The organism is Psychrobacter pocilloporae (genome assembly GCF_029872915.1).
Classification (GTDB): domain Bacteria; phylum Pseudomonadota; class Gammaproteobacteria; order Pseudomonadales; family Moraxellaceae; genus Psychrobacter; species Psychrobacter pacificensis.
Map to the genome: position 1 here is coordinate 2,306,857 of NZ_PGFT01000001.1, position 115,343 is coordinate 2,422,199.

The window sequence follows — 115,343 nt, forward strand, 5'->3', positions numbered from 1 at the left end:
GTATGCTTCCAAAGGGCCCTCTTGGCTATGCGATGATCAAGAAGCTGAAACTATATGCGGGTACTGAACATCCACATACTGCACAGCAACCTAAAGAACTAGACATCTAAGGATATACTTATGGAACGCAATTACGGAACTGGTCGCCGCAAGACGTCTACTGCTCGTGTCTTTTTATCAAAAGGTACTGGTAGTATTGTTGTTAACGGTAAGCCACTAGACGAATACTTCAGCCGTGAAACTTCACGCATGGTTGTTCGTCAGCCATTAGAACTACTAGACTCTGCTAACCAGTATGACTTATATGTCACTGTTGCAGGTGGTGGTATCAGTGGTCAAGCGGGCGCAATCCGCCACGGCATCACACGTGCATTGATCGAAGCTGACGAAACTTTGAAGCCTGCCCTAAAAGCAGCTGGTTTTGTTACTCGTGATTCACGTCAAGTTGAACGTAAGAAACTGGGTCTACGTAAAGCACGTAAACGTCCACAGTTCTCAAAACGTTAATCAAAGCACTTTCTTATCTTTTTGCTGCTGTTGTCTTTTTCTCGGAGCGATGGTAGCAAACTCAAATAAGAGAAGCGTTTTGCAAAGCCTTATAAGCTGGTCACAGCTTATAAGGCTTTTTTATGCCTGCTGATTGGCCTATAGGTAGTGTGGCTATAGTAGGACCTCAATAACATTGATACAGCATAGGAAACGCGCTCGATTAAACGATACTTTTCTTGCTTGCTGTGACTGCGTCTCCAGAGGCTGCGAAAAATAGCGTTTAATCTTGCTATACCATTTTTATAATGGTTTCACTATATCTCTCATTGCAATAGCTATCGATATACGTACTTTATATTAGCACTGCAAATTAAGAACCTTATAAACATTCTCACTTGCAAAGCATTTGAGCCTACCCCATCATATCAATAACTTTTCATCATTAGCTGCAATGTGATACACGGTGCGGCAGAAGGATATTATGAAAGCGCCAGAACAATACGATCCTAGTAAACCCTCCAACACTAACGGCATACCATCATCCAGTAGGCAGCAATCCAATAAGTCGCCTGCTATACCTGCTGGCACCCCAACGATTACGCAAAATCAAAAGCGTACCGCGCAAGCAGAAAACAAGCCCTTTCAATGGCAGTTTTTATTGCCAAAGTATTGGGGTATTTGGTTGTTGTTTTTGGTGATGTTACCCATGATATATTTGCCACTGCGTTGGCAGTTTTGGCTAGGTCGTAAGCTCGGCATATTGATTTATAACGCTGCAGGCTCCCGTAGGCGTGACACTCTGATTAATCTAAAGCTGGCGTTTCCAGAAAAGCCAGAAGCTGAGCGTGAATTGATGGCAAAGCAAGTCTTTGTCAATCAAGGTATTGGGGTGTTTGAAACCCTATGTGCTTGGTTCCGTCCAAATATATTTACTAGAACGGTATCTATTTCGGGATTACAGCATCTTGTTAATGCGCAAAACGAGCAGCGTCCGGTTATTCTATTGGGTGCGCATTATACGATGCTGGATTTGGGCGGCTTACTGTGTTCTCAATTCTTCCCTGTCGATTGTATGTACCGTACGCAAAACAACCCTTTACTGGACTGGTTTATCTATAATGGTCGTACCAATATATTCGGTAAGCAAATCTCCAGCCGTGACATGCGAAGCCTAGTCACCTCTATCAAAGCAGGTCATGTGATTTGGTATTCCCCCGATCAGGACTATGGTCTAAAACAAGGGGTTATGGCGCCATTCTTTGGCGTGCCAGCAGCGACCATCACCGCATCACGCCGTATGGCAAAATTAGGCAGCAAAACGCATCCACCCGCCGTGATGGCGCTACACACCTATCGGCAGACACCAGATAATCTACCACGTGGTAAGCGACCTCATTATCACTTGACCATCACCCCAGAGCTTGAGAACTACCCAAGTCAAGATGAGGTTGCGGATGCTACTCGGGTTAATGAAGTTTTAGAGGGACTCATACGTATTGATCCGACTCAGTGGATGTGGTTTCATCGGCGCTTTAAACATGGGCCAAATGGTCGTACGGATATCTATAAGTAGGCCTTTATTTTCAAAAGGGCTGATAAAATTTGCTATACTTTACAACTGCTATTTTGCACTTTTAGTCACGCATTATAATAATTTGACAAACAAAACAACGGATTTTTCATGAGCGACAATCACAGTTCTGGACAAGCAGCCCCACATAAACGCATTTTGACAGGGATCAAACCCACAGGTATTCCGCATCTTGGTAACTATGTTGGCGCGATTCGTCCGGCCATCCAGTCTATTCAAAACAGCGATAGCGACGCTTTTTTCTTTTTAGCGGATTATCACAGTATTATTGGTTGCCATGATCCTGCGATCATTCACGAGTCAACCAAAGCCATTGCCGCGACATGGCTCGCCTGTGGTCTCGATCCTGAGCGCGTGACTTTTTATCGTCAGTCAGATGTGCCTGAGATTTTGGAGTTGTCATGGATTTTGAGCTCCTCATGTGCCAAAGGCCTCATGAACCGCGCTCATGCCTACAAAGCAGCGGTCGATGCTAATATGGAAAAAGAAGACGTTGATCCTGACCAAGGGATTAACATGGGGTTGTTTGGCTACCCTGTGTTAATGGCTGCTGATATTTTGATGTTTAATGCCACGCATGTACCTGTTGGCCGTGACCAAATTCAGCACATTGAAATGGCGCGTGATATAGCAGGTACATTTAATCATCGTTACAAGCCATTGTTCACTGAGCCTGAAGCCCTGGTCGACGACAACACGCCGCTACTCACAGGTCTCGATGGTCGCAAAATGAGCAAAAGCTATAACAACGTGATTCCGTTGTTTGGCGAGTTTAATAGCCAAGCCGATCCTGAAAAAATGATGCGTAAGGCCATCATGCGTATTGTGACCAACTCACAATTGCCAGAAGAGCCAAAAGATCCTGACGCGTCAGCAATTTTTGAGATTTATAAAGCGTTTGCTACGCCTGAAGAAATTGCTAATTTGCGTGCGCAGTATGAATCAGGTATTGGTTGGGGAGACGCCAAAGAGCAGTTGTTCCAACAAATCAATAACGAGATTGCCCCTTTCCGCGCGCGCTATCAAGAATTGATGGCAAATCCAAAAGAGCTGGAAGAAATCTTGCAAATGGGCGCAGATAAAGCCCGTCGTCATAGCCGTAAGCAGCTGGATAAAGCCCGCCGTGCCATTGGTATTCGCCCACTAGCGAAGCTTAAATAAATGACTTCTGATCGTTTATAATGCCGACATTTAATCCAAGCCATTTTTTATCTTACTGTCAGTCTTTATACGAGGCTGACAGTACGTATGACTCTGAACAATCCAATCGGCTGGCTCGTCATCGCCATGTCGAACCAGATGCGGCGCAGTTTTTGGCCAATATTGCCACGATCAGACAGCCCAAAAAGGTACTAGAGGTTGGTACCTCGACGGGCTTTTCGACATTGTGGCTGGCGTATGGTCTGCGGCATCAGGCTGAATGTGACTTTACATCGCTAGACATCGACAAAAACCGCAGTGAAGCTGCTCGCCAGCATCTGCAAAATACGCGGCTGTCTGACTCTGTTCGACTCATCGTACAAGACGCCTTTATTTTTTTCAATAGCAATGAAGACGTCTTTGACTTGGTATTTTTGGATGCAGAGCGGCAATTCTATATCGATTATATCCGAGGTCTGCATAACGCATTGGACGTCGGTAGTGTACTTATTGTCGATAATGTCATCTCTCATCGTGATGAGGTGAGCGAGTTCTTGGCAGAATTCACCAACGACTCTCGTTATCTTTGTCACACGTTAGATGTTGGTGCTGGACTATTTATGGCAGTGCGCCAGGAACATTAAGTATTATGGATACATCCAACACGACTGCGCTGCGCATCTATCAGACGCCAGTACAGCATCTACCAGACGATCTTTATGTTCCGCCACAAGCGTTTGCGATTTGGCTAGAGCAGTTTGCTGGGCCACTAGATTTTTTATTATATTTGGTCAAAAAGAACAACGTTGATTTGACCCAAATGCCGATTCTACCCATCACTGAGCAGTATCTTGCCTATATCAGTGAGTTAGATACTGAGCATTTTGAATTGGCAGGTGATTATCTGCTGATGGCGTCGACGCTGATTGCTATTAAAACCGAATTACTATTGCCTACCCCTGACACGCCTACCGATGAGCGCGATCCAAAAGCCGAGCTGATTGAACGCCTAGAAGAGTACGCACAAATCAAAGCCGCCAGTCAGCGCTTAGACAATCTGATACGTTTAGAGCGTGATGTGTTCTTAGCCATGGTAAGTATGCCCAGTCAAGACGTTATGAATGCTGAGCTGCCCAACTACTCGCCTACTCTGCTGATCGATAGCTTGTTTAAAATGCAGCTACAGCCAGACTATCAAATGCATACCATCAAAACTGATATCGTGCCGCTTTCTGATCGTATCGCTAGCATTAGTCGGCAACTGAGTACTGATGGTGCCCGCTCCTTTTATGAGCTACTAGACAAAGCACAGGGGAAAATAGGCGTGGTCGTGAGCTTTGTCGCCGTACTTGAACTGATTAAGCGGCAATTAGTTGGTGTGGTCTATACAGAACCCAATAATGATGCAAGCACGTTAATGAAATATGATACCGATCCATCCGATATAGACAATCAATCCCAAGAACTAACACTACAGTGGTTGGCCTAACCAGCATCAGGTTAGCCGCCAAACCTGCTATTGATCCCATGATATTAAAACAAGAGCACATTTTAGATGGTAGATATTGACGACTCAAAGCAGCCTAGTAAAGCCGAAACTACAGGCACCGCTACAGCTTCCTCTATTGGGGCAAATCAGGCGTCTCTTGAAGATGTGAGCAAGCACATCGAGGTGCTGCTGCATGCATCAGAGGCGCCGCTGACAGCTCACGCGTTAAGAAAACATTTATCATTATCTACTAAGGAATTAAAGCAAGCCTTAGAGGTGCTAGAGCGACGGTTAGAGACCGGTGTGCTGAACCTACATGAGACAGCTAGCGGCTATCGATTGCAAATTTCCGATGCCTATAGCGGCTTGATTCAGCAGACTTTCCCGCAGCGTCAAGAGCGTTTGAGCCAAGCGTTACTTGAGACGTTAAGCGTTATTGCGTATAAGCAACCTGTGACACGGAGTGACATCGAGCAAGTGCGCGGTGTGACGTTATCAAGCAATATACTACGCCAGCTATTTGATAAGGGGTGGATCATTGAAAAAGGCTTTAAGGAGACCTTAGGCCGCCCAGCGCTCCTTCACACCACCGCACAATTTTTGGATGCATTTGGGCTGAGTCATTTAGACGAGCTACCACCAATGCCAGATATGGACTCCATACGAGCTATGTCTTAATTTTTCTGCTGACCAAACTATCATTACGCTCATAAAAAAGGACAGATCATATAGGATCTGTCCTTTTTATTTGGCTATTACTCTTAGGGGTTGTCACTCTTAGAGGCTTTCAACCTTAGATAAATAGCAAAGCATCATAATCTGCTTCATCAATTAGCTCGTCCTTATTGATTGATAACATCAACACCTTTTGGTGGAGTGAACTTAAACTGACTGCTACCGATGCTTGGATTCATTTTGATACTACTAAACTTAATAGATGTCGTTTGACCTAGCGTATCGTTTAGTACCATCATCACAGGTTTACCGCCGCTAAAGCTCATGGATAGGCTCTTAAAGCTGGCATTATCAGATTTTGGGTACAACACATAGTAGTTCTTATTGCTATATGGCTGAGTGATTTTAAAGTTTTGATCAATCTTACTTGGATCACCTGATAATAACAGTGCTGGCGTATTGCCTACTTGGCTATCCACATTTTGTTTAGTCGCTTGCTCTAGATCTTTGTCATAGATCCACATAGAGTTGCCATTGGCAACGATCAATTGCTCTGAGGGCGATTTGGTTTCCCAGCGGAAGTTATTGGGACGTTGGACACTCATAGAGCCTTTAAACGTACCACTGCTCGCGCCTTTGGTTGTCTGGCTAAAGTTGGCAGTCATACTCTTGGTATTGGTCAGCAATTTGTTCAAACGTTTAGCAGCTGTTAGGTTATCAGCAGGAGCTGCTGTGGCTGTTTGAGTCAATGCTATCATTGGCGCTGCGATACCTAACGATGTCATTAATACACCTGCTAAAGCACCACTCATCATCTTCTGTTTGGTTGATTTTTTCGTAGATAAGTTCATCATAAATCCTCTCTAAAAAAGCATAATCGCTTTAAAAATAGTCGCTTAAAAATAGAATAGCTTATTAAAATTTTTTCTGTTGATACCAATCTCAACACTGCAAAACAGGTATCGATCAGCAATGGCAACAGTGTGCCAGTTTTTTTATTACGCGCCTAGTCATGATTTGCAATCATTACTACGGCTGCCATACACGCTTGTAACCAATGCAGTTACACGGTAAAAGTTTGCATTTATCATGATAAATTATTAACACTGTGCTCATAAAGAGCCAGTGAGCTAAGTGTGACGAGTATTTATGCTATATAAAATTGCTGACCAAACTGCTAACAAAAACCAATCTCTAACAAAAGCCAATATTAATTGATAAGGTCTTATAAACGTAAAAAGCCCCTACTACCATAAGGCAGTAAGGGCTTTTTTAATTATCCAATCGTTTTATTCAAAGAATAAAATGACCTAAATAGATAATTATGCGTTTTCAACCGTTACATAACGACGGTTAAATTTACCTTTAGTCTCAAACTTTACAACACCATCATTTAGTGCAAATAAAGTATGGTCACGACCCATGCCAACGCCTTCGCCTGCGTGGAATTCTGTACCACGTTGACGAACGATGATGTTACCAGCTGTGATAGCTTGGCCACCAAAGATCTTTACGCCTAGCATTTTTGGGTTTGAATCACGACCGTTACGGCTCGAACCGGCAGCTTTTTTATGTGCCATGAGAAAATCTCCTTGTTAATGTGACTTATCGCTTATGCGACAACTCTTAAGCATTTAGTGCGCTATTTAGCAAACGTTGCTAAACGGATAATTAGGCATTAATGGCTTTGATTTTTAACAAGGTGTACCATTGGCGGTGACCTTGCTCTTTGTGATAATGCTTACGACGGTTGTGCTTGATAATACGGATTTTTTCGCCGCGACCATGCTCAACAACTTCAACTTCTACGCTAGCGCCATCAACAACAGGCTGACCGATTTTGACGTCATCGCCGTCAACAACCATCAACACGTCTTCAAATTTGATTGTTTCGCCTTTTTCTGCTTTTAGCAATTCAACTTTAAGCAATTCATCGACGACTACACGGTGCTGCTTACCACCAGTTTTAATTACTGCGTACATTGTATGACTCCGTTTAACCCGTGTGCCGTGGTAGATATTATACCTACGCTTCAATAACGAACACGACAGGGAAAAATTAAAGGCAAGATTTTACGGCTTTTTGCTTATAAAAGCAAGCCGCGCGTCTTGTTTTTATAAGGTGGTTACACGAAATCACCATCATCTGCATTGTTATATACGTTACAGATTATTAGACCGTCGTAGACGACGATACTGATAAAAGCAGCATAACAATGGTTATAAATGATGGTTTGAGCCTAACGGGGGCTATTATAACTTATACAATCAGTTACTTACAGCCTTTTATCTATCATTTATGTGACGACAAAACCTCGTGATAAGTTAACATTCTTACCATCAAATTATTGAACGCTTTCATCAGTTTGCCCTGCCTTCTATGCATGATAATAGGCGCACAAGCGACCTCTGAGCTACCCTTATAGTGTACTTTAACCAACAATTTTCAAAGGCAGCTATGTTATGATAAGCGAAACCATACCTTACCTATAGATAGATAAAGTCAAGGTTATACCAACTCTCTTTATTCTTATTAATATGACTATTTATTATGACTAGTACCTCTTTAAATAATACCGTGCCTGCCTCTCAATCGACGCCTAGCTATGCAGATATTCAAAGTATTGTAGCCAATGATTTTGATATTATGGACAAGCAAGTATTTGGTAGTCTCAACTCAAAAGTACAGCTCGTCATGAGCGTCTCTCAGCATGTAATCAATGCCGGTGGTAAGCGTATGCGCCCGCTGATTACGCTATTGTGTGCCCGTATGTTTGACGACAATCCATCAGAAAAAGCGATGCACCTAGCCGCCATTACGGAGATGCTGCATACTGCCACCTTAGTGCATGACGATGTGATCGATGAATCAGGACAGCGCCGCGGTAAACCGACGGCAAACGCCACATGGGACAATGCCACTGCCGTATTGGTCGGTGACTATCTCATAGCCCGTGCTTTTAATCTTTTGGTTGGTTTTCAGAGCTTGCCATTGTTGCAAGTATTCTCAGACGGGACTTGTGATATTGCTGAAGGCGAAGTATTGCAGCTACAACATCAGCATAACCCTGCCGCAACAGAAGACGACTACTTGCGCATCATCGATGGCAAAACCTCTCGCCTGTTTATGATGGCAACTCAAGGCGCGGCTATTTTGCAAGGACAAGAGCAGCATCTACAAGCCCTAGCTGATTTTGGTCAGCATTTTGGTAATGCCTTCCAGATTATCGATGATGTGCTTGATTACAGTGGCGATAGCGACGTAATGGGCAAAAACCTAGGCGACGATCTTGCAGAAGGTAAACCTACCCTGCCAACTATCAAAGCACTCGAACTACTCAAAGATAGTGACAACGAAGGTTATGAGCAGCTGCGTATCGCCGTACAAACGGGAAAAACACCGAATGCTGAGCAGCTTATCGAGCTCGTCCGCAGCTCCGGCGCATTAGATTACTGTAAACAGCGTGCACTAGAAGAGACCAGATTGGCCCAGCAAGCACTAGGCACACTGCCTGACAACCGTTATCGTCAAGGTCTGTACCAGCTGACTGAGCTCGCTAGCGCACGATTGGTATAATGACATATGAATCGTCTGTGTTATTAGCTAATTGAGACGGCTCATTTTTTAGCAGTGTTTTTGAGCAACCGAGCCATAAATATTCATTGATCAAAAGCAACAGTCTCTAAAAAGACACCCTCTTAAAACGGGTGTGTCAGCAAATAGTTACCTTTCTTTAAGTTTCATAAATCCTGACGGCACTATAATTGTGTCAGGATTTTTTAATGGTTAAATACTGATTGACCACGCTCATTAGAGGCTACTGACTGGTTTAAGTCGCTATACTTTAAAGGTCATAATTAGGGGTTGATAAATTAGTCAATTTGTTGACAAAGCAGATTTTTGGCGGTTTTAAAACCTCAATAACACTATGGCTTTACAATTATAACAAAAAATTACAATAAATTTGCATAGCGGGTTGTATGTTTTCTTATTAGCTGCTGGTTGGTGTAGCGGTTACTATGGCGGGATTTTATTTACTCAGCGAGCACAGTGCGGTCAGTTTTTGTCAGCTTTCCTATCGTGAATCACTTGACTGCGGGGTAAACCCTATAGTTTATAATAACGCCTTAAATTTACTTGACGTCCTATAATTAGCTAGCGGTACTGCCCTATTTATCAATTTTATCAATAGCTTCTTATTTTTTGGCTATAAACTTCTATAAAGTTTATTATTGCTCTTCGAAAAATAAGCTATTTTTTGATTATGATACGCTCTACCTCTATACCATTTATTCTATATTTTACTACTCTACCGAGGACCTTGATGAAGCATTCTTATCTTGCGCTTGTAATAGCATCTGTACTATCGGCTACAGTACTGGTCGGCTGTGACAATAAAGAAGACGCCGCTGCGGGTGAAAACGCTCAGCAGCAGATGCCGCCCGCTGTCGTCAACGTCCAAACTGTCAGCTTCGATACTGTGCCTCAAGTTCAGACTTTCTCTGGTCGTACTGCCGCTTATCAGACGGCTGATGTACGCCCTCAAGTCAGCGGCGTAATTGACGAAGTACTGTTCCGTGAAGGCAGTAACGTCAAAAAAGGCCAGCCGCTTTATCGTATCAATACTGACAACTACACGACCTCGGTCGCTAGTGGTCAAGCGGCGGTCGCGCAAGCACAGGCTAATCGCCAAACCGCTATCGCCAATAATGCCAATGCTAAAGCAGAGCTAGCCAGTCGCCAAGCCTCATTAGCACAAGCGATAAATGACTTTCAGCGTCTAAAAGGCTTGGTTGAGATTGACGCTATCTCCAAGCAGCAATATGACCAAGCGCAAACTCAAGTGCGTACAGCGCAAGCGGCTCTAGAGAGTGCTCGCGCTGCAGTCGGACAAACTGAAGCGAGCATTAGAAGCGCTGAGGCTGGGATTAAAACCGCGCAATCAAACTTAGATGCTAGCGCTTTGGATCTCAATCGTACTATCGTCCGTGCACCGTTGACTGGTCGTAGTGACCGCTCAAGCGTTACTGCAGGAACCTTAGTTAACGCTAGTCAATCTGAGCCTTTAGTGACGATTTCGCGCTTAGATCCTATCTATGTCGATATCAGTCAGTCATCATCCGAGCTATTGCAGCTTCGTCAGCAGATAGCTGAAGGTAAAGCGCAGGCGGGTATGAATTCTGTCGAGCTGGTCCTAGAAGATGGCTCAGTGTATCCAGTGCGTGGCAAGCTTGCGCTGTCTGAAGCTAAAGTCGATCAATCTACTGGCGCGGTGACTCTACGAGCTATTTTCCCAAATCCTAATAACGTGCTACTGCCAGGTATGTATGTCTCAGCGCGTCTGACTCAAAGCGTCATTCCTAATGCAGCCTTAGTGCCGCAAAGCGCTGTAATGCGTACGCCTAAAGGCGATTCACAAGTCTACATCGTTGATGAAAACAATCAAATCCAAGTCCGTCCCGTTACCATTAATGGTACTTATGATGGTCAATGGGTGGTCACCGATGGCTTAAGTAGTGGCGATAAGCTAGTGGTTATAGGCGGCTCTAAAGTTAAGCCTGAGCAGGAGGTCGTGGTCAAGCCGTTAGAAAACGCTAATGGTGCATCTGCAACGCCTACCGCCAAAACACCACAGCAAGCTGCGAAAACGGTAGCTGATGACACTTCTGAGCAGGACACTGCTACCACCACTAACTAATTCCATTCAAAGATAGGAAGACCTAGGGATATACTATGTCACGTTTTTTTATTGATCGCCCTATTTTTGCATGGGTGTTGGCCATTTTGGTCATGCTTATCGGGGTAATCTCGGTTGTTAATTTGCCGATTGAGCAGTATCCGCGTATCGCACCGCCCACCGTTTCTGTTAGTGCCACTTATCCTGGTGCAAACGCACAAACGGTCGAAAACTCTGTGGTGCAAATCATTGAACAACGTATGAAAGGGCTAGATGGCTTGATGTACATGTCATCATCGAGTTCTTCAAATGGTGGTGCATCGGTCACGCTAACCTTTGAAAATGGCACAGACCCTGATACCGCTCAGGTACAAGTACAAAACAAACTACAAGCAGCGATGAGCTCGTTGCCTGAGGCTGTTCAGCGTCAAGGTGTCAACGTCAATAAATCGTCTAGCAGCTTTATGATGGTGCAGGCATTTATTTCTGAAGACGGTAGTATGGATCGGGCCGATATTGCCGATTATATCAACTCCAATGTTCTCGATTCGATCAGTCGTGTTGAAGGTGTGGGTGAAGTGCAAGTGTTTGGCTCCTCTTACGCCATGCGTATCTGGCTAGATCCTGCACGCCTACGTAGCTATAACATGGTGCCCTCTGATGTTGTCAATGCCGTACGAGCACAGAACGCTCAGGTATCTGCAGGTCAGCTAGGACAAGCACCTGCTGACACCGATCAACAGGTGATTAACGCCACCGTCACCGTACAGAGCTATCTACAAACTCCTGAAGAGTTTAAAGATATCTTGCTAAAAACAGACACCTCGGGCGCGCAAGTACGCCTCGGCGATGTCGCTGATGTCGAAATCGGTAGTGAAAACTATAGCGAGAGATCCTTGTATAACGGTCAAGAAGCGGCAGGTCTAGGTATCTCATTGGCTGCAGGCGCAAACGCGCTAGAGACCCGTGAGGCGGTCGGCGCACGTATAGCCGAGCTAGAAACCAACTTTCCAGCAGGCCTAAGCTCTGTTGTTCCTTACGATACGACGCCGTTTGTGCGCTTATCTATCGAACAAGTTGTCAAGACTCTACTCGAAGCTATTGCGCTTGTATTCATCGTCATGTTCATTTTCTTACAGAACTGGCGCGCCACCATCATTCCTACTCTTGCCGTTCCTGTGGTCTTGCTAGGTACTTTTGCCGTGCTGTATATCGCAGGCTTTAGTATCAACGTCTTGACGATGTTTGCAATGGTACTCTCCATCGGTCTACTGGTTGATGATGCGATCGTTGTTGTCGAAAACGTCGAGCGAATATTAGAAGAAGACCCTGATATTTCGGTCAAAGATGCCACCATTCAGTCGATGGGCGAGATCAGTAAGGTCGTTATTGGTATTGCGCTGATTTTGTCTGCCGTATTTTTACCGATGGCCTTCTTTGGGGGATCGACAGGTGTTATTTATCGTCAGTTCTCTATCACCTTGATCACGAGCATGGCGCTGTCAGCCATGGTGGCTCTAATCTTCACCCCTGCCCTATGTGTGACCTTGCTAAAACGTGGTAAGAGCCATGAAAAAGGCAGTACTGAACAACAAAAAGGCTTCTTTGGCTGGTTCAACCGCGGCTTCTTTAAGCTAAGCCGCTCATATGAAAACTTTGTCGGTAAGAGCTTTAATTTAAAGTGGCTATATTTAATCGGCTATGCGGCAATTATCGGTATTATGGCAGTGGTGTTCTTACGTATTCCAGGCTCGTTTTTGCCAGAAGAAGACCAAGGTATTATGTTCACCTTAGTCCAGCTTCCTGCAGGCTCTACGCTAGATGAGACGCAGGATGTACTGGATAAAGTCAGAAATTATTACGACACACAAGAGACGGACAATATTGCCTCTGTCTTTACCATTGCTGGTTTTAGTTTTGCAGGTCAAGGCCAAAACATGGGTCTGGCATTCGTTCGACTGTCAGATTGGGAGGAGCGCTCTGGGGAAGAGAATACCGCACAAGCGGTAGCAGATCGCGCCATGGGTTATTTCTTTACCCAGTTAAATGAAGCGCAAGTTTTTGCTATCGTACCGCCTGCGATTACTGAGCTTGGTAATGCCAGTGGTTTTGATTTGATGCTACAAGATGTGGGTAACCTTGGACACGAAGGGTTACTTGAAGCCCGTAATATGCTGCTAGGTATGGCTGCACAAAACGAAAATGTGGCAGGCGTACGTCCTAATGGTCAAGAAGATGCACCGCAGCTCAAAGTCAATATCAATCAAGAACAAGCCGCCGCTTATGGTCTATCTTTAGGCAGTATCAATAGCGTTATCTCGACCGCCTGGGGCTCAAGCTACATCAATGACTTTATCGATCGTGGCCGTATCAAGCGTGTCTATGTTCAAGGTGAAGCCAGTAGCCGTACCAATCCTGATGACATCGGCAAGTGGTATGTGCGCGGCGAAACCGGTAACATGGTCTCTTTCGATGCTTTCTCAAGTAGCGAATGGCAGTCAGGCTCACCGCGTTTGACTCGTTATAACAGCTTACCTTCGATGAATATTCAAGGTAATGCGGCACCTGGTCTTAGTACTGGTGAAGCCATGTCAGCTATGGAGAACATGATCAGTCAGCTCCCTGAAGGTATCGGTTACGAATGGACTGGGTTATCACTTGAAGAACAAAAATCAGGCTCGCAAGCTCCTATGCTTTATGCGCTATCGATTCTAGTTGTCTTCTTATGTCTAGCTGCGCTTTATGAGAGCTGGTCTATCCCCTTCTCTGTCCTATTGGTTATTCCACTTGGGGTATTGGGTGCGGTGATATTTACGTGGTTACGCGGTTTTGCTAACGACATCTACTTGCAAGTGGGTCTACTCACCGTCGTTGGTTTGTCCGCCAAAAACGCCATCTTGATTATTGAATTTGCCAAAGAGCACCAAGAAGAAGGCTATAGTCTCAGAGAGGCCGTCATGACCGCAGCGCGACAACGTCTACGTCCAATTATTATGACCTCGCTTGCCTTTGGTATCGGTGTTGTGCCATTAGCCATAGCTACTGGCGCAGGGTCAGGCAGCCAAACTGCTATTGGTACCAGTGTCGTAGGTGGTGTGGTTAGTGCCACTTTACTAGGTATCTTCTTTATTCCGATGTTCTATATTTGGGTGCGTGGTATGTTCCCTTATAAGGGCAATGAAGCTCACAATGGTAAAGGGGATGATGATGATAACCATCCAAGTGGTAACGGCGGCGGTGATAATCCGGTCCCATCTGCCCCTACAGAAGATAAGCAATCATTAACTCCTCCTGCGAGTTATCAGCCTGTAAGCTTTGGAGATAATACACAATGAGTTCTTTATTCTTAACCTCTAACTCAGCCGTAAGAGCGATAAGCTCTAAAGCTTTACTAGCTACTGGTAAATCATCGCGCCTACTTGGCCTGAGCTTTTTGGCTCTGAGTATGGCCGCTTGTAATACTATCCCTAAAGCAGATACAAGCCCCGTTCTCGCTGAGCCTAACCTTCCGATCGAGCAAGCTTATGGCGCTTTTGGTGATGAGACTGTCAGCACCTCTGAGCAGCCAAGTATCGCAGGACAGCGCTGGCAGGACTTTTATAGCGATGAGCGCCTAAAAGCTCTGATTGCGTTAGGACTGGAAAATAACAAAGACTTTGAGAGTGCCCGTTTGGCTATCGAAAAAGCGCGCGCGCAGTATCGTATTACTGATATTAATGATTTGCCGACTATCAATGGTCAAGCAGAATACTCACGCCAAAGCCAATCCTCTCCGCGCGTTGAGACGCCTTTTGGCAGTACTGGCGGTAGACAGACGACAGATAGCTACAGTGTCAATCTCGGTTTGGCAAGCTATGAGCTGGACTTTTGGGGCCGAATCGATAGCCTAAAAGATCAAGCGTTGCAGAGATTTTTGTCAACGACGGCAGCCAAAGACTCTATTCAAATTAGTCTGATTAGTAATATCGCGCAGAGCTACGCGAATCTTAGCTATAGCTTAGCGCAGCTCAAACTCGCCGAGGCAACTGTTGAGAGCCGTGAGCGCTCGTTGTTTATTGCGCAAGAGCGCTTTAAAGCCGGTATTGATCCTAAGCTGCCTTCCTTGCAATCTGCAGCAGCTTTAGAGAGTGCAAGACTTGCGGTACTACGTGCGCAAAGCAGTATTTTGACCTCCAGAAATGCTCTGCAGTTCTTATTAGGAGCGCCGGTACCTACTGAGCTTATCCCAGCACCCGCTGTCAGCAATATCACCAATCACGAGGTGTTTAGTGCCGGCTTGCCAAGCGAGCTGCTACGCTATCGCCCTGATGTATTACAAGCGGAATACGATCTAAAAGCCGCGGGCGCAAATATCGCTGTCGCCCGTGCCGCTTATTTCCCAACGATAAGCTTAGCCAGTAGCGTTGGTGTCCGTAGCGATGGCTTGAGCGACTTGTTCGATAATGATGCAGTCGGCTGGTCATTTGGCCCTAATATCAGCGTACCCATCTTTGATGCTGGACGTTTGGATGCAAACTACGATGTCGCACAAATCGAGCGCGAACAAACGCTTGCCAGCTATGAGCGCTCAATTCAAACGGCGTTCCGTGAGGTCTCCGATGTGCTCGCTACTCGCGCAACTCTAGGCGAGCAGCTCGCAGCTCAGTACCGCCTGCAAGATAACTTTGATCAGACTTATGAGATTGCTGATGCGCGCTTTAAAGCTGGTATCTCAAACTATCTCGATGTCCTTGATGCTCAGCGCTCATTGTTTGACACTCAACAAGGCATTCTAGACTTAGAGCTACAAAAAATCATCAGTCAAATCGAGCTATATCAAGCGCTTGGCGGCGGTGCCAATCTCGATACACCTGTCGCGATTCCGGTTCCGCAATATACTAACTTGGCCCAAGTTGGTGCTTTATTAACCAAAGATGCCGAGTCGCAAGCGGCCTATGCTATCGACGCTGCTAGCTCAGCGCGAGTAGCTGCAGCACCAGAAGCCGCTGCTATCAAACAAGCACAGACGCCTGTAAAGGTTGACTTTGAGCCGACTGCGATTGTCGATATCGATAATGACAACGACGCTGATGCAGCGGTTGGAGTATTGACTGAAGAGACACCTACTGAGCAAGTACCAGTGCCACAGATTGTCACTCCATAAAGATGGTTATATAACATTTAGTAACTAGCTAGCGTATTATTTTTATAACAATTAGCTCTACCTTGTTGGTGGGGCTTTTTGTTGTTATGTGCTACCTTTAGTAGTTATATATAAATAGTAGCTATATAAAAAGCTAAAAATTTTAGCTGCATCTGATGCTTTACTTATTTAATGATTACCCCCTCAAACTCACTAAACTAATAATAAGGAAAAACAATGTCTTATACGTTTAATCGTCAATTCCCCGAGACTCGCCTGCGCCGCTTGCGCTACAACGATAATATCCGTGCTATGATTCGTGAAGTCGAGCTTCACCCCAAACATTTCATAGCCCCAGTATTTGTATTAGAAGGTAGTAATCAGCGCGAGGCCATCGCCAGTATGCCGGGCGTTGAGCGCTTATCGATAGACCTATTGATTAATTATGCCAAAGAGCTTTTAAGCGAGGGCGTGACGACTATCGATATTTTCCCTGTTATCGACAACTCGCTAAAAACTCCTGATGGCAAAGCGGCCTATGATGAGAATGGACTAAGCGCGCGTGCCGTAGCAGCACTAAAAGACGCAGTGCCTGAGATGGTGGTGATGACCGATGTGGCGCTCGACCCTTATACGTCACACGGTCAAGACGGCTTGCTTGATGACAGTGGTTATGTGGTCAATGATGACACCGTTGAGGTGCTGGTCAAGCAAGCACTCGTCCATGCTAGAGCTGGCGCTGATATCATCTCTCCAAGTGATATGATGGATGGCCGTATCAAAGCCATGCGTGATGCCTTTGAAAGCGAAGGTCTTGTCAATACCGCTATCATGGCTTACTCTGCCAAATACGCTTCTGCTTATTATGGGCCGTTCCGTGATGCAGTCGGTAGCGCCGGCAACCTAAAAGGCGGTCATAAAAAACAATATCAGATGGACTTTGGTAACCGCGCTGAAGCTTTGCACGAAGTGGCGATGGACATCAATGAGGGCGCAGATATGGTGATGATTAAGCCTGGTCAGCCCTATCTCGATCTGATCCGTGAAGTCAAAGACACCTTTGGCGTACCGACTTTTGCCTATCAAGTCTCCGGCGAATACGCGATGCACATGGCAGCTATTCAAAACGGCTGGCTGACTGATGCGGTGATCCTAGAATCGCTTATTGGTTTTCGCCGCGCCGGTGCCGATGGTATCTTGACTTACTTTGCACTTGAGGCAGCTCGGCAGTTAAATAATGGTTAATATCAATTAAAATGCCTTTTACATTGTAAAACACCCCAGCTGCTTCCCAGCTGCTTCATAGTCGCTGGGGTGTTTTTTATTGAAATTCTATTTATGCTTAGCCTTTTTTGTTCACATGTATAAAGCAAACATGTCTATAGCTGATCACGATGATGGGCTGTTGTAAAATCAATAGCAGGGCCAATAGGGATGATACGAGTGGGGTTGATATTGGCGTGGCTGGTGTAATAGTGCTGCTTGATGTGCTCCATATTCACGGTCTCAGCGATACCTGGAACTTGGTATAGATCACGCAGATATCCCCACAGGTTTGGATAGTCGATAATGCGGCGTAGGTTGCATTTAAAATGCCCAACATAGACCGCGTCAAAACGAACTAAGGTGGTAAACAGTCGCCAATCCGCTTCGGTGATAGTGCTCCCTGTGAGGTAACGCTTATCTGCTAGGCGCGCTTCCAGTGTATCTAATGCAGCAAACAGCTCAATCACCGCCTCTTCATAAGCCTCTTGTGTGGTCGAAAATCCAGCCTTGTACACCCCATTATTAATCGTCGTATAGACAAACGCATTGATATCATCGATTTCTGGCAATAACGATGCTGGCGAGAAATCGCCTGCCAGAGCGCCAACGTCGTCAAAAGCTGAATTAAACATACGAATGATCTCTGATGATTCATTACTCACAATCGTATTGGTCTTTTTGTCCCATAAAATCGGAACAGTAACCCGTCCCGTATAATTGGGTTTTGCTTTAATATAAAGCTCATAAGCATAATCTGCATGGATAAGCGGATCAGGGATTACTCCCTCGCCCTCTGCAAACGTCCAACCATTCTCTCCCATGTAAGGGTTGACCACAGAGATCGGAATGATCTGCTCCAAACCTTTGAGCTTACGATAAATTAAAGTACGGTGTGCCCAAGGACAGGCTAGCGACACGTACAGGTGATAGCGATCAGGCTCAGCCTTAAACCCGCCTACGCCCGTAGGACCTGCACTACCATCTGCGGTGATCCAGTTCCTAAACCCGGCATCCTCACGCTCAAATCGCCCGCCGTTTTCTTCCGTGTCGTACCATTTGTCTTGCCACTTACCATCTACCAATAAGCCCATGTCATTCTCCGACTAATTCTAATTTTCGTTGAATACCTAGTTGACACAAATGACTTTACATCATTGCTCTTATGACAACCACATTCGTTAGAGGAATATGATATCAGTTATAAGAGCTTACCCATTAAGTTTTACTCTGTTATTAACAATAAAAACTAAACTGGTTAAAATAAATATTTAGAAAATATACATAAAAAACATACTGTAGTGTTTGATAATAACGCGCGACGTCAAATACTATGATAATAAAATAAGATAATTATAAAAAAGGCTTGCAAAGTCTGAAAAACTTGCTAAAATGCATGGCCTAAATAGGCGTATAGCTCAGTTGGTTAGAGCGCTACCTTGACATGGTAGAGGTCGTTGGTTCGAATCCGATTACGCCTACCAGATTCGAAAAGCCCCAATCTTAAGATTGGGGCTTTTTTTATGCCTGAGATATAAGGGCTGTGGCGGAATAGATAGATTAATATTAATTAGACTTTAGACCTTTCTACATTTAAACAATTAGCACTGAAAAATCTGTGTGCCCAAAATGTGCCCAAGTTGCGCCTTCCCTTAATTTTTCCTATTTATCAATATAGTCTTTTTGACCTCTACTCTAGTTGTTCTAAAACCACCCTAAAACTAATTTACTTTTCTTCATCTAGCGACTCGTTAGGTACATAAGTAAATAAATCACCTACCTCAATATTTAATGCCTCACAAATTTTATCCATAGTCTCGAAATCGATTCTTGATGTTTGCTCATTATAGATCTTGTGCATAGTCGACTTGCTAATTCCTGTCATTCTTATCAAATCTGCCACTTTCATACGCCGTTCAGCTAGTAGTACCGGTAAATTACATAAAATCATCAATAATTCCTCAATAGACTAAAAAAGTACTTGCATCGACTTACGATAGCTAGTAAAGTACTTCTATCGAACAACAAAATACTTTCATAAAATTATTTGTTATCTCGATAAAACAATCTAGTTATTTAATTGGCTTATAAGGAATTTATTATGTCACATACCTACCTAACTACCCAAGAGCTTTCTGAGCTCATTAAGTATAACCCTCGTACGATACGTAATGAGCTCAAAGATACTGTGCTTATCGAAGGTATTCATTACATCCGGCCGTTTGGTGGACGCAAAATTTTATATGTTTGGGAAGAGATCGAAAAAGATATGCGTACTGGTATTACCGGTAGCATCAACGCTATGGCACTACAATAAGGAGAACTATCATGGCTAGTATTAGGACACGTAAGGGTAGCAATATGCTATTTGTCGACTTTCGCTATATGAACAAACGCTGTAGGGAGACGACAAACCTCATTGACACGCCAGCGAATCGTAAAAAGCTTGAAAAAGTGATTGAAAAAATGGAAGCAGAGATTACCTTGGGCATATTTAGTTATGCTAAGTATTTCCCCAAAAGCGATAAATGCGATGAGATGATGGCGTTAAGTGATCGCAAGGACTGTCTTCAAAGTGACGTCCTTTCATTTAAGGAATTTGCGCTGCTATGGTTTTCTGAAAAAGAGATCGAATGGCGTGATACTTACAAACGTAAGATTAAAGAAATTATTGATATGTATTTATTGCCTAAGTTTGGCACTAAGCCTATTCATATCATAAAAAAGACAGATGTATTAGCCTTCCGTTCATCGCTCGCCAAAGTAACGTACGGAAAAGCTAACAAACATCTGTCAGCGGCACGCATCAATTCGATAATGGTACCTTTAGGTATGATACTAAAAGAAGCCTCTAAACGCTACCATTTTGAAAACCCTTACTACGATATTAAATCCCTTAAGGAGCCTAAGACTGATATTCAACCTTTCACGCTTGAGGAGGTTTGGACGTTCATTAACGGCGTTAGGGAAGACTATCGTAACTATTACTTAGTAAGATTCTTTACAGGTATGCGTACGAGTGAGATCGATGGCTTAACTTGGGAAAATATCGACTTTAATCGTCGCGAGATTGTCATTAAGCAAGCTTTGGTCAAAGGTAAGATCGTACCGCCTAAGACGCAGGAGTCTTATAGAGCTATTCAGATGTCTCCTTGGGTATATGAGGCCCTAGTGGAGCAGCAAGACATTACATACAAGCGTTCTGACTATGTGTTCTGCGCGCATACGGGTGAACCACTTGATTACAACAACGTGAATAAGCGTGTTTGGCATCCAACTCTTAAAATTTTAGGTCTGAAAAAGCGCAATGCTTATCAGACTCGTCATACTGCAGCGACGCTATGGTTGGCTGCTGGCGAAAGTCCTGAATGGATTGCCAGTCAAATGGGACACTCTACGACCAAGATGCTATTCAACACGTATAGCCGTTACGTACCGAATATGACTCGGCAGGATGGTAGTGCATTTGAGGCTTTAGTCAATCGTAGTCAATTGGTTCAATCCTCTGCTGACTAGGAGACGTCACAATGAAAATCATTAATTATGAAAAGCTGTTTAGCGAGTTTAAGCCTGATGGTGCTATCAGTGAAGATGCTAATGAGATTGCTAATACGCTCATTCGTGAACTTTTTATTCAATCTGGCACTGGTTTAGTACGCCTCTTAGGAATGAAACCTTGTTTTGATAATCATATGGCGATACGCGTATGGGTACAGAAACGTTTAGATGCTAATAGTGGCTATATAGTTGACGAGATGTTCAGCCAGTTAGAAAGCGAGCTTTATGTCCTTTTACCGCAAACCATCTATGGCTACTAAGGAGAATACTATGAGTATAAGTTTCGTGTTCGACCCAACGCTTAATGAGGCAGTTAAAGACTTTTGCCGTGAGTACTGGTCTTATAATTCGCCCGATAATTATCTCGCTCATGTAGAGATCCTATGTCAGTCTTACGGTATAAGCTACTCTTTACTGTTTAGGACACTCTCGAAGTGTCAGGCATATCTAGACGATGTGCATTGTGAGTACTGCGGTCGTCCATACGAGCTTGATGTACCAGCAGATATACCTTATGCAAGAAGTTTGCGCTCTTGGTTTTGCGAAGGGTGTATTAGCTTCTCAGGGGGACAGATTACTGTAAGTAGATAGACTACTAAGTGTAATTAATTACCAGATAACTTAGGTTATCTGGTTTTTTATTGCCTTTTAAATCTTTAACGACATTTGTTGTCGCGAATGCTTCAATTATATGTTGTTACCCTTACTAAATTAAGATATTGTTATCCTAAATATTTTAAACAACTTATGTTTGGATAATAGCGCACCAATGAAAAATCTAAATATTCAAAATAAGCAAGCAGACTCTCTTGAGCAGAAGTTTATTGCGCATGTACGGCAAAGTGATGGCGCTGAGCAGCTACTCTATGATCATTTAACAGGAACGGCAGAAATAAGTAGGGCGCTAGCCCTGAAAATCGGGCTGCCATTATCAGGTGAATTGATTGGACTGGTACATGACCTTGGCAAATACAGCACGGCGTTTCAAGAATATATAAAAGAGTGTGTCATCCATGATAACTATAAAGAATTGGGTTTAGATGAAGATGAAGAGGCTGAAATATTACGTAGAGGGAAACCAACGAAAGGCTCAGTGGACCACTCTACAGCGGGCGCTATTTATCTTAAAGAGCAGTTTGAAAAATTAGGCTCAAGTTATCTAAAAGCACATACACAACAAAAAATCCGCCGCTATGAGGGGCAACTACTGGCGGATATGATGTTCATTTGCGTGGCATCACATCATAGCGGTCTTGTTAATGTCGTCGGACAAAATGCCCAACCATATTTACTCAACCGCAAAAACAAACCTGAAGAAAAAACCCACTATACCCAAGCCCTAGAGCGTGCCAAGCAAGAGCAGCTGTTTGCGCAATTGGATGACAGCTTTAAAAAAGACACGCTAAAAGAGTTTCAAGGCATTGTCAAAAAAATCATGGTGGATAGTCGCGCTACGGACAAGCAAAAAGACTTTTATTTGGGATTTTTGACCCGCTTACTGTTTAGCTGTCTGATTGATGCTGACCGTAGTAACAGTATCGCCTTCGAACACCCAAATCAAGCCCATTTTTTAGACTATAAGCGACCAGACTGGCAAATCGCGATAGATAAAATCGAAACCCTTTATCAAGGCTTCGCTGATAAAGCAGAGCACAGCCCGCCAAACCCAATCAACGAACAACGTAACCACATCGCCCAAACCTGCCTACACGCGGCGCAGTCTGACCAAGGTATTTTTACTTTGACTGTACCAACAGGTGGCGGCAAAACGCTTGCCAGCCTGCGCTTTGCTGTGCAGCATGCTAAACGCCACAACCTCGACCGCATTATCTATATCATCCCTTTTACCAGCATCATTGAACAAAACGCTGCTGAGGTGCGCAAAATTTTAGAAGAAGAAGGCCCCAACGGTGTCTTTGATGGTCAATGGGTTTTAGAACAACATTCAAACCTAGAGCCTGACGTACAGACGTGGCAGAGCAAACTGATTATGGATAATTGGAACGCTCCCATTGTATTTACCACCATGGTACAGTTTTTAGAAAGCTGCTTTGGCGGCGGCACCAAAGGCGTCAGACGCTTGCATCAGCTAAGCCGTGCGGTGCTCATTTTTGATGAGATACAGACTTTACCAATGAATTGCTACTACCTATTTTGTAGCGCGCTCAATTTTTTAACCACCCATGCCAGCGCTACTGCTGTGCTGTGCACCGCCACCCAGCCCGTACTGGACAATTTACCGATAGCACACAATGGCAGCTTGAACTCTGCTACCGAAATCATTGGCGAGCGCACTCAGCTACATACCCTATTCGATACTTTGCAGCGCGTCGATATTCATGACCATACTAAAAACCCTCAAGATTTAGATGGCTTGACAAATTATGTTAATCATAATTTTGCTCAATTTAGCAGCACCTTGGTCATCGTTAATACTAAGACATGGGCCAGTCAGCTTTATCAGAAACTATCAGACACCGTGTCTGAAAACGAGCTATATCATTTAAGTACGTCCCAATGCGCTCGCCACCGTAAAGACTTATTAGACCAAATTAGAAACCGTTTAAAACAAGGTTTACCGACTTTGGTTATATCAACCCAACTGATTGAAGCTGGCGTGGATGTGTCGTTTCGTTCCATCGTGCGCTTTTTAGTAGGGCTTGATAGTATTGCGCAGGCGGCGGGACGCTGTAACCGTCATGGTGAGATGCGTGACGACCAAGACAAGCCTGTCAAAGGGCAAGTATTTATCGTACGTCCAGAGAGCGAAAACCTAAGTAAACTGCCTACCATCGCTCAAGGCAAGGCCATCATGAGCAATATTCTGTCCCAATGGGCGCATGACGCGTATGGCGATGTACATTTGCTGCACCCCGACATCATGCAGCAGTTTTTCCATCACTACTATCAGACCGAGCACGGTATAAAAGAAATGGCATATCCCATTAAAGACAGTAAAGGTAAATCTGCAGGTACCGAAACCTTATATAACTGGCTGAGCAGTAATAGCACCAATCCATTGACTAATAATAACAATGCGCAGCGGCATCAAGCCGAGCAATTTCCGCAGCTTTGGCAGTCCTTTATGGACGCAGGGCGCACCTTTAAAGCCATCGACGCACCAACCAAAGCCATTATTGTGCCGTACCTTGAGGAAGGACGGCATTTGATTAGCGCGCTTTGCAATACAAGCGTGAGTGACAGCCATTTTTATCAGCTGGTGCGAGACGCGCAACAATACAGTATCAATGTCTTTGCGCATACTTTTGATGCTCTATTTACCGCAGGCGCGTTACATACCGTCAGAGACACAGGTATTTTTATCTTATCTGAGGCCTTTTATGACGCTCAGATGGGACTTAATATTGAAGGAACGAGTGAATTGGATTTATTAGCGTTTTAGGACAGTTATGCAAACGCGCATCGCACTATATCAAAATACAAAATAAAAGGAGAAACTGTGAAAAACCAAATTGAATTTTTACTTAGAGGGCGTCATGCCCTGTTTACCGACCCCATCACTCGTATTGGTGGCGAAAAAACCAGCTATCATTTGCCGACTTATGAGGCTTTAAAAGGGGTTTGTAAATCTATTTACTGGAAACCCTCCATCATCTGGTATATCGACAGAGTGCGCGTCATCAATCCTATCCGCACACAAACCAAAGGTGTCAAGCCGATTAAGTTTAATGAAAGCGGTAACGACTTGGCGTATTACACCTATTTGCATGATGTCGCCTATCAAGTGCAAGCGCACTTTGAATGGAACATGCACCGCCCCGAGTTAGCCGCTGACCGCATTGATGGTAAACATTACAGTATTGCCCAGCGCATGCTGAATAAAGGCGGACGCCAAGACATCTTTTTAGGTACACGCGAGTGCCAAGGCTATGTTGAGCCTTGCGAATTTGGTAGCGGTAAAGGTGCTTATGATGACGTTGATGAACTGGGTTATGGCTTGATGTTTCATAGTTTTGCCTACCCTGACGAGACTGGCTTGGACGCACTGCACAGTCGATTTTGGCAAGCCGTTATGCACTTTGGCGTTATTGATTTTCCAAAGCCTACTGACAACTTAACGCTAGATGCCCAAAACGGGATGCCAAACCGCTTTGTCCGCAATATGAGCGCCAAAGACTTTGCCCTTGATAATAACATGCAGTCAGTAAGTCAGACGGAGGCCTCGTTATGAGCTGGTTACAACGACTTTACCAAACCTATGAAGCCGCCAGTCAAAACGCCGACCTACAAGCGCAAGACCAGAAGCTGATGCCTTATTATCATGTCAATCAAAACGTGCAAATTGTCATCACGATTAATGACAAAGGTGACTTTGTCCGTGCTGAGGTGTGCCGCGATGACAATGGCAAAGTCAAATCAAAATACCTTGCCATTCCTGCGACCAATGACTCTGCCAATCGTACATCAGGCGCAGTAGCACATCCACTATCCGATAAGTTGCAATATGTCGCTAAAGATTTTTTTGATTACAGTCAGAATAAAAAAGATTTGTATCCATTATATGAAGACATATTATCTACATGGTGCAGCTCAGAACATTCACACCCCAAAGCACAGTCCGTCTTAACTTACGTCAAAAAAGGCACGCTGGTCAAAGATTTAATCGACGCTCATGTTTTGATTGTTGACCCTGATAACAAAAGCAAGCTTGCCTACCCTGAACAAGCCAGCGATTATCCCGATAGCATTTTAGCGGCGCTCAATAAAAACAAAGGCGTCTTTGATCAGGGCGCAGCATTTATTGTGTGGAATGTCATTGCCAGTAGCTTAGACACCCCTACTCAGCACGTCACCGAGACATGGCGTGATGACAACTTGTTTGCCGCATGGCAGCAGTTTTACGCCACTTTAGACAGTACCGATGGCTTTTGTTACATCACTGGCAACACCAGTCCACTCGCCAGCAAGCACCCCAACCGCATCTTACGCAGCTCAACCAATGCCAAACTCATCTCTGCTAATGATGCGACAGGCTACACATTTCGTGGTCGCTTTACCGATACAACAGGTATGCAGGCAGCAGGTATTAGCGCCGTGGTCACCGAAAAGGCGCACGCCGCGCTATCATGGCTGCTGTCGCGACAAGGACGTGAAGAAGCGGGACAAGCCATCGTTGCATGGTCAATATCAGGTATCGAAGTGCCGCAACCAACCAGCGTCGCCGCACCGCTGGACGTACTAGACGCATCTAAGACATCTGACAACGACGGTAATGACTTTGAAGAATATGACGATGACGAAGCATCAGACACAGAACCTACGTTTCAGCACCGTAACGACTTGGGTTATCGCTTTGCCACACATTTACGCAATACCTTACAAGGCTACCGCCAACAACTGCCCGAGCATCAGCAAATCTCTATTATTAGCTTAGAGGCCGCCACTCCTGGACGTATGGCGGTGACGTACTACCATGAAAGTATGCCCAGTGAATATATAGACGCCTTACAAGCGTGGTATACGCAGTTTGCGTGGTATCACACTTATAGAGATGATGACAGCAACCAACAACGACTGGGTATTCAATCGCCTACCCCAAAGCAGATTGCACAGGTTGCCTATGGCGCACGCCTGTCCGATGCGTTAAAGAAACAAGTGGTCGCTCAAGTATTGCCCTGTATCGTTGAAGGAGAAGCACGCCGCTTTCCTAGACAGCTGGTCGAGCTGTGCATCAAACGCGCTTGTAACCCACTGGCCCTTGAGCACTGGGAGTGGGAGCAGGCGCTAAGTACAGCGTGCGCCTTATACCGTGGCTATTATTTAAGACAATCAGACGATAAAAAAAGGAGCTATACCGTGGCACTACAACCTGAGCTTACCAGCCGAGACTATCTATACGGACGTTTATTGGCAGTTGCTGAAGACATCGAAAGCCTCGCGCTATATGTCGCTGGAGAAAAGCGCAACACCACCGCCCAGCGCTATATGCAACAGTTCGCCAATCGACCTTTTACCACATGGCGCAACATTGAGCTGGCACTAAAGCCTTATGAAAACCGCCTAAAATCCAATCGTGGCGGCTACTTGGCTAAAAAACAGCAGCTGATTGATGAAATTATGAGTGCATTTACCAGCGACCGTTTTACCGATGATTCAGCATTATCGGGAGAATTTTTATTAGGATATCACAGCCAAAAAATGCAATTTAAATTAGACAAAGAGTACGCGAAAGCCGAAGTAGAAAATGATAGCGATGCTGCATAACCCAATCAGTGTCCAACAACACCCTATTTTTTTAATGACAAATAAGAGGAAACCTCATGAGCGCCAACGAAAATACTTTAAACCATAAAATTGATTTTGCCATCATTATTGAAGTGAATAATGCCAATCCAAACGGCGACCCCCTAAACGGTAACCGTCCTCGTACTGACTTTGCAGGGAATGGCGAGATTACTGATGTGTGTCTAAAACGCAAAATCCGCGATCGACTACAAGAGGCGGGTGAAACTATTTTTGTACAGTCGGATGAGAAAAAAACGGATGGCATGACCAGCTTAAAAAATCGTGCTTATGACGAAGACGTTGGTTTAGGCAAAAACGCCTTTGAAGCCAACAAAAAAGAAAACATTGAAGCCAAACGTGATGAAACAGCGCAAAAAGCTTGTGAAAAATGGTTCGATGTACGTGCCTTTGGTCAAGTGTTTGCCTTTAAAGCAGATGCTAAAAATGCTGATGGTGTCTCTATCCCTATCCGTGGTCCTGTCAGTATTCAATCTGCCTTTAGCTTACAGCCTGTTGATATCACCAGTACCCAAATCACCAAAAGCGTCAGTGGTGAAGGCGATGGTACGAAAAAAGGCAGCGATACGATGGGTATGAAGCACCGCGTGGATAAAGGCATCTATGTGACTTATGGTGCGATTACGCCGCAACTGGCGGAACGTACAGGTTTTAGTGATGCTGATGCCGACAAGATCAAAGAGATACTCCCTAAGCTGTTCGAAGGTGACGCTTCCTCTGCTCGTCCTGAAGGCAGCATGCAGGTCAAAAAGGTCATTTGGTGGGAACATAGCAGCAAATCAGGGCAACACTCATCTGCTAAGGTGCATCGCAGTTTAAAAGAATTGCTTGATAATCACGGCGCATTTGATGAAGACGCGTTAAAGTCAGCTTTAGCAGAATTAGAGCCTAATATTATTGAAGGGTTTTAACCTTTAACTTTTCGTATCGTCATAGATATTGAGCAGGCGTAAACGATAAGCGCTTGCTCACCTTTTTAATTAAAAAGGCGGACACAAATGCAAACCCTCTACCTATCCCGCTTGCAGCATTACTTATTCTGTCCGCGTCAGTTTGCGCTGATTGAGCTTGAGTGCGCGTGGGCGGAGAATGTCTTTACTGCCGAAGGGCAAGTCATGCACGAAAAGGTCAACAGTGGCGGACACGATACGCGTGGCAATATAAAGACCGTGCGCACGCTACCGCTTGGCCATCGCGCACTTGGATTAGAGGGGGTTGCTGATGTGGTCGAATATCACACCGATGATACAGGCGCACAAATTCCGTTTCCTATCGAATACAAACGCGGTAAGCCCAAATCACATCGTGCGGATGAAGTGCAATTGTGCGCGCAAGCACTATGCTTAGAAGATATGCATGATTGCACCGTCAGTGAGGGCGCGCTGTTTTATGGTAAAACCCGTCGCCGTCATACGGTAGGTTTTGATGAGGAGCTGCGGCAAATTACCTTAGATGCGATTAACGAGTGTCGGCATATTATTGAATCTAAGCAGACGCCAAAGCCAAGTTATAGTACCAGTAAATGCCGAAATTGTTCACTCAAAGACATCTGCCATCCTAAGGTTTTTAATAAAAATGCCAAGGCTTGGTTAAACAAAAAAATAGTGACCAGTTTAGAAGAAACGGATCACTAATTTATTAATGTATTTGCATAAAGCAGTGAAGCTATTAATCCTTTTGTTGCGGCTGCGCATCATTCTTCGGCTGTTGTGGATTTAACTGCTTGCCTTTATTACCTTGATTCTGGTCATAGGCTTTGTTAGTACCGTCAGACCCTTTGTTAGGATTTTGCATATCAGCTTCGTTATTGGAGTAACTCATGTTTTATTCCTTGATAATAGTTGAGAAGTAGTCCATTTAACCTAGCACAATAAAGAGCTATATTCAAAAATACACAGCTGAACGCTAGAAAATAATGATTAGGAAACCCTATGCGCTCATTAAAAAATACCTTATTCGTGCAAACCCAAGGCGCATGGCTCAATAAACAGGGCGAAAACGTCGTTATGAATATCGACTATGAGGTCAAAGGTCGCGTCCCTATTCATAAGCTCGATGCGATTGTCTGCTTTGGGCAAGTGTCGATATCACCTGCACTGATGGCGCACTGTACCGAAAACGCCATTACCATCACTCATCTCAATCAATATGGTAAGTTCCAAGCGCGTATCGAAGGTGCGGTCAGTGGCAATGTACTCCTTCGCCGTGAGCAATATCGCATCAGTGACGACCCTAAGCGCGTACAGCCAATCTGTCATAGTATTATCTTAGGTAAAGTCCATAATCAACGCCAAGTCATTCGCCGCTATCTGCGCGATTATAAAAGCCAGCTAGATGAGTCTACAATTAAAAGCTTGGACTCAGCGCAGCAGCGCTTAGAGCGCGGTCTCAATAAAATATTGACTACGCAAAACTTGCCTGACCTGTTAGGTCGTGAGGGTGAGATGGCGAGCGTTTACTTTAGTGTGTTTCCACAATTTATTCGCAACCCTGATTTTAGCTTTGCTAAACGCACTCGCAATCCGCCGACCGACGCCGTCAACGCCCTACTTTCTTTTACTTATACCTTAATGACTCATGACTGCCGTAGTGCACTTGAGACCGTAGGACTTGATCCGTCTTGCGGGGTATTCCATCAACTACGCCCTGGGCGCCCTTCACTTGCATTAGATTTAGTTGAAGAGTTTCGTCCTATCGTCGATCGCTTTGTATTATCACTTATTAATAAAAAGCAGCTGGGTAAATCAGACTTTAAGACTGAAGCGAATGGCGCAGTTTGGCTTAAGGATGAGGCTAGGCAAACCTTTTTTAAGGCATGGCATGACCGTAAGCAGCAAACCATTTATCATGAATGGTTTGAGGAAACCGTACCCTTTGGTTTACTACCGCATTTGCAGGCGACAATTATGGCGCGTCATATTAGGGGCGATATTGATGCTTATATTCCTTTTTTATGGAAATAAATTGCTGCATAAAGAATAAATAAACAAGGAAGGTTATTATGATGGTATTGGTCACTTACGATATCAGCTCAGAGGGTGCATCGAGTGCCAAACGTCTGCGCCACATTGCTAAGCATTGTTTGAACTATGGGCAACGGGTACAATACTCAGTATTTGAAATTGAGGTCAATCCAGCTGAGTGGGCAATGCTTAGAGCCAAGCTTGAAGATATTATCGATCATAGCGTTGATAGTTTGCGCTATTACTATCTTGGTAAAAACTGGCAAAGTAAAGTAGAGCACGTAGGAGCAAAACCTGTGCTAGACTTAAACGATGTATTGCTGTTTTAGCCGCTATCATTATAAATAATCACTTTTAAACCTACTATTTGACTGTCATAAGGTCGATGCGAACCTATAGTGTACATAAAATCTCTAGGAGACTCGCAAAGGGATCGCAATGCTATTTAACAACTTGATTTCACTATCTTTATTTTCTCACATTAAAAACTTGGTAAGCAAGATGTTTGCCAAATTCGCTCATGGTTTAGACGTTCGCATATTCCAAGGTTTTTCCTTAACCTTATTAGCGACTTAAACTAGGGGCTTTCGCACCCATCACGGGTGCGTGGATTGAAACATTGTGATGATGGCGCGACATTTATCTATAACCTTCGCACCCATCACGGGTGCGTGGATTGAAACAGCAAAAGCTTGTGCGGTGGCCAGCTCTTTGTCTTTCGCACCCATCACGGGTGCGTGGATTGAAACCCTTACAACCGTGAAAGCCCTTTACATTGGCTGTTCGCACCCATCACGGGTGCGTGGATTGAAACAATAATCATCAGCTCACGCGCGGCGAACGTATCGTTCGCACCCATCACGGGTGCGTGGATTGAAACGCTGACACTAAAAGCGGATAACGTGTCATCAATATTCGCACCCATCACGGGTGCGTGGATTGAAACATGACGTTATCGTCACTCATTGCGATTTTTGATTCGCACCCATCACGGGTGCGTGGATTGAAACAGAATGGCGACCTTGTGATTGTCGGTGCACGCCTTCGCACCCATCACGGGTGCGTGGATTGAAACCTCACCTGCCAACGCCATGTAAGCAGCCCCATCTTCGCACCCATCACGGGTGCGTGGATTGAAACAAGCTGAATAGGCGAATCATCAGTATGAACCGAGATTCGCACCCATCACGGGTGCGTGGATTGAAACTAGCTCTGCGTCAGCACCACCCGCTGCACCTTCTTCGCACCCATCACGGGTGCGTGGATTGAAACGTTATAAACCCACTCATGTGATTTGTCGTAGTTATTCGCACCCATCACGGGTGCGTGGATTGAAACTCGCTTAGCCATGCAGCGTAGTCCTGCTCGTATGTTCGCACCCATCACGGGTGCGTGGATTGAAACGATGTCTGTCAAGTAGTGCTGGGCAATCTCTTTTTCGCACCCATCACGGGTGCGTGGATTGAAACTAAAGTGGCACACGTTATTTTATTCGCCCGCAAATTCGCACCCATCACGGGTGCGTGGATTGAAACGCCTTTTTCGCCGATGAGCAAACTGAGCCATGCTTCGCACCCATCACGGGTGCGTGGATTGAAACTAACACCCTTGCATCAGGCAGGTAGTAACGTGCTTCGCACCCATCACGGGTGCGTGGATTGAAACTTGGTTGCCAGGGCATCAAAATCGTTACAAGGCTTCGCACCCATCACGGGTGCGTGGATTGAAACAGGAGATCGAAACTATCTGACAATTCAACAATTTCGCACCCATCACGGGTGCGTGGATTGAAACACTATGCAGACGCAATTCATGAGTCGGTCGATTTTCGCACCCATCACGGGTGCGTGGATTGAAACGGATGATGTTTCGTACACACCATATAGTTGCTGTTCGCACCCATCACGGGTGCGTGGATTGAAACGGTTAGCGATGCTCAGTCCGAGGCACTGCCGCTGTTCGCACCCATCACGGGTGCGTGGATTGAAACCTATTAATGGTTTTAGGACGCATCTGCCCCATATTCGCACCCATCACGGGTGCGTGGATTGAAACCACTGAGTAAAGTGACCATAAATTGTATAGCTCTTCGCACCCATCACGGGTGCGTGGATTGAAACAAGCGTCATCTCGCTAAAGTCGTCGCTGATTAATTCGCACCCATCACGGGTGCGTGGATTGAAACGTCGTAGTACGGATCCCCATCAACCCCTCACCCTTCGCACCCATCACGGGTGCGTGGATTGAAACGTTTAGGATTTGGACGGCTTTGGGTTGTATTGCTTCGCACCCATCACGGGTGCGTGGATTGAAACGTCAAACACTGATTTAAAATCATTCGCTATTTTTTCGCACCCATCACGGGTGCGTGGATTGAAACTCGACGCTCATGTTGATACAGTACAAAAGGGTTTTCGCACCCATCACGGGTGCGTGGATTGAAACAAAGTTGCTAGCGATCCAGTTACGTTTAGCGACCTTCGCACCCATCACGGGTGCGTGGATTGAAACGGCATCAAGTGCGACAAAAACTGCGTCAAATATTCGCACCCATCACGGGTGCGTGGATTGAAACACTTTAAACGATAAAACCCCTAGCCGTGTAGCTATTCGCACCCATCACGGGTGCGTGGATTGAAACCTGCTAGGTATTCGTTATTACTATTATCGTCTCTTTCGCACCCATCACGGGTGCGTGGATTGAAACATGGTTTTAATTCCTATTTAGTGTATCATTGAATGTTCGCACCCATCACGGGTGCGTGGATTGAAACCTCTAATGTCCCCCATCTATTGCGACCACCTAAATTCGCACCCATCACGGGTGCGTGGATTGAAACAATATAGTAGAAAAAGATGCTGGCGGTACGCATTTCGCACCCATCACGGGTGCGTGGATTGAAACCACCGATGCAATCAACGGCTCTCAACTTTACTTTCGCACCCATCACGGGTGCGTGGATTGAAACAGCACAGCTGTAGGTTTTGGTAATAATGTGGCTGTTCGCACCCATCACGGGTGCGTGGATTGAAACAAACCCTGCGTGGATAAATTAATCTTTGCTACTTCGCACCCATCACGGGTGCGTGGATTGAAACTATATCAATAGGGCTATTGTTACATTCCACATATTCGCACCCATCACGGGTGCGTGGATTGAAACTACTGGTGATAGCCCTATACCTTTACTAATACATTCGCACCCATCACGGGTGCGTGGATTGAAACTACATAATCGTATACTAACATTGTTATATCCTTTTCGCACCCATCACGGGTGCGTGGATTGAAACATACTCCTTTGTTTTGATTAATAATATTCACGCTTCGCACCCATCACGGGTGCGTGGATTGAAACATGATGTTAGCCTTTTATAGTGTATTGCGTTGTTCGCACCCATCACGGGTGCGTGGATTGAAACATAAAAGATGAGTATGATTGTTTTGATAAAAAAGAGTTCGCACCCATCACGGGTGCGTGGATTGAAACTCTTAATTCTACGTAATCATACACTAACATCTCTTCGCACCCATCACGGGTGCGTGGATTGAAACATTAGCTCCTTATTTTGTATTGGTAGGCGTTACTTCGCACCCATCACGGGTGCGTGGATTGAAACACATTAGAACCTCCCACAGATTATATCCCTATAGTTCGCACCCATCACGGGTGCGTGGATTGAAACTAATGGCTGATAGAACCCAGTTAACATCTCCCTTCGCACCCATCACGGGTGCGTGGATTGAAACTCACCTGCTATGAACCCTTTTTGCTCGCTTTGTCCATTCGCACCCATCACGGGTGCGTGGATTGAAACATAGCCGACATTGAGCAGTCTTTGCTTAGTCAATTCGCACCCATCACGGGTGCGTGGATTGAAACAAGCGTGCGTTTGGCGGTTGGCGTCGCGATAAATTCGCACCCATCACGGGTGCGTGGATTGAAACATCACTTAAGCGGTAAAAACATCTACCGTCGGTTTTCGCACCCATCACGGGTGCGTGGATTGAAACTCACTACTCGCATAAGCACACTAAACGCAGCATTCGCACCCATCACGGGTGCGTGGATTGAAACACGTTTAACGGTTACGCTAATTTAATGAGTTTTGTTCGCACCCATCACGGGTGCGTGGATTGAAACATTCAGCATCAGCCATAGATGCTGAATTATTATTCGCACCCATCACGGATGCGTGGATTGAAACGCCATAGTCAACTTTGCTGTTTTTACTAACCGTTTCGCACCCATCACGGGTGCGTGGATTGAAACGTCATCAATGGTATCAGACTGCGTCTCAATGTTTTCGCACCCATCACGGGTGCGTGGATTGAAACCGCGTCTTGGTGTCCATCATGAGACAGGCATACTTCGCACCCATCACGGGTGCGTGGATTGAAACAGCCATGCTTGCGTTGCTGTTTCATCATATACTTCGCACCCATCACGGGTGCGTGGATTGAAACTATCAGTAAATTATGACGCTAATATTGGCGATATTCGCACCCATCACGGGTGCGTGGATTGAAACGATAATTACTATATCATCATTACTTGCTTGCTTGTTCGCACCCATCACGGGTGCGTGGATTGAAACCCTTGCTTGGTTGCGTGAATTGATGAAACTATTTCGCACCCATCACGGGTGCGTGGATTGAAACATCATACATACTTGATAGTCTTCATTGACTAAATTCGCACCCATCACGGGTGCGTGGATTGAAACTATCCAATCGCTAACACTTATTTTATATTGTCCTTCGCACCCATCACGGGTGCGTGGATTGAAACAATTACTACCCTATCATCAATACTTACTTGCTTTCGCACCCATCACGGGTGCGTGGATTGAAACCAAACTGACCTGATGCTATCTGACCTTGCAGCCTTCGCACCCATCACGGGTGCGTGGATTGAAACTCGCTGGTGGGGTAGTAGTTGATTGTGTGACCTTCGCACCCATCACGGGTGCGTGGATTGAAACTTAACTATCTCGTAGTTAGCAATGGCGGCCTTTTTCGCACCCATCACGGGTGCGTGGATTGAAACATAGACCACAACGTCCATATCAATCGCTTTGCTTCGCACCCATCACGGGTGCGTGGATTGAAACTGCGAACTCAACCACACCGTCCTCAACATCTAATTCGCACCCATCACGGGTGCGTGGATTGAAACTCTTATTCCCTTCTCAATATCAATGGTAAATGGCTTCGCACCCATCACGGGTGCGTGGATTGAAACTATCAACGTCCATTCAGGCCAAGAAGGAGGTGTTTCGCACCCATCACGGGTGCGTGGATTGAAACACAAGCTTGATCAACTCGTCCTTTTGCAAACGTGCTTCGCACCCATCACGGGTGCGTGGATTGAAACCTGATGTTAGCAATGAGACACCCATCAATGTTTTCGCACCCATCACGGGTGCGTGGATTGAAACTGATAACCTCTCTGCAATTGCGTAAATATTTTTTCGCACCCATCACGGGTGCGTGGATTGAAACGAGTGAGGTTTTCAGCCTCTGGGTATTCATGATTCGCACCCATCACGGGTGCGTGGATTGAAACATCCTGCATACCGTCATAGGCATACATATCGAGTTCGCACCCATCACGGGTGCGTGGATTGAAACTCTGGCGAGATAGGTCCTGGCACCGATATTAAATTCGCACCCATCACGGGTGCGTGGATTGAAACAAAATTGACACAGCTTACAAAAAAGGAGGCAATTTCGCACCCATCACGGGTGCGTGGATTGAAACTGGTCGCCATAAGCACTCATAAACACCTGCCTCTTCGCACCCATCACGGGTGCGTGGATTGAAACTTACCGCCTTTTTTAGTCTTACGGTTATTACGTTCGCACCCATCACGGGTGCGTGGATTGAAACCTTACGTGAGAAATCATGAGCTTTGAAAAAGCATTCGCACCCATCACGGGTGCGTGGATTGAAACGAGACAATATCCATTTGCGAGTATCAATCTGCACTTCGCACCCATCACGGGTGCGTGGATTGAAACCGATTAGTGACAAATTATCACGATACATATCACGTTCGCACCCATCACGGGTGCGTGGATTGAAACTACGCGCTCAACCATCGTCACGCCTTCGATAATTCGCACCCATCACGGGTGCGTGGATTGAAACTTTTGCGCCTTTCGTGTATTCGGGGAATTGCGTTCGCACCCATCACGGGTGCGTGGATTGAAACTATTCGAGTTTTGGGTGGGCGTACAACTGGATATTCGCACCCATCACGGGTGCGTGGATTGAAACTTAAAAAACTTATGAGCGCTCTCTGATTTATCTTTCGCACCCATCACGGGTGCGTGGATTGAAACTATGGGTGCGCCTACTTTTGACAAAGTATGGGCGTTCGCACCCATCACGGGTGCGTGGATTGAAACATTTATTATACGTGCCAATGCTGACTTGTTCCCTTCGCACCCATCACGGGTGCGTGGATTGAAACGAGAAAAACGCCAAAGCGTACATGGACAGCTTAATTCGCACCCATCACGGGTGCGTGGATTGAAACGCAACAGCCGGTACAGGGGCAACCAACAGAGCAAGTTCGCACCCATCACGGGTGCGTGGATTGAAACGTTATCGCCAGTTTGTCCGTTGCCTGTGCCTGGGTTCGCACCCATCACGGGTGCGTGGATTGAAACGACAAAGCCCTCTTTTTTAAACCCATCAAGGTATTCGCACCCATCACGGGTGCGTGGATTGAAACAGACGTAATAGCTATGGGGCTGTATGCCTGCCTTCGCACCCATCACGGGTGCGTGGATTGAAACCAAAAGAAATGGACGCTATCAGGGCGAGCCTGATTCGCACCCATCACGGGTGCGTGGATTGAAACAAGCCCGTCATGCGCGATTATTGATGAGTACCATTCGCACCCATCACGGGTGCGTGGATTGAAACTTGATATTTACCGATGCAACCATCGCGGCACTCAATTCGCACCCATCACGGGTGCGTGGATTGAAACGGCTTTTGCTTAGTCTCGGTTTTTTCGTCATGCACGTTCGCACCCATCACGGGTGCGTGGATTGAAACTAGCGTGGTAGCACCACCTTTTGACTCGGGGTAATTCGCACCCATCACGGGTGCGTGGATTGAAACCAGCTAATTTACCTGCTGTTGCAACTACCACTTTCGCACCCATCACGGGTGCGTGGATTGAAACATCTGCCAAGCTGAGCGAATGAATCTCACAAATTCGCACCCATCACGGGTGCGTGGATTGAAACGACGCACTCATAATCTATCACTGATGCTTATCTTCGCACCCATCACGGGTGCGTGGATTGAAACTCACTCATACCTATCTCCTTAGTTAGTACGCGATTCGCACCCATCACGGGTGCGTGGATTGAAACTCCGTACACTTATAAAGACATAAAGACTAAAGATTCGCACCCATCACGGGTGCGTGGATTGAAACCGCCTAATTTTGACTGGCGCACGCTTAACCCTGTTCGCACCCATCACGGGTGCGTGGATTGAAACTACTATGTCTTCTTAAACCCTCACGACAACCATCGTCGTCTACCCTTTATTCGCTCTTGAATTTTCAAGCTCGCTATCTCTACAATCAAAGGCATCTCTGATCACGTAAATACTCGTGATTGGTTATGCTTTTTTTTATGCCATCCATCTACTGAGACAGCCATGTATGCTCTTGTTGATTGCAATAGCTTCTATGCCAACTGTGAGAAGCTCTTTCGCCCTGATCTAAGAGGTAAGGCAGTGGTCGTACTGTCTAACAATGATGGCTGCGTGGTCGCTCGCTCCAGTGAGGCAAAACAGCTCGGTATCAAGATGGGCGTACCATACTTTCAGGTCAAAGAGTTTTGCGCGCAAAACGATGTTACCGTCTTTAGCTCTAACTACACCCTCTATGCTGACATGTCTCACAGAGTCATGAGCACCCTTGAGAAGCTGTGTCCTACTGTTGAAGTCTATTCTATCGATGAAGCCTTTTTATACTTAGCTGATTATCCTACTGCAATGACGGATCTTGATAGCTATGGGCGTAAGCTCAAAGCTATTGTCGAGCAGTATACTGGCATTCCAGTATGTGTGGGTATGGGCAGTACTAAAACCATGGCAAAGCTTGCCAATTATGCTGCTAAAAAGCACCCCGCTACTAAAGGCGTTTGCGTGTTAGATAATCTTCGATGGATAAGACGTATCATGCAGATCACTGATGTTGGTGAGGTATGGGGTGTGGGTCGTCGTTATAAGGTCAGACTTAATGAGATGGGTATTCATACGGTTTATCAGCTCGCCGTCTGTGAGCCTGCGAAAATAAGACAGCACTTCGGGGTGGTACTCGAGCGCACCTGCTTAGAGCTTAATGGTCAAAGCTGTCTTGGTATTGAGGCGGTAGAGGCTAAGAAGCAGATTATCTCTTCTCGCTCTTTCTCCACTCGCATTAGCTGCCCCGATGAGCTGAGTCAAGCAGTCTGTAGTCATGCGGCAAAAGCGGCCAACAAACTACGTAAACAAGACAGCGTCTGTCATTACTTAAGCGTCTTTGCTAAGAATAGCCCGTTTAGTCAAACAGAGAGTTATACCTCTATATCCGGACAATGTCAGTTTATAACCCCAACCGCTGATACTAGAGTGATGGTAGCCGCTGCTCGGCAGATATTGACTCAGATCTTTAAAAAAGATGTTCGCTACGCCAAAGCTGGCGTCATGCTCTTCGATATCTGCCCGCATGATGAGGTACAGCCTGACTTGTTTGCAGACGATAGTAGCGACAATCAAACCAACCAACAAAGTGCCTCAAAGAGCGCAGAGGTTATTGCCGTTATGGATCAGCTCAATAAAAGATATGGTCAAAACAGTAATCAGCAGTCTGCTGTGTTTATCGCAAGCGAAGGCATTAAAGATAAGCAGTCATGGAAAATGAGCCGCGACATGCTATCGCCGTGCTATACCACAAATATCAACCAAATACCCAAAGTAGATTAAATCAAAGGTGGACTCAATGAGCGTTAAGATAATAGGAAGGCTGACTGACGAAGGTGAGACGGTATTGCTATCTTTATACAGCGATAGAGTTAAAGCAGGCTTTCCAAGTCCAGCGACGGACTATGTGCAAAACCGCATTGATCTAAACACACTACTTATTCATAGCCCAACGACAACCTACTTGGTAGAAGTCGAAGGCGATAGCATGATCGATATGGGTATCTATCCTAATGATATCTTGATTGTGGATCGCTCATTAAGCGCTAGGAATAAAGATATCGTGATTGCACTAGTCGATGATGGCTTTACGGCCAAGCAACTGATACTCGGTGAGCATATTATCTTACGAGCTCATAATGAGAACTATGCCGATATCGTGGTGAAAGGGTCGCTTGAGCTGTTTGGAGTGGTAGTGAGTAGTGTTAGGCGGTTTAAGAGGTGAGAAATAATAAAAAATTCTTTTTATGTCCTAAGATCACATACCAATCTGCATCCATGTCATATAAGCTCTTGATCCTAATATTTAAGCAGCATACCGGTAAAGCTCTATCTAAGATCCGTAAGCCGTTGTCCTAGAATTCCACTCTGTCTACCCTATCCACGTGCTTGCTAACTCTAGCTCATTTCTAAAGCGCTTCAGAGCAAATTATCATAGCTCTTCTATAAGTAACCCTGAAAGCAAAAGGATGCGTCACCTTCTGTCGTGTAGTTGAAAAATTGAGACTTAATTGCTCGCAAGTAATAGTAAGATAGGAGTAGATGTCAATAGACAGAGCTTATCGACCATATAAACTATTAGCTTTGCGAGGTATGCATGAAGCCATCAAAATCATTATCAGTTGCCAAGCTGCAGACAACTCCTGTGCTCATATTTGAAGGCGTCCTTGATCTATTTAATATTTATACTTGTCATATCAGACCGTTTATTACTGATGCCCTTAAAATTGAGCGTAGCGCTGCTTTGACTAGACCTACATTATTTATCAAGGAAGATAAGAAGCAGTTTATGGTCAACAATTTTGAGCTTTTTCACCTTATTAAAAGTCCTGATGTTGATTTTAATGTACTCGGTCAAAAAGTATCTGTGAGCTTTATTCCAAAAGATGATTTTGATTTTGAGCTTAGTTTTTATGAGCTGATTGAATTGATTGCTCAGCATAACAAGAAGCTAGATATCAAACTCATTTATAGACAGCTCAAAAGTAGCTTAGATAAACAGAGGAATCAGCAGCTGTTTAACAAAAATATTTTTGCAGTTACGAAGTTTTGTGAGCTTCTGCATATTACTGAGCAGACTTATCATAAACGCCGCTCTGGAGTATTATCATGAGTCAAAATAATAACGCCTCATATAGCTACAGACAGATGCCATTGGAAACTTTGACAAAGACTATTGACGCTTTAAAAGAGGATAAAACATTTGATTACCCAAAAACTGTCATAGACGCTATTTCCACTATTGTTAGCACAGTACATGATAGTTATCAGGCCAATGAAAACGCGATTGAAGGTTTTTCAATAGCGATTGTACAAGCCCTACAAGCCAGACCCGTTTCCGATGAATATATGCAGATCAATCGTACAGATTTGGCAGAAAAACCACTGATTCTGCAACTGCTTATCCTAATGCAGGATATCGTCATCAAACAGCAGTTAAATCAATCAGTGCAACAGCTCGTTTGGTTATCCATAGCAATGCACACCGCAGCTTTACTTATCACCCTTGACAAAAAAACTGACACTAAAAACATACTCATGCAATTTAAAATGGCGCAGTTCTCAGCATCTACTAGACGCACGTGGCTGTGGCAGGCACTTCCTGATATTGCTCAAACTGAGATCAGTATAGAGCGTATATTGTCGGTATTTAATACTCTATTACAAAAGCGACAATCCGCGTTAGTAGCGCTAAAAAACAACCCAGCTACTGATACTGAGGAAGTAGCAAAGGATAAATCTGATGCAAAAGCAAAACTCAGCCAAATAGAGAAAATAACGACTGCCTATCAACACGCGCACGTGCCACAGAAGCCAAAACCTAAGCGTAAAAAGCTACCTAAGAACATTAAAGTTAAAGCTATCAACCTAGCAGATAACACATCAAAATATCCTGTAGACACCATTGCAACTAGGCATAACTGGAATACTACGTCCAGCAATGATGCATGGGGTAGCACACGTGACGATATAGAACACAGCGCTATCGCCATAGATCTTGCATTTTTAGAAGCTAATATTGAAAGCCATAACGGGTTAACCACCAGCTTTGAAGAGCGTATTGATCACCATGAGGCACCCTATGTCAGCTATGGCGAATATCCAAACCCGTTAATCAAATACTCTATACCGCTCCAAACTATAGATTTATCGCTACAGCAAAACTATATGTCTCAGCGCAATCTTGCGCTCAACTCTAACACGCGCTTACTCTCCCTTGCCGGCTACCAAGCATTATTTGCTGCGCTCAACCAGGATGCAAGCACCTTATTAGAAACAGAGACTGATACAACCTGTGCTGGTATTTTATTGTTATCTATGATTACTGGGTTGCCAGTCAAATCCTTACTAATACCCGGCTATATCGGTCATCCTAATATTTTCAAAATCAAAGGTAAAAAATACTACATTGAACACAGTTTAGGTATTACTAAAAGATCGACAAGCCAAACGCTGGCCGAAGGGGATTATGAAAATCATTCTGATACCATCAAAGTTCCACTGCCGTCATGGCTGATAGACAACCTGCTTGCTTGCGAGTTGCCGGTAAAAGAAGATTTTACAGCTTATCTTGCCGCCTTACGTAGTAGCATTGGATTGCCTTACCTGTCTGTCAATCGTATAGAGACCGCACTACATGTCGTGCTCTCTCGTTATACACCTGATTGTCATGCGCATATCGCCGATATCATCTGTCGCACGCCTGCGCCCCATGCTCCTGCGATGTACTATAGTAGCCACACTAGCGAAGCACTTATGGCTCACTATAAATCAGCACTGTGTATACTTAATAGCAACAGTGATTTTGACTTAACTTATATCACCGCTTGGCATAAATATACGGTGGGCTCAGGGTTTGCGTTGAAGATTGAAACAGTTTGCGACATCATAAATGAGATGAAGTACTGGACCGATCAAAGTTCAAACGATGAGGAGCACTTTAACAGAACCAGTATTTTTGTATGGTTTGTCTTTTGCCTTTTAACCGGCGTGCGACCAAACAACGGTCTTGGCAGAATGTACGATATTGATCTTGATATGGGTTGGCTGCTCATCAATGACAAGCCTGTTAAGAAGGTCAAAAGTGATCGTCTCATTCCGCTATGCCCGACACTGATACGCCATCTAACAGACTATAGAGCGTATTTGATTAATTATCAGGCAAAGCATCAAGGTTATCATGACATCAGCGCTATCATTGACAATATCCGTTTGGGTAATGATGAAGCACTATTAAAGCTGTTGTATGAACGAGCTCCTACTGCTAAATCCCCTACTCTTAAAGACATTAAGCGTGGCGATGCTTATCATATGACCAAACACATCATTGACGCCAATCCCTATTGGACACGCCACTTTGTTCGTACGCAGCTTGAAAATCTTGGCGTTTCCTTATCGCTGATTAACACAGTTATTGGTCATGAAAAGGCTCGTCAAGAAGTATTGGGACGTTTCTCATCAAGTAGTAAAGCAGATATTAAGCGTGTGGCGTCCGTGTTTGAAAAGATCGCAGCACAGCTTGGGTTATCAGATATCACAATCAATCATTACCCTAAGTCAAATCATGTCGGCACAAGCACTGCAGAGGTTGATCATGCTAATAAATGAAATACAGCTGCCAAAAATCATTGATGGCTTAGCAAAGTTTGATGGTAGAAAAAAACGCTACGTGCCTTACCCATCTATACTCAAAAACAGTGACACGGCAAGGACACGTGAGATACAGCTACTCGCCGACTTACAAACCGAATGGGAGTCATTGAAAAGGATTCATCCTGGAAGTATCGGATTCATACAGTCTTTCAATAAATACTACCAACAAGCGCTTTGGCCCAATGAGCGCATCTTTTCATTTTCGCCAAGCTCTAGCGATTATTTTGATTTGTTATGGCTATCTTGGAGTCAATCTTTAAGCCAGTTTCAGATAGAGCTTTACAGGCAATTGGAACCATTGTCCCAAGAAGGATTCGATGAGTTTCAGTCAATCATTGAAAACAAAATTGCAAAAGCTTACGAGTCATCTAGAACACTCAAACATGTTTGGCAAGTCATCGTTAAGTTCATTGACTATCAAAATAAGCACTATATGTTTGCTGAGCATCACTATCCTAAGATAATCGCGCCACAGCCTACTAAAACTAATCCACTAATTACAAATACAGCTTGGTTAAAAGACGGTAAGGCGCTGGTCAAAATTATTTGCGCCGTAGAGCATCATTGGGAGCAAACAGCCGATTATAGCCAAGATCAGATTATAGGCTGGTTGATATTCTCAGGGATTGTGTATGGCGGTATCAATGAGGTACAAATGCTTCAAGGGTGGCTTATCTCATTGCTCACCAAAGAATATCAGCCATTTATCAAAGAAAGGATAATGGTCTCGCCGCGCTTTGTGCAAAAGTGCTTTGGTAACGAGCGCGAAGAAGGTAGTGACAAGCTTTATAACACCAAGCAAATCGTTGTAGATATGGTCAGTCAGTGTTGGTTGATGAATTACCATAAAAGCAGCAGTCCAGCAGAGACCACACATATCATTGCCAAGCTGTCAGAAGATAAGATCAAACAATACTTGACCATGGTTTTGTCTGATTTGATCAAGCCTTTAAATATTGACTTGCCTCCCTTTCTAAGGTTTCTACGTTACGCCAGTTATTACTGGGAGGGTCTCGATGACGCTGATATTGATCATGCCTCAGTTGGGGTACTGCAAGGTATGCATAACACTGCAGGACTGAGTACGCAGGACTTTTATTGGTTTTTGAATCAGAAATATCAGCATACAAATGAACCTTATGATCTAGAACATATTTTAACGCTGTCTATCAGCAAAAACTCTACTAATCAAAAAGAAAAAACTAACCTTTCTACCAAAAAGATAGAGGTTAGAAAGTCTGATTTAATTATGAATCTGACTAAAGACTTCAAAATGGATGAAAAACAGAAAAAGCAAAAAACCAGTAAAAAGCCGCCTACCCTTATCGAAAGAGTACAAAAACGTTATAAGCAATACGATGACTTAAGTGAAAAGATTTTATTAGATTGGGTACTCAGTTTGCTAAGCCGAAAAGGACCACCGAACAACGTAACTATTTTGAAATATCTTAGAGCTATAGGCTATGAATGGCTATATTTTACAACAGCGCAGCCGCTTGATATTTGGTCAGAGGAAGAGTTTGAAGAGCTCTATGAAGATATTTTAGAGTACAAAGCTGTCGTACGTAACAATACTGACATTGGATACTCTGCCAATTTATTGAAGAGTATGCACAATTTCGCTAAGGACAAATACAACCTACCCTCCGTGAACTTCCAACACTCCAAAAATGGTCGGCGTGTACGTGCGGAGCTGATATCACCGCAAGCGTACCAAGCCATTATTACGCAGATACTGGGTTCTGTAGATATATTGGAGCGGGAGATGTTCGCGCTTTTATTTATCTTAGTCTATCGTACTGGGATGCGCAAAAAAGAGCTGTTAGGACTTAAGTATAATGACATCGAAGGTCTAAAGGCAGCCACACCCTCAGTGGTGATCAGGCCCAATAGCTATCGTCCCACTAAGACTCAAAGTAGTATTCGCCGCGTTCCCTTATTTGCCCTCTTAAAGCCTAATGAACTGAGTTTTTTTATTAACTTTGTGCAAAGTAATATCGGCGGCAATTCAAACAAATTTATCTTTACCTTATCATCAGAGCAACGCCCTATTGATGACCATGTTCCGTTAAAGTTACTCAAACGAATCTTAAAAGACATATCGGTAGCTGATAATGTTACAGACCATACTTTTCATGGGTTTAGGCATACGGCAGTGAGTAACCTATCTCTGGTGCTAGTAGGCCATTCAGATCTCGTAGAAGCCCTTACCGATTATGACGAAAGCGATGTACTTCGCATCAAACAAGGCATACTCGGAGAGCATATCAATGCACAAGATCGCTGGTATGCTCTCTCAGGTATTATGGGACACTTATCGCCTGAGCGGAGCTTTGAGTATTACAACCACTTTGCCACACTGATGGCGACCTATGCGCTTAGTAAAGCAGATATAACATTGCCAGAGCGGACGCTGTATAACGTAACAGGGTTTACAAACAAAAAGCTTAAGGAAAATAATGCGAATGTTCGTAATAGTAGCGTCAGCATACCTAGTATTCGTACACTTTTATTTAAAAATATTATAGAAGGCAAACGCAAGTCACCAAAATTTACGATAGAGAACTGTGATAAGAAATTTCTCTTGAGTACCAATACGCCAGCCAATAATGAATTGTTTGGTCGTTATGGTCTAAATCGAGTACAGCTGCTATTACAGGCCTATGATGAAGAGCTGCCTTTAAGTAAAGCAGCCCAGTTAGCAAATATCTCTATTCACGATGCAAAGGTTCTAATAGAACGTGCAAGCGAGGTTGCCGCTATCACTACCAAACGCGGCAAACCTCGCTTTGTTAAGCTATCAGATTCAAATACCCCTGTACTGAGTCCACTGAACATTCAATACCAAAGTGATTTAAGATTGCTCTCGCTTTTGTTAAGTAATGCCTATCGTCTACGAGAAAAATCAGAGACTGACTGGACTTGGTTTATTGAGATATGTCGTGAAAAACTGTCTGTTAGCAGAGCATACCTACCATTTGGAAAAAGAGATGAAAAAGAATTGCAGCGTTTCATTGATATTGCTGAGAAATTGCTGCCTTTGAAACGTTGGCTGGTAAGTAGCAACGAAGATCTATTGATGCAAACTATGTCATCTACTGATTATCAAGACATTAAGCAACAATCTAATGAGTCGAAAAATGCTCTCCATATCGGTATTGCTAGTCAAGACCATAGAGAGCAGATTGAGCTATGCTGAAGAAACCGTACAACTAAACTTGGTAAACTAAGCACAATTATAGGAGTTTACCATGACCAAGAAATTAAGAACCTACAGTAACGAATTTAAAGCTGAAGCTGTCAAGAAGATAGCAGATAATAATGGCAATATCTCAGCTACTGCAAAGCAGTTAGGTATTGCCATGCAAACGCTATCAAACTGGCATAACAAAGCCAATCAAGGCAAGCTTGTTGGCACAGAGCAATATGATCCTGACCTTATGAGTGCTCTTCAAGAAATAAAGCAGCTCAAGCGTCAGCTCAAAGTGGCTGAAGAGGAGCGCGAGATTCTAAAAAAGGCGACCGCGTACTTCGCGAAAAACAGCCCGTAAAGTACGCTTTTATCAAAGACAATCGTCAGATATTTAGCACCACTACTATGTGCCGTGTATTAAGCGTTAAGCCCTCAAGCTACTACGATTGGCTAAGTCGTGACATCAGCGAACAGCAGGTACACCGCAATCAGTGCGAGCTACTAGTTAAAGCCGCTCACAGTGAAATGAAAGAACGTTATGGCGTAGATCGATTGCATGCTCATCTAAGCAAACAAGGCCACAACATTAGCCTGTATATGGTAAGAAGCATCAAAGAGGAACACGGCATCAAATGCCGTCGTCATAAGCGCTTTAAAGTCACTACTGACTCAAACCACAACAAGCTGGTCTATGACAATGTTTTAGATCAGAGGTTTGACGCTAAGCGTCCTAACGAAGCATGGGTCAGCGACATTACCTATATCTGGACTGCTGAGGGCTGGTTATATTTAGCTGGAGTGAAAGATTTATACACCAAAGAGCTTGTCGGCTACGCTATCAATAAGCGCATGACCGCTGATTTAGTATGCCGTGCACTCAATATGGCAATCAAGAACAAACGACCTACTCAAGGACTGATTGTTCATTCAGATAGAGGTAGCCAATATTGTAGCCATGCGTACCATAAGATTATCGAGCAGCATAAGTTTACAGGCTCAATGAGCGGCAAAGGTAATTGCTATGACAACGCACCTATAGAAAGCTTCTGGGGCGTCTTGAAGAATGAACTAGTATATCATCAAGATTATAAAACGAGGTTTGCAGCCATTAGCGATATCATTGGGTATATTGAGCTGTATTATAATCAGACTAGGATTCAAAAGGGCTTGGGCTATCGAGCGCCAAGACAGGTGTGGTTTGACTACTATCGTCAGGCTGCGTAATTAAAATCTCCCAAGTTTGGTTCTACGGATTTGACAGCATGGGTCAAACCTTGAGCACTTTGATGAGACTTGGGGCACAGAGTACCCGCATGTCATCAAGTCTTGGCGCAATAATTGGGAGGGCTTAACGGTGTTCTTTGGCTACCCTAAAGACATTAGAAAAGTCATATATACCACCAATGCTATTGAGTCGCTAAACAGTGTGATTCGGACAGCGGTGAATAAGCGTAAGGTGTTCCCGTCTGATCAGGCAGCGTTTAAAGTGGTGTACTTAGCCACCCAGCAGGCATCCAAAAAATGGTCGATGCCAATCCGTAACTGGACGTCTGCCCTTAATCGTTTTATGATTATGTTTGATGACCGTATCAGTAAGCATTTAATCTAAATGGCAGTTACACAGAATTCGGGATGGTCTCAGACAGAGAGACGCTACTTTAATCAAAACCTCTTATTAGTCCTAAATTAGTTGACTACTACAGTCTATATCCAAGAAATAGGTTTAGAACGGCTTAAAAATATAATTCCCTAGTATCGACTATATTTATAAACATTTTTTATCCCCTCGTTTTGTGTACTTGTAGGTATACTTTGCGAGCGTCATTCGAGGTTTTCCATGGTTAAACAACATCGACAAGCACTGGTGGTTGAAGGCGGCGGCATGCGTGGCGCATTTAGCAGTGGTGTCTTAGACGCCTTTTTACAACAACAATTCAATCCTTTTGATCTGTGTGTGGGCGTCTCTTCAGGTTCAACTAACGTTGCTAACTATTTGGCCGCACAACAAGGCCGCACCCTGCATATTTACTTGGATCATTCCCTTCGATCTGAATTTATTCATTATGGCCGTTTCCTTAGAGGCGGTGACTTACTGGATCTAAAGTGGATGTGGGATATAGTGGAGCAAGAATATCCACTGGATCAGGCACAGTTATTTGCCAATCATGCTGAATTTTACATGGTGTTAACACATGCTATTTCAGGACAAGCAACCTACATCAAAGCGGCTAAAGACAATATTTTGGATGGATTAAGGGCATCAAGCTCTATCCCAGTGCTGACCCGCCAAGCGGTCGAGATATTTGGTGAGCCTTATTTTGATGGTGGTGTGGCAGATGCTTTGCCCGTACAGTGGGCGGCTGGGCAAGAGAGTATTGATAAGCTCATGGTCATACGTACTCGCCCGCAAAACTACGCTAAAGCAAGCAGTAAAGGCGATCAGCTATTGGCTAAATATTATACTAAGCAACGATATGGTTTTGCCCAAAGCTTGTTGACGCGAACCCAACGCTACAACGACTCGGTACAATTTTTACAGACGCCATCATCACAGAAAATTTTAGAGATTTGTCCACCCGACTTAAAAAACATGGCGAGTCGATTGTCCAAAAATAAAGCCAAAATCCGTTATAGCTATGATGTGGGACTAGAAATTGGACACAAGGCGATTGAAGATTGGCATCAGCTTTAACCTTTTTATTTTGTAAAGAAGAGATATTAAATAGAAAACACGGGCTTCAAATATAAGAAATTGGCTTAAATAATCTTAGATAACCTTTGAATCAAAAAGGTTAGTAACTAAGCTAAAATAAGATAAGTAATGATATAATGACCCGATAATTGATACTCTATGAAAGGTTTATACGATGGCTCGTACCGCTAGCGCATTGCACATTTTAGTCAAACAAAAAGAGTTGGCAGAAGATATTATGGCCAAGCTCAAAAAAGGCGCAGCATTTGATGTGCTGGCCAAACGATACTCAACCTGTCCATCAGGCAAAAAAGGCGGTCATTTAGGTGAGTTCAAAAAAGGCCAAATGGTAGGACCTTTTGATAAAATCTGCTTCAACGGTGAGCTTTTCACCCCTCATTTGGTAAAAACCAAATTTGGCTGGCATGTGGTCAAAGTGCTTTACAGAACGTAAGCGTTAGACTGTAAAAACGCAAGTCGCCGCTTTAATGACAAGACGACTGAACCATTCAATTTAGGCTTTTTTCTTAGCAAAAAAGCTTTTTATCAGGTAAAACGGTGCTTTATGTATAACAATTCCTCGACTCGTCTCAATAAATACATCAGCGAAAGTGGGATTTGTTCCAGACGCGATGCTGACCGCTTTGTTGAACAAGGTAATGTATACATCAATGGCAAGCGTGCATCGGTGGGTGATCAAGTGGCTGCTGGAGACGTAGTAAAAGTCAACGGACAGCTGATTGAGCCACGCGAGCCTGATGATTTTATTTTTATTGCCTTAAATAAGCCAGTGGGCATTGTCAGCACCACGGAAAGCTCTGAAAAAAACAACATTGTCGATTTTGTGAGACACTCGGTACGTATCTTTCCGATTGGGCGTTTGGACAAAGACTCTCAAGGATTAATTTTTTTGACCAATAATGGTGATCTGGTCAATAAAGTATTGCGTGCTGGCAATAACCACGAAAAAGAGTATCTGGTCACAGTAAATAAGCCAATCACGGATAGCTTTATTGAGGGTATGGCGAGTGGCGTGCCAATGCTGGGCAAGATGACAAAAAAATGTCCCGTTACTAAGGTAGCACCCAACGTCTTTAACATCACACTCATTCAAGGTTTGAACCGCCAAATCCGCCGTATGTGTGAGCATTTTGGTTATGAGGTCGTCAAGCTTGAGCGTACGCGGATTATGAATGTAAGCCTTAAGGGGCTTCCTGTCGGCGACTGGCGAGACCTGACACCAACAGAGCTATCGACCCTGCTTAAAGCTGTCGAAAAATCTTCGTCGCAAGACAATCATTCGGGCAAAAAATCGCGCAATGCACCACGAAAAAAACCGCATACTGACGCTCAATCAAAGTCAAAATCCTCTGCAAAATCAGCAGGTACTGCAAAGGGGCGCAATAAGTACGCCAAGGATGATGCTAGAAAACCAGCAGGTTCTAAAGGTAGAGATGGGCGTCCTGCCAGTCGTGGCAAGAATGCTGCAGGCAATGATAAACCTACTACAAACGGCAGACGTCCCTCAAAAGGTCGAGGGTCTAAGCGATAATAATTGTCTAATTTCATCACATCGCTGTCATAGTGATCAAAGCGATGAAGATACGACACTTTAAAAGAATTAGGGCGATATCCGTTGATAGATATCGCTCTTTTTTGCTTTGTTCAATCCAGTTTATGTGCACAAATCTATATACTACTGACCATCGTGTCAGGTGATAAAATCGCTGCAAGTTCCTCATCACTGAGCAGCTTTTCTTGTTTGACCAGCTCCGCCACGCCTGACCCACTCAGCAACGCATTTCCTGCGATACGACTGGCATTTTCATAACCGATATGTGGTACCAGTGCTGTCACGATACCGATACTGTTTTCGACATGCTGCGCACAGCGAGCTTTATTGGCGGTTATGCCTTGAATACAGCGCTCATCGAGCATACGAATCGACTTCTCTAGCAGGCGCGCATTGTTTAGTAGGTTATAAACAATCAGCGGCTCCATTGCATTGAGCTGCAGTTGCCCTGCTTCTGCCGCCATGGTAATCGTCATATCTGTACCCATCACCTGAAACGCAGCTTGGGTCATGGCCTCAGGAATCACAGGGTTGACTTTGCCCGGCATAATAGACGAGCCAGGTTGCATCGCTGGCAAATTAATCTCGCCCAAGCCCGTACGCGGTCCACTCGACAGTAGACGTAAATCGTTGCTCAATTTAGACAGTTTAATAGCTAGGCGTTTGAGCGCACTCGAAAACGTAATAAACGCGCCCATATCGGCACTGGCGGCGATCAAATCCTCAGAGAGCGTCACTGGCAGACCACTGATCGTCGCAAGCTCACTAATCGCTAAGCGGGCATAACCTTTGGGCGCATTGATGCCCGTACCAATCGCCGTACCGCCCAAGTTCAACTCACATAACTGTAAACAAGCATCTTCGATTCGCGCCGTTTCACTGCCTAGATCACTGGCGAAAGCGTTAAACTCTTGCCCCAACGTCATCGGTACTGCGTCTTGCAATTGAGTACGACCCATTTTTAGAATACCGCTAAATTCTTTGCCTTTGATAGCTAAGCTGTTTTGTAGCTTGATAATGGCCTCTTGCAGTGGTTTTGCCGCAAATACCATCGCCAAACGTGCCGCGCTTGGATAGACATCATTGGTCGACTGAGAGCGATTGACGTCATTGTTGGGATGGAGATGACTATACTGACCATACTCAAACCCCATCTTTTTTAAGCCAATATTGGCAATCACTTCATTGGCATTCATGTTGGTTGACGTGCCCGCCCCGCCTTGGATGAGATCCACAATAAACTGCTCATGATGCTCACCACTAATCAGATCGCTACACGCATCAGTAATGGCGCTAAGCTTCTCTTGACTGAGTAGACCGTGTTGATAATTGGCTTTGGCAGCAGCCGCTTTCACCATTGCCAGTGCTTTGATCAAATCAGGAAAATGGCTGATTGACACGCCGGTAATGTCAAAATTTTGCGCGGCGCGTTGCGTTTGAATACCATATAAGACAGTGGCTGGTACGGCTTGCTCACCCAATAAATCTTTTTCGATGCGAGTATGGGCTTTATTATCGATAAGGTTATCTATATTTTTCATATTTTTATCACTTCTTAGACATAAGAGAGATTTAAGAAGTAGGCCGACAAAAATGACTCTGTTAAGTGTTTTGTCTTGACGCTACTCAATATGAGCGCCATCGTAACCGAGAATTTAGCACAAGAAAAACGCAAATATTTCGCTCTCAGCCCCAAAAATTTTGCTGCTTAATAAAAAATATGACAGATTAGGTTGTTCTATAAAAAAGAATGAGCACTTTTACAGTAGTTTTTTTGGAAAAAATTTATATGGCAAGAAAGATTTTATGAGAAAGCTTATCGATTGAAAAAATAGATTGATTGTTAATTATAAGTGGTACAAGCAAACACCTAGCCTCAGTGAGAAAAGCTAGGGTTGATAAGACTCTTGACTCACTTACAGCCCCAACACCTGCTTTAGAGCGTTGATTTGTGGCTGCTGACGATCGGTATAACGATATGCCAATACAACCTCGCGCACCAAACTGTTATCCCCTAAATGGTGAATTTGAACGGGCGGCGTACTTCTAATCCATAGCCCAGCATACGGAATCAAAGCCACCCCCAGCCCCGACTCCACCATCCGAACGATCGCATCCAGATCATTAATCTCCATGATCGTATTTACCTTGATGTCCTGTTGTTTAAAGAACTTGTTTATCTTTGCGCCTGCTGAGGACTGTAAGGTGTAATGGATAAAAGGATGCTGCTCGAGCGTTTGTCTGAGGCTATGAAAGGGCCATTTTTTAGGGCTGATGAGCACATAAGGCTCGGTCATAATGGACTGCGTCACAATATCTTTTGGCAAGGCAAATGCTGGCTGTATGGTAATTGCCGCATCTATCTCCCCAACTTCTAGTTTCTCAAATAACTCTACGGCACGCCCGGGGACAATTTCCGTCTGCATTAAGGGGGCAAGTAACGTAATCGCCTTTAGTGCCTCTGGCAAGATACCCACTTGCACGGAATTGATCGAGCCAATCCTAAGCTGCCCGTAATAGCTGGCAATATCGGTATCTGAGGACAACTGCATTGTTGAATAAAGCGCCAAAATCTCTTTGGCGATCGGTAATACGCCGTGCCTTGCGGATTGAGCGTAATGGCACGAGCAGAGCGGGTAAATAAAGATAACCCTAGATTGTCTTCCAAGGTTTTTATTTGGGCGCTGACCGCAGACTGGGTCAAGTTGATGTGCCGAGCAGCGGCAGCAAAACTGTCTAACTCGCAAACGGCCACAAAGGTTTTAAGCTCTCTTATCATTGATATCACTACACTTATAAGTTATGCCTGACATTTGAATACGGTCTAATTTATCTCAAAGTGGTTAGTATCTCTTCATTAAAAATGGACCATTACACCAGTACCGTGACTCTCAAGGTCTACTAGTTGACCTTTGTTTATCCCTCTGTTAGATTTTAAGAAGATACATAATGTATCATTTTATTTGACCTAAGTTTGATTTAAATAAGCCGTTATCTCTACGTGATTACCCTATCACTATACTTTTCTCATCACTTTTTTTCATCGTTGGACTGGTGATATTGAGTTCATGCTAAGGATAGCTATTATGAACAACCGTCTATCAGATTTTTCGTGGAGCAGGAGTTACCATCCAAAAACCACTATGAAAAGCATGGACTGTTAAAGGCCTAATTCTATCACCCAAATAAAGATTACAAAAACAGCCCATCGTTTTCATCGATGGATCAATACCTTTTTATAAGAAGAATAATGAGCCGCAACCATTATAGTTCACCGCCTATTTTCCATGGAAGGAAATCAAAATCATGAGCATTTTTGCTATTTTGTTGTCTTTGTCCCTCTTAATGTATTTTGCCTATCGAGGCGTCAGCGTCTTAGTTTTGGCACCCCTACTCGCTATCTTGGCAGTGGTATTAAGTGGACAGAGCAGCTAAACGATGGGGATCTATACTGAAGTCTTTATGCAAGGTCTTGGCGGCTTTGCGGTCAAATACTTCCCCCTATTTATCTTGGGGGCTATTTTTGGCAAATTGATGGAAGATTCTGGTTACGCCTATAGCATCGCCCGCAATTCTTAACGCACTAGAAAATTACTGGTTGTTATAGTGATGTAATAATAGAAGGTCTAGGATGGTTAGCAGATGTCATTGCTAAAAAATTCGATTATAGTAGATATTCCTTATAATAACTGCTACTTACAGTAGACTTCTTGCATAAGTCATCGTCAGCCCTTGTAACTCCGTCAGTGGAAGTCAATGAACTGGTACTTTTGCAAGAGATCTAGTAGCTACTAATAGTATTCATCCAAATAGACTGAGGGATTAAATCATGAAAACATTAGGATTATGTATTGCCGCAGGACTGGGCTTAAGCGCTTGTGCGAGCGGTGGAACGATGGGTAACACCAACCCAAACAACATAGTGACCGAGTACCCTGTTGAGACCGCCATGCTCAATATCTATACCAAACAACGTAGTGAAAATTTGGTTGCCACTATCGGCAATCAAACGGCCTCAGCAGATATTCAAGTCACGCCTAAAGGCAACATGGTTTTCAATAATAAAAAGGTACAAGGTACTGAGATCAACACGATCAATAAAGTGAACAATCAAATCACTAACCATTCAGTCGCTATCAATTACTTCACCTTGAACCCTTTGGTATTTCACGGTTTTACAGACAGCACAGGCAAATACTCAGTCTCAAATCAAACGACCACTATCCCCAAAATGGCGACGGTGGGCGACTCAAACAAATTGATTACTGAAAATGTCTATACGGACAGTCGTATGCGCCAAAAAATCGGCACCTATAACCAAAACTGGTCCCTAACGCGAGACAGCAATCAGACCGCATGGTTCTGTATCGAAACCTCAGACAACATGCTTGCTGGTGGCACCTCTGAAGGCAGCTCAAAAGAATGCTACAAAATCAATGCCAAAGGCGACATACTTGCGAGCAAAGTCACTATCGTACCGCCAGCTGGTAATGGCGGACAGACGATTACGTTTAACAGCCAGTAAGCAGTTCTATGTATCAACCATTTCTTTCATTGGTCGTTCATAGAGTCAGGTGATAAAAAGTATGAAAAAAGGAGCCGAATCATCGGCTCCTTTTTTATAGCTTATTGAGCATAACTTAACCACTGCCCTCGCTAATGGTGAAATGGCCAATGGTTAAATGATGTTGACCTCATAACTAAATTTTTCTGCCAATCCATACGACTCTCTATATTCGATAGGGTCCCCTTCTAGGTTTTTAGCAACGCGGCATACTTTCACTAAGTTTTCTTGCTTGGTATTGTCCAGATAAGGGTCTATATGATTGGAGATAAAAAACAGCATTTCTACGGCAGATGAGACAAACTGACCGCACTTTTTGTAATAAAAAGGATAAAGAAGATTTTCAAAGTCTTCAGGTTCAAGACCAACAAAGTCTTCGTAACGGCTTTTGGGTAACCAGATTTTTTCGCTCAAAATCACTCTGTCTTCGACAATGCGCACACGTTCTATATAGATCAGTGCGGCGTTTTTATCGATCTTTAATGCTTCATTGACCGTCTTAACCGCGTCTATCACCGTGATATTTTTTATCACGCCCGTCGGTATTGTGCAAGTCGTCAGCTACGCCTTTTTTGGCATACTCACAGTCAAGATCTGTGTGTATGGTCTGGTATTAGGACTGGGTGCCGTTATTGGCAACCTCATTGGCAAACACTTTTTGGCTGGCATCAGTATTAGTCAGTTTAGAATAATGCTGCTGATACTAATGGTGATGAGTGGTCTAATAATGATTATAAGAAACATAAACGTACTGTTTTAATAAGCCTATCACTCGATACCGTAATTATGTCACGCAAATTCTTATAAATACGGCTATTTATTCTTTATTAAAGATAATGCTCAATCATATGCTGACTTGATATAGCATCTTAATCAGAATACTTTACATCATCATGCGCCAGCCTCTAAACTTGGCAAAGAAACCCTTCAATCTTTCAGAAAAATTAAAAGTCTCAGCTTCTGGTACTTCTTCAACATGATGACGCGTTGCTAATATCGGCTGCTGTACCAGTCTTTCGTGATGCTCAAACGCGCGGTCCAGACTGATACTCATAATAGAGAAGTTGGTAGGACGTGGCAGACAGCGATATACCTGCCCTTTATTGATGAGATCAATCACCATGTGAGCGTCTTTAAATTCAGTCAACATCAGCACCATCAGATCGGGCTGGATATTTTTTAGAGCGTAGACAATAGGAGTAATATTTTCTTCGTTGAGCGTCGCATCCGTGATGGTGACACCAAACTTCTTTTTTTGTAGTAACTTCGCAGCCTGCTCGAGGTTGCTTGCCCAGCTCACTGTATAAGTACTTTTAAACTGATTTTTTATTTCTTGATAAATACTCTCATCATCATCTAATACCAGTATATTCCTTTTGCTACTAGCATTCATAAAACTCTGAGATTCATCACCTTGCTTCATATTTTGGGTAATATCTTGCGTTTGCTGAGCAATCTCTGTGGCTTTATTTACGATCTTTTTGAGCTCATCATTTTGCCAAGGCTTGGTGATATAACGGTAAATCTCTCCGTCATTGACCGAGTCAATCACCGCATTGAGATCCGCATAGCCTGTTAGCAAGATACGAATGGTATTGGGTGACGCTTCTTTAATATCACGCAAGACTTCCGTCCCTTGCTTATCAGGCATACGTTGGTCACTGATGACCACTTGTACATCGTGCTCGCTGACATATTTCATAAGCTCAGTCGCATCCGTGGTGGTAAATACATCGTGTGACTGGCGAAAATGCATTTTTAGACTGCGTAAAATGCGCGGCTCATCATCGATAAAGGCAATTTTTGGTTTTTGCATGAGGCTCTCTTTAGGTGAGTGGTGAGAAGTCTCTCAACCTTCAAATAAGGCTTTGGAGGGTTTATTTTCATAAGTTTTTGACTGTATTGGCAGCATAATGGTAAAAGTTGTGCCCTCGCCGACGATGGAGGTCGCTGCAATACTGCCGCCATGCTGCTCAATAATCTGTGTGCTGATCGCCAGCCCTAAACCCGTCCCATCGCCTGCTTTTTTGGTGGTAAAAAACGGCTCAAAGATACGCTCTAAAGCCTGCTCGTTGATACCGATACCATTATCTGTGACCTGCACCACTACCTGCGACTGCGTCTCATCGACAGCTGATGTGATATGCAACTCGCCTTTTTGATCAGGCGCTATGGCTTGAGCGGCATTATTGAATAAATTTAATAGCACTTGATTGATTTGTGAAGGGTTGCATTGAATCAACGGCAGCTCGGCAAGCTCTGTGCTGACGTCTAGGGTTTTTAGATTGTTGCGCGCCATGACCAGCGAGGTGGTGATACAGTCATTGATATCGACGTCTTTTACTTTTGATTCATCAATTCTAGAAAAGTCGCGCAAACTTACAACCAACTCAGCTATCTGATCGACCCCGTACAAGCTGTCTTTGATCAAATCGGCCAAGTCCTCACTGACTTCATCTTCTTTGATCTCTTCACAGCATTGTAGAGTTTGAGCCGTCAATTTTGCTACTTGCGCTTGGTCAGCACTAGAGTCTTTTAGCGCCTGCAATAGCTGGTCAGTCTGGCTGATCAGCTCATCGAAACGCGTCAAGTTATCACCGACCAGTTCGATATTACTGCGTACATAGCCTAGTGGTGTGTTGACCTCGTGCGCCACGCCTGCCACCATTTGACCCAAGGTTGCCATTTTTTCGGAGCGCACTAATTGTACTTGTGAGGCTTTTAGCTCATCCATCGCTTGCTGTAGATCTTGGGTACGGGTAGCAACTTGTTTTTCTAGATGGACGTTGATTTCGGCAAGCGCGCCTTCGTTTTCGACCACACGATCAATCAGTTGGTTGGTCTGCTCACTGATGATTTGAATTTCGCTCACGCTTGAGCTGGGCAGCTTATGTGCGAGCAGTTTTTGATATTGTTTTTGTTCAATCAAAGCGCCCATCTCAGCCACCAAAAGCGACATACGTTGTAATGGACGAGTAAAATATTGACGGAACACCCATGCCGTTAATAATAAAATAGGGATAAAGCCCAGTAGCATGGCTTGAATCAGCTGGTTCGATAGCGCATTGGCAACACTGAGCAGATCACTATTGGGTTTTACAATCACCATTTTCCAATAAGTGAATGGCATGCGAAAGACGAAGGCGGTGGCTGGCTGCTGTAAGACAAAATCATTAGGGACGTCGATGGTATCGACCAAATGACTGTCGACTAAATTGAAAGTTTGATCGATATTTAATAACAGCAACGCTGAGAGCAACTCAGACTCTTGCTCACTTATTTTGCCCAGATTGGTTGTGCTCAAAATACTACGCGCCGCCAAGGTAAAACGGCTTTCATCTTTGGCAGTGGCATCATCAATGAGCGTATCGTTAATGCGACCCAAACTGTCCGCGATAGGTGCAAAACTCGGATTGATAGCCGCCAACTGACTGGCGTTCATCATCTCGCCTTGTGGATTGTTGGCGGTGGTTTGAGTGACGAGCGACTGCTCAGGAAAGGTCAAAAATCGATTGTCCAAATCAACCAAAAAGACATAGCCGCCTATTTTTTCTTGCCACCTCTTCATGGCGGCATCAAGATTGTCCAATAATAAGTTAAAACTCACCACGCCATCAAACGCTTGATTAGTACTGTTGTACAATGCTTTAGCACAAGTCATCATCGGCTGATTGCTCGTGGGATCGATGTATGCCCGACTCCAGACGCAGTGATCATGATTGGCGTACAACGCTGGAATATACCACCAGTCTCGATAATAAGCGTTGGGCGTTTGACTTACTTGGTCATAGCGCGTCACTGACTGCATGCTGCCTGACTCATCGCGCGCCCATACAAACGACTGACGCTCTTGACCTTGGGCATACATATTTGGGTCAAACCACACCCCGCCACCCACGATTCTTTGATCCATCTGTTGCATGAGGTTGCCAAAGGTTTCTTGGTAAAGTGCATCCTCTTTAGGTAGACCGCCCGCCATCGTACTGCTTGCTTTTGCCAGCCCATCGACATGGTTGATGCTCACCATGATGCTATTGATAACCTCGTTGCCCGTTTCGACCACAGTCTCTGATGTCATCTCCATAATGCGTGGCTTACCTTGGGTTTCAATGACCAAGTACACCATGAGGATAATCAGCAAAAAAGCCAACGCCAAAATAATCAGCATACGGGTAGAGATACTACCAAGCCTGCCAGCAACGCTCATACACACACCTTTTATCTACGCATCAACTGCTATCAATGAATCGCTTAATGGATATCAATCACTGTGACACACAACAACTATTTATAATGGGCATAAGAATACGGCCGAGTTGTGAACATATGATGACAAAGAAGATACTGGTTAATAAAAGTTGGACTACTGAAAAAGGCTTGTAAAAACGGAGAATAAGAGAGGTTGAACGATAGGAGTTTTGAGGTATTTATAAAACAAAGAAATGCAGCGCACCGTTTGATGCCCTGCGTTTAACGACCCTTGGTTTGCTGACTTGCCAACCGACGTGCAAGCGCTACTAGCGTATAACGCTGTGCTAAAGGTATACCAAAAAAGCCAAATGATTCATGCTATTGGTGACAATGATGATGCGGCGCTGCACTTTGTCGTATCGGGTACGATTAGAGTCTGCAATGTGAGCACTAGCGGCAATGCCATGACCCTCGCTCACCTATCTAGTGGCGAGTGGTTTGGTGAGATCTCTATCATAGATGACAACCCGCGTACTCATGATGCATGGACGATTAATAAGGTTACGTTGATTTCTATCCCCAGAAAGGTGGTGATTCAAACGGCGCAACAGTATCCAATTTTATACAAGCACCTCGCGCTCATCACTTGTGCGCGTATTCGTAGAGCCTTTGATTGGATTGATGATGCCACCTCACTCAATACATCGGCGCGACTGGCGAGCATGCTCATGGGATTCATCGGTACTTATGGCAAGCAGATGGGTGACGATATCAAAATAGACTTACGCTTGTCGCAAGAAGAGCTTGGCTTTATGCTCGGTACCACCCGACAAACCATCAATAAAATCATTCAGTCTTGGCAAAAACAGGAATTCATAGATATGCACTATGGTTTTATTACTATAAAGAATCAGTCTGAGTTAAAAGCAATCATGAATCCTGAATAAATTGAATATCTATGAAATCTTTCCGTAAAATTTTATATAAACCACTCAACACCTCGCAAACTAGCATCAGCATCAAAGCTGCCACCTTAACATCTTCTTAACAGCACACTTGTTATGGTAAGGAATGACGTTTCCTACCATTCTGTTGAGAAGTATTTATATGTCAATATCTCAAGCCGCCAAAATCGATGCGCCTAAAGCCAATAAAAAAAACAGCTATCTGAGTCAGCTCTACGATCATGAGGTAAATCTCAGTTATCTTATTATCATTGTTGCCTTATATTTGGTGGCGACTGCCAATATTGGCTTTTTTGAGCAGGTGCTAGATGTCTATCCATTTAGCAAAAACGTCGGCTTTATACTGTCTATTACTGGCTTGTTGTTTGGACTGATGTGGCTGGTATTACAACTGCTTTGCTATCGTCCGATTGCCAAACCAATATTGATTGCGCTACTGATCACTGCTGCCATCTGTGGTTATTTTACCGATGCTTACGGGACGATATTTGACAGCAACATGCTGATCAATAGTCTGGAGACCGATCAAGCAGAGGCGATGGGATTGTTTGCCCCTAGCATGGTCATTCAGGTGCTGTTACTGGGCGTGTTACCGGCATTTATTATTAGCAAAATTCGTCTAAAGCGCTTTACTTGGCAACGCAGCATTCTACAAAAGACAGCCACCTTGATATTGTCTATCGCAGTCATCGCGGCGTGTCTTTTACCCTTTGGTGACCAGTACGCCAGCTTCTTTCGTCAGCATAAAGAGGTGCGCTCATATGCCAACCCAATCACGCCTATTTACTCTACCATCAAACTTGGCGAAAACTATGTCAATGAGCTGGGCCATCCTGATACTTTCACCCTACATGCGACAGATGCAAAGCGCGTCGCTCCTACCAGTAGCACTACAAACAGCAGCGCTGCAAAACCCAAGCTCATGGTGTTCGTCGTTGGCGAAACGGCTCGCGCTGATCACTTTGGTTTAAACGGCTATACACGCAATACCACGCCACTACTCTCAAAGCAATCAAACCTTTATAGTTTTAAAGATGCCGTCTCTTGTGGCACTTCGACTGCCTACTCAGTGCCCTGCATGTTCAGTTATGCAAATCGGGAAAATTATGATATCGATACCGCCAAGTACAATGAAAACGTACTCGATACGCTCAGCAAGCAAGGGGTCAATGTCGTGTGGCGAGACAACAACTCTAGCTCTAAAGGTGTGGCTGATCGTGTCACTTTTGCGGACTACAAAACGGCTGATACCAATCCGAACTGCGATGTTGAATGCCGAGATATTGGTATGCTTGATGGTTTTGATAAACTGGTTAAGTCAGGCAGCTCACCGAAAGAGACGCCTAAAGACATGCTTATTTTGTTACACCAAATGGGCAACCATGGCCCCGCTTATTACCAGCGCTACCCTAAAGAATTTGAAACGTACAAACCTGTCTGTATGACCAATGAGCTGTCAAAATGTGATACCCAGTCTGTGATCAATGGCTATGACAATGCGATTCTGTACACCGACTACTTTTTGAATAACGTGATCGATACCCTAAAAACTTACGAACAAGATTATGATGTAGTCATGGTGTATATGAGCGATCATGGCGAGAGTCTGGGAGAAAACAATATTTATTTGCATGGTCTGCCCTATAAGTTTGCCCCGGATACTCAAAAGCACGTGCCCGCAGTCATTTGGTCACCAAACAGTAATAACATCGATGCAGACAGCCTCTCTAATATGAGCAGTCAGCCCGTGTCACATGATTTTATTACGCCGACGTTGCTGAGCTTTTTTGGCATCACGACTGATGAAGTCAAAGGCGCGCCAACCTTTTTTAAAGTAAATAACTAAATCTGTTTTTATATTGCTCCATCTTTTAGGTAGCCACTATTTTTTAGGTCAACACCATGTATAAGATACTCGTTATTGAAGACAACCCCGATATCGTGGCCAATATTTATGCGTTTTTTGAGCCAAAAGGCTTTGAGCTGGACAACGCACATAATGGCTACAGTGGGCTCACACTCGCCTCAAGCAATCATTATGACGTGATATTGCTCGATGTGATGCTACCAGGTATGGATGGCACCAAGCTGTGTAAGAAACTCAGAGAAGAAGTGCATGACAAAACGCCTGTCCTCATGCTCACTGCTCGCGATACGATTTTGGATAAAGTGGCAGGCTTTGATAGCGGTGCTGATGATTATTTGGTCAAGCCATTTTCGTTGATTGAGCTAGAGTGCCGTATCAAAGCACTCATACGTCGTCACGAGGACGATAATTTTGTACACAGTATCGCTGTGGGCGCGCTATCGCTAAATAATAGTGAGCATACTATTATGCGCGAAGGAAAGTCGATTAAGCTCACCCCAACTGGATTTAAGATATTACATATCCTAATGAGTGCCGCACCGCGAGTCGTCAGCAAAACTGAACTTGAAGAAAAGGTTTGGGGTCTAGATATACCGAGCAGTGATGCGCTACGTACTCATATGCATAGCGTGCGGGCGCAGGTCGACAAGCCTTTTGACAAAACCATGATAGTGACAGTGCCTGGTGTGGGTTATCAAATTATCGATCCCAATAAATCAGAACACGGGGTAGTATGACTGAGAGAGCAGCACCTCATACAGTCTACTATCACGCACTATATCAACTGCCTCCTTCAATTAAGCACCTCTTTACTATGTTCAATATAGACTCGATAGCCAATAAGTTTCGATTGTCATACTTTATATTCGCGCTGTTGCTATGCGGGGCTTTTGTCAGTATTTTTCTGTACGCAGAGAGCAGAATAGAACAGGAATTGGTTAAGGGTCGGCTGTTGCAGCAGCTTGATATCAGCCAAGAAAAGTACGGTGATCGCTCTATTTATACTGCCGACCCAGGCATCAAGATCTATCGCTACGATAGTGCCCCTACCAACCTGCAAACAACGGCAACGGCAACGGTGCAAGAGAAGTCTGTCACTATAGACGGTGAGTCTGGCAAAACCCACGGCAACCTTCATTTTTTCGCCTATCAACAAGGCAATCAGACTTACATTTTGACGTACTTGGAAGGGGTTGAGATGGTGATGAGCCACTACCCTGTACTAGAAATCTTCGAAAACTTAGAAGATATATTTGCAGATACACTAAGAGTGGCGGTCATTTTAAGTTTGCTTATTGCCGCCATATTCTCTCATTTGTCCTCCAAACAAATCATCAAGCCTTTACTCGATTTAAAAAAAGCCGTCGAAACGGATCATAGCAACCTAACGGAACTCACGCACTTACCCTCTGAGGTGGGTGTATTGGCGCGAGCTATCGATGAAAAAAACCATAAACTTGAGCAGTATCTAAAGCGCGAGCAACTGTTTACTGGTGATGTCAGCCATGAGCTGCGCACGCCCTTAACCATCATCATGGGTGCCTTTGAAGTGCTAGCCTCGCAATTACCAGCAGACAGTCATCTGAACGAGTTTACCAATCGGATTGGCACTACCGCCCGTGAAACCTCTGAGATTATCACCGCCCTGCTCTTACTTTCGCGCGCCCCTGAAAAGCTAGATGCACCGCAAACTTCTATCAATAGCATTGCTTTAGCCGAGGTGCAGCGATTGACCTATTTGCTGCGCTATAAAACGGTCACGTGTCAAATAGTCGCTGAGCAAGAATATAGCGCCTATGTGCGTCCTGAGCTATTAAAAATGGCACTGGGCAATTTGATAAAAAATGCGTTTCAGTATACCGATGATGGCGAAGTCACCATCACTATCGATGACGAAAAAATCATGGTAACTGATACTGGTCTTGGTATTCCTGAGGCGATGATGCCGCTGCTGTATGAGCGCTTTGAGCGCCTAACTCATGACTATCAAGACGAGGGTACAGGCACAGCCTTGTCACCAGAAAATGATATCAATCACAAGATTGAAGGCTCAGGTTTGGGACTGAGTATCGTACAACGCATCATGTCTCATATGGGCTGGCAGCTGACCCATCAAGCCAATCCGTCTGGCGGCAGCACTTTTATTATTTATTATAAATAACCGTACTTTGCTTACTATCACCACAATTTCTATTTAACCATTGCCCACTGAACTGGCGAGCAATGCCATTTGTGCCATTTGTCCGAATCATTCTTTATTCTCATCCCTGCTTACGCTCTTAACGTTTTCTTAATCTCGCTCGTCTTATACTTAGGCTATATCGACTTTGCTTGACTGTTTTTTTGGTCACGCAAAACCGAGCGCGCATCTTGATATTAATAGATCATTAAGAATTCTATATGAATAAAATTACTCCTATTAATCTTGAAGACGAGTCAGCCAAGCATTGCTCTATCAAGCAGGCAGCACATCACAGTGCGCTCACGCCTGATAGTTTTGCAGAAAGCGCAAAAGGTAAAACGGGCTTTTACCGAATTATAAAAGCTGCTGGCTATTCAATGGACGGATTTAAGGCAGCATACAAATTTGAGGCGGCTTTTCGACAAGTCGTGTGGCTCAATGTTGTCCTGCTTGCCGCTGTCATTATGATGCCTTTTACGCTTGGTATAAAAATGATGCTAGTGCTCGCGTCTTTTTTATCTTTAATTGTTGAGCTGATTAACACGAGTATCGAAGCTTGCGTCGACCACACATCAACCGCCAAGCATCCACTCGCAAAAATCGCAAAAGATGTTGGCTCGGCGGCGCAGTTCGTGTCGTTATGTCTATTAACAATTTTATGGCTCATGGCGTTGTCTGTCTTTTTATAAAGACATCTATCACAGGCACTGATCAATAATCACGCTAGAAGCTATCCTATTTATTATACGTTCTTACTTACTATACATTGCCAGAGGTATCCATGACTTTAGAAAACCACTCAATGGCTAGGGACTGGCTAAAATTACTGTGTTTGACCATCCTCGCTACGTTGGTGTTTGAACATAGTCAGTTAGACATACGCATCAGTGAGCTTTTTTATAGCCATAGACACTGGCTACTAGAAAAAGGCGCGCAGCCTTATGCGTTTATCTTTTATGATTTGCCCAAAGCCCTACTGATCCTACTGGCGGTCTACCTCATAGCAGTGTTAATTATAAAATATAGACAACCTTTGCCCGACCTTGCCTCACAGCATCGCCGTAAATTCGATAAATTTCTGCTTCCTTTACCAATTCGGGAGATCGGCTATCTACTGCTGGTATTAGCGATTGTACCGGCTACCATTGCCACATTAAAAGGCGTCACCCATGTGAGCTGCCCGAATGACTTGGTAATTTTTGGCGGTGAGTTGCCTTATCTCAATCTGTGGCAAAACATGGTTGCCGCAACGCCTGCCAAATGTTTTCCTGCCGCTCACGCCAGCGCAGGATTCTCCTTATATGGATTGGCTTTTTTGCCAACACTCAAAAAGCACCGTTATCAAATACTAAAAATAGTCACGCTCTTAGGCTGGAGCATGGGGCTGTATAAAATGCTATTTGGCGATCATTTTTTTAGTCATACTTTGGTCTCGATGCTGCTATCACTGACGATAGCGTGTGCGCTTGCGACGCTATTCTTTAAAGATTCGATAAAGGCAAAAGCCAAAAGCGCCAGTAAAAAACATGCCGACACAGCCACTAGCTTGCTTGGTACTGAAACCTCAAGCACTTAGAATGATAGTTATCACGTTGCGTTATTTTGCTAGGCACGACTGGCGAATTGCAGGCATATTGGGATGAGGGATGATTTATCATTTATCAGCACTATAAGGACGTTATGAAACCACTTTCTGCCGTCATGCCAGCATTGACATTGACATTGATATTTGGACTTAGCGTACTCCCTACCGCTGCGATAGCAGATACAGTCAGTTTGCCAATGGACACTTTGCCTAACAGAATAACCCTACCAAATGTCAGCCTAGTCAATAGTGCGCTTGCCAACCGCGGTGCTTATGTGGCGCGCAGCGCCGACTGTATGGCCTGCCACCGTGAAGACTATAGTGGCGGCGTGCCGATTGATACGCCGATTGGCAATATCTACTCGACCAATATCACACCATCGACGCGCTATGGTATTGGCAACTATACTGAGGCCGATTCTAAAAAAGCCTTACGCAAAGGTCGGGCGCCAAATCATCAGATTTATCCTGCGATGCCTTACCCGTCCTATCATGGCCTGACAGATGACGATGTCAGTGCATTATTTGCTTATTTTCAGACCGTACCTATCGTAGACACCCCCCCCTGAAAAAAACCACACACCTGCCTTTCCCGTTGAATATCCGTAGCTTAATGCTGGCATGGAATGTCATCAATGTGCCCTCTACCGAAAACCGCGCAGGACTCAAAAAACTCTATGACGACTCTTGTGCAGGTTGCCATATGCAAAAAGGTGACGGTGCATACGGCGCTGGCTACTATCCACCGCTGGCCAACAACAGTAAAATGCAATCAAAGTACTGTATTATTAGCGTAATAATCAATGGTCTGCGCGGGATACCATCGTTCCATAGCATGATGAATGATGCGCAAATAGCAGCCGTTATACAGTACGTACATAGCGATTTGAACAATTTCACTGACACGGTTACGACTGCTAATGTTGCGCAGCTACGCCATGATTTTCCACCAAGTTCAGACCCGAGTGAATAGATGAGACTCGCTATCTTATAAAGCACATTGACCGATAAAATAAGAGCAACCTCTTAACATAGCTGCTCTTTTGATGAGGCATCCAAACACTTACGTAGCATTTTAGATACGCTTGGGCGGTACAGAATAGGTGCCGACGACATGAGCCACGACATCGTCTGAGCCTTCTGAATACAGAGAGACCTCGCCCACTATTAAGGCTCGCCCTACTTTGAGTAAGGTGCATTTAGCGATAATACGTGCATCTGCTGATGGTTTACGCAAAAAATTGATAGTCAGACTCGTCGTTACTGTCAATGGCACGATACCGATTTTCCCAAGTATCGCAACATAGATGGCGACGTCAGCGACGGCCATCATGACAGGTCCTGACACGGTGCCACCAGGACGTAGCTCATCGATGCCAATCTCGTGTGATAAAGTCGCACCATTTTCACTAACTGCTTCGACGATACATTTGGTTTGTGGAAACTCTAACGCCATAAAGGCGCTGATTTCTTCTTTGGTTGCAGACATAACGCTTCCTTGAATTGAATTGAATTAAATTAAACTTTCCTTGTTATTTATTACTTCACTGAATACATTTCTTTAATGTATTACTGGCGTACCTTCTGTACTAAAGGCAAATCCTTTATTACTAAAATTCCCAATCATGACCGCCTCAATCACTGGTCTGACGGTTTCATCGACACCTTCGACCTCGATAATGAAGTTAGCACCCGACCCGCCTTTATCTTCTTCTTTTTCGACGATGTAGTTGAGCGTGGCCATCGCTGATAGCTCGATGGGTTTGCTTAGATACGACTTTACCAATGCCCCATCCGTATCATAATAATCAATTTTATTAATATACAGTGATTTTTTCAGCGTGGTATTGCGCACACTCAGCGTCGCTGACAGTAATACTTTGCGATTGTCTCTATCGGTATAGATATCAGAGTAAATCGGTACATAAAAGGTTTCTTTGTAATTAAACTCGCTACGATCTACATCGGAGGTCACCTCTAACGCTTCAATCGGATCTTGTTGGTGCTCGGACAGAAGAACATTTGGATCTTGCGCAGACGGATCACAGCCTGACAGAAACACGATAACAGCGACCAATAGAACGGATATACTGCGCTTATTCATAAACTTCCCCTGTCCCTTTTCATGTCACTGCGATTGCAAGCCGTTATTTGATTTTCACACCCACGCTACGTAAGAACTGGTTGATGTGTTTGTTTGCGCCATAAATGACCAATACATCACGGTCTTGCAATATTTGTTCAGGCGTGGCCAGACCTTGCACGCTAGGTTTGGTCTGGGTACGACCAAAGCTGTCTTCATAATACTCATAGCGCAAGGTACTAAGCAATCGGATATTGAATTTTTGCTCCAATCGCAGCTCCTCAACCGTCTTGCCGATCAACACATTTGGAATCTTGATTTCTACCATACTAAAGTTATCGCTTAACTCAAACGAATCAACAAAATGGCTTAGTGACAGTCGTTTGGCCCAGCGATTGGCTGCTTCTTTTTCAGGGTAAATAATGTCATCGACACCGATGGCCTGCAAAACTTTTTTGTGCAGCGGATTGATGCTACGACTGATCAAACGTTTTGCTTTTAGGGTTTTAAACAGCGCCGTTGCCATCACGTTGGCGCCTTGATCCTCCCCAATAGCAACAATGACGGTATCGGTATCGACAATCGGTAATCCGCTCACGGCATACTCATCCGTAGCATCCATACAGAGCGTATGAGAAATGACCTCCTTATAGGCTTCTACCCTTTGCATGCTGCTGTCAATGGCAATCACTTCGTGACCTTGGCGGGTCAATGCTGCTCCCAGTGACGCCCCAAAATTCCCCAACCCTACGATGATGTATTTCATAAATTTTATGACCTTTTTTAGTATCTTTTACTCTAAGTTTCCCTGTTTTTGCACATAAAACCGTCTATTTATCACAAGTTAGTTAATCGTGATTTCCTCAGTCGGATAGCGATAATTGCGTTGGCGCATGTTTTTGAGTAGCGCAATAAATATCGTCAGCATACTGACCCGTCCAACAAACATGATGACCGAAACCACGACTTTACTAAAATCCGATAAGTCTGCTGTCAGGTTTAAACTTAGCCCCACCGTGCTATAAGCTGAGAAACATTCAAATACCACTTTGATCAAATCAAGCTCTGGCTGATCATAACTAATCAGCGTCACACCCGTACCGATGACCAATAATGACAACCATATAATAGAGAACGCGCGGCGGACTGAAATATCCGCAATCTGACGCTTGAAGACTTCTATCTTTGTTTGTCCGCGTGCTAAGCTCAGTGTATTTAATAGCGCAATCGCAAAGGTACTGGTCTTGATACCACCACCCGTTGAGTTGGGCGACGCCCCAATCCACATCAAAAATATCGTTAGCATGACCGTTGGAAAAGTCAGCTCACCCATATCAATGACATTGAATCCTGCGGTTCGCGGCGTGGCAGCCGTAAAAAACCCTGTGATAAGCTTACCGAAAAAGCTGGTATGGTCAGCGAGTACATTGTTGTATTCAAATACCATCACCCCAACCAGACCAGTCAACAATAACGCCCCAGTCGTAATCAAGGTAATACGGCTGTTGATATTCAGCAACCAAGGCTGATAAATATGGTGCCGGTCATTGCGATAGATCAGTCGCTCAGCGCGATGACGCAAATACCGCAGCACATTGACCACAATGGTAAAACCCATACCGCCAAAGATAAAGGTCATCGCAATGATAAGCTGTAATGGATAATTAAAACGCAGCGAATCGTCATACATGCCAGCACTAAAGGTCGAAAACCCAGCATTACAAAAAGCGGATATCGCATGAAAGACCGAAAAAAACAATTGCTCAGACCAGTTCATATCAGGCATATCATAAATGCTGATATAAATGAGTGCCGCCGCCACCGCCTCAACGGCGAATGTCACATATAAAATAGACTTAAGTGTCGACACCACATTACCCATGCCGCGCATATAAGACATCTCGCTAATACTCGCTTGCGTCTCGTAGCTGACGCCGCCCTTAAAGAAGTAACTAAAATAGGTCACGAACGTCAAAATACCTAGGCCGCCGATTTGTATCAGTCCCATAATAATGACTTGGCCAAACGTCGTAAAATAGGTTGCCGTATCCACGACAATAAGCCCAGTCACACAAACGGCACTGGTCGCGGTAAAGAGCGCATCAATAAAGGACAGCGGCTGCGTTGTCGCATTGGGCATCATTAGGAGCAAAGCACCAACCAGCACAACGGCTAAGAAACTTAAAATAAAAAACTGTGCAGGATGCAAAAAGGTGCGATTGAGATTGAAATTATGATCAGAGAGTTCACGGATAAAGGTGACAAACACGGCGATTTTTATCGCGACAAAACCATCAACGGCGGCGTCCAAGCCAGAACGCACCAAATCAGTGAAATGCGCGGTAAGTAAAATGACAATCGCGATACTGGTAAAAGCATCAAAAATAGCAACTTTATTGAGCGTTCGCGGTTTGTTTGTGTAGAGATAACGGCCAACCGTCACCACAAAGCTGAGTAAAATAACGACCAAGTAAAAAATATGAAACACTTGTTGGAGCCAAATGGGCAACGTAAAGCCACTATCCAATAAGGCAATAGCTACCGCGATGACACTAATCAGAATCGTAACATTATTCAATAATCGATAACGTGCGGCTGCATTCATAGCTTGAACCCATGACAACAATAACCACGATACTTATACTCCTTTTTTGCCCTATTCACAAAAACTGATTTGAGAGAATCGTAACCAATTATTGAATCAATATAGATCCTAAGAGTCATTCAGATGAGATATCAAATACTTGCAAGATCATACAATACTGACTGACGTACTGACTCCTTTTTCCCACTTGCTAAGCCCCCACTTGCTAAGCTGTCTCTCATTCTTCTTTTGTTATTATTATCGCCATTTTTACGCCGCCCCATGTCACCAGCACCACGCCGATAGCTATCAAAGATGCCCCCAAAAACAACCCCTCAGGTGGACGCTCTCCCTGCAAAAATATCGCAATCGGTACACCAACGACAGCCCCAACAGCCCCTAGTAAACTGAGCAATACAGGCCCACCTGTTTTTTGCAAAAGAAATAATAAGAAAAACTGACCAGCAAACACCCATGCTTGTACGACTATCAATCCTAGCGGCAGCCAAGCATCCAAAGATATCGCGACAGAAAAATCAGAGAACGCACTAAACAAACCTAGCAGCAATGCCGCCGCCACCAGCATACCGGGTGCAAGCGCACTAGAGGAGGCATTGTCAGGCCAGCGTAATGTCCGATAGATATTACCAATGGCGAGTAGCACTGGCCCGCACAGCGCGACTAAAATCCAGAAGACACTAGATTCTGGTGCAGAAAGCTTATGAATAGCCAACACCCCTGCGCCAAGAAGCGCCGCCACTACGCCAAGCGCACGAATGAGATAAAAACGCTCCATACGTAGCAGCAGTGCGCCAAGATACGTTAGCAGTGGGGGTAAGCAAATAATGAGGGCAACAAACCCTGCCCCAACATGAGGAATGGCCGAAAAGAGCAGTAAATTGGCAGCCGCCACGCTAACAAAGGCGGCGACAAAATAATACTCGATAGTACGGGCACTAATAGGCGGTATCTCTTGTTTGATAAGAGCAACGATTAGTAAAATAATGGCCGCGCCAGTGATCGACCAAAACAAAAACGCGAGTGGTGTTAGACCGATATTGACAGCATATTTTGCCAAGTTGGTCGAGATACCAGTAAGCGCACCCCCTGCTAATAGGCAAGCAACAGGCACTAGCCACGTGTTTTTGTGAGTATTTTTATTGAGTAAGTCATTCATCCATTATCCTATTGGACAAGGTCGATCATTCAGTCACCAGTTTCGCAAGCAGCTCATCTATCTCAACCTTAAATTCTTTGTCTTCGATTTTGTTGGCTGCAACTTTGGCATTTTGTAGATGTTGGCGCTTAGAATGACTAAGCTTATTATTTTTAACAACGAATCGCCTAAAAAATAGTCGCTGTCAGTGCCATGGTCGAATGTTCAACACGCCCTAGTATTGATCATTTTTTTCTCTATTTTTCGTGAGATAACAAAAAAATTGTGTCTCAATTTATGATTTGGCAGTTAAATTTTTAGTACAGGCAAGCTTAGCACGGTTAGCGATAACGTTGAGCGTTCTCAGACGACGGCAAAGAGATGTTTTGACTTTATATTGCTGTCCAATCATTGCTCTTGCCAGTGCAACCATAAACGCATATCTAATTCGAGCTGATGATAATCAGGTTCCATATGACAACACAGTTGATAAAACGCCTTGTTATGATCATGTTCTTTAAAATGCGCCAGCTCATGTACCACAATCATCCGTAAAAACTCTGGTGGTGCGTCTTTGAATAGACTGGCAACCGTGATACTGTTATGAGATTTAAGCTTGCTGCCTTGCACGCGAGACTGGGTAGTATGGATACCTAGCGCATGCTTTAGTACCTTTAACTTACTGCTATAGCTGACGCTTGATAGCGGGCCAATCTTGCGCATGTATTGGTTTTTTATCTCATTGACATAGTGATAAAGCGCCTTATCACTTTGCACTTGGTGCTGGGTGGGATATTTTTTATCCAAGTACTCACCCATCCGACCGTCGCTTATCATTTGCGCCGCTTGCGTTTGAATCTGCTCTGAGTAATGCGCTATGTATTTTAATCTGCTCACAACGATATCCTTTGTCTATGTGTTAAAAGCGGTCCGCTTGTTTGATGGATTTTACCTTATATTGGCTATATGTTATCTCAAGCTTGTTTTACTTCCCATTTACCTTATTTGCCACAAAAAAACCCCATAAGCGGTAGTCAACTTACGGGGTCATTGCTTATAGCACTTTCTTATAAAGACGGTCACTTATCGGCTATCGCACATATAGATTGATAGCGCGATATAGCGCGATAGTCTAGGCCATTAACGCTCTAGATGCAGATACTGCAAATGACGCTCGTACTGATTTAAGATATCGACCAATACTTGCTCTTTGGTATAACCGACCAAATCATACTCTTGCGAGCCTTCACTTAAGAACACCTCAGCACGATAATAATGCTCCGCCTGCTTGTTTGATGTATTCAATGTAAAGTTAGGACGTTCAGCTTTGATCAAGTTAACTTCATAAACAAAGTCATCTTCATCACCATGACCGACGCGCAGTTTTAGACCGTCGACCTGAGCACTGTCTTGGCCCATGCCTGCATCGATATCTTCACCGATACTGGCAAGATTATGCGCATCTAAAGAGGTTTTGAGACCACCTGCTTTGAACTCTTTTTCGACCTCAGTCATCGCTGGCATCACCACCGTTTTTAAGAACTTTTCGACTTGCGCGTGACCTGGGAAGCTCACAATACGCTGCAAACGTGCTCTCCAGCTCTTACCGCTGTCGAGCACATTGGCAGTACCAATCGTGCTGGCTTTGCGCTTATTGCCCTCTTCTTTCAGTGACTTCCACATGGACATCATGTAGAGCACCAGAATCAAAGAGAACGGCAAACCTGCAATCACAGAGACCGATTGTAATGAGGCAAAACCGCCCGCAAACAATAATCCTAGTGTGATAAGACCTGTTGCCACCGCCCAAAACAAACGCAACCAAACCGGTGCATCCGTGTCATTAGTCATGCCTTTTGAGCTCAGATTGGCAAGTACCAACGCGCCTGAGTCCGCAGAGGTGACAAAGAACACCAGACCAATGATCACACCTGCAAATGAAAGCACTTCGCTATAGGGGAAATATTCAAATAGCGCAAACATGCCCATGGCGGCATCATTGACGGCAGTTTCACCAAGCGCCGTTGCGCCATTGGCAACCAGATCTATCGCAGTGTTACCAAAGATAGAGAACCATGCAAAAATAAAGCCCAATGGAATGAACATCACGCCAAAGACAAACTCACGTAGCGTACGACCACGGCTGATACGCGCGATAAACAGACCAACAAACGGTGCCCAAGCAACCCACCATGCCCAGAAAAATATCGTCCAACCTGATTTCCAGTCGGCACCGGCAGTACCGTCATAGGCATAAACATCAAAGGTTTTATAGATAATGGTTTGAAAATATTGACCAATATTTTGGGTAAAGGTGTTTAATAAATAGACGGTATTACCCATTACGAGGATGGCAAGCAATAGCAATATTGACGACAACATATTGAATTCAGACAGACGACGTACGCCTTTTTCAACACCTGTCATCGCAGAGACAGCGGCAGCGACGACCACACCGACAATGATCAGCGCCTGAACCATCTTGCTAGATTCAATACCAAAGACATGGGTCAAGCCAGCATTGGCCTGTAAGACCCCAATACCTAGGCTCGTTGCAATACCCATCAACGTACAGACAACACCGAAAGTATCAATCCCATCACCTAGCCAGCCTTTGATCAGGCGTTCACCAAATACTGGCGTGAGCGGTGAGCGTAGCGCAAGTGGCATGTTTTTGCGGTAAGCAAAGTAAGCCAGTGCCATACCAATCAGCGCATAAATACCCCAGCCATGCAGACCCCAATGCAAAAAAGTCTGAGCAAGCGCTTGACGCATGGCCTCAGCACTAGCAGGCTCTAGGCCAGTATGCGGCGTTAAATAATGCATCAATGGCTCTGATGCCCCAAAAAATAGCAGATCAATACCGATACCCGCTGAAAACAGCATGGCTGCCCACGCTAAAAACGGAAACTGCGCTTTTTCGTGGTCTTGACCCAGCTTAATATCGCCATATTTAGAAAAACCGACAAACAAAGCAAAAATACTATAAGCGGCAACCACTAGCATGTAATACCAGCCAAACTTATCTGATACCCACGCCATACTTGCACCAAGTAAGGTCTCACTATAATCTGGAAAAGCAATGGTCCAGATAATCAATAAAATAGAAATAATAGCCGAACCTAAAAACACAGTTTTGTTTAGGCTCAACGTTTTCGTCACCTCTTTTGATGGCGAACTGTACATAAAAGACCTCAAATAAGTAAATTAAACAGTGTCCGATATTGCTTTGTCCGGCATAGTATTATGACTTTTGACCACATAACGTATATTTAACCGCATGACGCACAAAGCAGTACCAATGAATAAAAGCGAATAAAATGATAAATAGCACCAATATATGACATACATTGCGCTCATATATTGACGCTGATAAAAAAGGCCTTTACGTTGAAAGGCCATTATTTTGGAGTTATCTGATATCGTTCTTTATTTAGCAGCATATTTTATGCTGACTTGTCATTTACACCGTTGAGAGATAATCGCGCATTGGCTCAGCGCGTAGCGGCGCTCCATTGGCCACATAATAATCTGCCGTAGAGCGCGGCAATTGTACGCCTTTCATTTTATCAACGATTTTTTCGGCCAGCATGATGGTGGTGGCGTTGAGATTACCACTAATGATATTTGGCATGATAGATGCATCGACGACTCGCAAGCCATCAATACCATGTACCAGCCCTTGACCATTGACGACCGAATCATTATCTTCGCCCATCGCACAGGTACATGAGGGATGGTAAGCCGTTTCGCCATGCTCGCGCACATAGTCATCTAGCTGCTGATCGGTCACCAAGTCTTCGGTGGGTGAGATGGCAGCACCGCGATAAGGGTCCAGCGCAGGTTGATGCATAATCTCACGCGTGATACGCATCGCCGCGCGGAACTCCTGCCAATCTTGCTCATGTGACATATAGTTAAATAAAATGCTTGGATGCGCATTTGGGTCTTTTGATGTCAGCTTGACGCGGCCACGACTCGGTGATCGTAGTGAGCCCACATGCGCTTGGAAGCTGTGCGATTTCACCGCACTACGACCATCGTAACGCACCGCTAATGGCAAGAAGTGATACTGGATATTGGGGTGCGTAAATTTCTCATCGGTACGGATAAAGCCGCCACCCTCGAACTGATTGGACGCGCCAAGACCAGTACCATTAAACAACCACTCAGCTCCAATAGCAGGTTTATTCCACCATTTATTGGCAGGGGCAATCGACACGGGCAGTTTACATTCATACTGCATATACAGCTCTAAATGGTCTTGTAGATTATTACCGACACCCGGCAACTCTAAAACCTCATTAATACCCAAGTCTTTGAGCCACTGACCAGGGCCAATACCAGAGCGCTGCAATAATTGCGGCGAAGCGATAGCACCCGATGAGACGATCACTTCACGAGCGGCATAGAATTTTTTGGTTTGACCTTGATGCTCAACTTTAACGCCGACCGCGCGCTTACCATCAAATAAGATCACATCGGTGAGCGCCCCTGTCAAAATCGTGATATTGTCACGCGGCTTGGCACGATCTAGATAGCCTCGAGCCGTTGATGCGCGGCGACCATTAGGCGTCACGAAACGATCCATCGGACCAAAACCTTCTTGCTGATAGCCGTTCAAATCTTCGGTACGCGGATAGCCTGCTTGTACCCCAGCTTCAATCATAGCTTGAAACAGTGGATTCACCCCTGGTTTTGAGGTGGTCATCTCGACAGGACCACCGACGCCATGATAGTCGTTTTCGCCAACATCGCGGTTTTCTGACTTTTTAAAGTACGGCAAGCAGTCGAGATACGTCCAGTCTTCTAAGCCCTTGATTTTGGCCCAGTCGTCAAAATCGAGCGCATTGCCACGTATATAGCACATACCGTTGATAAGCGATGAGCCACCAAGCCCTTTACCGCGGCCACAGTCCATGACACGGTTGTTCATATATGGCTCAGGATCGGTTTTGTAGCCCCAGTTATAGGTCGCCCCTTGCAGCGGCATTGCAAGCGCCGCTGGCATTTGGGTACGAAAATCCAATCGATAATCTGGACGACCTGCCTCTAGTAATAACACGTTGATATCGGCGTCTTCGGTCAGACGCGTGGCCAGCACATTACCTGCTGAGCCTGCACCGACAATGATGTAGTCATATTCAGGGGTGGTTGATGTCATAACATGCTCCATAATATGGAAAAATATAAAACACTTGGTAGCAGCAAGGTCAAATGCACAGCGTCATCAGGCCCAAACTGCGCTCACTTTCTCAATACCAATCATTAAAAGACCGATTCAAACGCACCCAACTCTACTTGGATAGATTTGGTCTGAGTATAATGCTCAAGCGCCTCGATACCATTTTCACGGCCAACGCCTGAGTGCTTGTAGCCACCCACTGGCATCTGTGCCGCTGACTCACCCCACGTGTTCAACCAGCAAATACCCGCTTCGATCTGAGCAATGACGCGATGCGCACGCTTTAAATCAGTCGTCACCACTCCAGCTGCTAAGCCATAATCGGTGTCATTGGCGCGGCGGATGACTTCTTCTTCGCTCTCATAAGTCAATATTGACATGACTGGACCAAAGATTTCCTCACGGACGATGGTCATATCGTCGCTACAATCTGTAAATACGGTCGGCTCAACAAAAGCACCATTAGCCAATGCGTCTGTTGTGACGCGTGCGCCGCCCGTTAGCAGACGCGCGCCGCTCTCTTTCCCTTGCTCGATATAGCCAAGTACGCGCTCCATATGCGGGAAGCTGACCAATGGACCCATGTTGATGTTCTCGTCCATTGGATCACCCAGTTTGATACGATTAACACGCGTTAAGATGGCTTGCTCAAACTTGGCTTGTAGCGCTTTTGGGACAAATACTCTCGTGCCGTTGGTACATACCTGACCGGTACTATAAAAATTCGCCATCATAGCGATATCAGCCGCGGTATCAATATCAGCATCATCAAATATGATCAATGGTGACTTACCGCCAAGCTCTAAGGTCACATCTTTTAGCGATGAGCTTGCCGCGCTCGACATGACCTTTTTACCCGTCGGCACACCACCAGTGAATGATACCTTGGCGATATCTGGATGATTGGTCAGTGCTTGGCCCACTTCATAGTTGCCTTGCACGACATTGAACACACCATCTGGCAGTCCCGCTTCTGTCAGGATTTCTGCCAGTTTTAAGGCAGTCAACGGCGTGACTTCTGATGGTTTAAAGATCATCGCATTACCAGCAGCCAATGCAGGCGCGGCTTTCCACATCGCAATCTGAATCGGATAGTTCCATGCGCCAATACCTGCGACCACACCCAGCGGCTCGCGGCGAGTATAGACAAAGCTCGTGTCACGCAGTGGAATCTGACGACCTTCAATCATGGGCGCAAGTCCTGCATAGTACTCAACCACATCAGCACCCGTGACGATATCGACATACTTAGTCTCAGACAGCGCTTTGCCGGTGTCTTTGGTTTCAAGCAATGCCAGTACATCATTACGCTCGCGCAATATCGCAACTGCCTTTGACAAAATACGGCCACGCTCAACGGTGGTCATTGCCGCCCAGATTTTTTGACCTTTATGAGCCGCTTTGACCGCATCATCAATCTGCTCATTGCTCGTTTGCTGAATGGTTGCCAGCACTTCACCTGTCGCTGGATTGATGTCTTCAAAAGTGGCGAGCGTGTCATCGACCGCTAAGTAGCGACCATTAATATAGGCAGTTTGCACTTGTTCTAAATCGATAATGTCTGTCAAATTGTTGATATCTGTCATAAATACTCCTTGAGAGGATTGATAAAAGCGGCAATAAAACGCCGTTTTACCAAATCATATCGTCATTGTTAAAATTCTAAAGTTGGATGGTTAGCAATCCGGATATTTATTGACCCGAACGATTGTCAAAGTCAGGTTGCGTCATTTTTATCAATCGATCATGTAGCGATTTTTTATCTGATATGTTGATACCTGAAAAGTCGGAGAGCCAAATTCCATCAGCGACCAGACGAGCCATACATAGGGTTTCAGTATCGTCAGTGGCGGCATGTTTTTCCAACTGCGTGTTGGCCCATTGGGCCCACAGCTCACGTAGCTCACTATCACCTAGCATCAATACATATAAGGTGGCTTGGTTGTCGTATTCTTCTTGCGCTTTTTCGCCCAGACTGATGGTGGCATCGATATAAGCACGGGTAAAAGCGCCATGACTCACAGGATCTTTTGCCATAGCGGCCTCGACTTCTGCCTCAAATTTCGCCATTGCATCATCGAACACTTCAAGCACAAGGGCATTTTTTGTTGCAAAATGATGCATCACACCGCCCTTTGTCACGCCTGCCGCATCAGCGACTGCCTGAAACGTCACTTTAGATAGCCCTTGCTCAAGCGTGATCCGTGCTGCTTGATCGAGCAGAGCACGGCGAACCACTTCTGGCTGTTTTTTACGCTTATAAGGATTTTCTATTTCTACACTCATATCAATGCACCACAGAATTAGACAATAAATTCATTACAACGACACCGCCAACGATCATGGCAATGCCAACCACTGCTGCCGTATCAAGGGTTTGCTTAAATAGCACCAAACCTGCAAGCGATGTGAGCACAATGCCCAACCCGCCCCATAACGCATAAGCAATGCCTAGCGGTATCACCTTGAGTGTCTGTGCCAATAAATAAAATGAGAGCGCATACAGCGCCCCCATCATCAGCGTTGGCCCTAAACGGGTAAACTGCTCTGATTTCACCAAAAATGTCGTCCCTACCACCTCACATATAATGGCAATGGTTAGGTAACCGTAGGCAATCGTCGTAGAACTCATCTTTTGCGCACCGCCTTTATTTAAGCAACTGCTAATAAAACATAGCAAAGAAACCACATGGTCGGTATTTTATAGAGTTCTGTTACCAATGTGAAGGGCTGTCCTGCAACTTTATTGTGTCAAAGCATGTCGTAATGGCTTTTATTTCAAGATAGAACTGTTTTTATTACCTGCTTTGTCTTACGATCTAAATACTCGCGTGCGCTTTTTGCGCATTCTTCTACGTAACGTCTTTTATTTTTATAAGCGTACGTATCATTGTGAGCAAATCGGCCTATTTACGCCCCTACTGAGCGAGCAGAGGCGCTGAAACGTCCTATCTGATAAGGGATAAACGCCTATTTATAATAATTGCGATAATATTTATAATTTATCTCAGAATAAGGTTGACAGCCTTTAACGACTTGGCTAAAATGTGCCCCACATAACGCGAACAAGCCAAGTAATGACTGTTTTATAAAGCTTGAAACACTTGCAGTTATGACAGCTTATTCTCCAATAGCTCAGTTGGTAGAGCAACGGACTGTTAATCCGTGTGTCCCTGGTTCGAGCCCAGGTTGGAGAGCCATATACGAAAAACCTTCATCACTATTTGATGAAGGTTTTTTTATTGTTGCCGTTTTCATATTGACTGCTCATAATATTCACATGGCAGCGGTGTTCTTTTTGGCATTTTTGTTGTATGGTAAGATTAGTTTTGATTGGGTTCGTTTTTGTTTGAGTGTTTTACCCCTACTCACTAAAAATAATGGTTTATTATGATACCTGCACGTGTAAAAAATAAGTTCTCTGATCATCCGCAAAAAATCATGCGCCCGATCAGTATTCGGTTGTCTGAAGAAATGATTGCCCTATTAGAAACAACCAGCTCAGAATTGGGTTTTAAGCGCATCCAAGGGCTTATCCGTCTTTATATTCGTCAAGGACTCGATCGTGACCATCAAGATTATACGCTCGCTCATGACGAAGTATTTATTGAGACGTTACGTAAGCGCGGTGTGAGCCAGCGCATCATCGATGAGGCAATCGTTGTGACCCATAACAACAATATCTCTCACTCTTTATCTGAATTGCAAGACAACGATCAATAATATCCTTCATCAGTCGTATTAATCATAACGATCTGGCTGAGATTGACTGAGACTCTAAGACGTTGTCCCTATTTTTATCAAAAAGACCAAGTCTGCTCACGCAAGCTTGGTCTTTTTTGTGGCTATGATAAAGGTGAGATTGCAATTTATAGATTAGCCTTGCTCTCTGGACTCTTTTTTACCTCATACCGACACGCATTTACTCTTTGACCTTATCGTACGTTTGCGACTGTGGTTAGCGATAACTAAACAAAACCTGTTCCCAAACAAGGTATATTAAGAAAATAGTCGCAATGATTGGGGTGCATCCTCAATTTCAATATGAGGATGAAAATGTATAAGGAGAGGTACGATGATGGGGTTACAGCAGCATTTTTATAAAACGTTGTGTCTGACTATGGCAGTCGCCATGCTAGCGATAGCACCGGGTTGCTCGTCGCCGCAAACGGATCCAGACCAAAAAACCATACCGACTGACTCTGATCAATGGCAAAAAAAACTGGGACAGACTTTTGAGCAATTACCTGCCGACGATCAGCAGCTACTCAGTCGATATATGCTACGCATGAAGCTTAGCGATGCGTATGAATCGGGCGCCATGCCGCGCACCACTATCAAGCAGGCCCTCATACAACAGCGTGAGTACGAGCGTCTGCATCCTAATAATCCAACAGGCAAGAAAAGTCCTATTGTGAAAGGTCAAACAGCAAATGCGACGGCACAGACGTATCCTGTCGCTCTCCTACCGATTAAGACCAGTGATAGCGATAGCTTAAACCAAGTCAAAATGCAGTTTATGCTATCCAACCATGGAGACGTTGCAATACAAAGTTTTCAAGGCACACTAACTATGAAAGACGCCAACCTGAAACAAGGCAAAGACTTCAATGTTCCTCTCATACAATTTGATCCAGCCATCGAGCCAGAACAATCTGGCAAGATCATTATCGAGAGTAGTATTGAAGACATCAATGTCATGCGCGCCATTAAAAACACGAAGGATATGACGATCGAGATTAAAGAAGGCACACTTATATTGGCAGATGATCAAAGCATTGAGTTTGGCAATTCATTAGCTAAATAGTGGGACTGCGCATCATTTGATCTTTTATGAGATTTATAGAGCCTGTCGGCCAGCATTCATAAAATACACCATAAAAAAAAGCCCCAATCATTACTGATTGGGGCTTTTTAGCATTTGGCGGAGACGGAGAGATTCGAACTCTCGAAGGGCTATGAACCCTTGCCGGTTTTCAAGACCGGTGCATTCAACCGCTCTGCCACGTCTCCATTGGTGCATCATTATATAGATATCCTTTTATAATGCAAGCCCCTAATCTAAAAAAATTCAATTAATTTGCGAATACCTTTGAATCACTGGTTTATCGCTTGCTTGAGGCCAGATGCAGGCACATATCGAGCAGTCTGTTGGCATAACCCCATTCATTATCGTACCACGCAAAAACCTTGTACTGCTCGCCTACCTGCATGAGCTGCTGACCATCTATGATAAGCGACTCAGTTTGATGAATAAAATCACTAGAGACCAACGGCTCATCCATATAAGCCATGATGTCACATAAATGCGTCTGACTGGCAGATTGAAGGGCGTCACGGATAGCATCAACGCTGACCTCTGGCGTATCAAATACAAAGGTCACATCAATCGCTGCCACATCGATGGTGGGCACCCGTATTGAATGTCCATTTATTTTGCCCGCCATCGCTGGCAATACCCGCTCCGTCGCAGCAATACTACTCGAGGTCGTTGGGATAATATTGTAGCCAGAAGCACGCGCCCGTCTGGGATCTCGATGCGCTTGATCGAGCACCGTCTGATCGGCGGTAACCGCATGAATTTCTGTCATCATAGCGGACTTGACGCCGAACGCTTTATCCAATGTGTCAATCAGTGGCACCAGTGCCTGCGTGGTACAAGAAACGCTGGAGATAATCGGTAAATCAAGCATGAGCGCATCTGTATTGACCCCCATAACGATACAAGCATCCACATCATCGAATGGCGCTGCACCGATGATCACCTGCTGTGCGCCTGCATGGATGTGCAGCATCGCTTGCTCATATGAGCGAAAGTGACCCGTGCACTCTAGTACCACATCGACCCCTAGCGACTGCCAAGGTAGGTTTTGTGGATTGGGTTCTGAGAGCATATTGATGCAATAGGTCAGAGTGTTTTTGGTGAGACAGAGCTGAGTTTTATGCTCATTATCGGACCCGCTCTCGATAATATCAGCACTGACCCCCAAGCGGCTTAAGCGACCATGCGTGCTATCAAATTTTAATAAATGCAACAAAATATCTGCTGGTGCCAAGTCATTAATCGCGACGACATGGATTGCACGTCCTAATACTTCAAAGCGCTCTAGCAAGGCGCGCAGTACATTGCGCCCGATACGACCAAAACCATTAATAGCCACTCTCAATGGCTGTGAGTGCTCACCAGTGGTACGATAGGTCGCCGCTATCGGGTCAGAGGTCAATTGATAAGTGGCGCTAGAAAAATCAGGCATAAAAGATATCGCTATAAAGGGATATAAAGAATGGGCGTTGTCGCTTTAGACGCGCTCTAACAGTCGGTTCAATATTTTTTGTTCAAAAAACCGACAGTGTCGTAAAATCTATCTTGTCGTAACAAACTATCTTGTCATAACAAACTATGGCGTGATAAAAATCAATGCCAAACGAATGGTGTTGTAGTCAATGCTTTGCTTGAGATGATCGAATATCGGACGCAGTTTGATACTGCCATCATCATTGAAGTCGTTTGGATTATTGGCAACTTTGATGGCGACATAAGCGTTGCCAACCGCTGTCATGACCTCATCCTCTGGACGTAGATGATCGCAGGCAAGGCTTGGATCTTGTGATTTTAGCTCGCCGATGTGGCGCATGATGGTGGACTGTGATAGTTGACGCGCTTGCGAGATTTCCGCAATAGTCAAGCTCTCTTCTAATAGCATTCTGGTTGCAAGCAAAGTGCTCTCTGATTTGTCAGAGACTTGATTGCCTAATTTCTGTTTTTTATCGATTTGCGCTTGTTGCTGTTCGCGACGCTTTTTTTGCAGCGCGGCATAGGCGTCAATCACGGATTGACTGAGCGTACCACCTGACTTTAAAACAAACTTCTCATGCGCCTGCTGCATACTTTCTTCATCCAGCATCGCATAGTTGGCATCAGCCTCTTCAGACAGGACTAAAAACCGCTTGTCTGCGCCGCGTGCCAGTGGATCAAGTTGCAAGCTCATGTCATTCATACCCAGTAGCTGCAATCCTGCCAGCGATTTGAGACGTGATAAGGCCACATAACCTTGTCCCAACTCAAAGGTACGCGATAAATCAATCTCAGCGGCATCGAGGGTCATGCCTTGCGACTTGTGAATGGTGATCGCCCATGCCAGACACAGCGGTACTTGTAAGTAACTTGCCAGCACCTCACCCGTCTCATCTTCGATGATCCATTCTTCAGGCTCAGCGATGACTTCTCGTCCTGAATTAAGCCGCACGACAGGCATTTTCTGGGTCGTTGGTTTCTTCGACTTTGGCTTTTCTTTGTCTTTTTTAGCAGCGGACTTCTTAGCTTTTGCCGTTTTTTCGCCAGCAGCTTCCTCATCAATGTCATCGCTGCTATCGTCTCCGATTAACGCGTCACTACTTTCCTTATCCTCTATTTTGACCGCAGCAAAACCAATCAGCTCACCCATCGTCCCGTTGGACACCCCAAGCTCGGCATTGTTTTTGATAAACATGACCTTGGCGCCCACCTTTAGAACCAACTCGTCTTGAGTACGTACGGTCTTTTTTAAGGTTTCAACCAGCTTACTATCGCCCGTGGTTGTGGCTTCAAAACGCATCATCTCACCGTCTAACAGTGCCAGCTCCTTGTCATTAATCTTATTGACATTGAGATTATGCGTGTACAGGCGAGTACGCTTGATATCGACGCTTTGATCGTAAGTATTCTCTAAAGCGGCAATCGCCTCAAAGGTCACTTCCTGACGACGGATTTGGTTGAGAATATCATCTAAGTCTAAGCCGCCATTTGCCGCTTCGCTAACCTGTCGATGCTGCTCTGACAGATAGCAAATATGAAATTTGGCATCGAGCCACGCCTCAGACATAAAGGCGAACTTTTCACGATTGCTCTCGCCTTTACTACCAATCGGTGGCAACTGAAAAAAATCTCCTGCGACGACGACTTGGATGCCACCAAAAGCTTTGTCGTTTTTGCGAATATGCTTGAGCACTTGGCTAACCAAGTTGAGCTGCTTGGCATGTAGCATCGATATCTCATCAATGACCAGTACTGCCGTGTCTTTTAATCTGTCTGCCAAAAACTGCTTACGAGATAAATTGGTCAAATCTCGGTCGCTCAGCTCATCTTTGATACCAATACCCGACCAACTATGAATCGTCGTACCGTTCATGTGGGTGGCAGCGATACCGGTACTGGCTGTGACTGCAACCGGTACACGGCGAGCGCGCAGATAATCAATGTATTGATTGAGCGTATAAGTCTTACCTGAACCTGCTGAGCCAGTCAAAAAGACGTTTTGACCTGTTTTTAGAATATCAAGAGCAGAAGATTGACGCATAGACCCAAACCAATAAGTAATAAAAGAAAATAGGAAGTAAAAATACCGCATTGCATCGCACTCAAGTGTGCGGCACTGCCATTTAATTATAACAGCTGCACTCACTTTACAAAGCACTTTAACCGCCCTATATCGTATAACCGAAAGTTTTGTGATACATATTATATCATTATAAAAAATCATTATCGTTCTGTACAAAAGTTCAGTACGATAGAATAATAAATTGGTTAGGAAGACCAAGGATTTATTTTTCAATGGCTATCTCTAAAATGGCTATATCTAAATAGTCATATTTTAAATAACCATCATACACAACAAGGAGTGGTTGATGTTATACGCTTATCCCAACACTGAAAACAGTCCGGTCCAATTCCGCGAAAAATACGATAACTTTATTAATGGTGAGTGGACCGCTCCTATCGATGGAGAGTATTTTGATAACACAAGCCCCATCGATGGTAAAACTATTTGCCAAGTCGCCCGCTCAAAAGAAGCCGATATCGAAAAAGCCCTAGACGCGGCGCATGCTGCCAAAGACGCATGGGGCAAAACCAGTGTTACTGAACGTGCCAACTTGTTACTCAAAATAGCTGACAGCATGGAAGCCAACCTAGAAGCGATTGCGATTGCCGAATGTTACGAAAACGGCAAGCCTGTTCGTGAGACACTCGCAGCCGACATCCCTCTAGCCATTGATCACTTCCGTTATTTTGCCAGCGCCATTCGCGCACAAGAAGGCGGTATCAGTCAGATTGACGAAGACACTGTGGCTTATCATTTTCATGAGCCACTTGGTGTCGTCGGTCAAATCATTCCTTGGAACTTTCCTATCCTAATGGCCGTATGGAAGCTAGCACCTGCCCTTGCTGCTGGTAACTGCATTGTCCTAAAACCTGCCGAGCAAACCCCCGCCTCTATCCTATTTATGCTAGAGACCATTGGCATTGCCGATATCTTGCCAAAAGGCGTGCTAAACGTCGTCAATGGCTTTGGTGTCGAAGCGGGTAAACCACTTGCCTCAAACCCTCGTATCAATAAAGTTGCCTTTACAGGTGAGACTACCACTGGCCGCCTCATTATGCAGTACGCGAGCGAAAACATCATTCCAGTGACGTTAGAGCTTGGTGGCAAAAGCCCTAACATCTTCTTTGCCGATGTTATGGATGAGGACGATGACTTCTTGGACAAAGCTGTCGAAGGTCTAGTGATGTTTGCACTGAACCAAGGTGAAATCTGCACCTGTCCATCGCGGGCACTCGTTCATGAGAGCATCTATGATGAATTCATCAAACGCTGTATCGCCCGCGTTGAAGCCATCAAGATGGGTAACCCATTAGATACCGACACCATGATTGGCGCGCAAGCCAGCTCAGATCAATTAGAGAAAATCCTATCTTATCTTGATATCGGTAAAAAAGAAGGCGCAAAAGTGCTCGTCGGCGGCGAACAGGCTAAGCACGATGGCGATTTGACCGACGGTTACTACGTCAAACCAACGATCTTTGAAGGCACCAACGATATGCGCGTGTTCCAAGAAGAGATCTTTGGACCTGTCCTTGCCGTGACTACTTTTAAAGACGATGACGAAGCCATGCAGATTGCCAATGACACCTTGTATGGTTTAGGCGCGGGCGTATGGACACGTAGCGTACACAAAGCTTACCGCTTCGGACGTGGTATTCAAGCTGGACGCGTATGGACCAACTGCTATCACATCTACCCTGCGCATTCTGCATTCGGCGGTTATAAGCAATCCGGTATTGGACGCGAAAACCACTTAATGATGCTCGACCATTATCAGCAAACCAAAAACATGCTGGTGTCGTACAGCCCTAAAAAAATGGGCTTCTTCTAAACCATCATTTCTAATCATGGAGCGGGTTATCACAAGTGTTACATAGCCCGCTCGCTACAACGATCTAAATAAAAAAACTGAAACGAATTTTTATATCCTCTAATGCGCTTAGGCGCACAGCAGGAAAAATTTGTAGCAGTCTTGCGTTCAAAATAAGGTGTTTGCATATTTTGAATGCAACATCGCAACAACTTTTTATATCGACATCTATCAATCACCCATAAAAGAGAACTTATCATGACTAACAAAATGAAAGCCGCTGTATTACATGAGTTCGGTCAAGACTTAAAAATCGAAGAAGTCGACATCCCAACCGTAGGTGCCGGTCAGATTTTAGTAAAAATGGAGGCCTCAGGCGTCTGTCATACTGATTTACATGCGGTTGAGGGGGACTGGCCTGTTAAGCCAAACCCGCCATTCATCCCAGGCCATGAAGGTGTTGGCGTAATCACGGCGGTCGGTGACAACGTCCATCACGTCAAAGAAGGCGACCGAGTCGGTGTGCCCTGGCTCTATTCTGCTTGTGGTCACTGTACGCATTGTCTGGGTGGCTGGGAAACCTTATGTAAAAAGCAAGAAAACTCTGGTTACTCAGTGAACGGTAGCTTTGCAGAATACGTCCTTGCAGATGCCGACTATGTCGGTATCATCCCTGAAGGCGTCGACTCTATCGAGATTGCCCCTGTTTTATGTGCGGGCGTCACGGTATATAAAGGACTTAAAATGACCGACACCAAGCCAGGCGACTGGGTTGTTATTTCAGGTATCGGCGGCCTTGGTCACATGGCTGTACAATATGCCATTGCCATGGGGCTCAATGTTGCTGCTGTTGATATTGATGACGAAAAACTTGAATTCGCCAAAAAGCTGGGGGCAACAGTGACGGTAAATGCCAAAAATACAGACCCAGGCGAGTTGCTACAAGAAAAAATCGGTGGCGCTCATGGCGTGTTAGTCACTGCAGTATCATCAAAAGCTTTTGATCAAGCCTTAAGCATGTTACGTCGCGGTGGTACTTTAGTATGTAACGGGCTCCCCACTGGCGACTTCCCGGTGTCAATCTTTGATACTGTACTCAATGGTATCACTATACGCGGCTCTATCGTTGGCACACGTCTTGACTTACAAGAGTCGTTAGATATGGCAGCGGCTGGCAAAGTCAAAGCGACCGTCAAAGCTGAGCCGCTTGAGAACATCAATGATATTTTTGAGCGGATGCGTAATGGCAAAATCGAAGGTCGTATCGTCATCGACTATAATCAATAACGGATAGCAAAATGACAGTGTTATAAGCTTCTTATTACATAGTTATTCCAACTGTCAATTATCAGCCGAAGGTCGTATCTTTTTAGTCATATGCCAGTTGTGATGTGTCTGAAGATGATGCGACCTTTTTGATTTGACTGTGGCATACTGATACTAGAGAGCAATTATATAAACCATGGATGGGCCATAAGAAGGAGTACGATATGAAACTGGCAGCAACAGAGTCGTGTAAGGCGTTGATTGAGCTACTAAAGTCCAAGCATGGAAAGCTGATGTTTCATCAGTCAGGTGGCTGCTGTGATGGTAGCTCGCCGATGTGCTATCCATTAGGAGAGTTTAAGGTAGGCGGTCAGGATGTGCTGGTTGGTGAGCTTGTTGGCTGTCCATTTTATATGGGACGCGCACAATACAATCTATGGCAGCATACCGATTTGACCATTGATGTCGTCAATGGTCGCGGTGCGAGTTTTTCGTTAGAAATCCCTGAAGGCAAACGCTTTATCGTACGCTCAGAAATCTGTACGATATAAGGACGTTTGACGCAAAACTAGGTAGCATTAATCTTAAATAATGTACCCCATATGACAGTCTTAGCTTGTCCTATGATATTGGGGAAAAACTGGCTGATTTAATAAAAACAAATCATAGCAGCACCTAATAACCACAGCATCTAATAGCTACCGCACCAAATAGTCAGCAGCTGCTCAATAATCCACTGATTTTTAAAAATCATTGTCATTTATACGCTTGTCTATCATCACAACAATAAAAATATTTGTATCCGAAAAGTAACTAATTTATTAATATACATGTATACTAATAACTTTTTATTATGAATTTTACTGTCGAAATTCGTAAAAGTTACCTTTTTTGGTTGTATTAGCTCTCTAAAATAATAGAAATCGTCTTTTTTATTAAATTATTTCAAAGATTTCTTGCATTATCGCTATTTATGAGAGTATATTCAAACGACTTATTTATAACGATATGTTCTACATTATATAAATTAAATCTTTCTCAACTTTATATATGTATCTTTTTGTAAATAATATATCTTCAAAATAAATATACCAAAAGCAGTTGAAAGTTTGCTAATTCCTCAGACAGGCATAGCAATTTATAAGCAACTACCTATCATTACATGCGACGTAATAATGCAAAAATCACTCTTTAAACTTACGCTGTTGGCCACGCTTATCTTGGGTGTAAGCGCCTGTAGTGGCGACAATAAAACCACTGACGAGTCTGCTGCCAGCTCAGATGCAAAAGCCGCTAAAACCCTACTTTATTGTTCAGAAGGCAGCCCAGCTGGTTTCGATCCCGCACAGTACACCGCCGGCACCGATTTTGATGCGAGTGCTTATCCTATCTATAACGGTTTGGTACAGTTTAAAAGAGATGGGACTGAAATTCAGCCAGGACTCGCTGAAAGCTGGGATATTAGCGAAGATGGTAAGACCTATACCTTTAATCTTCGAAAAGGCGTCAAGTTCGGTAAAACCGATTATTTCACACCAAGTCGCGATTTCAACGCAGACGATCTGATTTTTACATTAAAACGTCTCACCAACCCAGACTTTGAATTTAACAAAGCTTACCCTGCAGAATTCCCCTATTCAGTTGGCATGGGATTACCTGATATCATCTCAAATATCGAAAAGGTCGACGACTATACTGTCAAAGTCACGCTTAACGAAGTCAATGCCCCATTTTTACAAAACCTAGCGATGCCATTTGCTTATATCAACTCTGCTGAATATGCAGATCAGTTGATGGCCTCTGGTAATGAGCCTGATATCAATAACAAACCTGTTGGTACTGGGCCTTTCGTCTTTACGTCCTATCAAAAAGACGCGCAAATCCGTTATACCAAAAACCCAGACTATTGGGACAAAGACAACATCTACATCGACAACCTTGTGTTTGTTATTACTAAAGATTCAGCTGTTCGCGCCCAAAAGGTACAAGCGGGTGAATGTCATGTGTCCGCTTATCCAAAGCCTGCCGAAATTGAATCGGTCAAAAAATCTGGTAAAGCCACCGTTCTTGATCAACCAGGTTTCAACGTCGGTTATGTGGGCTACAACGTTGAAAAGCCAAAGCTAAGTGATCTTAAAGTACGTCAAGCATTGGATATGGCGATCAATAAAGACGCGATCATCAATGCTGTCTATCAAAGCGAAGGTCTCAAGGCAACCAACCCAATGCCGCCTACGCAGTGGGGCTACGACGACTCTTTAAAAGATGCACCTTATGATGTTGAAAAAGCAAAAGCGCTGATTAAAGAAGCTGGCGCGGACAATATGAACATCGACTTATGGTACATGCCTGTTCAACGTCCATATAACCCTAATGCCAAACTCATGGCTGAAATGCTCCAAGCAGATTGGGCGAAGATTGGCGTCAATGCCAAACTGGTTACTTATGAGTGGGGCGAATACCTAAAACGCGCGGCAACTTGATTTTGGTCAGTTTATTTATTGATATTTTGTATGGTCTGATCAATCCGCGTATTCGACATACCTCTTAATGTCACAATGTTGCACTGTTGCAATGTCACATTGATAAATACTTATATTATAAATAGTGATGATTGGCGCTGAAGTGATGTTTTAGCAATGCTTAGTACTTTTTTAGGAACAAAATTCTAAAAAATGTCACTGCGCTAGCCACTATAGGAACTGCTCATGAAGCCTTCTGTTCTCCCCTCTGATGTCAATCTGATGGCTGCTACTCCGCCATCGTCTTGGCAACTATTTTTATCGACCTTTTGCCGAAACAAGGGCGCGGTGTTGGGTTTTATTATTCTCATGCTAATGGTTATTGTTGCCATACTCGCGCCCGCAATTGCCCCCCATGATCCTTACGAGTTGTTTACGGGTCAAGAGCAGCTGCCGCCAGCCTTTTTAAGTGGTGGTGATGCGATGTTTTGGCTAGGCACGGATGATGCTGGACGAGATACCTTGTCTCGGGTGATGTATGGCGCGCGTTACTCTTTATTTATCGGTCTGAGCGCAACGACCCTTGCGATGTTGGTCGGCATCTCTTTAGGACTTAGTGCTGCCTTTTGGCCCAAAGTTTGGGGCAAAGCGGTCATGCTGGTCAATGATATTTTGATGTCATACCCCAGCTTACTACTAGCGATCATCATTGCCGCTATCTTAGGGCCCTCTATGACCAATACGATTATTACGATTGCACTGGTCTGTACGCCGCCTTTTATTCGTCTGACTCGCGCCACCGCGATGGTGGAGTTGCAACGTGAGTACTTTATCGCTTCGCAGGTGATGGGTGCTGGTGTGCTGCGTTTATTATTTATCACGATTCTACCCAACTGCATGGCACCGCTCATCGTACAAGCAACGATGATTTTTTCCTCTGCTATTTTAGAAGCGGGTGCGATTGGTTTCTTAGGCTTTGGGGTACAGCCACCTGATGCTGAATGGGGCGCGATGCTCGGTACGGCTCGTCAATACATTCAAAGTAACGTTTGGCTCGCTATTTGGCCAGGTGTCGCTATCTTCTTGGCTGCATTGTCGATTAACTTGACGGGTGATGGCCTGCGTGACGCGCTCGATCCCAAATTAAAGCAGGTGACCTAAGATGACTGATACTTTAATTAAAACGCCTACCGCTCATACTTCTATGAATGGTGCATCAACAACAGACGCGCCGCTGTTATTGGACATCGAAAATCTGTCGGTCACTTTTGGTCAAGGAAAGCGTGCCTTTCGTGCTGTCGATGATGTGTCTTTAAAAATCACACAAGGTGAAGTCATCGCTGTCATTGGTGAATCCGGCTCAGGTAAGTCGGTCACTATGATGGCGCTAATGGGACTATTGCCGCCGTCTGCCACCGTCCGTGCCAAGCGAGTGATGTTTGATAATAAAGATATGATCAGTATGCCTGCCAAAGAAAAACGCGGCATCATTGGCAAAGACATCTCCATGATCTTTCAAAACGCGATGTCTTGCCTCAATCCAAGCTTTACCGTTGAGATGCAGTTAGGTGAAGTGCTGCGTAAGCATTTGGGCTTACGCGGTGCAGCAGTACAGGCACGCATATTAGAGCTGTTAGAGTTGGTCGAAATGCCTGACGCCAAAAACCGACTCAAAGTGTATCCACATCAGCTCTCAGGCGGTATGAGCCAGCGCGTTATGATTGCGATGGCGCTTGCGTGTGAACCAAAACTGCTCATCGCAGACGAGCCAACGACCGCACTTGATGTCACCGTACAAGCGCAGATCATGGATTTGCTCGGTCGATTGCAACGCGAAAAACAGATGGCAATGGTACTGATTACCCATGATTTGGGCCTTGTTGCACAAAACTCGCGTGATGTCGCGGTCATGTATGCTGGACAAGTGGTTGAAACCAGTACCGTGCCAGAGGTTTTTCAACATCCTGCACATCCTTACACAGAGGCGCTTTTACAAGCCATTCCTGAGCTGGCTATCGGACAAGATCGATTGAACAGCTTGCCTGGGGTCGTACCAAGCCAATATGATCGCCCAAGCGGTTGCTTATTGTCTCCTCGCTGCCCATACAAAGAGCCTGCTTGTGACGTGCCGCCGCCTATTTTGGACACACCAAATGGCAAAGTGCGCTGCATTCATGCCGATCCTACTGCTCGCACCCCCATCTCTCACGCTGCTATTTTGGAGTCACAAATATGAATAATAAAGTGGTTTTAAAAGCAGACAATTTACACAAGCATTACCCAGTATCGCAAGGATTGGGTAAACCAAAAGCGCACGTCAAAGCCTTGAACGGTATCTCATTCGAGCTTGAAGCAGGTAAGACACTGGCAGTCGTCGGTGAATCCGGCTGCGGCAAATCTACCCTTGCCCGCCAGCTGACACTCATCGAGCAGCCGACGCAGGGCGAGCTTTTTATCAACGACGAAGCCACCACTGGCTATAGTAGAAAGGCGCTCAAAGACTTACGTACCGAAATTCAAATGGTCTTCCAAAACCCTTATGGTAGCTTGAATCCGCGTCATACTATCGCCTACCAACTGACAGAGCCTTTGGATATTCATACCAACCTGTCTAAAGAAGAAAAGCGTGACAAAATCAATGAGATGATGAGAAATGTCGGCCTACGTCCTGAACATGCTGGGCGTTTTCCACATATGTTTTCAGGGGGTCAGCGCCAGCGGATTGCCCTCGCCCGTGCGATGATGCTCAATCCTAAAATCGTCGTCGCTGATGAGCCGACCTCTGCACTTGATGTGTCGATTCAAGCGCAAGTCTTAAATCTGTTTATGGATTTGCAGGATGAGTATCGTACTGCCTACGTCTTTATCTCGCACAACTTGTCAGTCGTACGTCATGTCGCTGACGACGTGATGGTGATGTATTTAGGTCAAGCCGTCGAGCACGGGCCCAAAGAAGCGATCTATAATGCGCCAAAACATCCGTATACCATCGCATTACTGGCGGCTGCACCCACAGTAAATGGCCAAAAGAAAGATTTGACGCTACAAGGTGAGCTACCAAGCCCGCTTAATCCGCCAAGCGGGTGCGCTCTACATAAACGCTGTCCATATGCGACCTCGCAGTGCAGCGAAATCGAGCCACAACTGCGCGAATAGGATGGTCGGCTGGTGGCTTGTCTGCGTTTGGAAGAGATATACGGGTAATGTGACTAGTAGTTAATCAATATTTACTACGCCGCGACATTTAGGAAACTGCGCGCACCCAAAAAAGGACTGTCCTTGGCGTGCGCCATTTTTTGCCACGCGTTTGACCATCTCGCCATTACATCTTGGGCAGGTTGGCGCTTGATCGATATTAGCGTCATGGTCTGTCACTTTAAGTATCGCAGGTTCATTCACTTTTGGCTCAGATTCTACAATCTCAAATGGCGTAAGAAAAACCTTATCAGCCATATCATGCGGTTTGATTATTTGCTGAGCATTTAGACTATCAATTGGTAATGCGGTAGATTCAACCTCAGTTTGACCAGACCATCGATGCACTTCTCTACTTTTTAGAGGAGTTCTTCTTACAGTTTCTTTTATTATAGACTCAGGTGTAGGATTCTCAGTATTCTTACTTGGGTTGCTATGCTTGTCTTTTAGATAGGCTTTATGCTGCCGATTGGTGCGCCAAGACTTACTAAATCTATTGCTATTAATCTGCTCAACGATAGATGAAACCTCATCTTCAGTGAGTAGCTTATCTTGCTTTTTCTTTACATACGACACCATTCCACTCGTCAATACATGTTCGGGCAATTCATCGCGGGTTTTTAACTCGCACTCACCGATAAAAGCAATCATCGAATGGAAGTAGCTCAGCTCCAAGCCTAATAAATCTGCGAGCGTCTTAATGTGCAAGTAGTTCTGGCGCAATGGATTTTGGAATTTGAATTTACTTCCATTTTGGAAAACTTGTGTCCACTGCTTTTGCTTCTCGCTACCGTATATCCAACCTTTATAGTTTTTGGTTTCAATCACAAAGATGCCGTATACAGAAACGATGACGTGATCGATTTGTGTACTGCCGCCATTGGCTAATGGCAAAGTGACATTGTTTAGCCGATGATAAACGTCTTTTTCAAGCTTGAGCCACATGGCGACGTTGATGACGGTTTCACCGAGGAAACCTTTAAAGGTGGATTTTAGGGACATAGTTTTTTACTCTAATTTTTATTTTGTGCTATACCCATAAGAGCTGTACTACAAATTTTCTGTAGATTCTCAATAAACAATTCCGTATCCAAAAAATAATTCGGATATGCTTTCTCTATATCTTTTACATTACTCATTGATATTAGAACGATATCAACTTTAGGTTCATCACGTAGTGTAATTTCTCTCCTTTGATAATGGCTTTCAGCCATATCTTTCATCTCTTTATTAAAACCTGTAATATTCACTTGGGGATTTTCGTCTCTAAGGTTTAGTTCAACTAAAAAATATTCACAGTCTCCAGTAACTTTATTATTGGTTCCGATATACTGAGATGAGATTGCTACTCCTTGTAACTTCTGGAAGATATTCAATTTTTCTTCTAATATTTTTAATTCTTTAGCAAGCTCTATGACCGAAAAACCCCTTAACTCTTCCGAAACTGGCTGTTTCTCATAATGCGCGAATAAGGCGCTACATAATTTGAAAAAATCTTTAAACTCAGTGTCGCCCTCTCCTGTTTTAAATGATGATTTCTCAATAAGACCAAGTGTTTCAACTGCGGTTGCCCAAGAATGCTGTAACTTAGTTCTAATTTGAAGCTCAATTAACAACCCATCCAGATGTGGATGAACAACGCTTTTATACCTAAATATAAGGTGTAATCCTCGATAACCATCTGGTTTTGGATCATGGATATAGTCATTCAATTTTTTCAGATCATGATCAAATCGGCTACTTTTTTCAAGTATATTTTTTTGCAAACGATACACTTCACCTACTGTAGATAATACAATGCGTAAACCTCCAATGTCTTGCATTCGTGCTAAATTCATATCTTGAAAACGCTGTAATTTCAAGATGATAGACGGTGTTCGCTTCAATCTTTGTGCAATAATTGGTGAGTAGAAATTTAGACTTTTAACTTTTCTCCTTAGAGTTGTCTGAAAGGTATTTAATGGAGTAGTATGTAAAGAACGCCATATAGAAAGAACTTGCATTGCCTTTTTATATTCTGATGTGGATGAGTTACTATTAGCTAAGGCTTCTCCAGCCTTTTTAACCTGTTTTTTGCTTGGTATACTATCTTTCATTTACAACTCTCCATTGAAACTTAATATTATAAGATCCATCATAATATTTAAGTTCATACTTATACTTCACAATATAAACTTTAAGTTTTAGAAGATCTATTTATTTCAGATTATCACAACTTATAACACCAACGATAGTATACCCAACAAAGCTAATTTTCTAAGAAGCAGCTTCAAAAATGAAAGTTCAACCATAAAAAAGCCACCAGATTTCTCTGATAGCTTTTTCTTAAACACTAATTAAGTCAGGTCTATTACACCAAACTATTCACCGCTTCAACCACAGCGTCAGTCGTAATACCAAACTCTTTATACAAGTCACTTGCAGGTGCAGATTCGCCATAAGTGGTCATCCCGATGACTTTGCCATCGAGACCGACAAACTTATACCAGTAGTCTACGTGCGCCGCTTCTACTGCGACGCGGGCGCGGATGGTGGCAGGCAATACTGACTCGCGATAATCAGCGTCTTGCTCCATAAAGATTTCGGCACATGGCATAGAGACCACACGCACACCAATGCCATTTTCGCTAAGCGTCTTGTGCGCTTGCATCGCAAGACCAACTTCTGAACCAGTGGCGATGATGATAGCCTGTAGCTCGCCTTGCTCTTTCGCCAGTACATAACCGCCTTTGGCGATGTTCGCGACTTGGCTCTCATCGCGCGCTTGATGTGGCAAGCTTTGACGGCTAAAGATCAATGCTGATGGATTGCTTTCTGATTTGATTGCTTCTACCCAAGCACTAGCCGATTCGGTCGCATCACAAGGACGCCATGTACGTAGGTTTGGCGTGGTACGTAGGCTAGTCAATTGCTCAACTGGCTGATGCGTCGGGCCATCTTCACCCAGACCGATAGAGTCATGGGTATAGACATGGATGACGCGCTGCTTCATCAGTGCGCCCATGCGTACCGCATTACGTGCGTATTCCATAAACATCAGGAACGTCGCTACGTAAGGGATAAAGCCGCCATGCAATGCAATACCATTGGCAATCGCGGTCATACCGAACTCACGTACGCCATAATAGATGTAGTTGCCATCGCTGTCTTTCTCGATGCCTTTAGCGCCTTTGAATAACGTGAGGTTTGAGCCCGCTAAATCTGCTGAGCCGCCTAGTAGTTCTGGCAATAATGGCTGCAAAGCATTGATCGCGTTTTGGCTGGCTTTACGACTAGCAACATCACCGCCCGCTTCTTGCGTTTGCTGAATGTACGCTTGCGCTTGGCTAGCAAAGTCAGCAGGCAACTCACCATTTAGACGGCGTGACAATTCTGCGGCAAGCTCTGGATAGGCTTTTTTATACGCTGCAAAGTCAGCATCCCAGTTCTTTTGCTGCACATCGCCTTTGGCTTTGGCATCCCACGCTTCATAGATTTCATCGTCTAGCTCAAATGGGGCATGTTTCCAAGACAGCGCATCACGAGTCAAGGCAATTTCATCATCACCAAGTGGCGCGCCATGACTGGCCGCAAGGCCTTGTTTGTTCGGGCTACCAGCACCGATAGTCGTTTTGCAAATAATTAGGCTTGGCTTAGCAGTTTCTGCAATTGCTTGCTCAGTTGCCTGCGTAATGGCATCAGTATCATGACCATCGACTTTGATCACTTGCCAGCCGTACGACTCAAAGCGAGCTTCGGTATCATCAGTGAACCAACCTTCAACATTACCATCGATTGAGATGCCATTGTCATCATAGAAGAATACCAATTTGCCAAGACCTAATGTGCCAGCGAGCGAGCACACTTCATGACTGATGCCTTCCATCAAGCAGCCATCGCCTAAGAACGCATAGGTATGATGATCAACGATATTATGACCGTCGCGGTTGAACTGTGCGGCTAGGGTTTTTTCTGCAATCGCAAAACCAACGGCATTAGCAATACCTTGTCCTAGTGGACCAGTCGTCGTCTCAACACCAGGGGTATAGCCATACTCAGGGTGACCTGGGGTTTTTGAATGCAGCTGACGAAAGCCTTTTAGGTCATCAACGCTGACATCATAACCTGATAAATGTAGCAATGAATAAATAAGCATCGAGCCATGACCGTTTGACAGTACAAAGCGGTCACGGTTGTGCCAATTAGGATCAGCTGGATTGTGCTTCAAAAATTTGCGCCACAAAACTTCGGCAATATCAGCCATACCCATTGGCGCACCCGGATGTCCAGAGTTGGCTTTTTGAACCGCGTCAAACGACAGTACACGGATGGCATTGGCTAGTTTACGTTCGCTAATTGGAGCTGGCATAGAGTGTCCTAATATTCGAATGAGTCGTATAAAGATAAGAGGAGAGTTTACTCAGAGGATAATCCACCAAAAACGCGGCGTGCGTCCTCAGTGGATAGGCTATAAAATAAAAATGCAATATTAACATATTTGCTATAAGCCTAGCCAAAAATGCGGTGACAATACCGTTTCTATTTAGCAATGACTCACATCAGTTTTGTTAAACGATAGACAGTCATAGATTTTAATTTAAGCTATCAGTAACAAGCTGCAAGTGACCTAAGTGACCTAAGTGACAAGCAGCTCATTACTTATAGTCCATTTATTAAACTGAAATAGTCTCAGCACCGCCCATAAATGGACGCAATACTTCTGGAATCGTAATGCTACCATCAGCGTTTTGATGATTTTCCATCACTGCTAGTAGCGTACGACCAACCGCCAATCCTGAACCGTTCAAAGTATGAGCTAAACTGGTTTGCTTGCCATCTTTGACACGCGTACCCATACGGCGCGCTTGGAAATCGCCACAGTTAGAGCAGCTAGAGATTTCGCGGTAGGTATCTTGGCTTGGTAGCCATACTTCGATGTCATAGGTTTTTTGTGCGGCAAAACCCATATCGCCCGTACATAGCTGTACCGTGCGGTATGGCAACTCAAGCTGCTGCAAGATATATTCGGCCTGCCCTGTCATTGCCTCTAGCAAGTCATCAGACTGATCGCTGGTGCCAACATTGACCATTTCCACTTTTTCAAACTGATGCTGGCGGATCAGACCACGGGTATCACGGCCATGCGAGCCCGCTTCACTACGGAAGCATGGCGTATGGGCGGTGAATTTTAGCGGTAGCTCTTTGATATCCAAACGCTCTCCGCGTACCAAGTTGGTCATTGGCACTTCTGCTGTTGGAATCAGATAAAAATCCATCTCATCGTTATTCGTGTGATTGCTTAGCTTAAACAAATCCTCTTCAAACTTAGGCAACTGACCCGTCCCTTTTAGACTATCGCTATTGACAATATAAGGCACATAGGTCTCAAGATAGCCGTATTTTATGGTATGGGTGTTGAGCATAAACTGGATCAGTGCACGATGCAGCTGCGCCAATTGACCTTTTAGCACGTTAAAACGGCTGCCTGTCAGTTTGGTTGCGGCCTCAAAGTCGAGCATACCAAGCGTCTCACCGATATGTGTATGATCTTGAATTTTAAAATCAAACGTACGCGGCGTGCCCCACTTACGCACTTCTACGTTATCGTCTTCTGACGTACCCACTGGTACATCTGCCGCTGGAATATTTGGAATCTGCAGCGCTGCTTGAGTCAGCCGCTCTTGCAGAGTACGTAGCTCGTCTTCAGCAGCTTTGATCTCACCGCTAACGCTTTGCATTTCAGCCAATAGCTCACTGGCATCTTCGCCTGATTTTTTTAGAGCACCGACTTGCTTAGCCCCAGCGTTACGACGCGATTGCAATTCTTCTGTTTTGACTTGTAGAGACTTACGCTCGGATTCAATCGACTGCCAAAACTCCATATCAAGCGTATAGCCACGAGTGGCCAGTCGTTGCTGTAAATCGCTTAAATCGCCGCGTAAGAGTTTTGGATCAATCATAATCGTTGCCTGTAACACTAAAAGTGAATAAGAAGTTTAAACATTATTAGTATGATTATTGGTCAGCTTATACTTATTGCAAAGCTTCATAACTCAATAACTACCTTGCCATGCTGCCATATTTTTTATCAAACTATATGGGTGCCGCTATCATACCAAGACCCAGCAGATTTGACCATGCTTTGAGCTTTTTTGAGCGCTTTTAGCGTGATTTTGGGCTACTACTTTCATTATTCATAGCCAGTCATACTTACCCGAAATGCATATCCTATATGTTCAACTTACTTTAATAAGGATCATCTACCTTTATTAAAGCCATTAATATCGCCGCTATCAGTGAACAGATCCGCTTATATGTTTCATTTAAGAGTACTTTTCGGTAAGATAAGCGCATACCTTTATTTACCTACAGCCAAGTAGTACATCATGACTTGGCTTTGGCGATGTAAACCCAACACTTTTAATATAAGCATCTGAGAAACCTTTATGGCCCTGTATCCTTACACGCTCCAACCTGTCGCCTTAAACCTAACTGAAGCTGAATTCCTTCAAGCCCAATATGAACTGTTTGCCAGTGCCAGCCCCTCTTTTGGTCTGTCAAGCTTTAAAACCAAAGAATGGATCATTATGGCTGTGGTTGTGGTACTCGCTATTGCAGGACTCATCTTTGTAACAGGCTATTCAACCATCATTTTTTGGTTGATGCTCGTTGGTGTGGTGATTTATCTATTGGCGCGTACTTTAGGCTTTAGATGGTATGTAAAAAGAGAGTTTGAAAAACAAATTGCTGATCAAGAGATGCCAGATGAAATGCGTCAAATGAAGCTTGGTGTACAAAAGCATGGTCTGGTCATGGCAATGCCAAGCAACCAGCCTGAGATGATGAAAAACTCGCAAATGCGCGGTATGCAGATGCGTGCAGGTGCAACTCAGCAAGCGGTTATTCCGTGGACTGCTATCAAAAGCTGGGACGAGACTGACGACTATATTTTTATGATGTTTGAGATGAAAGGCCAGCAAGGTAGCCAAATTCTTCCGAAACGTTTGCAAGCGCAAAAATTCCCTATCGATACGGTACGTCAACATCTACAAGAAGTGGTTCCGGTCAAAGGCTTAAATCCTGAAAACTTGCAGCCGCCAGCATAACGGTTATCAGCTCTCTCTATCGTTTAGAAAAACGATAGAGAGACTCAATTTTAGTTTTATAAAACCAATCGTAAAAGTGAATTTATTATATTTAACTTACTAATGATAGTTTGCTATTATTATAAGCATCAAAGGAAGAGCTAGAGCTTATATAGATATTAATAAAAGTTAAGATACTTTTATTTTTATGCTAATTAACTACTACTCGTCTTTCTTCAATTTTATATAACAACACTCACATTACAAGGACAATATTATGAGTAATACTAATAACGCTACTAACCAGATCGGTCTAGAAAAAGCTGACATGAGCGAAGTCATCGCTCAATTAAACAAACTGCTATCAACGTACCATGTGTTTTACTTAAATGTACGTGGCTATCATTGGAATGTCAAAGGTGAGCATTTCTTTACTTTGCATCCAAAATTTGAAGAATTATACACATCGCTACAGTTACAGATTGATGAGATCGCTGAGCGTATTTTAACGCTGGGTGGTACACCACTTCACGCTTACAGCGATTTTGCACAACACACGAGCATCAGCGAAGACAAAAACGTCAAAGATGGTACATCTTGCGTTAAAGGCGTATTAACTGGTTTACAAGCGCTCATTGCCGAGCAACGTCAAGTATCGTCATTAGCAGCAGAAAGCGACGATCAAGGTACCGCTGATCTGGTTGATGAATACGTACAAGAGCAAGAAAAGCTGGTATGGATGTACAATGCCTTTTTGGGTTAATACTTTACTAAGCTGATCACACTTAGCTTAAATAAATCCAAATAACAGTAAAACTTAAAACCATAAAAAAGCACCCAACTGGGTGCTTTTTTATGGTCAGCGATCTGTAACAGATTGATTTACTGTTGAATCCATTGACGCATCTTTTCACGCTCAGCAGGTGTTGCTTGTAGCCAAATCTGCATAAATGAATCTAAGGTATTGGTAGAGGTATTCACACTCGTGGTTTGCTTGATATTGGTCGTACCAACATTAGTATTGTTTGGCATTGCTGCTGGTTGATCTAATGCTGCTATCGCACGTTGGTTTTGTAATTCTGCATCGCCCGCCCCACCAAACACACCACCTAGCGCCTTACCAAGTCCTGAAAGCAGTCCACCTTGATTACCAGCCATACCCTGTTGACTTGCGATAACTGTATTGTTCTGCTGAATAGCGAGTGTTGGCTGCTTAGCATAATCTTTAGCGGCTTTGTAATCTTCTGGCTGGTTCGGCATCGTCAAACGATACGTTTGGTTATCTGCCAATTCCGCCGTCACGCTGACGTTACCTGAACGCAGGTAATCATGCTCATCACGCTGCAAGTTATATAAGCGGTCATACTTAGCAGTGATAGCATGTTGACCTGGCTGGAGCGTAAACTCTTTAGTTAGTGGTTGAAATAGACTTTGCTGAACTTCTTGTCCATTGATGGCAGTCACTTTGATATGGTCATCAACCAATAGCGTCACAGCGGCTTGTGACATCATAGAGACTGAGGTCGCACCCACAAACAACAGTCCAATCGTCAATTTTTTTAGCAAAGAAGCATTCGATTTCATAGGTTATTCCATTAATAGTGAAAGCAGGTTGGATAAAAAGTTCGTATTCTTACTGTTATTTGTATTTTTGCTGCTAAAAGTCTTACAATTAAAAGTTTTACGACTAGAAATCAAGTGGCATCGTATGTTGGTCTTGATCCGTCGTCTCATTGTCTACTTGCGTCTCTTGGGCTATATCAGCCAGCTCTGCTGCAAGCGTTTGCTCATCAATGGTACGCAGCGCGTCACTGATCACCGCTTTTGATATATTACTGCGGCCAAGGTTAGAAAACATTGGCTGTATATAATTGAGCACTTCCATCATTGCACCGATACGATGTGGCCCTTCAGTCAATAAATGATTAATAATTCGATCATCAAACTGCCAGCCGCGCCGACGCAAAATGGACTGAAGCAGTGCTTGACGGTCTGCTAAATCATGACCAGTAGGCACCTTAAAAGCTGGTGCTTGTGCTAGGCGCGTTAATAAATCTCTCAATTGAAACGGTAAGTCGCCAGCCGGCTTATTGGCTGCAAATAAAAGCTGGCGCTGCCCTTCGCGGCTACGATTGATTAGATGAAACAGCGCTTCTTGCCACTGACTACTTTGCTCAAGCACTTCTAAATCATCGATAGCGATCAGATCAAAGTTTTCTAAAGAAGATAATACATGGACGTCGGTATGGATCAATTCATTGAGCGACAAGCAAATGGCTGATTTGTCCATTTCAATAAATGACTCACAAATAGCGGAGAGCAAGTGAGACTTACCCGTCGCAGGGCTACCAAACAGGTATAACTGACCAATCAGGCCGACATGTAATTGCCGCACTGCATCAATAATAGACATCCAACCAGGACCGGCAAAGTCACTAAGACTTGCATCATGCTTAATGTCCAGATTGAGACTTAGCTGTGCTTCTGCCATGGATCATCAACTCGTGTTGCGTAGTGCAATATAAAAGTGCAGTAGAAAAAGGAATAAATTGCTATTCAGTACTATCCATACTACCTGATAAAAATATGTGCAGTGGATATATAGCTTTTTTATGATGGATGAATTGCCCTAATTAGGCTAATCTTGATAAAAAATATAGCAACGGCTGATACGATCAACACTGCGACTATATATAACATATTTGCAAAATGACTGACAAGTCTTTTACCTACTAAGCCTGATCAACCATTTGCTTTTTTCTTCCCATTTGTACGCTATCCGCTCACTATATTCAATAATAAAATATTTACTTCTTCTCAAACAGTAGCAATTGCTTACGACCTTTATAAAAATCTGTCGTAAGATAATACGCATATAGGTGGCGGAACAATACATTTAAGACAGCAGAGACTGGTAGCGCAATTAACATACCCACAAAACCCAATAGACTGGCGCCTGCTAATACCGCAAAGATAACCCATAATGGTGATAAACCAATTTTATCACCTAATAGTAGCGGCTGCAGAATATAACCTTCTGCAGCTTGCCCGACCAAAAACGCCCCAACAACCAATAACAAATAGGTCCAATCCAACCCAAACTGAAACAAGCAAGCGATGATAGCGGCCACAAATCCAATGCCAAAACCCAAGTAAGGTACAAAGCTTGCAATACCCGCTACCATACCGATGATAAGTCCAAGCTCTAGACCAATAAGCTGCAGCTGTATTGCATAAATAGCACCCAGTAGCACCATCACCAACAGCTGGCCTTTAATAAACGCCATTAAAGCCTGATCGCACTCTTTGGCGATGCCAATGACTTGTTTGCAGTATGCTCCTGGTATCGCCATCTTCCACGTCTGTAAACGCTGATCCCAATTGAACAAAAAATAAAACGTTAAAATTGGCACCAACACGATCAGTCCTGCACTGTTAATAAAGTTCATACTTGAAGTCAGTACTTGGCTCATCATGGTACTGGCATCAGCAAACTTATAATTCGTTTGCATATACTCGACCAGCGTCTCAGAAAAATCCTTCGACTCTAAGACAGGCAATTGAAAACGAGTATTACTGTTGAACCACTCTCGTACCACTTGATTATACCAACTAGATATCTTAGGTAGATACTCCCAAGCGGCTTGCAGCTGATGCCACAATGTCGGTACCAACCACCAGAGCAACAGCGCCATCCCTACAGTGATGGTAGAGTACACAATAATAATTGCGATCCAACGTTTGAGATGTTTTGACAATCGCTTTACCAAAGGGTTGAACAAGTAGGCCAGCATAAAAGCAAATATAAACGGCACAATGACTGGTATCATCAGGTAGAGAAGGAATAGCGCCACAACCAAAACGACGACGATAAATAAACGTCTGAAAAAAGGGTCGATTGGTTGGTTTATCATGATAAGTAATCCTATATGTGGGCTGATTTGAGATAGTGACAAAAATTGCGGTACTTGAGCCGTCAGGAGTCGTAAATCTAGTGTTTTATTATCGCAGAGTACAACAAAAAATCAGTCATTTTTTGTTTCTTAATCGCTTATTTGCCATTTAATGCAAAACTTAGCCAAATATCGGTAAGTTGCTTTGCGAGTGTGGTCAGTTTTTGGGTATAATGCGCGCACTATCTTTAAACTTTGCCTTTAAACTTTATCTCGCTGATTGTAGCGTGATTGACTCCCTTACTTTTTAATTCCAATTATCTATCCCCAACTGTGAGATGACTATGAGTGACAAGCCTTCTTTAAGCTACAAAGACGCCGGCGTTGATATCGATGCAGGCGATGCTTTGGTTCAGCGAATCAAGTCCGTTGCAAAAGCCACTACTCGTCCTGAAGTCGTGGGTGGACTTGGCGGTTTTGGTGCGTTATGCCGTATCCCAACAGGCTACACTTCTCCGTTATTGGTGTCTGGTACTGATGGTGTGGGCACCAAACTAAAATTGGCATTACAGCTCAATCGTCACGATACCATCGGTATTGATTTGGTCGCGATGTGTGTCAATGATTTGTTGGTTTGCGGTGCAGAGCCACTATTTTTCTTAGATTATTACGCAACAGGCAAGCTTGATGTTGATGTAGCTGCGACTGTGGTCACTGGTATCGGCGATGGTTGTAAACTTGCCAACTGCGCGCTTATCGGTGGTGAAACTGCTGAAATGCCAGGTATGTATCAAGACGACGATTATGACCTCGCTGGATTCTGCGTGGGCGTGGTTGAAGAAAGCGAGGTCGTGACTGGTGACAACGTTACCGAAGGCGATGTTCTGATTGCACTTGCCTCAAGTGGGGCACACTCAAACGGCTACTCACTAGTGCGTAAAGTCATCGAAGTTAGCGGTGTTGACGTGGCTACTAGCGATGAGCAACTAGATGGTCAACCTATTCAAGATGCCTTGATGGCCCCTACTCGTATCTATGTCAAAGCAATCAAGGCATTGCAGGATACCCTTGGTAGCTCAGCGCTTCATGCCATGTCACACATCACAGGTGGCGGTCTCACTGACAACTTGCCACGAGTGCTCCCTGATGACCTAGCGGCTAGCATCGATACCAGCAGCTGGCAGTTCTCAGAGTTATTCACTTGGTTACAGACCCAAGGCAATATTGAGCAAAGTGAGATGTACCGCACCTTTAACTGCGGCGTTGGTTTTGTCATCGTGGTGCCTAAAGACAAAGCTGAAGCAACGATCAAGACGTTGACTGACGCTGGTGAAAACGCTTGGCAACTTGGCGAAATGGTCAAACGTGAAGCCGATGCCGTGGTATACCGTTAATGTCAATTGATCAGACAAGCCAACCTGTCAAACCATTACGCATTGCGGTTTTGGTATCAGGAAGTGGCAGTAATCTACAAGTCCTCATAGACGCCATGCAAGCAGGTGCGCTACCGATTGAAATCGTTGGTGTCATTAGTAATCGCGACGACGCTTATGCCGTCACCCGCGCCAAAGACTCAGGCATCGAGGTCGCCGTACTCTCGCACGTAGAGAGCGGCAAGCGCATGGGCATCAAAACCTTTGAAAAGCACGCCACCGCACAGCTTGAAGCGTGGCAGCCTGACTTGGTCGTTTTGGCAGGCTTTATGCGGGTATTGAGTGCAGACTTTATTGATAACGCGCCTGCACCGATGATTAACCTGCACCCATCGCTACTTCCCGCTTATAAAGGGCTAGATACGCATACCCGTGTACTCTGCTCAGGTGAGCGTGAGCACGGCTGTAGTATCCATGTGGTCACCGCCGAGCTGGATGCAGGACAAGTGTTAAGCCAAGGGGTCTTGCTTATTCGTCATACCGACACGCCTGATAGTTTGCAAAAGCGCGTACAAGTGCTGGAGCATCAACTATTGCCGTGGACGATATTACAAATCGCTATTGGCGGCGTGTCATTAACGCCAAGTGAGCAAGCCTCTAGCATCTTGCCGGCCCTGCCCTTACGTCTATTGATTGACGCTTAGTTGTTTTAAGATATTAGAGCGTGCCCCTAATTCAAGTGTTTATGACTAAATGGGCTAAAAATGGCTAAATCTTTGGCAAACGGTGTCAAATAGCTGGTCAATATCTTGATATTACCTGCGTTATTTTCCTTGTTTGCCTATGATTTATCTCATTTTTATCACCATTTTTAAAATAGGGACACGCCCTATTTTCAACCGCACAAAAAAACCCAGCTATTAAGTAGCTGGGTTTTTCTTTTTAGTCTTTAACAGTTTTACGTATTATTCTCTGTTATTTTCCAAATACGTGTACTGCTTTGATGTTGACAAACTCTTTAATACCAAAGCCGCCGTGCTCGCGACCATAGCCTGAGTTCTTCACACCACCAAATGGCAGTGCAGGATTGGCAAGACCGTAACCATTGATATAGACCATACCAGTATCGAATTGCTCACTGGCTAAGCGAATGGCTTTTTCTTCATCTTTTGAGAAGATAGCGCCGCCTAGGCCGTAACGACTGTCATTTGCAATGCGCATTGCATCGTCGTCATCTTTGGCGCGAATCAATGACGCCACTGGGCCAAACAATTCATCGTCGTAGGCAGGTTGACCTTTCTCGACATTTTCTAAGATAGTTGCTGGATAGAAACTGCCTTTACCTTCTGGTACTTTACCGCCAACAGCAATCGTTGCACCTTTTGCTACGCTTTGTTCTACTTGCTCATGCAACTGATCTCGTAAGTCTGCACGCGCCAATGGACCGATGTCTGAGCTGTCATCCATTGGGTCGCCAGATTTTGTACCTTCAAATTTTTCTACGATACGCTTGCGGAATTCATCATACACGCTATCGACCACGATGAAGCGTTTCGCTGCTACGCAAGTTTCACCGTTATTGACTAAACGGGCTTGGGTACAGGTCTCTACAGCGGTTTCTATATCGGCGTCTTCTAGTACGATAAAGGCGTCATTTGAACCGAGCTCTAGTACTGATTTTTTGATTGCTTTGGCCGCTTGTTGACCAACGATACGACCAGCAGCATCACTACCTGTGAGCGTTACGCCACGTACTTTGTCATTTTCAATCAATTTTTCTGATTGGTCATGGTCAATCAAAATTGTACGGAATAAATCATTTGGCAGTTCAGACTCGTGGAATATTTTTTCGATCAATAAGCCAGAACCTGTGACGTTTGCTGCATGCTTAAGTAGCACGCTGTTACCTGCCATCAAGTTAGCAATGGCATAGCGAAAGACTTGGTACGCTGGGAAATTCCATGGCTGCATACCATAGATAACACCGATTGGCTGATAAGTCACGATACCTTTTTTCATGCTTTCGATATCTCGCTCATCATCGGCAAGCGCAGCAACACCATTTTCAGCAGTGTAATCACAAATTGCTTTACATAGATCAACTTCTTGCTGGCTTTGCCCATAGAGCTTACCGCGCTCTTCGGTCATAAGGCGAGAAAGCTCTTCTTTATATTCCATCAGCTTGTCACCGATAGATTGAATGATACGGCCACGCTCTTCATGGCTCACCGTACGCCACTCTAAAAATGCATTATGTGACGCATCAACGATTTTGTTAACTTCGTCGTTGGTCATATAGTCATAATTTTTAATGTCTTCACCCGTTGCTGGGTTAACAGTAGTAATATCTGACATGTAGATGTCCTTATTATTTGATTTTATATATTCAGTATTATTGGCACTTTTAATTGTTTGGTATTGCGTTGATAGGATAACTCAATAAATGAATCGATAAGTCGTTTTCTATCTGTGCTTATCATAACAAGGTATTTGGCGAAGAGTTTTACAATATATTGTGAAGTGTGTTGAAGATGTTAACAGTGTAACCTTCTTATTAAGAATAGCTAAATATTGAATAAGACTACATAGCAACACTAAACAAAAAAACCAGCCTAGTGGCTGGTTTGGTTCGTTGAATATACCAAATATAGGTTAAACAATAATATTCAAAATGAGTTGATTACTTACTATAAGATACTTACTACTTTGTAAAAAGTCTCATTAAAACAAGTGATTAATGACAGGTATTTCTTGTGGTGGATTTTCTTCCTCAGCCACTACTTGCCGTGCCACATGCATGATTAATTGACGCAACCAACGGTGAGCAGGATGGTGCTGTAGCAATGGTGACCATGCCATGGTCAGCTCAAACTCAGGAATAAAAAAAGGCGGTTCTTCCATAATAATACTGTCGTTATTAGCCTGCATACGAGCCACACGGGTTGGCAATGTCGCTATCAAGTCTTTATTTGCGGCAAGCATGGCTGGCATCTGATAATGACGAGTGAAGACGCTAATTTGGCGTTTTTGGCCCAAACGTTGCAATGCCTGATCAATAGATCCTAGGCCACCTGATTTTTCTGGATTAACCCCAAATCCCACGCCCATCCCTGTTTTAGATACCCAAACATGTTGCGCTTTTAGGTAGTTTTTCAGATTAAAGCGGTTGGCATAAGGGCTTTCAGACGATAGCAGGCAACTAAACGTATCACGCCATACCAATACTTGATGAAAGCTCTGTGGTATCTCATTAAAACGATTAATCGCCAAATCAACACGCCCCTGCTCCATATCGCGATAAGAGACATCTGAGGGTGTCAAAAAATCCAAAATGACATTGGGTGCTTCCGAACGTAGTGCCTTCACTAGCCTCGGTACCAAAGTCGCTTCGGCATAATCTGATGTCATGATTCGAAAAACACGAGAGGTACTATAAGGACGGAATTCGGTACGCGGCTCTAGTACTTGAGTCAAATCTGCAAGTATCTCACGGATGCGTGGCTGCAACTCAAGGGCGCGCTCAGTCGGTGTCATCCCTTCAGAGGAGCGCACCAGCAATGGATCATTAAATAACTTACGCAAACGGCGCAAGATATTGCTCATGGCAGGCTGGGTGATACCAAGCTGCTCAGCTGCGCGAGTGACGTTTTTTTCTCGTAGCAACACATCTAGATGGACTAATAAATTTAAATCAACCCGCTGCAAATTCATATGTATTTCTCTTAGCTTTTAAAAGACAAGCACCACGGCATGCTTGGTGTTATCAGTACTGAAATGGTGATTTTCGATCTAGGACCGCATAATTTTGCGAATTTTTATTGGTTTTACCGCAAAAGATACTCAGCATAACTCAATTTCATCACCATAAGATACTGTTATGACTACATTATAACCTATAAAAATACTAAAGATAAGTATCATAAATTAGATAAATCTTGGTAAGGCAGTTATAGTGAGTTCCATAAAGGATTTGCGGTACAGACCACAAACCTGAGTTTTACGAACGGGTTATCGTCCAAAAAACAACATAGTTAAATAGCATAGTAACGGTTTATCTCGACAGTGAAACACTACCAAGTGTCAGTATAATTGTAACATCTCTTGTTGCTAATTATGACAACGCTGTTTATTAAATGCTCAAACACCTTTGATAGACATGGACAAGCTGAATCAACACTATACATCAGTAATTATTTGTCAACTGCTGAGTTCAGCAATCTTCTTGTATTCATGCACAGGTTTGTTTAGGGTAAAGAAGACCTTTACGAGGTATTGATAGCATCACTACCAAATTTATTGATAACGCAAATTATTACTTTAACGCTCAATTTATTATTTTTTACACCCTACCAAGGAGACTATAGATGTCAACTGCATATAAATCAGCGATCGACCTAGTACGTGAATTAAAGCAAAAGCACGGCAACTGGCAGAACATTAGCGAGACTGATGCCGCACGTATGATGTCACAAAACCGTTTTAAAACGGGCTTGGATATCGCAAAGTATACTGCAAAAATCATGCGTCAAGACATGGAAGATTATGACAATGATACATCTCAGTATACACAGTCTCTAGGTGCATGGCATGGTTTTGTGGCACAGCAAACCATGTATGCTAAGAAAAAGTACTTCGGTACGACCTCTAAAACTTATATCTATCTTTCAGGTTGGATGGTAGCGGCGTTACGCTCTGAGTTTGGTCCATTACCTGACCAATCTATGCACGAAAAAACATCAGTACCTAAGCTAATCGAAGAAATCTACACGTTTTTGCGTCAAGCTGACGCTAAAGTATTGAACGACTACTTCCGTGAGCTAAATGCTGCTGAAGAAGCGGGTCAAGACACCTCAGCTATCCTAGAAAAAATCGAAAACTTTGATTCACATGTTGTGCCAATCATCGCTGATATCGATGCAGGTTTCGGTAACGAAGAAGCGACTTACCTATTGACTAAGCAAATGATCGAAGCTGGTGCTTGTGCCATTCAGATCGAAAACCAAGTATCTGATGTGAAGCAGTGTGGTCACCAAGCGGGTAAAGTGACTGTACCGCACGAAGACTTTATCGCCAAACTAAACGCCATCCGCTATGCATTCTTAGAGCTTGGTGTCGAAGACGGTGTTATCGTTGCTCGTACTGACTCTGAAGGCGCATCGTTGACGCAAAAAATCCCAGTATCAAACGAACCAGGTGATCTTGCTTCTAAGTACATCGATTTCCTTGAAGTTGAAGAGATTGAAATCGACGAAGCAAAAGAAAATGACATGCTGCTCAAACGTGATGGCAAATTGGTACGCCCAGTACGCCTAGCAAACGGTCTATACCAATTCCGCGAAGACACCAACATCGACCGCGTGGTTCTAGATTGTGTAACTGCTCTAGAAAATGGTGCTGACCTACTATGGATTGAGACGCCAACGCCAGATGTTGCGCACATCAAATCAATGGTTGACCGTATCAAAGAGCAACAGCCTAAAGCCAAGCTTGTATACAACAACAGCCCATCATTCAACTGGACGCTTAACTTCCGTAAGCAAGTCATCGCGAAATGGGAAGAAGAAGGTAAAGACATCTCTGCATACAATAAAGATGACTTGATGAGTGCTGACTACGACGGTACTGAGCTTGATGCAGCAGCTGACGTTGCCGCTAAGAACTTCCAACGTGATGCGTCACGTGAAGCTGGTGTATTCCATCATCTAATCACGCTACCGACTTACCACACGACTGCTCTTAGCGTTCATGAACTTGCTAAAGGTTACTTCGGTGAAGAAGGCATGCTTGCTTATGCAGCTGGCGTACAACGTAAAGAAATCCGCGAAGGCATCTCTTGTGTTAAGCACCAAGCAATGGCTGGTTCTGACCTTGGCGATGACCACAAAGAAATCTTCTCTGGTGATAACGCACTAAAAGCTGGTGGTGGCAAGAACACGATGAACCAGTTCTAATAAACCCTAGACTAGCAGTACGTACTTAAAAAACCGCCCTATATCATGTAGGGCGGTTTTTTATTGCGGTTTAAATAATCAGAGAGTGGTAGACTAATAATTATCAAGCAAAACCGTCAATCAAAGCCATCAGTCAGAATTATTAGGAGCCAATATGCAAGAGATAGAGCTGAAGTTTTTGGTACCAGAGTCACGTCTAAAGGGTTTAATGCGGCAAGTAAAAGTTAAATCTTCCCAAGTGACGCAACTGGCTGCACATTACTACGATACTCCTGACCAGCAGCTTGCACAGGCAGGTATCGGTCTGCGTATTCGCAAAGAAGGCGATACTTGGGTACAAACCATCAAAGCTGGTGGCGATGGCATTGCCACTCGTTTGGAGCACAACGCTGTGTTAGATGACAAGCAAGTGCAGGAAATGCTTCATAATAATGGGCTGATGCCTGATTTGACGATATATGCAGAAACTCCTGTCGCCTCTGCATTGGCTGACTTCAAACTCAAAAAGTTAGCAAAAAACCTAACACGACTGTATGTCACCAACGTCGAGCGCACCACGCGCTTACTGATAGAAGATAGTAGTGACGAAACTGATAGTTGTATCGAGATGGCTTACGATCATGGAGAAATTGTCCATGGTACTGATGACTCTCAGCGAAAAACCATTCAGGAGATAGAGTTCGAGTTGGTGTCAGGAGATTTAGATTTTTTGTTTACGACAGCCAAAACATGGTGCAAACGTTACAAGCTGTGTCTATCTACCGTGACCAAAGCTGAGAACGGTGGCTTGCTCATCAACGGACAGAACCACAGTCCAGCAGTTGGCGCTGACCTAAGCCAACTAGATTTGAACAAAGACAGTAGCATGCCCGCCTTTATACGAGCAGCCGTACATAACTGTCTATTACAGATACTGCCAAATAGCAGTGCTATCGTCGCTGGAAGCATTGATGACGAGCATGTTTTGCAGGTAAGCATTGGTCTTGAGCGCTTGCAGGCTGCGTTAACAGCATTTGATAGCTTTTCTGACGAGATCAATCCTGACTGGCTACCGATACTAAAGCAAACCTCGTCGTTGCTGGACAATTATTACCAACTCACTCATATCAATACCTATATCGAGCCTGAGCTACAGGCACTCGGAGCCCCTGCTGTTGATTGGACGACAGATATCGAGAACATAAAAATCACACCGATCAATACACTGCAAGCCAATGACTTTCAGCTCACCTTGCTAGAGCTGATTGCCTTTACCATGAGTGACCCTAGTATTGAGCCTCAAACGGATAAACTTGCTCTCGACAAGCTAGCAAAAATTCTATCGAAACAATATAACAAGTGCCTCAAAGCAGATAAAGAAACTGATGAAGTAAGCAGTACCGATCTTGTGAGCGATGATGTAAATGTTGATATGGATATCTCTGAGGATAATCAAGACGAAGCGCTACTATGCGATCACCTAAAAGCGTTACGCTACATAAGTGAGTTCTCTGCGCCTTTGTTAAGTAAGAAAAAAGCCAAGAAGAAAACCAAACGTTGGTTAAAGCGTCTGATAAAAGCGCACATAGCGCTAGAGCAACGCAATGATGACAATCAATATCAACAGTTCTATGCCCTAAAATCAGCGAAAGATACCAATGCTCTATATGGTGCAGGTTGGTTTGCTGCCATGCTCACCGATGACCCAATTTATATCGAAACGCGTTTGGCTAAATTTAAAGACAGCTCAACATTTTGGTAAAACGTCTTACTCGGTAAAGATACCTCGATAAAGATACATTGCTTAGTAAAAAGGACAGCTTTTATCAATGAAGCTGTCCTTTTTTATAGATAAACCATTTTATTTTTCGCTTCGATCTTATCGTTCAATATTTATACCTTTCACTACCATCCTTAGCCGTCATCGGATTTTTTGGCTCAAATACTGATAAGTAAATATGCTATAGAAATGTAGAAATAATAAGCACAATTAATCTTCGTTAATCTGCAACGATCATTACCGGCATACCCTCTTCGACTTGCTCAAATAATTCCACGATATCTGTATTACGCATACGTATACAGCCATGTGAAAGCGGTATACCCATCGGCTCAGTATCTGGTGTGCCGTGGATATAGATGTAGCGCTCATAAGTATCACAGCCACCTTGACTGTTGCTACCTTTATTCGAGCCTTCTTCCAAACCGCTCAACCAAAGAATACGGCTCAGTATCCAATCACGCTTGGGATGTAACGTGCTAAGAGCGGCATCATACACCTCGCCAGTCGGCACACGGCCCACAAACACAGCATTCATAGGCTCACTGCCGCCTATTTTTTTTGCAATGATATGCTGACCAAGTGGCGTGCAACCACTATCTTGCTGACTACCGATGCCATTTTTTGCCGTAGAGACGGTATATTCAGTGACCTCAGCTTGCTGCTTATGCATTGTTAATGTCTGCTTAGCAATATTAATCACTAGATGTTTATTAAAAGTTTCATTATTCGTCATAAATGCTTCCCGCTATCAATCATCCATAAGATAACTGTTAAGGTAATTAGTAAAACTGATTCAAAATTTCTATTATCAAGGGATTGTGTCAATGCTTTTGGCACCGTAATATAGAGGCACACTTTTTGATGCTAGCAGATTATGACGACTATTTCACCGACACGTGTGTCGATGTATGATTTTTTATATCATGATACCAAGCCTATGCTGCCACTTTTGGCTGATGCCGCACAGCTCTCATTGCCACAAGCGAGGCTGGCAATGGATGCCAGTCTACAAGCTATTGTGAGCGCGCTTCTTGCCTATCAGCAGCAACATCAAGAACAAGCACTCAGCAAAAGACTATTTGGACGTGCTGCTGTCAAAGAGTTACGACAATATAACTCCATGAATTTTGCGACTCTTAAGGCGACGTTATATCACCGAAACGATGCAGCAGATGCCGTTTTTAATAACAGCGCCCGTGTGATAAAAATCAGTGATCATATTGCTGAAGATATTCAAGCAAAAACGCAGCAAGTTCAAATCTTACTCACCTCTTTATGCGTGATTG

At 44.2% G+C, this 115,343-nt stretch carries 91 protein-coding genes, 3 tRNA genes, 3 pseudogenes and 1 CRISPR repeat array (2 of these 98 only partly in view); of the genes and pseudogenes, 61 read left to right on the plus strand and 36 right to left on the minus strand.

The window, feature by feature from the left end; all coding sequences use genetic code 11:
• From rplM to scpB, 7 genes are all read left to right on the plus strand, one after another.
• Nucleotides 1-110, plus strand: partial view of a 50S ribosomal protein L13 gene (gene rplM / locus CUR83_RS09830; protein ID WP_058025928.1) — the final stretch only. Its footprint begins 319 nt before the window's first position; the window shows 110 of its 429 coding nt (coding positions 320-429); the start codon falls outside the window, past its left edge; the stop codon is at nt 108-110.
• 10 nt (nt 111-120) lie between these two features.
• Nucleotides 121-507 carry a 30S ribosomal protein S9 gene (gene rpsI / locus CUR83_RS09835; protein WP_058025929.1) on the plus strand — a complete coding sequence of 129 codons (387 nt, stop codon included), beginning with the start codon at nt 121-123 and terminating at the stop codon, nt 505-507.
• A 463-nt stretch (nt 508-970) separates the two neighbouring features.
• Nucleotides 971-2,062, plus strand: coding sequence for an LpxL/LpxP family acyltransferase (locus CUR83_RS09840; RefSeq protein ID WP_212564325.1), 1,092 nt, complete (start codon nt 971-973; stop codon nt 2,060-2,062).
• 108 nt (nt 2,063-2,170) lie between these two features.
• Nucleotides 2,171-3,241 carry a tryptophan--tRNA ligase gene (locus CUR83_RS09845; protein ID WP_093068706.1) on the plus strand — a complete coding sequence of 357 codons (1,071 nt, stop codon included), beginning with the start codon at nt 2,171-2,173 and terminating at the stop codon, nt 3,239-3,241.
• A 20-nt stretch (nt 3,242-3,261) separates the two neighbouring features.
• Nucleotides 3,262-3,864: an O-methyltransferase gene (locus CUR83_RS09850; RefSeq protein ID WP_186474112.1), complete on the plus strand. Its 603-nt coding sequence runs from the start codon at nt 3,262-3,264 to the stop codon at nt 3,862-3,864.
• A gap of 5 nt (nt 3,865-3,869) precedes the next feature.
• A complete protein-coding gene (locus tag CUR83_RS09855) occupies nt 3,870-4,709 on the plus strand; it encodes a segregation and condensation protein A (protein WP_186474110.1) in 840 nt (279 codons plus the stop codon).
• 66 nt (nt 4,710-4,775) lie between these two features.
• Nucleotides 4,776-5,387: an SMC-Scp complex subunit ScpB gene (gene scpB, locus CUR83_RS09860; protein WP_071001988.1), complete on the plus strand. Its 612-nt coding sequence runs from the start codon at nt 4,776-4,778 to the stop codon at nt 5,385-5,387.
• 164 nt (nt 5,388-5,551) lie between these two features.
• On the opposite strand, the gene lolA is transcribed toward scpB, so the two are convergent.
• The 3 genes from lolA to rplU form a co-directional block, all read right to left on the minus strand.
• Nucleotides 5,552-6,235: an outer membrane lipoprotein periplasmic chaperone LolA gene (gene lolA / locus CUR83_RS09865; RefSeq protein WP_167669377.1), complete on the minus strand. Its 684-nt coding sequence runs from the start codon at nt 6,233-6,235 to the stop codon at nt 5,552-5,554.
• Between the two features lie 471 nt (nt 6,236-6,706).
• On the minus strand, nt 6,707-6,964 hold the full coding sequence (gene rpmA, locus CUR83_RS09870) for a 50S ribosomal protein L27 (protein WP_058025936.1): 258 nt from the start codon (nt 6,962-6,964) through the stop codon (nt 6,707-6,709).
• A 91-nt stretch (nt 6,965-7,055) separates the two neighbouring features.
• On the minus strand, nt 7,056-7,367 hold the full coding sequence (rplU, locus tag CUR83_RS09875) for a 50S ribosomal protein L21 (RefSeq protein WP_058025937.1): 312 nt from the start codon (nt 7,365-7,367) through the stop codon (nt 7,056-7,058).
• A gap of 568 nt (nt 7,368-7,935) precedes the next feature.
• Between rplU and CUR83_RS09880 the strand changes: the two genes are divergently transcribed.
• The 5 genes from CUR83_RS09880 (at nt 7,936) to hemB (ending at nt 17,429) form a co-directional block, all read left to right on the plus strand.
• Nucleotides 7,936-8,961 carry a polyprenyl synthetase family protein gene (locus CUR83_RS09880; protein ID WP_284719560.1) on the plus strand — a complete coding sequence of 342 codons (1,026 nt, stop codon included), beginning with the start codon at nt 7,936-7,938 and terminating at the stop codon, nt 8,959-8,961.
• A 748-nt stretch (nt 8,962-9,709) separates the two neighbouring features.
• Entirely contained in the window at nt 9,710-11,083 is a 1,374-nt protein-coding gene (locus tag CUR83_RS09885; protein WP_071001992.1) for an efflux RND transporter periplasmic adaptor subunit, read from the plus strand.
• A gap of 35 nt (nt 11,084-11,118) precedes the next feature.
• Entirely contained in the window at nt 11,119-14,397 is a 3,279-nt protein-coding gene (locus tag CUR83_RS09890; RefSeq protein WP_284719561.1) for an efflux RND transporter permease subunit, read from the plus strand.
• Nucleotides 14,394-16,205, plus strand: coding sequence for an efflux transporter outer membrane subunit (locus tag CUR83_RS09895; RefSeq protein ID WP_284719562.1), 1,812 nt, complete (start codon nt 14,394-14,396; stop codon nt 16,203-16,205). Before CUR83_RS09890 ends, CUR83_RS09895 begins: the two co-directional genes overlap by 4 nt.
• Nucleotides 16,206-16,421: 216 nt before the next feature.
• Nucleotides 16,422-17,429 (plus strand): porphobilinogen synthase, encoded by a 1,008-nt coding sequence (gene hemB, locus CUR83_RS09900; protein WP_071001995.1) that lies wholly within the window; start codon nt 16,422-16,424, stop codon nt 17,427-17,429.
• A 134-nt stretch (nt 17,430-17,563) separates the two neighbouring features.
• Here hemB and CUR83_RS09905 read toward each other — a convergent pair whose 3' ends face one another.
• Complete coding sequence (locus tag CUR83_RS09905) at nt 17,564-18,541, minus strand: glutathione S-transferase family protein (protein ID WP_093068682.1); 978 nt, start codon at nt 18,539-18,541, stop codon at nt 17,564-17,566.
• A gap of 313 nt (nt 18,542-18,854) precedes the next feature.
• Here CUR83_RS09905 and CUR83_RS09910 point away from each other — a divergent pair.
• Nucleotides 18,855-18,931: transfer RNA gene (locus CUR83_RS09910), tRNA-Val, on the plus strand.
• Between the two features lie 242 nt (nt 18,932-19,173).
• Here the strand turns inward: CUR83_RS09910 and CUR83_RS09915 are convergent.
• Nucleotides 19,174-19,398, minus strand: coding sequence for a helix-turn-helix domain-containing protein (locus tag CUR83_RS09915; RefSeq protein ID WP_093068679.1), 225 nt, complete (start codon nt 19,396-19,398; stop codon nt 19,174-19,176).
• A gap of 150 nt (nt 19,399-19,548) precedes the next feature.
• Here CUR83_RS09915 and CUR83_RS09920 point away from each other — a divergent pair, with 150 nt between their 5' ends.
• From CUR83_RS09920 to cas4, 9 genes are all read left to right on the plus strand, one after another.
• Nucleotides 19,549-19,764 carry a hypothetical protein gene (locus CUR83_RS09920; RefSeq protein WP_093068677.1) on the plus strand — a complete coding sequence of 72 codons (216 nt, stop codon included), beginning with the start codon at nt 19,549-19,551 and terminating at the stop codon, nt 19,762-19,764.
• 11 nt (nt 19,765-19,775) lie between these two features.
• Complete coding sequence (locus CUR83_RS09925; RefSeq protein ID WP_093068675.1) at nt 19,776-20,963, plus strand: Arm DNA-binding domain-containing protein; 1,188 nt, start codon at nt 19,776-19,778, stop codon at nt 20,961-20,963.
• Nucleotides 20,964-20,974: 11 nt separating this feature from the next.
• Nucleotides 20,975-21,265: a hypothetical protein gene (locus CUR83_RS09930; RefSeq protein WP_093068673.1), complete on the plus strand. Its 291-nt coding sequence runs from the start codon at nt 20,975-20,977 to the stop codon at nt 21,263-21,265.
• Between the two features lie 10 nt (nt 21,266-21,275).
• Nucleotides 21,276-21,596: a hypothetical protein gene (locus CUR83_RS09935; RefSeq protein ID WP_093068671.1), complete on the plus strand. Its 321-nt coding sequence runs from the start codon at nt 21,276-21,278 to the stop codon at nt 21,594-21,596.
• 178 nt (nt 21,597-21,774) lie between these two features.
• Nucleotides 21,775-24,408, plus strand: a complete 2,634-nt coding sequence (locus CUR83_RS09940) for a CRISPR-associated helicase/endonuclease Cas3 (protein WP_093068669.1) — start codon at nt 21,775-21,777, stop codon at nt 24,406-24,408.
• 57 nt (nt 24,409-24,465) lie between these two features.
• On the plus strand, nt 24,466-25,197 hold the full coding sequence (gene cas5c, locus CUR83_RS09945; protein WP_093068667.1) for a type I-C CRISPR-associated protein Cas5c: 732 nt from the start codon (nt 24,466-24,468) through the stop codon (nt 25,195-25,197).
• Nucleotides 25,194-27,230 (plus strand): type I-C CRISPR-associated protein Cas8c/Csd1, encoded by a 2,037-nt coding sequence (gene cas8c / locus CUR83_RS09950; protein ID WP_071002005.1) that lies wholly within the window; start codon nt 25,194-25,196, stop codon nt 27,228-27,230. The genes cas5c and cas8c overlap by 4 nt, the downstream gene beginning before the upstream one ends.
• A 56-nt stretch (nt 27,231-27,286) precedes the next feature.
• Nucleotides 27,287-28,180, plus strand: coding sequence for a type I-C CRISPR-associated protein Cas7/Csd2 (gene cas7c / locus CUR83_RS09955; RefSeq protein ID WP_071002006.1), 894 nt, complete (start codon nt 27,287-27,289; stop codon nt 28,178-28,180).
• An 87-nt stretch (nt 28,181-28,267) separates the two neighbouring features.
• Nucleotides 28,268-28,903, plus strand: a complete 636-nt coding sequence (gene cas4, locus CUR83_RS09960; RefSeq protein ID WP_071002007.1) for a CRISPR-associated protein Cas4 — start codon at nt 28,268-28,270, stop codon at nt 28,901-28,903.
• Between the two features lie 34 nt (nt 28,904-28,937).
• Here cas4 and CUR83_RS09965 read toward each other — a convergent pair whose 3' ends face one another.
• Nucleotides 28,938-29,090 (minus strand): hypothetical protein, encoded by a 153-nt coding sequence (locus CUR83_RS09965; protein WP_197496727.1) that lies wholly within the window; start codon nt 29,088-29,090, stop codon nt 28,938-28,940.
• Nucleotides 29,091-29,200: 110 nt separating this feature from the next.
• Here CUR83_RS09965 and cas1c point away from each other — a divergent pair, with 110 nt between their 5' ends.
• The 12 genes and pseudogenes from cas1c to rluF all read left to right on the plus strand — a co-directional run bounded on the left by cas1c (nt 29,201) and on the right by rluF (nt 50,538).
• Nucleotides 29,201-30,232, plus strand: coding sequence for a type I-C CRISPR-associated endonuclease Cas1c (gene cas1c / locus CUR83_RS09970; RefSeq protein WP_071002008.1), 1,032 nt, complete (start codon nt 29,201-29,203; stop codon nt 30,230-30,232).
• A 38-nt stretch (nt 30,233-30,270) separates the two neighbouring features.
• Nucleotides 30,271-30,561, plus strand: coding sequence for a CRISPR-associated endonuclease Cas2 (gene cas2, locus CUR83_RS09975; protein ID WP_212564314.1), 291 nt, complete (start codon nt 30,271-30,273; stop codon nt 30,559-30,561).
• 257 nt (nt 30,562-30,818) lie between these two features.
• Nucleotides 30,819-37,758: a CRISPR direct-repeat array (repeat unit 32 nt; unit sequence TTCGCACCCATCACGGGTGCGTGGATTGAAAC).
• A gap of 162 nt (nt 37,759-37,920) precedes the next feature.
• A complete protein-coding gene (locus tag CUR83_RS09980) occupies nt 37,921-39,231 on the plus strand; it encodes a Y-family DNA polymerase (RefSeq protein ID WP_201587515.1) in 1,311 nt (436 codons plus the stop codon).
• 16 nt (nt 39,232-39,247) lie between these two features.
• Nucleotides 39,248-39,673, plus strand: a complete 426-nt coding sequence (locus CUR83_RS09985) for a LexA family protein (protein WP_093068652.1) — start codon at nt 39,248-39,250, stop codon at nt 39,671-39,673.
• A gap of 372 nt (nt 39,674-40,045) precedes the next feature.
• Complete coding sequence (locus tag CUR83_RS09990) at nt 40,046-40,561, plus strand: hypothetical protein (protein ID WP_093068650.1); 516 nt, start codon at nt 40,046-40,048, stop codon at nt 40,559-40,561.
• The gene (locus CUR83_RS09995) at nt 40,558-43,056 is read left to right on the plus strand and encodes a site-specific integrase (protein ID WP_167669376.1); all 2,499 of its coding nucleotides are present in this window, start codon (nt 40,558-40,560) and stop codon (nt 43,054-43,056) included. The genes CUR83_RS09990 and CUR83_RS09995 overlap by 4 nt, the downstream gene beginning before the upstream one ends.
• Nucleotides 43,043-46,300 (plus strand): tyrosine-type recombinase/integrase, encoded by a 3,258-nt coding sequence (locus CUR83_RS10000; RefSeq protein WP_284719563.1) that lies wholly within the window; start codon nt 43,043-43,045, stop codon nt 46,298-46,300. Before CUR83_RS09995 ends, CUR83_RS10000 begins: the two co-directional genes overlap by 14 nt.
• Before the next feature lie 52 nt (nt 46,301-46,352).
• Nucleotides 46,353-47,518 (plus strand): IS3 family transposase gene (locus CUR83_RS10005; protein WP_284719421.1). Its coding sequence is split into 2 segments (ribosomal slippage): nt 46,353-46,611 and nt 46,611-47,518, totalling 1,167 coding nucleotides; the frame shifts between segments, so codons are not numbered across the junction.
• A 49-nt stretch (nt 47,519-47,567) separates the two neighbouring features.
• A pseudogene (locus CUR83_RS10010) lies at nt 47,568-47,903 on the plus strand (transposase); the annotation flags it as partial.
• Nucleotides 47,904-48,131: 228 nt separating this feature from the next.
• On the plus strand, nt 48,132-48,986 hold the full coding sequence (locus CUR83_RS10015) for a patatin-like phospholipase family protein (protein WP_093068575.1): 855 nt from the start codon (nt 48,132-48,134) through the stop codon (nt 48,984-48,986).
• Between the two features lie 175 nt (nt 48,987-49,161).
• Nucleotides 49,162-49,440: a peptidylprolyl isomerase gene (locus CUR83_RS10020; RefSeq protein WP_093068572.1), complete on the plus strand. Its 279-nt coding sequence runs from the start codon at nt 49,162-49,164 to the stop codon at nt 49,438-49,440.
• Nucleotides 49,441-49,551: 111 nt separating this feature from the next.
• Nucleotides 49,552-50,538, plus strand: a complete 987-nt coding sequence (gene rluF / locus CUR83_RS10025) for a 23S rRNA pseudouridine(2604) synthase RluF (protein ID WP_284719564.1) — start codon at nt 49,552-49,554, stop codon at nt 50,536-50,538.
• A 137-nt stretch (nt 50,539-50,675) separates the two neighbouring features.
• Here rluF and CUR83_RS10030 read toward each other — a convergent pair whose 3' ends face one another.
• The 3 genes from CUR83_RS10030 to CUR83_RS13470 form a co-directional block, all read right to left on the minus strand.
• A complete protein-coding gene (locus CUR83_RS10030) occupies nt 50,676-52,079 on the minus strand; it encodes an aspartate ammonia-lyase (RefSeq protein WP_284719840.1) in 1,404 nt (467 codons plus the stop codon).
• Between the two features lie 396 nt (nt 52,080-52,475).
• Nucleotides 52,476-53,111 (minus strand): LysR substrate-binding domain-containing protein, encoded by a 636-nt coding sequence (locus CUR83_RS10035; protein WP_284719565.1) that lies wholly within the window; start codon nt 53,109-53,111, stop codon nt 52,476-52,478.
• Nucleotides 53,012-53,338 (minus strand): LysR family transcriptional regulator, encoded by a 327-nt coding sequence (locus tag CUR83_RS13470; protein WP_425301292.1) that lies wholly within the window; start codon nt 53,336-53,338, stop codon nt 53,012-53,014. Before CUR83_RS13470 ends, CUR83_RS10035 begins: the two co-directional genes overlap by 100 nt.
• A 527-nt stretch (nt 53,339-53,865) precedes the next feature.
• Between CUR83_RS13470 and CUR83_RS10040 the strand changes: the two are divergent.
• Nucleotides 53,866-54,126, plus strand: a pseudogene (locus CUR83_RS10040) (GntP family permease); the annotation flags it as partial.
• A gap of 262 nt (nt 54,127-54,388) precedes the next feature.
• Nucleotides 54,389-55,084, plus strand: a complete 696-nt coding sequence (locus CUR83_RS10045) for a hypothetical protein (RefSeq protein ID WP_071002038.1) — start codon at nt 54,389-54,391, stop codon at nt 55,082-55,084.
• A 153-nt stretch (nt 55,085-55,237) separates the two neighbouring features.
• On the opposite strand, the gene CUR83_RS10050 is transcribed toward CUR83_RS10045, so the two are convergent.
• The 3 genes from CUR83_RS10050 to CUR83_RS10060 all read right to left on the minus strand — a co-directional run bounded on the left by CUR83_RS10050 (nt 55,238) and on the right by CUR83_RS10060 (nt 59,330).
• Entirely contained in the window at nt 55,238-55,657 is a 420-nt protein-coding gene (locus tag CUR83_RS10050; protein ID WP_284719566.1) for a UTRA domain-containing protein, read from the minus strand.
• Nucleotides 55,658-56,006: 349 nt separating this feature from the next.
• Nucleotides 56,007-56,939: a response regulator gene (locus tag CUR83_RS10055; RefSeq protein WP_071002039.1), complete on the minus strand. Its 933-nt coding sequence runs from the start codon at nt 56,937-56,939 to the stop codon at nt 56,007-56,009.
• A gap of 33 nt (nt 56,940-56,972) precedes the next feature.
• On the minus strand, nt 56,973-59,330 hold the full coding sequence (locus tag CUR83_RS10060) for a sensor histidine kinase (protein ID WP_284719567.1): 2,358 nt from the start codon (nt 59,328-59,330) through the stop codon (nt 56,973-56,975).
• Nucleotides 59,331-59,616: 286 nt separating this feature from the next.
• On the opposite strand from CUR83_RS10060, the gene CUR83_RS10065 reads away from it, so the two are divergent.
• The 8 genes and pseudogenes from CUR83_RS10065 to CUR83_RS10100 all read left to right on the plus strand — a co-directional run.
• A complete protein-coding gene (locus tag CUR83_RS10065) occupies nt 59,617-60,261 on the plus strand; it encodes a Crp/Fnr family transcriptional regulator (RefSeq protein ID WP_284719568.1) in 645 nt (214 codons plus the stop codon).
• Nucleotides 60,262-60,421: 160 nt separating this feature from the next.
• Nucleotides 60,422-62,125, plus strand: coding sequence for a phosphoethanolamine transferase (locus CUR83_RS10070; RefSeq protein WP_284719569.1), 1,704 nt, complete (start codon nt 60,422-60,424; stop codon nt 62,123-62,125).
• 56 nt (nt 62,126-62,181) lie between these two features.
• Nucleotides 62,182-62,883, plus strand: coding sequence for a response regulator transcription factor (locus tag CUR83_RS10075; RefSeq protein ID WP_284719570.1), 702 nt, complete (start codon nt 62,182-62,184; stop codon nt 62,881-62,883).
• Between the two features lie 215 nt (nt 62,884-63,098).
• The gene (locus CUR83_RS10080) at nt 63,099-64,307 is read left to right on the plus strand and encodes a sensor histidine kinase (protein WP_342213127.1); all 1,209 of its coding nucleotides are present in this window, start codon (nt 63,099-63,101) and stop codon (nt 64,305-64,307) included.
• Nucleotides 64,308-64,546: 239 nt separating this feature from the next.
• Nucleotides 64,547-65,017: a diacylglycerol kinase gene (locus tag CUR83_RS10085; protein ID WP_284719572.1), complete on the plus strand. Its 471-nt coding sequence runs from the start codon at nt 64,547-64,549 to the stop codon at nt 65,015-65,017.
• Nucleotides 65,018-65,109: 92 nt separating this feature from the next.
• The gene (locus CUR83_RS10090) at nt 65,110-65,904 is read left to right on the plus strand and encodes a PAP2 family lipid A phosphatase (RefSeq protein WP_284719573.1); all 795 of its coding nucleotides are present in this window, start codon (nt 65,110-65,112) and stop codon (nt 65,902-65,904) included.
• Nucleotides 65,905-66,008: 104 nt separating this feature from the next.
• The gene (locus tag CUR83_RS10095; protein WP_284719574.1) at nt 66,009-66,482 is read left to right on the plus strand and encodes a c-type cytochrome; all 474 of its coding nucleotides are present in this window, start codon (nt 66,009-66,011) and stop codon (nt 66,480-66,482) included.
• A gap of 98 nt (nt 66,483-66,580) precedes the next feature.
• Nucleotides 66,581-66,886: pseudogene (locus CUR83_RS10100) on the plus strand (c-type cytochrome); the annotation flags it as partial.
• 102 nt (nt 66,887-66,988) lie between these two features.
• Here CUR83_RS10100 and CUR83_RS10105 read toward each other — a convergent pair.
• From CUR83_RS10105 to CUR83_RS10155, 11 genes are all read right to left on the minus strand, one after another.
• Nucleotides 66,989-67,402, minus strand: a complete 414-nt coding sequence (locus CUR83_RS10105) for a PaaI family thioesterase (RefSeq protein ID WP_284719575.1) — start codon at nt 67,400-67,402, stop codon at nt 66,989-66,991.
• Nucleotides 67,403-67,474: 72 nt separating this feature from the next.
• Nucleotides 67,475-68,017 carry a DUF3124 domain-containing protein gene (locus CUR83_RS10110; protein WP_284719576.1) on the minus strand — a complete coding sequence of 181 codons (543 nt, stop codon included), beginning with the start codon at nt 68,015-68,017 and terminating at the stop codon, nt 67,475-67,477.
• Nucleotides 68,018-68,060: 43 nt separating this feature from the next.
• A complete protein-coding gene (locus CUR83_RS10115; RefSeq protein WP_284719577.1) occupies nt 68,061-68,762 on the minus strand; it encodes an NAD-binding protein in 702 nt (233 codons plus the stop codon).
• 78 nt (nt 68,763-68,840) lie between these two features.
• Entirely contained in the window at nt 68,841-70,601 is a 1,761-nt protein-coding gene (locus CUR83_RS10120) for a TrkH family potassium uptake protein (RefSeq protein WP_284719578.1), read from the minus strand.
• Nucleotides 70,602-70,818: 217 nt separating this feature from the next.
• Nucleotides 70,819-71,757, minus strand: a complete 939-nt coding sequence (locus tag CUR83_RS10125; protein ID WP_284719579.1) for a DMT family transporter — start codon at nt 71,755-71,757, stop codon at nt 70,819-70,821.
• 387 nt (nt 71,758-72,144) lie between these two features.
• The gene (locus CUR83_RS10130) at nt 72,145-72,633 is read right to left on the minus strand and encodes a M48 family metallopeptidase (RefSeq protein ID WP_093068520.1); all 489 of its coding nucleotides are present in this window, start codon (nt 72,631-72,633) and stop codon (nt 72,145-72,147) included.
• A 243-nt stretch (nt 72,634-72,876) separates the two neighbouring features.
• Complete coding sequence (gene betT, locus CUR83_RS10135) at nt 72,877-74,922, minus strand: choline BCCT transporter BetT (RefSeq protein WP_284719580.1); 2,046 nt, start codon at nt 74,920-74,922, stop codon at nt 72,877-72,879.
• Between the two features lie 277 nt (nt 74,923-75,199).
• A complete protein-coding gene (betA, locus tag CUR83_RS10140; RefSeq protein WP_284719581.1) occupies nt 75,200-76,900 on the minus strand; it encodes a choline dehydrogenase in 1,701 nt (566 codons plus the stop codon).
• Between the two features lie 104 nt (nt 76,901-77,004).
• Nucleotides 77,005-78,507 carry a betaine-aldehyde dehydrogenase gene (betB, locus tag CUR83_RS10145; protein ID WP_284719582.1) on the minus strand — a complete coding sequence of 501 codons (1,503 nt, stop codon included), beginning with the start codon at nt 78,505-78,507 and terminating at the stop codon, nt 77,005-77,007.
• A gap of 106 nt (nt 78,508-78,613) precedes the next feature.
• The gene (locus CUR83_RS10150) at nt 78,614-79,207 is read right to left on the minus strand and encodes a TetR/AcrR family transcriptional regulator (RefSeq protein WP_284719583.1); all 594 of its coding nucleotides are present in this window, start codon (nt 79,205-79,207) and stop codon (nt 78,614-78,616) included.
• Between the two features lies 1 nt (nt 79,208).
• Entirely contained in the window at nt 79,209-79,553 is a 345-nt protein-coding gene (locus CUR83_RS10155) for a DMT family transporter (RefSeq protein WP_075107501.1), read from the minus strand.
• A gap of 492 nt (nt 79,554-80,045) precedes the next feature.
• Between CUR83_RS10155 and CUR83_RS10160 the strand changes: the two genes are divergently transcribed.
• The 3 genes from CUR83_RS10160 to CUR83_RS10170 all read left to right on the plus strand — a co-directional run bounded on the left by CUR83_RS10160 (nt 80,046) and on the right by CUR83_RS10170 (nt 81,728).
• Nucleotides 80,046-80,121: transfer RNA gene (locus CUR83_RS10160), tRNA-Asn, on the plus strand.
• Nucleotides 80,122-80,311: 190 nt separating this feature from the next.
• Nucleotides 80,312-80,644 (plus strand): CopG family transcriptional regulator, encoded by a 333-nt coding sequence (locus CUR83_RS10165; protein WP_223333169.1) that lies wholly within the window; start codon nt 80,312-80,314, stop codon nt 80,642-80,644.
• A gap of 352 nt (nt 80,645-80,996) precedes the next feature.
• Entirely contained in the window at nt 80,997-81,728 is a 732-nt protein-coding gene (locus CUR83_RS10170) for a hypothetical protein (RefSeq protein ID WP_223333170.1), read from the plus strand.
• A gap of 115 nt (nt 81,729-81,843) precedes the next feature.
• On the opposite strand, the gene CUR83_RS10175 is transcribed toward CUR83_RS10170, so the two are convergent.
• From CUR83_RS10175 to CUR83_RS10185, 3 genes are all read right to left on the minus strand, one after another.
• Nucleotides 81,844-81,934, minus strand: a tRNA-Ser gene (locus CUR83_RS10175).
• 92 nt (nt 81,935-82,026) lie between these two features.
• Nucleotides 82,027-83,175, minus strand: a complete 1,149-nt coding sequence (locus tag CUR83_RS10180; RefSeq protein WP_284719584.1) for a type I glyceraldehyde-3-phosphate dehydrogenase — start codon at nt 83,173-83,175, stop codon at nt 82,027-82,029.
• A 144-nt stretch (nt 83,176-83,319) separates the two neighbouring features.
• Complete coding sequence (locus tag CUR83_RS10185) at nt 83,320-85,257, minus strand: AAA family ATPase (protein WP_284719585.1); 1,938 nt, start codon at nt 85,255-85,257, stop codon at nt 83,320-83,322.
• Nucleotides 85,258-85,585: 328 nt separating this feature from the next.
• On the opposite strand from CUR83_RS10185, the gene exaC reads away from it, so the two are divergent.
• From exaC to CUR83_RS10220, 7 genes are all read left to right on the plus strand, one after another.
• On the plus strand, nt 85,586-87,112 hold the full coding sequence (gene exaC / locus CUR83_RS10190; protein WP_284719586.1) for an acetaldehyde dehydrogenase ExaC: 1,527 nt from the start codon (nt 85,586-85,588) through the stop codon (nt 87,110-87,112).
• 237 nt (nt 87,113-87,349) lie between these two features.
• Complete coding sequence (gene adhP / locus CUR83_RS10195) at nt 87,350-88,378, plus strand: alcohol dehydrogenase AdhP (protein WP_252962589.1); 1,029 nt, start codon at nt 87,350-87,352, stop codon at nt 88,376-88,378.
• A 203-nt stretch (nt 88,379-88,581) separates the two neighbouring features.
• The gene (locus CUR83_RS10200) at nt 88,582-88,908 is read left to right on the plus strand and encodes a DUF779 domain-containing protein (protein ID WP_058023776.1); all 327 of its coding nucleotides are present in this window, start codon (nt 88,582-88,584) and stop codon (nt 88,906-88,908) included.
• 624 nt (nt 88,909-89,532) lie between these two features.
• Nucleotides 89,533-90,840: an ABC transporter substrate-binding protein gene (locus CUR83_RS10205; protein WP_284719587.1), complete on the plus strand. Its 1,308-nt coding sequence runs from the start codon at nt 89,533-89,535 to the stop codon at nt 90,838-90,840.
• Nucleotides 90,841-91,065: 225 nt separating this feature from the next.
• A complete protein-coding gene (locus tag CUR83_RS10210; RefSeq protein ID WP_058023779.1) occupies nt 91,066-91,980 on the plus strand; it encodes an ABC transporter permease in 915 nt (304 codons plus the stop codon).
• Between the two features lies 1 nt (nt 91,981).
• On the plus strand, nt 91,982-93,055 hold the full coding sequence (locus tag CUR83_RS10215; protein ID WP_284719588.1) for an ABC transporter ATP-binding protein: 1,074 nt from the start codon (nt 91,982-91,984) through the stop codon (nt 93,053-93,055).
• Entirely contained in the window at nt 93,052-93,975 is a 924-nt protein-coding gene (locus CUR83_RS10220) for a peptide ABC transporter ATP-binding protein (RefSeq protein ID WP_284719589.1), read from the plus strand. Before CUR83_RS10215 ends, CUR83_RS10220 begins: the two co-directional genes overlap by 4 nt.
• A gap of 60 nt (nt 93,976-94,035) precedes the next feature.
• Here the strand turns inward: CUR83_RS10220 and CUR83_RS10225 are convergent, their stop codons facing one another.
• The 4 genes from CUR83_RS10225 to serS form a co-directional block, all read right to left on the minus strand.
• The gene (locus tag CUR83_RS10225; protein ID WP_284719590.1) at nt 94,036-95,016 is read right to left on the minus strand and encodes an NERD domain-containing protein; all 981 of its coding nucleotides are present in this window, start codon (nt 95,014-95,016) and stop codon (nt 94,036-94,038) included.
• 11 nt (nt 95,017-95,027) lie between these two features.
• Nucleotides 95,028-96,110 carry a RelA/SpoT domain-containing protein gene (locus tag CUR83_RS10230; protein WP_284719591.1) on the minus strand — a complete coding sequence of 361 codons (1,083 nt, stop codon included), beginning with the start codon at nt 96,108-96,110 and terminating at the stop codon, nt 95,028-95,030.
• 254 nt (nt 96,111-96,364) lie between these two features.
• Nucleotides 96,365-98,362: a transketolase gene (tkt, locus tag CUR83_RS10235; RefSeq protein ID WP_284719592.1), complete on the minus strand. Its 1,998-nt coding sequence runs from the start codon at nt 98,360-98,362 to the stop codon at nt 96,365-96,367.
• A 304-nt stretch (nt 98,363-98,666) separates the two neighbouring features.
• Nucleotides 98,667-99,953 carry a serine--tRNA ligase gene (gene serS / locus CUR83_RS10240; protein ID WP_284719593.1) on the minus strand — a complete coding sequence of 429 codons (1,287 nt, stop codon included), beginning with the start codon at nt 99,951-99,953 and terminating at the stop codon, nt 98,667-98,669.
• A 486-nt stretch (nt 99,954-100,439) separates the two neighbouring features.
• Between serS and CUR83_RS10245 the strand changes: the two genes are divergently transcribed.
• A complete protein-coding gene (locus tag CUR83_RS10245; protein ID WP_058025884.1) occupies nt 100,440-101,099 on the plus strand; it encodes a YcxB family protein in 660 nt (219 codons plus the stop codon).
• Between the two features lie 256 nt (nt 101,100-101,355).
• The gene (locus CUR83_RS10250) at nt 101,356-101,841 is read left to right on the plus strand and encodes a Dps family protein (protein ID WP_284719594.1); all 486 of its coding nucleotides are present in this window, start codon (nt 101,356-101,358) and stop codon (nt 101,839-101,841) included.
• A 119-nt stretch (nt 101,842-101,960) separates the two neighbouring features.
• On the opposite strand, the gene CUR83_RS10255 is transcribed toward CUR83_RS10250, so the two are convergent.
• The 3 genes from CUR83_RS10255 to CUR83_RS10265 all read right to left on the minus strand — a co-directional run bounded on the left by CUR83_RS10255 (nt 101,961) and on the right by CUR83_RS10265 (nt 104,992).
• Nucleotides 101,961-102,662 (minus strand): DUF2057 family protein, encoded by a 702-nt coding sequence (locus CUR83_RS10255; RefSeq protein ID WP_284719595.1) that lies wholly within the window; start codon nt 102,660-102,662, stop codon nt 101,961-101,963.
• Nucleotides 102,663-102,765: 103 nt separating this feature from the next.
• Nucleotides 102,766-103,569, minus strand: coding sequence for a DnaA regulatory inactivator Hda (hda, locus tag CUR83_RS10260; RefSeq protein ID WP_093071321.1), 804 nt, complete (start codon nt 103,567-103,569; stop codon nt 102,766-102,768).
• 316 nt (nt 103,570-103,885) lie between these two features.
• Complete coding sequence (locus CUR83_RS10265; protein ID WP_071002114.1) at nt 103,886-104,992, minus strand: AI-2E family transporter; 1,107 nt, start codon at nt 104,990-104,992, stop codon at nt 103,886-103,888.
• Between the two features lie 323 nt (nt 104,993-105,315).
• On the opposite strand from CUR83_RS10265, the gene purM reads away from it, so the two are divergent.
• Nucleotides 105,316-106,365, plus strand: coding sequence for a phosphoribosylformylglycinamidine cyclo-ligase (gene purM, locus CUR83_RS10270; protein WP_071002115.1), 1,050 nt, complete (start codon nt 105,316-105,318; stop codon nt 106,363-106,365).
• Nucleotides 106,365-107,048, plus strand: a complete 684-nt coding sequence (gene purN / locus CUR83_RS10275) for a phosphoribosylglycinamide formyltransferase (RefSeq protein WP_071002116.1) — start codon at nt 106,365-106,367, stop codon at nt 107,046-107,048. Before purM ends, purN begins: the two co-directional genes overlap by 1 nt.
• A gap of 271 nt (nt 107,049-107,319) precedes the next feature.
• On the opposite strand, the gene CUR83_RS10280 is transcribed toward purN, so the two are convergent.
• Nucleotides 107,320-108,699, minus strand: a complete 1,380-nt coding sequence (locus CUR83_RS10280; RefSeq protein WP_071002117.1) for an NAD-dependent succinate-semialdehyde dehydrogenase — start codon at nt 108,697-108,699, stop codon at nt 107,320-107,322.
• Nucleotides 108,700-109,065: 366 nt separating this feature from the next.
• The gene (locus CUR83_RS10285) at nt 109,066-110,055 is read right to left on the minus strand and encodes a LysR family transcriptional regulator (RefSeq protein ID WP_071002118.1); all 990 of its coding nucleotides are present in this window, start codon (nt 110,053-110,055) and stop codon (nt 109,066-109,068) included.
• Between the two features lie 653 nt (nt 110,056-110,708).
• On the opposite strand from CUR83_RS10285, the gene CUR83_RS10290 reads away from it, so the two are divergent.
• The gene (locus tag CUR83_RS10290) at nt 110,709-112,295 is read left to right on the plus strand and encodes an isocitrate lyase (RefSeq protein WP_071002119.1); all 1,587 of its coding nucleotides are present in this window, start codon (nt 110,709-110,711) and stop codon (nt 112,293-112,295) included.
• A gap of 154 nt (nt 112,296-112,449) precedes the next feature.
• On the plus strand, nt 112,450-114,036 hold the full coding sequence (locus tag CUR83_RS10295) for a CYTH and CHAD domain-containing protein (protein ID WP_284719596.1): 1,587 nt from the start codon (nt 112,450-112,452) through the stop codon (nt 114,034-114,036).
• Between the two features lie 238 nt (nt 114,037-114,274).
• On the opposite strand, the gene CUR83_RS10300 is transcribed toward CUR83_RS10295, so the two are convergent.
• A complete protein-coding gene (locus CUR83_RS10300; RefSeq protein ID WP_223333200.1) occupies nt 114,275-114,790 on the minus strand; it encodes a L,D-transpeptidase in 516 nt (171 codons plus the stop codon).
• Nucleotides 114,791-114,931: 141 nt separating this feature from the next.
• Between CUR83_RS10300 and CUR83_RS10305 the strand changes: the two genes are divergently transcribed.
• Nucleotides 114,932-115,343, plus strand: partial view of a hypothetical protein gene (locus CUR83_RS10305; protein WP_284719597.1) — the start only. The gene runs 866 nt beyond the window's last position; the window shows 412 of its 1,278 coding nt (coding positions 1-412); the start codon lies at nt 114,932-114,934; the stop codon falls past the right edge of the window.

Bases quoted from the DNA above. Each gene is read 5' to 3' on its own strand.
- rpsI (WP_058025929.1), top strand. From the start codon at position 121: ATGGAACGCAATTACGGAACTGGTCGCCGCAAGACGTCTACTGCTCGT.
- CUR83_RS09840 (WP_212564325.1), top strand. From the start codon at position 971: ATGAAAGCGCCAGAACAATACGATCCTAGTAAACCCTCCAACACTAAC.
- CUR83_RS09845 (WP_093068706.1), top strand. From the start codon at position 2,171: ATGAGCGACAATCACAGTTCTGGACAAGCAGCCCCACATAAACGCATT.
- CUR83_RS09850 (WP_186474112.1), top strand. From the start codon at position 3,262: ATGCCGACATTTAATCCAAGCCATTTTTTATCTTACTGTCAGTCTTTA.
- CUR83_RS09855 (WP_186474110.1), top strand. From the start codon at position 3,870: ATGGATACATCCAACACGACTGCGCTGCGCATCTATCAGACGCCAGTA.
- scpB (WP_071001988.1), top strand. From the start codon at position 4,776: ATGGTAGATATTGACGACTCAAAGCAGCCTAGTAAAGCCGAAACTACA.
- lolA (WP_167669377.1), bottom strand. From the start codon at position 6,235: ATGAACTTATCTACGAAAAAATCAACCAAACAGAAGATGATGAGTGGT.
- rpmA (WP_058025936.1), bottom strand. From the start codon at position 6,964: ATGGCACATAAAAAAGCTGCCGGTTCGAGCCGTAACGGTCGTGATTCA.
- rplU (WP_058025937.1), bottom strand. From the start codon at position 7,367: ATGTACGCAGTAATTAAAACTGGTGGTAAGCAGCACCGTGTAGTCGTC.
- CUR83_RS09880 (WP_284719560.1), top strand. From the start codon at position 7,936: ATGACTAGTACCTCTTTAAATAATACCGTGCCTGCCTCTCAATCGACG.
- CUR83_RS09885 (WP_071001992.1), top strand. From the start codon at position 9,710: ATGAAGCATTCTTATCTTGCGCTTGTAATAGCATCTGTACTATCGGCT.
- CUR83_RS09890 (WP_284719561.1), top strand. From the start codon at position 11,119: ATGTCACGTTTTTTTATTGATCGCCCTATTTTTGCATGGGTGTTGGCC.
- CUR83_RS09895 (WP_284719562.1), top strand. From the start codon at position 14,394: ATGAGTTCTTTATTCTTAACCTCTAACTCAGCCGTAAGAGCGATAAGC.
- hemB (WP_071001995.1), top strand. From the start codon at position 16,422: ATGTCTTATACGTTTAATCGTCAATTCCCCGAGACTCGCCTGCGCCGC.
- CUR83_RS09905 (WP_093068682.1), bottom strand. From the start codon at position 18,541: ATGGGCTTATTGGTAGATGGTAAGTGGCAAGACAAATGGTACGACACG.
- CUR83_RS09915 (WP_093068679.1), bottom strand. From the start codon at position 19,398: ATGATTTTATGTAATTTACCGGTACTACTAGCTGAACGGCGTATGAAA.
- CUR83_RS09920 (WP_093068677.1), top strand. From the start codon at position 19,549: ATGTCACATACCTACCTAACTACCCAAGAGCTTTCTGAGCTCATTAAG.
- CUR83_RS09925 (WP_093068675.1), top strand. From the start codon at position 19,776: ATGGCTAGTATTAGGACACGTAAGGGTAGCAATATGCTATTTGTCGAC.
- CUR83_RS09930 (WP_093068673.1), top strand. From the start codon at position 20,975: ATGAAAATCATTAATTATGAAAAGCTGTTTAGCGAGTTTAAGCCTGAT.
- CUR83_RS09935 (WP_093068671.1), top strand. From the start codon at position 21,276: ATGAGTATAAGTTTCGTGTTCGACCCAACGCTTAATGAGGCAGTTAAA.
- CUR83_RS09940 (WP_093068669.1), top strand. From the start codon at position 21,775: ATGAAAAATCTAAATATTCAAAATAAGCAAGCAGACTCTCTTGAGCAG.
- cas8c (WP_071002005.1), top strand. From the start codon at position 25,194: ATGAGCTGGTTACAACGACTTTACCAAACCTATGAAGCCGCCAGTCAA.
- cas7c (WP_071002006.1), top strand. From the start codon at position 27,287: ATGAGCGCCAACGAAAATACTTTAAACCATAAAATTGATTTTGCCATC.
- cas4 (WP_071002007.1), top strand. From the start codon at position 28,268: ATGCAAACCCTCTACCTATCCCGCTTGCAGCATTACTTATTCTGTCCG.
- CUR83_RS09965 (WP_197496727.1), bottom strand. From the start codon at position 29,090: ATGAGTTACTCCAATAACGAAGCTGATATGCAAAATCCTAACAAAGGG.
- cas1c (WP_071002008.1), top strand. From the start codon at position 29,201: ATGCGCTCATTAAAAAATACCTTATTCGTGCAAACCCAAGGCGCATGG.
- cas2 (WP_212564314.1), top strand. From the start codon at position 30,271: ATGATGGTATTGGTCACTTACGATATCAGCTCAGAGGGTGCATCGAGT.
- CUR83_RS09980 (WP_201587515.1), top strand. From the start codon at position 37,921: ATGTATGCTCTTGTTGATTGCAATAGCTTCTATGCCAACTGTGAGAAG.
- CUR83_RS09985 (WP_093068652.1), top strand. From the start codon at position 39,248: ATGAGCGTTAAGATAATAGGAAGGCTGACTGACGAAGGTGAGACGGTA.
- CUR83_RS09990 (WP_093068650.1), top strand. From the start codon at position 40,046: ATGAAGCCATCAAAATCATTATCAGTTGCCAAGCTGCAGACAACTCCT.
- CUR83_RS09995 (WP_167669376.1), top strand. From the start codon at position 40,558: ATGAGTCAAAATAATAACGCCTCATATAGCTACAGACAGATGCCATTG.
- CUR83_RS10000 (WP_284719563.1), top strand. From the start codon at position 43,043: ATGCTAATAAATGAAATACAGCTGCCAAAAATCATTGATGGCTTAGCA.
- CUR83_RS10015 (WP_093068575.1), top strand. From the start codon at position 48,132: ATGGTTAAACAACATCGACAAGCACTGGTGGTTGAAGGCGGCGGCATG.
- CUR83_RS10020 (WP_093068572.1), top strand. From the start codon at position 49,162: ATGGCTCGTACCGCTAGCGCATTGCACATTTTAGTCAAACAAAAAGAG.
- rluF (WP_284719564.1), top strand. From the start codon at position 49,552: ATGTATAACAATTCCTCGACTCGTCTCAATAAATACATCAGCGAAAGT.
- CUR83_RS10035 (WP_284719565.1), bottom strand. From the start codon at position 53,111: ATGCAGTTGTCCTCAGATACCGATATTGCCAGCTATTACGGGCAGCTT.
- CUR83_RS13470 (WP_425301292.1), bottom strand. From the start codon at position 53,338: ATGATAAGAGAGCTTAAAACCTTTGTGGCCGTTTGCGAGTTAGACAGT.
- CUR83_RS10045 (WP_071002038.1), top strand. From the start codon at position 54,389: ATGAAAACATTAGGATTATGTATTGCCGCAGGACTGGGCTTAAGCGCT.
- CUR83_RS10055 (WP_071002039.1), bottom strand. From the start codon at position 56,939: ATGCAAAAACCAAAAATTGCCTTTATCGATGATGAGCCGCGCATTTTA.
- CUR83_RS10060 (WP_284719567.1), bottom strand. From the start codon at position 59,330: ATGAGCGTTGCTGGCAGGCTTGGTAGTATCTCTACCCGTATGCTGATT.
- CUR83_RS10070 (WP_284719569.1), top strand. From the start codon at position 60,422: ATGTCAATATCTCAAGCCGCCAAAATCGATGCGCCTAAAGCCAATAAA.
- CUR83_RS10075 (WP_284719570.1), top strand. From the start codon at position 62,182: ATGTATAAGATACTCGTTATTGAAGACAACCCCGATATCGTGGCCAAT.
- CUR83_RS10085 (WP_284719572.1), top strand. From the start codon at position 64,547: ATGAATAAAATTACTCCTATTAATCTTGAAGACGAGTCAGCCAAGCAT.
- CUR83_RS10090 (WP_284719573.1), top strand. From the start codon at position 65,110: ATGACTTTAGAAAACCACTCAATGGCTAGGGACTGGCTAAAATTACTG.
- CUR83_RS10095 (WP_284719574.1), top strand. From the start codon at position 66,009: ATGAAACCACTTTCTGCCGTCATGCCAGCATTGACATTGACATTGATA.
- CUR83_RS10105 (WP_284719575.1), bottom strand. From the start codon at position 67,402: ATGTCTGCAACCAAAGAAGAAATCAGCGCCTTTATGGCGTTAGAGTTT.
- CUR83_RS10110 (WP_284719576.1), bottom strand. From the start codon at position 68,017: ATGAATAAGCGCAGTATATCCGTTCTATTGGTCGCTGTTATCGTGTTT.
- CUR83_RS10115 (WP_284719577.1), bottom strand. From the start codon at position 68,762: ATGAAATACATCATCGTAGGGTTGGGGAATTTTGGGGCGTCACTGGGA.
- CUR83_RS10120 (WP_284719578.1), bottom strand. From the start codon at position 70,601: ATGAATGCAGCCGCACGTTATCGATTATTGAATAATGTTACGATTCTG.
- CUR83_RS10125 (WP_284719579.1), bottom strand. From the start codon at position 71,757: ATGAATGACTTACTCAATAAAAATACTCACAAAAACACGTGGCTAGTG.
- betT (WP_284719580.1), bottom strand. From the start codon at position 74,922: ATGTACAGTTCGCCATCAAAAGAGGTGACGAAAACGTTGAGCCTAAAC.
- betA (WP_284719581.1), bottom strand. From the start codon at position 76,900: ATGACATCAACCACCCCTGAATATGACTACATCATTGTCGGTGCAGGC.
- betB (WP_284719582.1), bottom strand. From the start codon at position 78,507: ATGACAGATATCAACAATTTGACAGACATTATCGATTTAGAACAAGTG.
- CUR83_RS10150 (WP_284719583.1), bottom strand. From the start codon at position 79,207: ATGAGTGTAGAAATAGAAAATCCTTATAAGCGTAAAAAACAGCCAGAA.
- CUR83_RS10155 (WP_075107501.1), bottom strand. From the start codon at position 79,553: ATGAGTTCTACGACGATTGCCTACGGTTACCTAACCATTGCCATTATA.
- CUR83_RS10165 (WP_223333169.1), top strand. From the start codon at position 80,312: ATGATACCTGCACGTGTAAAAAATAAGTTCTCTGATCATCCGCAAAAA.
- CUR83_RS10170 (WP_223333170.1), top strand. From the start codon at position 80,997: ATGATGGGGTTACAGCAGCATTTTTATAAAACGTTGTGTCTGACTATG.
- CUR83_RS10180 (WP_284719584.1), bottom strand. From the start codon at position 83,175: ATGCCTGATTTTTCTAGCGCCACTTATCAATTGACCTCTGACCCGATA.
- CUR83_RS10185 (WP_284719585.1), bottom strand. From the start codon at position 85,257: ATGCGTCAATCTTCTGCTCTTGATATTCTAAAAACAGGTCAAAACGTC.
- exaC (WP_284719586.1), top strand. From the start codon at position 85,586: ATGTTATACGCTTATCCCAACACTGAAAACAGTCCGGTCCAATTCCGC.
- adhP (WP_252962589.1), top strand. From the start codon at position 87,350: ATGACTAACAAAATGAAAGCCGCTGTATTACATGAGTTCGGTCAAGAC.
- CUR83_RS10200 (WP_058023776.1), top strand. From the start codon at position 88,582: ATGAAACTGGCAGCAACAGAGTCGTGTAAGGCGTTGATTGAGCTACTA.
- CUR83_RS10205 (WP_284719587.1), top strand. From the start codon at position 89,533: ATGCAAAAATCACTCTTTAAACTTACGCTGTTGGCCACGCTTATCTTG.
- CUR83_RS10210 (WP_058023779.1), top strand. From the start codon at position 91,066: ATGAAGCCTTCTGTTCTCCCCTCTGATGTCAATCTGATGGCTGCTACT.
- CUR83_RS10215 (WP_284719588.1), top strand. From the start codon at position 91,982: ATGACTGATACTTTAATTAAAACGCCTACCGCTCATACTTCTATGAAT.
- CUR83_RS10220 (WP_284719589.1), top strand. From the start codon at position 93,052: ATGAATAATAAAGTGGTTTTAAAAGCAGACAATTTACACAAGCATTAC.
- CUR83_RS10225 (WP_284719590.1), bottom strand. From the start codon at position 95,016: ATGTCCCTAAAATCCACCTTTAAAGGTTTCCTCGGTGAAACCGTCATC.
- CUR83_RS10230 (WP_284719591.1), bottom strand. From the start codon at position 96,110: ATGAAAGATAGTATACCAAGCAAAAAACAGGTTAAAAAGGCTGGAGAA.
- tkt (WP_284719592.1), bottom strand. From the start codon at position 98,362: ATGCCAGCTCCAATTAGCGAACGTAAACTAGCCAATGCCATCCGTGTA.
- serS (WP_284719593.1), bottom strand. From the start codon at position 99,953: ATGATTGATCCAAAACTCTTACGCGGCGATTTAAGCGATTTACAGCAA.
- CUR83_RS10245 (WP_058025884.1), top strand. From the start codon at position 100,440: ATGGCCCTGTATCCTTACACGCTCCAACCTGTCGCCTTAAACCTAACT.
- CUR83_RS10250 (WP_284719594.1), top strand. From the start codon at position 101,356: ATGAGTAATACTAATAACGCTACTAACCAGATCGGTCTAGAAAAAGCT.
- CUR83_RS10255 (WP_284719595.1), bottom strand. From the start codon at position 102,662: ATGAAATCGAATGCTTCTTTGCTAAAAAAATTGACGATTGGACTGTTG.
- hda (WP_093071321.1), bottom strand. From the start codon at position 103,569: ATGGCAGAAGCACAGCTAAGTCTCAATCTGGACATTAAGCATGATGCA.
- CUR83_RS10265 (WP_071002114.1), bottom strand. From the start codon at position 104,992: ATGATAAACCAACCAATCGACCCTTTTTTCAGACGTTTATTTATCGTC.
- purM (WP_071002115.1), top strand. From the start codon at position 105,316: ATGAGTGACAAGCCTTCTTTAAGCTACAAAGACGCCGGCGTTGATATC.
- purN (WP_071002116.1), top strand. From the start codon at position 106,365: ATGTCAATTGATCAGACAAGCCAACCTGTCAAACCATTACGCATTGCG.
- CUR83_RS10280 (WP_071002117.1), bottom strand. From the start codon at position 108,699: ATGTCAGATATTACTACTGTTAACCCAGCAACGGGTGAAGACATTAAA.
- CUR83_RS10285 (WP_071002118.1), bottom strand. From the start codon at position 110,055: ATGAATTTGCAGCGGGTTGATTTAAATTTATTAGTCCATCTAGATGTG.
- CUR83_RS10290 (WP_071002119.1), top strand. From the start codon at position 110,709: ATGTCAACTGCATATAAATCAGCGATCGACCTAGTACGTGAATTAAAG.
- CUR83_RS10295 (WP_284719596.1), top strand. From the start codon at position 112,450: ATGCAAGAGATAGAGCTGAAGTTTTTGGTACCAGAGTCACGTCTAAAG.
- CUR83_RS10300 (WP_223333200.1), bottom strand. From the start codon at position 114,790: ATGACGAATAATGAAACTTTTAATAAACATCTAGTGATTAATATTGCT.